This is a genomic window from Bacillus sp. FSL K6-3459, from assembly GCF_038003305.1.
Taxonomy (GTDB): domain Bacteria; phylum Bacillota; class Bacilli; order Bacillales; family Bacillaceae; genus Bacillus; species Bacillus pumilus_O.
In genome coordinates, this window is the sequence record NZ_JBBOOW010000001.1 from 461374 (window position 1) to 576716 (window position 115343).

The window sequence follows — 115343 nt, forward strand, 5'->3', positions numbered from 1 at the left end:
GACATACCCTCAATAAAACCCGCCTGTCGAAGGCGGCTAATACTTGTATGCATATACAAATCCTCCTGTATAAAAGCTAGTTTCTCATCTTCTAATATAAACGAAAGAACGTCTGGACATGCTGAAATCTACGAAAAATTCAAAATATGTTCATGTAATGCTTAAAAAATGGGAAAAAGGAAAAATCATTTAATTCTTATTTGTTTCAGAGAGTACTTGCTTTAAGTGCATCACATCATGTAACAAATGATTTGTCATCGCTGGAACGGCTTCTGTGGAGCGGCGCTCTTTCATTTCAGAATAAATGGCAGCATGCTCAGTTTGAATCGTCTCAGCACGCGCCCCGCCGCTAAAATGAAAGATACGGCAAAAATGAATGAGTGCGTTCACATGATTCAATTGTTTATATAAGCGGTGATTGTGGCTCGCTAGAATGATTTTTTGATGAAAGGCTTCATGTAACTGAACGATGTCTTTAGATGGTAGTTGCTGTTTGATTGCTTCGTCTGCCTGCGTGAGGACCTGCTCAATTTCATCGAGTTCTTTTTGCGTGGCTTCCTTGCATGCAAGCTCAACAGCAAGCGTTTCTAAGGCAATTCGAATTTGATAAAGCTCCTCGACATCTTCTTTCGTTAACGTATAAACAGAGTAGCCCGACCGGTGATCAGCGATCAAGAGCTCATCTTTTTCTAAAAGCCTCATCGCCTCTCTCACCGGTGATCGGCTTACACCAAATTGCTTAGCAAGCTGTGTCTCATTGATCCGTTCCCCTGGCTGAAACTGTCCATCAAAAATCATTTGCTTCAGCTGTTCATAAAATTGCATATGGTATGGTGCTGGTCTTTCCATCTCGAATGAATTCATTCTGTCATTCCCTCATTTACACATCATCTTTTGTCTCATGTTATCCAAGTTTTTCCCTCTAGGCAAGCCTGTCTTGGAAAAGTCAATATCGTACAATTCAAGACAAAAAGTGTGTTCAGTGAAACGAGTGTATATATTTATGGCGTTCCGATTATTACGATGGTCATTTCAATGATCGTTCTTCATGAAAGATTGACCCTCATGTCAGCACTCGGTATGGTACTGACCTTAGGCGGGCTGCTGCTTTCAGATAAAAAAAATGCGAGGAGGAAGAAGGAGAAACCCTCGATATTTTTGCCGGATAAACAGGCGCTTTGATCAAAAAAGCGCCTTTATCCATTGAAAGAACATGCACTCTCTAGTAAACTCAAATTTAAATGGTCGACCGTCGACCGACAATAAAGGGGGAGAAATGAATGAAGCATGTTTCAATTGCGGCGATACCAGGTGACGGGGTTGGGAAGGAAGTTGTACCTGAAGCGATACGAGTTTTGGAAGCGGTGTCAGAAGTGCATGGTGGTCTGTCGTTTACTTTTCAGGATTTTCCGTGGAGCTGTGAATATTATTTAGAGCATGGCGAGATGATGCCAAAGGATGGATTGGACCAATTGAAAGCCTTTGACAGTATTTTCTTAGGGGCTGTCGGAGATGCCAATTTAGTGCCAGATCACATATCGCTTTGGGGATTGCTTATTAAAATTAGGCGTGAATTTGAGCAGGTGATTAACGTCAGACCTGCAAAACAGCTGAACGGAATACGCTCACCGCTTGCGCAGCCAAAGGATTTCGACCTTCTAGTTGTCAGAGAAAACGGTGAAGGTGAATATAGTGAAATTGGAGGGCGTATTTATCAAGGAGAAGATCAGCTTGCTGTTCAAAATGCGGTGTTCTCAAGAAAAGGGACAGAACGTGCCATGCGTTTTGCCTTTCAATTAGCAGAAAAAAGGCGAAAGCATGTGACGAGTGCAACGAAATCGAATGGAATCGTTCATACCATGCCTTTTTGGGATGAAGTGTTTCAAGACGTAGCAAAGGATTATCCAGAAGTGACAGCAGACTCTCAGCACATTGATGCGCTCTCAGCCTTCTTTGTTACTAGACCTGAGAAATTTGATGTCATTGTGGCCAGTAATTTGTTTGGTGATATTTTGACGGATCTTGGGGCAGCCATTATGGGGAGTATTGGCGTAGCGCCTGCTGCCAACATCAATGTGAATGGAAAATACCCATCCATGTTTGAGCCTGTACACGGATCAGCTCCAGACATTGCGAGAAAAGGAATTGCTAACCCGATCGGTCAAATCTGGACCGCTAAACTCATGCTGGATCATTTCGAAGAGGAAGAACTGGGCACTCATCTGCTCGAAACCATCGAATCAGTTACAGCAGACGGCTTTTTAACGGCAGACATCGGCGGCGCCTATCAAACGCAAGAAGTCACAAACGAAATCATCAAACGATTGAAGAAATAATCCGTCATTAGAACCGCATCTCCACGTCTGCTATAATAAAAGGATGGATAGAAGAAAGAGATGTGAAATTTAGTGTCAAAAACAGTTGTATTAGCAGAGAAACCTTCGGTCGGACGTGATCTTGCACGTGTGCTGAAGTGTCATAAAAAAGGAAATGGCTTTTTAGAAGGAGATCAATACATTGTGACATGGGCGCTTGGCCATTTGGTCACACTGGCTGATCCAGAAGGCTATGGAAAAGAATTTCAATCCTGGCGTTTAGAGGATTTGCCGATCATTCCAGAGCCGCTCAAGCTTGTCGTCATGAAAAAGACAGGGAAACAATTTCAAGCAGTGAAAGCACAGCTTGCGAGAAAAGATGTCAAAGACATTGTCATCGCAACAGATGCTGGACGTGAAGGGGAGCTTGTCGCACGATGGATTCTTGAAAAAGCCCATGTGAAAAAGCCTTTGAAACGACTATGGATTTCATCTGTCACGGACAAAGCCATTCAAGAAGGCTTCAAACGATTAAAAGACGGCAAAGAATATGATAACTTGTATCGCTCAGCCGTTGCGCGCGCAGAGGCAGACTGGATTGTCGGCATCAACGCAACAAGAGCGCTGACAACGAAGTTCAATGCACAGCTTTCCTGTGGACGGGTGCAAACACCAACGATCGCCATGATATTCAAACGAGAAGAAGACATTCAGCAATTTCAGCCGAAGCCGTTCTATGGATTGATTGCACAAGTAGATGGACTGACTTTGACCTGGCAGGATGCCAAAACAAAGCAAAACCGGACATTCCAAGAGAATGTGATCAAAGAGCGCTTGGCAGCCTGCAAAGGCAAACCAGCAGTGGTTGATGCGTTGAAAAAAACAGCGAAAAAAGCTTTCGCGCCGGGACTGTACGATCTGACTGAATTGCAGCGTGATGCACATAAACGCTATGGCTTCTCAGCCAAAGAAACATTATCTACGCTTCAGCGATTGTATGAGCAGCATAAGCTCGTCACATATCCACGTACAGATTCACGATTTATTTCAGCGGATATCGTTCCTACATTAAAAGATCGTTTAAAAGGAATGAACGTCAGACCGTATGCGCAGCATGTGAACCGGATTTTACAATCAGGTGTAAAAGCGCACAAAGGCTTCGTCAATGATGCCAAAGTGTCAGATCACCATGCAATCATTCCAACTGAGGAAGAGCTGTATCCAGGAGTACTAAGCGATAAAGAGCGTAAATTATATGACCTCATTGCCAAACGATTCCTTGCTGTACTCATGAATCCTTTCGAGTATGAAGAAACAACGGTCATCACCAAAATAGGCAGTGAAACATTCACAGCAAAAGGGAAAACTGTGCAAGCAGCTGGCTGGAAAGCCGTGTACGATGACTCATATGAAGAAGAGGAATCTGCCGAGGCAGATCAACATTTGCCGCTGCTTTCAGAAGGACAGTCACTAGACGTACGACAGCTGAAAGAAACAAGAGGAGAAACGAAACCTCCTGCACGTTTTAATGAAGCGACCTTATTATCTGCTATGGAAAACCCAGCGGCATTTATGCAGAACGAGGAAAAAGACTTAGTGAAAACCCTTGGTGAAACAGGTGGTCTAGGAACAGTAGCAACAAGAGCGGATATTATTGAAAAGCTGTTCAATAGCTTCTTAATCGAGAAAAAGGGCAAAGACATTTTCATCACATCGAAAGGAAAGCAGTTGCTCTCGTTAGTGCCTGAGGACTTAAAGTCTCCTGCATTAACAGCAGAATGGGAGCAAAAGCTTTCTAAAATCGCCAAAGGACAATTGAAGGCTTCTCAATTCATGAGTGAAATGAAATCGTATGCCAAACAAGCCGTATCTGAAATCAAACAGACGAACCAGACCTTTAAGCATGACAATGTCACTGGTACCCATTGTCCAGACTGCGGTAAACTCATGCTGAAAGTGAATGGAAAACATGGCACAATGCTCGTCTGTCAGGACAGGGAATGCGGCCATCGTAAAAATGTGGCAAAGAAAACAAACGCACGCTGCCCGAACTGTCATAAAAAGCTCGAGCTGCGCGGAGAAGGCGATGGCAAAATCTTTGCTTGTGTATGCGGCCATAGAGAAAAGCTGTCTGTCTTCGAAAAACGCAAATCTCAATCCAATCAAAAGAAAGCCAGTAAGCACGATGTGTCTAAATATATGAAGAAACAAAAGAAAGTGGAAGAACCCATTAATAACGCACTTGCTGAACAATTAAAGAAATTAAAATTAGATCAATAGTTCTATATAAACCCATGCGGAAACGCATGGGTTTTTCAATGTTATCAAGCATATTGGCATGTTGTTTTTCTGAAAATGGGAATAAATATGCGAAAAGACTCGTAATTTGGTATAAAATATTTATTTAAATTTAAACAAAAACGCTCTATAATAAATCGTTAGATGTTTAGAGAACGGGGAGTTGAAAGGGGACACGAATGCATACACGCATATATCGTACAGCAATTGTTTTACTCATTGTCATTCTACTAGGCGGATGTACCTGGAGGCAGCAGAAAGAATCAGCTGATCCAGTATCACCTCAGCCCGTTTTACCTGGAGAATATTTTATCACTCACCACTTAATGACAGATCAAGGTTTGATTCGTACCTCCTTTGCAGAGGAGCATATCTACTTATCTGAATCACTTGGGCTTTGGATGGATTATCTTGTTCGAAAAAAAGATCAAAATTTATTTGACCAACAGTTGGGTGTTTTGCAAGATCAATTTTTACTAGACCATCATCTTCTCAGCTGGCAGATTGAATCTGAACAAAAAAATAAGGCCAATGCTTTAGTTGATGATTTACGTGTAGTGACGGCACTTCAAAAGGCAAATCGTTTGTGGAAGAAGCCAGCGTATCAATCGACAGCAAAAGAAATTGCTCAAGCGTTAAAAGAAAAAAACATGTACAAAGGCATATTGTCCGATTATTATGATGCATCAACAAATCGTACTTCACACACAATCACACTCTCTTATATAGACCCAAAAGCAATCAAAGAATTGGAATCCCTCCACATATTCACGAAACAAATGACCAGCAACCAATTAGCCATTCTAAAACAAGCACCGAGAAAAAAAGGATTCTTTCCTAAGTCCTATGACATAAAGAAAAAAACCTATTCATTCGATCAAGAAATCAATATGATCGATCAACTTTATACAGCTCTACATGCACACCATGCAAAGGTAAATACGTCCGCGATCATGAAATGGCTGAAAACGTCGTTTAAACAAGAAGGTAAACTGTACGGGAGATATAAGCTGAGCACTTTGCAACCATCTGTCACATATGAATCGCCTTCGGTATATGCTCTCGTTATTTTGTATGCCCTTAAACAAAACGAGCGGAAATTCGCAAAGACGGTCTATCACCGCATGAAAGAATTACAAACCCAAGATCCTCTCAAGCCTTATTACGGAGGATACATGAACGAAAAAGAGACACACTCATTTGATAACTTATTGCCTCTAATTGCAGAAAGGGAGCTTTTAAATGAATCGGTTGTTCAGTAACACGTATCGCTTGTACTATTCTCTGCTCCTCACGTTTGCAGGCCTTATTTTGTTTATGGGCTACCTCAACGTACAAGATGCGGAGAGCTTTATGATCATCGCACTGACATTTGTCGTGTTAGGGTGCGGTATTTTATTTGGTATCCTACCAGCATTAATTTTCACCTTGTTGATTTTGTTCTTTATAGGAAGCGCCATGTTCTTTACAGAGCTTGGTCATGTAAGTCCTCTTTTTTCAAATCAAACATTGCAAGATGTAGTGATTTGGGGCGTAGCACTTCTTTTCTTCGCGATCTCAGCGGGAAGCTTGCATGAACGGATCAATACGCTACGTCACACCATTGAACAACAAAAGCAAGCCATCAAACAATTTGTGGCGATTGACTCGACAACGGGATTTGACAATGCTGAGCGGATGAAGCTCGAATTGTCCGAGGAAATGAAACGGGCAGAACGGTACAAACAGCCATTTGTCTTTATCCTTCTTCATATGAATTACGCAGCAGAATTCAAATCGTTATATGGAGAAAAAGAAATGCAGCACCTATTTCAGCAATTAAGTCTCAAGATCCGTGAAAGCGTAAGAGAAACCGATAAGAAATTTCGGTTATCTGAAGAGCGAATGGGCTTGCTGCTAACCCATACACCAGAAGAAAATGTGTCAGTTGTCCTTGATAAGCTAAAGGATAAATTGCAGACGCATGTCTTATTAAACGGTCGTGAAGTGACCTTGACATTTCATGTCTGCCATTTAACAAGCAGCTCGGATTATCGTACGCCAGAGCAATTTTTAGAAGAACTAGAAAAAGAGATGATGATGAATGAACTGTAATTCTTTGATGAAATGTTGTTTGATGATCACGCTTTTTACGATTCTTTCTTTTAAACACATTGCTTCAGTCGATGCAGTTGTCACTCAGCCAAATACACTGATCGTTTATTCCACACCATCGGGGGAAGTGACTCCAGCCGTTCATATGCTTGATCTACTCTCCGGTCATTTTTCAAAACAGACGATAATTGTATCCGATGAACATTTGGCTGAAAAGAGGATCAATGAATTTCAGCAAGTCATTTATTTTGGTGAAATAAAGAGAACCTTGTCAAAACAAACCATTCGTGCGATGAACGAATCACAGCGATTCATCGCCATTGGCTACAATGCGGAACAGTTTCGCCCATTCTCCAAGCTTACTTTTCACAAACAAGATCATACCAGTCAAATAAAACATACACATGATCAGACATACAGTCAGTTAGAGAGAAGTATCAATGTGTTAACGGTTCGAGGGGCAGAGTTGAAAAATGAATTTTTAGTGAAGAAACGTCAATCTGATCTGCCATTTGTGATTCAAACAAAAGAAGGTGCGGCATATATCGGTATTTTAGATGTCATGCAGCACAACAAACTTCTTGCAGAAGCGCTAGAAAAATACATGCCACCTTCTGTGCAAATGACGACAAAATACTTAATGCTCGGGAACATCAGTCCAGCAAGTGACGAGAAAAAGCTGCTTGAACTTGGACAATACGTATCCGCACAGCATATTCCTTATCAGATTGCAGTGACCCCTGCTTGGATAGATCGGGCAACAGGTGATGAAGTCACACTAAGTGACCGCCCGAAACTTGTGAGTGTTTTAAAACAATTGCAAGGCAATGGCGCGAGTATTATTCTTCATGGCTTTAGCCGTACGTATCGAACGGAAGAATCTGGTCAGGGATTTGAGTTCTGGGATGCAAAATATGATCAGCCCATCGCGTCAAATGACCCCAAAAAAGATGAGAAGAAACGAATGAAAAGTCAATTCCCAAATGAAAAAGACTTTCATACGTATACCAAATCGAATCAGGAGCAAGAAATCGCCTATACAGAAGAAAAACTGACAAAGGGCATTGAGCTTCTTGCTAGTCAAGGCTTATATCCTCTTGGGTTCGAGGTGCCGCATGATGCGACATCACAACAAGGGTATGAAGTAATTTCAAAGCATGTGTCCAGTCTATTTGGGCAGGTGCAGCTGTCAGACCGAACTTGGAAATCAGTCGGCGCATCGCCGCTAGTGACGTCTCCTGCCATGTTACACGGTATGACCTTATATCCTCAGCAGCAAGTAGAGCAAGCGTCTGACAAAGAGGGTTCAAATGTTTTAACTGAACAGACGATTCAATCCGTGCAGCATTTGCAATCAGCCGCAACAGGGCTGTCCTATGACACGGAGTTGGGGATAGCAGGGTTACAGGATTTAATCACACAGATGGAGGCAATTCCTTCTAGCGAATGGCTGGATATAAAGAAAACAAAACAGACGGTCCAAACTGCACATGTCAAAATCCAAACATCAGGGAATGGACATATTCAAGTAGAACAATCCAATATCGCCGAAACAAAAACAGTCAAACGAAGTGGCATGGAAAATATGCTGAGAATTCTCACGGTCGTGGTCATGCTGTTTATTGCGGCATTTGCTTTATACACATTGTATTTAAGACTGACAATGAAAAAACGAATTTTTAAGGAGAGAAAATTAGGTGGCTGATATCTTATTCTATCTTTCATTAATGCTCATTTGGATCATGCTCCTATACCACATGTTTCTTATGCAGGGCGGCTTTCAGCATTACCTGACCTATGAAAAAGTGCTGCCTAAATGGACAAAACAAGGGAAGGATCTGCCAACCGTCAGTATTCTGATTCCTGCTCATAATGAAGAGGTCGTCATTCGGCAGACTTTAAAAGCGATGGTTCAGCTATCTTATCCTAAACACCTCCTTGAAATCATTGTGATTAATGACAATTCCTCTGATCGCACAGGAGAGATTGTGCAATCATTCAGTGAGCAATATGATCATGTCCATATGATTGAAACGAAGCCACCATTTGCAGGGAAGGGAAAATCCACTGCGCTGAATGAAGGTTTGAAAGCTTCAACAGGAGAAGTGATTTGCGTTTACGATGCAGATAACATGCCTGAACCAAAGGCTGTTTATCATCTGGTTCTTGGGTTATTAAATGACCCAAAAGCAGGCGCTGTTGTCGGGAAATTCAGGGTGATCAATGCAGCCCAAAATTTGCTGACCAAATTTATTAATATTGAGACCATCTGTTTTCAATGGATGGCGCAGGGCGGGAGATGGAAATGGTTTGGTATTGCGACAATACCAGGTACCAACTTCGCCATCCGCCGGCACATTTTAGAAGAGCTCGGCGGCTGGGATGTCCAAGCTTTGGCCGAGGATACCGAATTAACGATTCGTGTGTATAACCTTGGGTATGTGATTCGATTTTTCCCAGCGGCGATCACATGGGAGCAAGAGCCCGAGACATGGAAGGTCTGGTGGCGGCAAAGAACGCGCTGGGCTAGAGGGAATCAATATGTTGTTCTTAAATTTTTAAGGCAGTTTATGAAGCTGAAACGAAAACGAATGATTTTCGATTTGTTTTATTTCTTCTTTACGTATTTCTTATTTTTCTTCGGTGTTCTGCTCTCAAATGGCATTTTTATTGTAAACCTATTTGTTGACCTCCACTTATCTGTAGGGGCTGTTGCACTGATCCTTTGGGGATTAGCATTCTTCCTCTTTCTAACAGAAGTGATGATTACATTAAGTATTGAGAAAACAGAGCTCACCAAACAAAATATTCTCATAGTGGTTCTCATGTACTTCACCTATTCTCAAGTATGGATTGCGCTTGTCGTGTACTCCTTATGTGTAGAGGTGAAGAGCCGATTATTGAAACAAGAAGTGAAATGGTACAAAACAGAGCGTTACGATCAACAACAAAAGAAAAGCGGGTGACAAATTGAAATCGGTCAAATGGATGTTTTTAATATTAGCGCTATCTCTTGCCATTCAGCCTTTTTTCATGGCAAGTCAAGCAATGGCGCAATCCAATCGAGTACAAGTGAAAGACGATTGGGTTCACTCATCAAAAGGAAATCAAACCGAAACGCAGCATCTATCAGAAGATGTGGTGACCTTGTATGGTCAAGAAGACCGCACTGAATTTTCCTATCAAATGGAGAAAGAAAAAGTAGAGTCTAGCACTCTTACATTAAATATAGAGGCTTCACCATTACTCATATCGCCATCGTCTTTCACAGTGATGATTGATGGAGAGATTGAAAAGACGATCCCTGTATCAGGAAAAAATGCAAAAAAATCGATTGAAATCAAATTGAACAAAGCGCAATTGAAAAAAGGATCTCATCAAATTCAGCTCGCATTTTATGGTGTGTTAAAAGAAGGTGTGTGTATCAACCAAGAGACGCCTGCCAATTGGCTGAAAGTATATCCAGAAAGTGAGCTGGCGTTCAAAGGAGTTCAAACGAAAGACGTGACGTTAGACAGTTTCCCTACACCTTTTATTCAATCAGGTGATCAGAAAGAACAAACAGATATTGTGATTCCAAATAAACCGAATGCGGCTGAATTAGAAGCGGCGATGAAAGTATATCGTACGTTGAAAAACAAAGACCGCCAAGCAGACCTCAAACTCGTTCAAGAAAAGAATATCGAGCAAATTGCGCATCCAACCATTGCTGTGGGAGCAGAAGGAAGCTGGAATGGGCGAATGAAATCAATCGAGCAAACGGCTGGAATTAAAACAGAAGGCGATCAACTTACGTTAGCGGTAAGAACCTTGACAGCAAAGAAAAAAGAACAGCCCGTTTTATTTGTCACTGCTAAGCAGCCAAAGACAATTGCTGAAAAAATCAATGTTTTGACTCAACCAGAACTGACAGGTCAGCTCACTGGTACCGACTTGCTGCTGCAAAAAGTGACAGCTAATGTGTCTAAGCCATCGCATCATATTCGTTTAATAGATTTTGGCGGAGATGATATCAAAGTTGGGACCAAAAAGACAGCATCTGATCACTACTATTATCCGAAAGCATTAATGGCTCAACAAAAAGCAGGTGCAAAATTAAATCTATCATTTAAAAAATCAGATCCAGCGAATAAAGCGGAACGTCTAACAGTGATGATCAATAACGAACCACACGACGTACCGTTAACAAAACTAGGAAACAAAGATGAAAATGGCTTCTATCATGTGTCGATTCCAGTAGATTCACAAGTACTCCAAAAGAACGAATATGTGGACTTACAGTTTGTCACAACAGGTTTTAAAAACATGGAATCTTGCAGACATACGGATGAGGAAGGCTGGATTTACATTGATAAGAACAGCTCTCTTCAAATACCAGAAGGAACAACTAGTGATACACCGGACTTAGCCGCATGGCCGCTTCCTTACACTTCGGAAACGCAGAAAGGAAACACATTGATCATTATGCCAGATCAAATCACTCAAGCCTCAATCAATCAAATGGCAATGCTAACAGAATCATTTAGTCAACCGGAAGCTACTCACTATCATTTGGTCGAAGCATCAAATGTGACAGATGAACAATTGAAAAAGAACTCTCTCATTTTCATCGGGGGCATCCAGACTTTCTCTCTTTTAAAAGAAAAAGCAGACGATCTTATCGTTCCAGCGAAAAAGGATCAATATGATGTATCCTCATTTGGCATGATCAACGAAACAACAGCTCGTATTGTATGGACGCAACCATCCGTATGGAATAAAGAACAAACCATGACCGTTTTTTCAGGAATGACAGCAGCTGACGCTAATATATCAAATGAAGTGATACGTTTTCTTCAAACAAATACGGAAACCGCAACAGTTGCAATAGAAAGTAAAAACAAAGATATGTTCTCTAATCACCAAACAGTCAGCAATGAAAAAAATGATCTTAAAAAAGGTGAAAAACAAGGCGGCGGTGAGTCTTGGATTTACTTTGCCTGTATCGCTGTATTGATCATTTTTGTCGCAGTGATGATTGTTTATTTCGTACGGAAAAACCGCAAAAAGACTGATTAATAAACGGTCAAAAGACCTCGAAAAAATCTCTTTACTTTGGTGTCAAACGGGAGTATGATCTCTTTTATAAAAGACCAATCGCTGAATCATTTCGATGAGCGGGGGAACCAATTGTGGTGGTAAAGCACCACGTGGGGTGAATCCTTTTTAGGTAGGGCAAAGTCTCATGCGCCCGAATCCGTCAGCTAACCTCGTAAGCGTTAAAGAGAGCAAAGACCAACCTGTGATCTAAACAATAGACACAGGGGCATTCTATTGCCTCTGTGTCTTTTTGGCGATCCATCTTTTGTAACTTAAATCGTTTGACACTAAAGGAGCGGGCATCATATGTACAGTTTGATGAAGCGTATTTTAATTGGTAAACCATTAAAATCACAGGCAGCAGGAGAACAAAAACTATCAAAAATCAAAGCGTTGGCATTATTGTCATCAGACGCATTGTCATCAGTTGCATATGGTACAGAACAAATCTTAATTGTTCTTTCTGTCGTTAGTGCAGCAGCATTTTGGTACTCACTCCCGATTGCAGGTTGTGTATTAATTCTTTTAATGGCGTTAATTCTATCTTACCGCCAGATCATTTATGCTTATCCAGAAGGCGGCGGGGCATATGTCGTCTCTAGCAGGAACCTAGGTGAAAAACCAGGTTTGATCGCTGGTGGATCATTGCTTGTAGACTATATTTTGACTGTAGCAGTGAGCATATCAGCTGGTACTGATGCCATCACATCGGCTTTTCCAGCACTATATCCATATCATGTCTTGATCTCAATTGTATTGGTCATCGTGATTATGGTGCTCAACCTTCGTGGATTGACAGAATCGGCATCTATTCTCGCTTATCCTGTCTACTTGTTTGTATTTTCACTTCTTATCTTAATTGGAGTAGGCGGCTTTAAATTATTAACAGGAGGCGTACCGCCAGCACCTGAGCATACTGCGGTAGGCACGCACGTACAAGGCATTACACTATTTCTTTTATTAAAAGCTTTTTCATCTGGCTGTTCTGCTCTGACTGGAGTAGAAGCTATTTCAAATACGATTCCATCTTTTAAAAAACCGGCTGCACAAAATGCAGCAAGAACATTATTGATGATGGGTGGATTACTAGCTGTTTTATTTGTGGGTGTCACATTGCTTGCGTTTGGTTTCGGCATCTCGCCAAAGCCAGAAGAAACGGTTGTATCACAAATTGCATCAGACACTTTTGGTCGTACATTTTTCTATTACGTCATTCAGGCAGTCACAGCGCTCATCCTAATATTAGCGGCAAATACCGGCTTTTCAGCCTTTCCGTTATTGGCTGTCAATTTAGCAAAGGATAAGTATATGCCGCGTATGTTTACTGTAAGAGGCGACCGTCTTGGTTACTCTAATGGCATTATCTTTTTAGGCGTAGCTTCCATGCTGCTCATCTGGTTGTTTGATGGAAAAACAGAACATCTTATCCCGTTATATGCTGTTGGTGTGTTCATTCCGTTTACCCTGTCGCAGACCGGCATGTGTGTAAAGTGGATTCGTGAAAAACCGCAAGGCTGGAAAACGAAAATGCCAATCAATATCGTCGGAGCACTGATTTCTTTTACAGTTTTCATGATTCTCATTTTGACCAAGTTCCATCTCGTATGGCCAGTATTTGTTTTCCTGCCGATCGTACTATTGATCTTCCATTCCATTAAAAAGCATTACCTGTCTGTGGGAGAACAATTACGTTTATTGAATGAAACAGAGCCTGTTGAGATGAAAGGAAATGTGGTCATCGTACCAATAGCGGGTGTGACGCGTGTTGTCGAACAATCTCTTCAATATGCAAAGTCTTTGTCAGAGCAAGTCATAGCAGTGCATGTATCCTTTGATAAAGAGAAGGATAAGAAAATTGAAGAGGATTGGGAAAAACTTAATAGCGGCGTACGACTTGTGATGCTTCATTCGTCCTATCGAAGCCTCATACACCCGCTTGATAAATTTCTTGAAACTGTTGAGGCAAAGGCATATGCGCATCAATATAAAGTGATGGTGCTTGTGCCTCAATTTATCCCGAAAAAAAGATGGCACACCATTTTGCATAATCAATCTGCCTTTTTATTAAGATTCCGCCTATTATGGAAGCGGGATATTGTGGTAGCGACCTTGCCTTATCATTTTAAAAAGTAGCAGAAACAAGTTGAAACGTTTGATCAAAAGGATGCGGTGGTATGGAGTAAGAAAAAAGGAGTTTTCTCACATGCCGCAAAGAACCGCAGGAAAAGAAGTAACAGCGCTACTGGAAGAGTGGGGCGTGAAACATATTTATGGAATGCCCGGCGACAGCATAAACGAATTGATTGAAGAACTTAGGCATGAATCAAGCCAAATACAATTTATCCAAACGAGACATGAAGAAGTGGCAGCACTCTCAGCGGCAGCTGATGCGAAACTAACAGGTAAACTCGGTGTCTGCTTATCTATTGCTGGGCCGGGTGCTGTCCACTTATTAAATGGACTGTATGATGCCAAAGCAGATGGTGCACCAGTTTTAGCAATTGCAGGGCAGGTTGCTTCGGCCGAAGTAGGCAGAGACGCATTCCAAGAAATCAAATTGGAGCGGATGTTTGACGATGTCGCTGTCTTTAATCAGCAGGTACAGACGGCAGAGGCGCTGCCTGACTTATTGAATCAAGCCATCAAAGCAGCTTATACCCATAAAGGTGTAGCAGTTCTTACCGTATCAGATGACTTATTTTCTCAAAAAATAAAGCGCAAACCCGTCTATACATCTCCTCTTTATGTGGAGGGAGAAGTACGACCGAAGAAAGATCAACTGCTAAAGGCGGCTCAGCTGATTAACAATGCGAAGAAGCCAGTCATCTTAGCAGGTAAAGGATTAAGACATGCAAAAGAAGAGCTTCTTTCATTTGCAGAAAAGGCAGCTGCTCCTATCGTCATCACACTCCCTGCAAAAGGGGTTGTACCAGATAGGCATCCATACTTTTTAGGTAACTTAGGTCAAATTGGAACGAAGCCGGCATATGAAGCGATGGAAGAATGTGATCTCTTAATTATGCTTGGCACCTCCTTTCCATATAGAGACTACTTACCAGAGGACACGCCAGCCATTCAACTGGATATTAAACCAGATCAAATCGGTAAAAGATATCCAGTAGATGTGGGAATTGTGAGCGACAGCAAGAGTGGTTTGCATGAATTGACTTCGTACATTGAATATAAAGAGCAGCGTGGATTTCTCGAAGCTTGTACAGAGCATATGATGAAGTGGCGAGAAGAAATGGATAAAGAAAAATCTGTTGCTACTTCACCGATTAAACCACAGCAAGTCATTGCTAGACTAGAAGAAGCAGTTGAGGACGATGCCATTCTTTCAGTTGATGTTGGAAATGTGACGGTATGGATGGCACGTCATTTTGAAATGAAACAGCAGGATTTCATTATCTCCAGTTGGCTTGCCACAATGGGTTGCGGTTTACCTGGTGCGATTTCTGCTAAATTGAATGAGCCGAACCGACAAGCCATTGCCGTATGTGGTGATGGAGGCTTCACAATGGTCATGCAAGACTTTGTGACAGCTGTAAAATATAAGCTCCCGATCGTTGTCGTGATTTTAAACAACAATAATCTAGGAATGATTGAATATGAACAACAGGTAAAAGGAAACATGAATTATGGTATAGAGCTGGAGGATATTGATTTCGCCAAGTTTGCAGAAGCATGTGGCGGCAAAGGAATCTCCGTGTCATCACATGAAGAATTAGCTCCAGCCTTTGATACAGCCCTTCAATCCGATAAACCAGTCATTATCGATGTCGCTGTAGACAATGAACCTCCGTTACCTGGGAAAATCACTTACACCCAAGCAGCAGGATTCAGTAAATATTTATTGAAAAAATTCTTTGAAAAAGGTGAGCTGGATATTCCTCCACTCAAGAAAAGCCTCAAACGCTTTTTCTAAACACAAGGTAGTCGGTCTTCTGAAAAGAAGGCTGACTTTTTTTGTGATGATTAGGAAAAATCATTTCAATTGTCACTTGCCGTCATGGCTATTAAAATATTTGGAAATTATTTTTGTAACTTAAAGCCTGTTTTTCCAATTCAATGAGAAAGGTAAAATAGACTTTATGATCAATAATGGAAGGAGTGAATTCTTCTGGGCAAGATACTTGATGCAAAAGCACTAACAAATGCCATGGACGCTAGGGCAAAACACTACCAGGAATTACGAGAACAAATGGTCGATTTAAAAAAGACACTTCAAGGTATGGCAAACCTCGGTGATGACTTCACGGGAAAAGGTGCCGATAACATTAAAAGCTTCTACAAAGAGCTCGCCGGAAATGTAGACATGTTTATTAGCTTCATTGATAAGCAAAAAGCCTTTCATGAAGGTGTCTCTGGAACACTGGATGATACAAACTTTGGCGGTGATACCTTTATAGAGGAACACTTTTTAGATAACGCAGTACATATGGGCATCAAAAACGCCAAAAGCATTGTAAAGGATCAAAAAAAGGCGCTTAAAACGATTTTTCAAGACATCGACGACCTCCTTTCACTAGAAGTATTTGATAGCCAAACCTTTGATGAAAAAATTGCAGATGCGGAAGACGAGCGAAAAAAGACAGTAAAAGACCTAAGAGAACTTGATCAAAATTTAAAAGATGAATATGCTTTGTCAGAAACGGAGCAGCAAGCTACAATGGCATTGTACGCAGAAATGATGAATGCCACAAATGACGGAAAAGCGATTTCGCCAATGAATTTTGACAAGAAAGCGTATCAAAATAGCGAAATCTACAAGGCAAAAAGTGATATTGAAAAGCAAACTTCTGAATATCTCAACATTAAAAAAGAACAACAGGAAGCCCGCGAGATCACAAAGGAACAAGAAGCACTTGCCAACCGTCCTTGGTATGAAAAAGCACTCGATTATGGCGGGAATATTGTGAATGAACTGACTGGTGTGAACGATGCAAAACGCGCCGCAACAGGCGTTGACCCGATCACAGGCGAAGAACTTACCGCAGGACAGCGCGTCGCCGCAGGCGGCATGGCAGCCGCAGGCTATATCCCAATCGTCGGCTGGGCAGGACGCATTTTCAAAGGCGGAAAAGCCGTCTATAAAACGACCCAAGCCTCCTCAGCCGCAGTCAGAGCAGTCGACATCTACAAGACATCGCAAAAATCCTTTGACGCCTTAAAAACATCGCAAAAAGGCTTATACGGCCTCACTGCTACAAACGGCTTCAGCGAAGCAATTACAGGTAGAGACATGTTTGGAAATAAGATCTCGAAAGAACAACAGGAAGCGAGTATGAATGCGGCGCTGGGAATGCTTTTACCGTTTGGGGCGAATGGGTTTCATGGGAAGATGGGGGTTAAGAAGACCAGAGAACTTAAGCATCCAGTTTTAGAAAATCCACGAGCAGGTAGTGCATTGAAAGATGATTTTTATCATAGCTTTAATGATATAATTGACAACTATGCAGTTCATTCTAAGAGATTTGATTTACCAAATAGAAAAGGCCATATGGATTCGTTGTATCAAATAGAGGGCTCAGTGGTTAAGTACGAAACGAAATATGTAAAAGTAAAGAACAATGCCCCTGAAATGGTACAGTCGAAAGAAATAAAGAATGGCGTGTTTGAATGGGTGGTAGATCCAACAACGAATACAGTAACCCATAGAACTTTTATACCTGGTGGCAAAGTGACAGGAAAAATAAATCAATGGGAGAGATAGAAAATTGTATAAAACAGAAATAATCACAAAAAATGGTTTTGATTGTAACTGGTCTACGCTGTTTATTGGTAGGCAGTTTAATTTAATATCTGCTTTAGAAGTAACAAACTATGCTGTTAAATACTTAGAAAATAATCCTAATGCTAATAATGAATTAATCCTTGAATTAGCTTGGGAACAAGAAGAAGTGAAAGTAGATAATATACTTGAAAGCATAACCTCTGACAGTTCTTCGGAAGACATGAAAAGAGAATATCATAAGTGGCTATATAGCACTGTGAAAGAGACGTATAGTCACTCAAGTGATGAAGATATCTTTGAAGAAATTGAAAATATTTTTTCAATCTTTAATACACCGGAAAATATGTATGACTTCTTTAGAAAAGTTTCAGACGCATTTTATTACCCTCATGATTCAAAAAATACAATTAAAGAACTTGTAGAAGAGTTTTTAGAGACAGAAAAGGAATTAATTTTTAAATAACTAGAGAACGTAAATGGAACGATGGACTAATTGTCCATCGTTCTCTTTCAAAGCATGTAAAGATTGATATGATAAAAGAATAAAGTGAATTTGTTTTTTTAAAAGCAATGGAGAAGAAAGCATTAAGTGACCATAAAATAAGTATCATGTTCGGGAAATTTGAAAATATGGGCGAACTTTCTAATAAAAAGCAAACAAAATCACCCCAAGCATAATTGGAAATCATATGTTAAACTAATCCAACCACCAAAAAAAGGAGAAAAACCCATGCTACTGATCCTCACACAAAATCAACAAACTATCATTCATGTACAAGAAGTCTCAGTAAGCGGCAAAAAAATTGAAGGGATGATCTTGGGGAGTACTGCTTGGGCAAAGCTACTCGGCAAGTATGACTCAAATGAACGCGCAGCCGAGATCCTTCAAGACATGATGAAGACGATTGAAGAACATCCAAATGCCACAATGACATATCGAATGCCGCCTCAATAAAAATGAAACCACCTTTCCATTGCGAAAAGGTGGTTTTTGTTTAGGATGGTGTTTTTCCAAAGGCTAAGAATAAGGGGATGCCTGTGCCAACAAGGGTGGTGGCAAATAGGAACATACCGCAAATAAATAGAAAATGGCTGGCTGAAAAGACGAGTGCCAGAATGAGAAAAACGATGCTGAGCCCTATCATGCTATAGGACGGGACAAAGCGGCGTTTGTAGGTGGCTTTCTTTGTTAGGAATGAGAAGAAAATACCAAATACTAAAGGGACAATCCATAAGTAAAATAAAATAATAAGAGACATACATCATACCTCGATTTTTCCTTCTATTTTATCAGATGCGGATCACAACGGATACTACAAAGCTTCACTTTGTAAAATAATTCATGCAATCGACACAATTAAGTGGGCTGATTCATCGCATTCGTTTTTTGTTTCATATATTCAGGCTGTAAAAGGGCGTACACACAATGATCAGTAAAGCGATTGCCCAACCATTCACATTGTCTCAACACTCCCTCAAGAGAAAAGGATAACCGCTCTGGGATGCGTCTGCTTTTCTGGTTATCGACAGCAGCCCTAATCTCAATACGATGCAGTCCGCACTCTTCAAATAAATAGCGAATGACCGCTTGGCATGCTTTTGTCATGATGCCTTTTCCTTGATAGCCTTCTCCGAGCCAATAGCCGATTGAAACGGTTTTATTGATCCAATGAATTTGATGGGTGCCGATGATGCCTACAAGTTCTCCATGTGACCAGATGCCCGCTTGAAACCCGTTGTTCTGCGTCGCCTGCTGCATCGCACCTTGGATAAACATCATACTGTCTTCCTCTGTCTGCGTTGAATCCACCCAAAGCATCCATTCACGTAAATGCTCTCTCGACCGCTGGATGAGCAAATACAGACTTCTTGCGTCTCTTGGCTCAAGCAGCCGCATGGATATCTCTTGATCCTGATAAACAAACATGTACCCACATCCTCTCAGGGGAATTCTACCATAACCAATTGGAAAGAAAAAGACAGCTCAACACTGTCTTTTACATAAACGTATCTACAATTAAGAAAAGATTAAGTGCTACAACAAGAGCTGCTATCACCCAAGATATTCCTGTCACCCAGCGGGCATTCGTTAATTCACCCATAATTCGTTTTTTACTTGTAAATAAAATGAGCGGAATTAAAGCAAAAGCAATCCCAAACGATAAGACGACCTGACTCATCACAAGTGCGGAGGTCGGATTCACTCCAGATGCAATAATCGCAATAGGAGGAATGATGGTAATCAGCCGGCGAACATACAGCGGAATTCGGTATTGAATAAACCCCTGCATAATGATATCGCCTGACAATGTACCGACAGAAGAGCTGGATAGTCCGGCTACAAGCAGACCTACACCAAATAAGATGGCTGATACAGGCCCTGCGAGTGTACCAAAATGCTGAAACGCAACATCTAAATCTTCAACAAAAAGGCCATTTTTATAAAATAAAGCGGCAGCCACAATCAACATGCTGGCATTGATGGCTCCGGCGACGATCATGGCAATGAGAATATCTAAAAACTCAAAACGGAAAATTTGCTTTTTCTCCTTCTCCGTTCTACCAACGACTCTTCTTTGAGTTAAAGCTGAATGTAAGTAGATTGCGTGAGGCATCACAGTGGCACCTAAAATTCCAGCGGCAAGCAGCACGCTGTCTGCGCCATCAAATTTTGGAATGAACAGTCCGCCAGCGACACTTGCGATATCGGGTTTAGCGACAAAGGTTTGCACAGCGAAAGCGATCACGACAACGAACAGCATACCTGTAATACCTGCTTCTAAAGCTCGATATCCTCGTCTTTGCAGCTCCAATATCGCAAATGATCCGATAGCCGCGATAATAGATGCTTCGAGCAGCGGGATTCGAAAGAGCAAGTATAAACCAAGTGCCGCCCCGATAAACTCAGCTAAATCCGTGGCAATAATGACGAGCTCTCCTTGTATCCATAAACCGATTGAAACAGGTTTTGGAAACTCTTCACGTGCGATTTCAGGTAAGTTTTTACCTGTCGCGATTCCAAGCTTTGCGGATAAGGACTGAATGAGCAAAGCCATGAGATTTGATATGAGAATGACCCATAAAAGGAGGTATCCATATTTGGAGCCAGCCGCAATGTTGGTGGCGAAATTTCCTGGATCAATATATGCAATAGCTGCGATAAAAGCAGGGCCGAGAAAAGGAAGGAGTCTTCTAAATCCTTTGACTTTCCCTTCAAGTGCACGCTCAGCTGCCTCTGACATGTGTGCCTGTGCCTCGATGTATTTGTTTGTCATATGTCATCACCTAGATTCTACAAAGTTTTGCTTGGGCACAAAATGTTTCCTTGATGCAATTTTTAATCATCATATGCCCATCTTCATGAAAAGTCAACTATCTGAACTAATAGGTTTGTTTATCTTATGTAAGTGAAAAAAATAGATACCTTGTCAATCCAACACATAAAAAACACCGCCTTTTAGACGGTGTCCCTACTGCTTCCTCTGCTATTTGTTTTTTTATGAAACCCTTGATCCCACACTACGGAAGATCAGGCTTAAGATGATGACAAAGATCGCTGCGCCTAAGATGGCTGGAATGATCGCAAAGCCGGCCAAACTAGGACCCCACGTTCCAAGCAATCCGTGACCAATCCAAGCACCTGCAAGTCCTGCAATCATTGAACCGATCCATCCTCCTGGTACACTACCTCCAGCGAGTGCACTACCAATAAGGCCGATGACAATCGCCACAACTAATGAAATTAGAAATCCTAACATGTTGATCACTCCTCTTTTTTGTTTGTATTAAGCAATAACCGTTTTGAAAAAGTTTCAAACCTTTCGAAACCGCTTCAATGTTCTATACGTATGATGGGAAAGGATTGTGTATAATAACAGACAAATACTTGAGCGGCATCTAAGGAGGCAATTACATGGAGGAAAGAGAGTGGCTAAAAGCACAATTAAAGCAGATTGAAAAGTGGGAGAAAGATCAGCAAAAGGTATGGTTTTGGGAGAAACTCAGCCGTTTGCCATTTCAAATGCTGGACAAGCTGACGCCTGCCTTTATCCAGAAAAAAATCGGTGTGCTGCTAGATGAAATGGGGCATTACATTCAATCAGGCGGTACCTATTTGACATCAGAAAAAGGCATCATCCATCAATTTCAAAAGAAATGTGCCGATGATTCCATTCAGCGTATAGAAGATATAGAAAAAGCGCCAATTGAAATCATGGATGCCATTAGTGAACATATGGGGAAAAATAGGACGAATCTCGCCACGGTACAAGGGGCGACAACGGGTGTCGGTGGTATGTTTACACTGGCTGCAGATATTCCTGCGGTACTTGGCCTCTCCCTTAAAACATTACAGGATATTGCCGTCACCTATGGCTATGATCCTAAAAACAAAGAAGAGCGGGTCTTCATCATAAAATGCTTACAACTGACCTCTGCTGATGTGGTTGGGAAGAAATCGATATTAAAGGAGCTCAGAAGTTATCATGCTTTCGAAGAGAAACACGAAAACATGTTCTCGCAAATCCAAGGATGGCGTGAGGTAGTCTATAATTACCGAGATTCATTTGGCTGGAAGAAACTATTTCAGCTTGTTCCCGTAGCAGGGATTTTATTTGGCGCAGTCTCCAACCGCTCACAACTAAAAAATATTGCCGAAACAGGCATGATGCAATATCGAAAACGAAGAATTGTCTCAAGATTAGCAGAGCTCACGCAGCAAGAACAGAGTGAATCCGGTGCATAACGCGGCGTGTAGACAAACCCTTGCATTCGTTGTCAGTCCTGCGTGCTGGTGCTCACGAATGTCAAATTCGCTCCGCGCCAGTACTCGCCCTTCCTAGACTTCAAAGGTTTTCATGTCACGCTGAATAGAAGACAAAGGGCTAAAATAAAGATCATTTTAGCCCTTTGTCAACAATCTGAAATCCCTTACTCAAAGGGATTTTTTATTTGGTCTTATCCTCTTCTTGAAAAGCTTGGATCGGAGAATGTTCATAACGCGCACGCAGCTCACGAATCTGTTTGATTAGGGGAGAACCAATGGTTTTTTCGGCTTCCTCATACAAAGGATCGAGGGCTTTTACCCATTTTTGTCTTTCTGCTGGCGTCAATTCATGAATGGCAATTGGCGATTCCCGTTTAATGTCCTCCAGTTGATCTTTGTTCATCTGTTCTGCATGTTTCTCATTCCAAGCGGTTGTTTCTTCCATCGCTTCAAGTAAAATTCGTTTCGTTTCAGGTGTCTGGCGATCAAAGAAGGATTGATCTGTTAAGACCACATAGCCTAAATACCCGTGATTACTGATCGTCATATAGTCTTGTATATGATAGAATTTTTTTGAATAAATATTTGAAATGGTATTTTCTTCACCATCTACCTTTTTTGTTTCTAATAGCTGAAACGTCGAATTAAACGATTCCTGATAGGGCTTTGCGCCAAGAAGTTTGAATTGCTTTTCAATCATGTCGCTTTGCATAATGCGGAGAGACTGGTTTTTTAAATCACTAGGCTGTTTGATTGGTCCTTTATTAGAGGTGATTTGCTTAAAGCCATTTGTCCAATACGCCATTCCCTTTAGACCGTCTTTTTGCAGGGTGCCAAATAATCTTTGTCCAATTGCACCGTGCAAGCCTTCTTGAACTGCATCGTAATTAGAAAAAGCAAAGGGAAGGTCAAGTGCCAGCCACTCAGGGGATAGCATGCCGAGCTTCGAGGTAGACGGTGCGATAAATTGAACTTGATTCTCTTTGAGTGCATTAATTTCTTCTATATCAGAATAAAGACTTCCGTTGGAGAAAATTTGAATGGTGATCTTGCCATCAGATTTTTCGTGCACAAGCTCAGCAAATTTCTTTGCGGCAAGTCCTTTTGGTGTATTATCTGCCACGACATGGCTAAATTTGAACACAAGCTGATCCTTCAGTCCTGTCTGTTCATCGTCAAAGGTCGTCGCTGCTTTTGGCATCATATGATAAAAACCAAAGTATAAAGCGGTTACAAAACCAATCAAGAGCAATAGTGTATAGGCGAGTAAATTCTTCATGCGTCCGATCCCCCTTATGTCAAGCATACTTGACCGAGGAAGAATTCGTAAAGATACAGGTGGAAAAAAATGATGAGAAATCGATTGAAATTACAACAATTATCTATTAGATGGAAGCTCACCATCCTCACATATTTCGTTGTCATTTTCGCCCTTTTAATCGGAGGAATTGTCCTTGTTGGGGGAATCCAGCAAACAGAGGAACGGGAGCTTCGAAAAAGGCTCATGAACACAGCGAGAACAGTGGCTGAGATGAATGAGGTAAAGCAGGCATTAGCTGATCAAACAAAAGAACGTGACCGATTACAGCATGCCATTGAAGAGATTCGGATTATTCAAGATGCTGACTACATTGTCGTCATGGATATGGATCATGTGAGATTAACGCATCCAGTAAAAGCGAGGATTGGGCAGCGCTCGGAAGGGACAGATGAAGAGCCTGCTTTTGCCGAGCACATTTATTTCTCAGAAGCAGAGGGAGAGCTTGGGACTGCCATCAGAGCCTTTTATCCAGTGAAGGATGATCAATTTAATCAAACAGGGGTTGTCCTTGTTGGGAGAACACTGCCAAGTATGATCGATATATTAGGAGAAATGAAGCGGGATATCCTCATGATTCTTTTGCTCACGCTCAGCTTTGGGCTTGTCGGTTCATTTTTACTTGCTCGTCATATTAAACAGCAAATGTTTAAGCTGGAGCCGCATGAGATTGTCAGAATGCTAGAGGAGCGCACCGCAACCTTTCACTCTATTAATGAAGGGGTTATCGCCATTGATAATCAGCATATGATCACCATTTTTAATGAAAAGGCGAAGCAAATATTTGGCGTGACAGGGGATGTCGTAGGCAAGAATATTTGGGCTGTGCTGTCTGACACAAGGCTTCCAGAGATCATTGATCGCGCGGAGCCCGTCTATAATGAAGAAATTCATATGAGCGGAAAGCGGATCATGAGCAGCCGAATTCCGATTGTCATGAAAAAGAAAATTATCGGAGCGGTCGCTATTTTTCAGGACCGGACAGAAGCGGCAAAATTGGCAGAGGAGTTAACTGGGGTTAAGAACTTTGTTGATGGTCTGCGGGTACAAAATCATGAGCATATGAACAAGCTTCATACGATTGCTGGGCTAATTCAGCTTGGTAAACCCGATCAGGCACTAGATCTAGCCTTTCAAACGACGGAAGAGCAAGAACATGTGCTGGACTTTCTTCACCGCGTCATTCAGCATGATGCCGTTGCGGGTTTATTGATGAGCAAAATCAGAAGGGGCAAGGAGTTAGGCATAAAGGTCGAAGTAGACGAACATAGCTGTCTACGTGATTTCCCTGAGCGACTAGATCAACATGATATGACGAAGCTGCTTGGCAACCTGATCGAGAATGCCTTTGCTTCTTATGATACTGTAGAAAGAGACACAAAATGCATTTCTATTAGTATTGATCAAACCGAGGCTGTCCTCGCGATTTTAATTGAAGACAATGGCTCCGGGATTGAAGAGGAAATGATTCCTTATATTTTCGATAAAGGTTTCACACATGGCAAAGAAGGCGGAACAGGCTATGGTCTGTATATTGTAAAAACGATTATCGACAAAGGGATGGGAAATGTAGAAGTCACATCAAGCATCGGCATTGGTACCACCTTCTCAATCGAATTCCCAATGATCATAGAGGAGAGAGACAGATGACTCAGATAAAGGTGCTATTAATTGAAGATGATCCGATGGTGCAAGAAGTGAATAAGGAGTTCATTAAGAGTGTTCCTGGCTTTCAAGTGGTGGCAATCGCAGGTAATGGGGAGCAGGGCATCCAGCTCCTCAAAGAAATTCGTCCAGACCTTGTTGTCCTCGATGTATATATGCCAAAAAAAGATGGCGTGAAGACGCTTCAAGACATTAGAAAGCAAAAGATACAGGTGGATGTGATCGTGATTTCTGCGGCAAAGGACAAAGAGACGATTGGCACCATGCTTCAAAATGGTGCACGAGATTATATCATCAAGCCATTTAAGTTTGAACGTATGAAAGAATCACTTGAAACCTATAAAGCGTTTAAGTCCAAAATTCGCACAGCAGCAGAATTTTCTCAGGAGATGTTGGATGATATCATACGAAAGCCTGCTGTTAAGCAGGAGGATACTTGGCTCCCTAAGGGGCTGAATGTGCATACGATGAATGAAATTAAAGCCTATATGAGCTTGCAGGAAGGATCGCAGTCTGCAGAAGAAGTGGCCAATGCACTTGGCATTGCCCGTGTCACGGCACGCCGGTATTTAGACTTCTTAGTGAAAGAAGGCGAGCTGAAATTAGATATGCAATACGGCGGAGTTGGGCGGCCTGTGAATAAATATATCGTACATTCTGACTAAGAGACCAAAAAGACCAAAATGTACGATATGTCCATAAGCTTCACAGCCTTTGTTGAAATCGCTATCATTTAGCTACAGATAACAGTTAAGCGTTTACATCAAAGGGTGAGGGAGTTGATTTTTTATGAAGAGGCTTTTGAAGAACCTGACATTTCAGGTGGTTGCAGCTGTCATTATCGGGATCATTGTCGGAATGGTTTGGCCAAACGTCGGAAAAGAAATGAAGCCGCTTGGTGACACCTTTATCAATGCCGTTAAAATGGTCATTGCACCAATCATTTTCTTAACCATTGTTCTTGGTATTGCCAAAATGGGGGATATGAAAAAGGTTGGAAAAGTTGGGGGAAAAGCATTTATTTATTTTGAAGTCGTCACGACGCTTGCCTTGGTCATCGGACTTTTTGTCGTAAATATCATGAAGCCAGGTGCAGGTTTGGACTATAGCAAGCTTGAAAAAGGAGATGTATCACAGTATACCCAAAATGGGGGTCAGGGTATAGACTGGATGGAATTTGTTACACATATCGTACCATCTAATATGGTAGATGCTTTTGCAAAGGGTGATATTTTACAGGTCTTATTCTTCTCTATTTTATTCGGTGTTGCGCTTGCTGCACTTGGAGAGAAGGGGAAAGGAATCATTGAGTGGCTTGATAAGCTGTCACTTGTTTTCTTTAAAATCATTGGATATATCATGCGTGCAGCGCCGCTCGGTGCATTTGGGGCAATGGCGTATACGATCGGACACTTTGGTTTGGCGTCGATTAAACCGCTCGCAAGTCTGATGCTCTCCGTTTATTTGACGATGTTCCTGTTCATTTTCGTTGTGCTGAACATCATTTGTAAAATGTATGGCTTCAGTCTGCTTGGTTACCTACGATTTATCAAGGATGAAATTTTAATTGTTCTTGGCACAAGCTCATCAGAATCCGTGTTGCCAAGAATGATGGATAAAATGGAACGCTACGGGTGCTCTAAGTCTGTTGTGGGCCTTGTCATTCCAACAGGGTATTCCTTTAACTTAGATGGAACCTCGATCTACTTATCGATGGCTGTGGTCTTCTTAGCGCAAGTGTTTGGTGTAGACTTGTCTATCGGTCAACAGATCACTATTATCCTTGTTCTGATGCTCACATCAAAGGGAGCGGCTGGGGTGACAGGAAGCGGATTTATCGTACTGGCTTCTACACTCGCTGCACTACAGGTCATTCCGCTAGAGGGGCTTGCACTTCTGCTTGGAGTCGATCGATTCATGAGCGAAGGAAGAGCCATCACAAACCTCATTGGAAATGGCATCGCGACAATTGTTGTGGCGAAAAGTGAAGGTGAATTTGACGAAGCGAAGAGCAAAACAGCCCTTCAAGAAATGCGCAATATGAAGCAAGCTGTATAGTATAAAAACAACCAAAAACCGATACCTTATGTTCTACATGGGGTTCGGTTTTTTCTTGTGTAAAAAAGAAAAAACATTAAAGCTTGATAAATTTAGGGCGAATCGTAAGACCTCACTGACCTTTTATTATATAATTTACAGAAAGATCCGATATAATGTATATCAGATCCGATAAAAATAGACTTTAGTCCTGGCAGGTGTGTAACGTAATGACGGCATTTTTAAAATTGTTCGAAAAACCCGGTGTTAAGAGGTTTTCTGTATTTGTAGTATTAGCGACAGCCTTATATCTATTAAGAGGAATGATGAATTTAATTCTCTTGACCTTCATATTCACCTTTTTGATGAATCGGTTAGAAGAGGTCATTAGAGGCTTTTTAAGTCGCTTCCTGAAAATAGGGCAGAAATCGGTTATTACCCTTTTGTATATTCTTTTGGCTGGTGGATTGACGTTTGGCGGATTCGTGTTTGTGCCAATCATCGCCAAGCAGGTGGAGCAGCTATTTCATTTAGGAAAGAAAATTGCAGATCATCCACAAGATTTACCCTTCATTGATGTCATCACGAACGTATTCGGAGATTTTAAAATATCAGCTTACTTTGAGAAAGGGTTTAATTTCCTCTATACATACTTAACTGATTTCAGTACGTTCAGTATCCAGGTCATTATGTCCTTAATATTAAGCATGTTCTTCCTGTTCGAAAAGGAACGCCTCATTCAATTCATGAACAAGTTCAAAACGAGTAAAATCTCTGTGTTCTATAACGAAATCGCCTTCTTTGGACGTAAATTCTCCAGAACGTTTGGAAAGGTACTCGAAGCACAGTTTATTATTGCAACTGTTAACTGTGTCTTAACAACCATTGCGCTAGGCATTATGGGATTCCCGCAATTATTTGGATTAGCGGTCATGGTCTTTTTGCTAGGCTTAATCCCAGTCGCAGGTGTGGTTATCTCACTTATTCCACTCAGCATCATTGCGTATACGCTTGGGGGCGGGATGTATGTCCTGTATATCGTGCTTGTGATCGTTATCATTCATGCGATTGAAGCCTACTTCTTAAACCCGAAGCTCATGTCAGCAAAAACAGAACTCCCTATTTTCTTCACATTTATTGTGCTGATCTTCTCTGAACACTACATCGGCATTTGGGGACTGATTATTGGTATCCCGATCTTTGTGTTTATTTTAGATATTTTGGAGGTCACGAATAAGGAAGAAAGTAATTAAAAAGTTCATATGAACCTGTTTACAATTTTCCGAAAATAAGGTATAAATAGTATGAAAATATCATATTACCACACGCTTAATCCTTCTAAAGGAATGGGGGACCCAAGTTTTTGGGGTGAATTTTTCTCTGTTGAGAAAAAAGGACATCTCTTCGTCCTAACCCGTCAGCTAACCTCATCGGCGTGAAGAGAGTAAACAGTGGTACGTGTATGGAAACAAAGACCCACGAGAAAACTCTCTCGTTGGTCTTTTTTGATGAGGAAGGGGAGATTTTATTGAAGCTAGCGACGAAAATTATCATTGCCTTGTTTGTAGGTGCAATCACAGGACTATTGCTTAACATTTTTGCTCCAAATGTATTCAAAGTGTTAGACCCTTATCTATTTACGCCTCTAGGTCAAATCTTCTTAAACCTGATTAAAATGTTAGTGGTGCCGATCGTATTCTTTTCCATTACACTAGGTGTAGCAGGTCTAGGTGATCCGAAAAAGCTTGGCAGAATCGGCGCAAAAACCATTACTTATTTTCTACTGACTACTACTTTTGCCATTATCATTGGCATTTCATTAGCCTTATTAATCAAGCCGGGAGCATTCGGTGATTTTGATACGAAAGCGGCTGATTATTCCGCAGAAGAAGCCCCATCAATGGCAGAAACACTACTTAACATCATTCCAACCAATCCAGTCCAATCTTTAGTTGAAGGAGACATGCTCCAAATCATCGTCTTTTGTGTATTTTTAGGCCTTGGCATTGCCATGCTCGGGAAGAAGACAGAAGGTTTGCTGAAGCTGTTTGAACAAGGAAATGAATTAATGATGTACCTCGTCGGCATCGTGATGAAGTTCGCACCGTACGGAACATTCGGTTTGATCGCAACTGCCATTGGCAGCCAGGGATTTGATGCGATGAAAGCGATGGGTCTCTATTTCTCGGTCGTGTTAGTGGCGCTCGTGCTGCATTTCTTCCTGACTTATGGGTCAACTGTCGCCATTTTAGCGAAACGAAATCCGATGGCATTTTTCAAAGGATTTTCTCCAGCAATGGTTGTCGCATTTAGTACGTCAAGCAGTAACGCAGTCCTTCCAGTCTCGATGGAAACAGCCCAAAAACGTTTGAAGGTGCCAGAGCCGATTTCAAGCTTTGTACAGCCGCTTGGGGCAACCATTAATATGGATGGCACAGCGATTATGCAAGGGGTCGCGACTATTTTTATCGCGCAAGTGTATGGGGTTGAACTGACGCTTGTCCAAATGCTGACGGTTGTCTTAACGGCTGTTTTAGCAAGTATCGGTACAGCAGGCGTGCCAGGAGTTGGGCTCATCATGCTCGCTATGGTACTGAACTCTGTGAATCTGCCGGTTGAAGGCATTGCGCTCATCCTAGGCATAGACCGCTTATTAGATATGGCAAGAACCGTTGTCAATATTACAGGTGACGCCGCATGTGCAGTGATAGTGACAGAAACGGAGAAAAAGCACGAGAAAGACGCAGCATCACCGAATCTATCCATGTAATGTAAAAGAAGGGCTGACTCAATCAGCCCTTTTTTTCATGGAGTCCCTTGTCTTGCGTGATATACTTTTAACAGAATGAGCGGCCTTATTTGAGGCCAAAGGTTTTACATCAGAAGGAGGAACTACGTTGGAGTCTGCTGTTTTAAAAGTAGAGAAAGTCGATAAACGAATTGGCCGGAAAATGATCTTACAAGATATATCGATAGAAATAGGAAAGGGAGAAATCGTCGGCTTACTAGGGCCAAATGGCTCTGGAAAAACAACCTTGATTCGTTTGATCGTTGGCTTGATGAAAAAAAACAACGGCCAAATCATGATCAATGGGTATTCACAGGATGAGGATTTTCGACATGCGATGTCATCTGTTGGTGCAATCATAGAAAATCCCGAATTTTATTCTTATTTAACAGGCTTTGAAAACCTTGAACTGTATGCGGATATGCATGATGGAGTGACAGAGGAACGAATGCAGGAAGTGGTAAAAAGAGTTCGTCTTGAGCACGCCATTCATCAGAAGGTAAAGACATATTCACTTGGTATGAAACAAAGACTTGGGATTGCACAAGCCATATTACATCAGCCGAATTTGCTTATTTTAGACGAACCGACAAATGGACTTGATCCTGCAGGTATGAAGGAATTCAGGGAGCACTTGCAATCGTTAGTACGAGAAGAAGGAACGTCCGTATTATTCGCCACACATTTATTGCATGAGGTTGAAGAGCTATGCGACCGCATGATCATCATTCAAAAAGGACAGATCAAAGCCAGTGCCATGATTCGTGACATTGAGGGGAAAGAACAGATGCTCATGAATATTCAGCCAGTGGAAAAGGCGGCTGCGTGGCTCGAGACACATGACTATACATATGAACGAAAAGGTTCGCATGTTTTACTTCAATTGAACAAAGAGCAAGTGCCTAAGCTGAACAAACAGCTTGTACTGGCTGGATTTGATGTGCTTGAAATGACACCTCAAAAGCCATCAATTGAAGAGGCGTTTATGAAATGGACGGAAGGCGGGACGGCAGATGCTTCAACTCATCAAGAATGAGCATAAAAAAATGATGAAGAAAAAGATTACGTTCATCGCACTTGGACTGATCGTTGTGTTTCAATTGGCGATGGCCCTAGCATTGAAAAGAGTCATTTCTAGTTTTGGTGGACAAGACACTGTCGCCAACTATTTTGCTTATTCCACAAACGTCGTATTTATTTTACAGGTGCTTGCAGTTGTCATTGGCGCGACCTTGATCTCAACAGAATTTCAAAAAAGAACGATCAAGTTTTTATTGATACGGCCCAAAACTAGGCTGCAAATTTTCTTGTCAAAATACATCACACTTGTGATGACGGTCATCTATTTGTTTGTTTTTTATTATGTACTTGCTTTCCTATTTGGCCTTATTTTCTTTGGTACTGCTTTTGATGAAAGTACGGGACGCTTATTTCAGCATACGTTTGCTGTGATCGGATCTCAGTGGGTGGAAGTGTTGATGATGGCAAGCTTCGCTTTTATGTGTTCCAGCTTGTTTAGGAACAGCCTTGTTGCGCTTGTGACCTCGTTTTTTGTTTTATATGCGGCTAAATCACTTGTGCCTATTATGTCTCTTTTAGAAAATCAGTGGGGGAAAATCCTACTTTTTGCTAATACGGACTTTACTCAGTACAGCTTTCAAGGACCGCCGCCCTTCCATGGCATGAGCCCTTTGTTTTCTCTATTTATAGTAGGGGCGCATTTTGTTTTCTTTGTTGGAACGGCTTGGGTTCTTTTTTGGAAGCGCGATGTAAATGTGTAAAAATTGTGTCAAATAACAAGGAAAATTCGTGACATCTTTGTGAAAACGAGTCTGCATTTCACGATAACCGGCTGATTTTGTCTTATAATAAGAGGGACTCTTGGAGGTGGCACTATCGTGAAAAATTTCATTACGGCTTTACCCATTTTGTTGTTGCTGTCGTTTTCGTTCGTGTCTTTTGCCTTCCAGTTTGATCATCTTATTTATTTCAGACTAGCGCTGGGGATCTTTTCGTTAGCGGGTCTTTTCTTTCTGTATACACTTAAAAGAAACATGAAATGGTTCATGGTTTATTTATATGCGAGCTGGATCATTCTTGCTGCTGTCACAACATTTGAGGAGCCTGTCTTTTCTCAGTTCTTCTTCGGTGGTTTAACAATGACAATGGGTTATCTCACATATATGCTCATTTATTTAGGAATGAAGCAGGACCGTGTAGCGAAATCACATTAAAACAAAAGCCGATAAAATCAAAGTATAGATTTTATCGGCTTTTTTTATTGGAAAAGACAAAAAAGAGAAGCAGCCAGCTTTGACTGCTCCCCCTTTTATTTATGATTCACGTCCAGCAGCTGCAAGCTGTTTCTGATGCTTTTTGTCGATGGTTTCGTATATACTTTCCATCATTTTAGGATCGCCCATGATGGCTTTCTTGTTCTCTTCAATCAATTGCTGATACGTTTTGATTTTCTTCTTAGACATGTGACTCATCGCTCCTTTATAAGAATAGACGTCTATAGGATTCCACACAGATGAAATTGATAATCATTTTCAATTAGCATCTCCATTATACAAAGTGCAATGCTGGAAGTAAAGATTATATTCAGAAAATTCACGTAATCGACAAATTTGAAGACTAGTCGACGCACATTCTTTCCCAGGAAATAATTGCTGTCATTTCTTGTCGTAAGAGAAACACTATATAAAACATTCTTTCGCTCATTGAAACGTTTTGACTGAACAAATCGTCTTATGAAGAGATTTGATGTAAGGAATGGAGAAAAAAAGACACCAGCAAGTGTTTGCTGATGTCCTCCGTTTCACGATTTAAGAAATGTGCCCTTGAAGAAACTCTGTCACTTCTTCAGGTGATTTTGCGTTTGCACTGTGTAAATGACCTGTTTTTTCGCCATTTTTGAAAATTAACAGGCTTGGAATACCCATGACCTGATACGATTCTGCTAATTCAGGGAAATCATCTTTGTTTATTTCAAACCATTCATGGTGAGCATATGCCTCTAAGATGTCTGGAATGAACATGTCCATTCTTGTACAGTCAGGACACCATGTTGCAAAGAATTTAACGATGACTTCTTTGTCAGATTGAATGATTTCATTGAATTGTTCAGTACTTGTGATTTTTTTCAATTTGTCACAACTCCTTTTCAATGTCATTTTAATATAAAATAAAGGCGAAAGACATACAAATGCTCGGGAGGCGCTTACAACTTTACAAATCATTTCAATTCCGTAACAACAAAAATTAATTAGAGCATTTTTGCTTGAAAGTGATAAGATAGTAAAGATGAATTTTAGTGGGGGGAGTATCCATTGAAAATAAGTTTAGGATTGATTTACGGCGGAAAGTCAGCCGAACATAATGTATCACTGCAAACAGCCCTTGCAGTTACAAAAGCACTTAACACTGAGAAGTTCGATATACATCCAATTTATATTACAGAAGAGGGCGAATGGCTAAGAGGAGAAAAACTCACTGAGCCAGTATCAAACGTCAGAATGCTTCAATTTGAACAGAATGCAAAGACGTTTTTACCCACTTCTTTAAACGAGAGCATGTTTCCACAGCCTGCATCTGCTGATGAGAAGATTGATGTTGTCTTCCCATTATTGCACGGGCCAAATGGTGAAGATGGAACGATGCAAGGATTACTTGAACTGCTGAATATCCCGTATGTTGGCAATGGCGTTCTTGCTTCTGCCGCGGGTATGGATAAAGTCATGATGAAAGATGTTTTTGCTCAAGCAGGACTTGCACAAGCAAAGCACCTTTCCTTCAATAAAAAAGACTATGAGAAAGCCACACCAGACAGCTTAGAACAGGTGGAACAAGTACTTGGCTATCCATGCTTTGTGAAACCTGCCAACATGGGGTCAAGTGTTGGAATAAGCAAATGTCGCAGCAAAGAAGAGCTACAAACCGCATTCGACTTAGCTTTCCAATATGATCGTCGTGTGGTCGTAGAAGAAGGCGTCATAGGAAGAGAAATCGAGATTGGTGTATTAGGAAATGACGAGCCGAAATGCTCTGTCGTTGGTGAAATTGCACCTAAAACAGATTTTTATGACTACAAAGCAAAATATGAAGATGGCGATACAGATTTGATCATTCCTGCAAGTGTGTCAGAGGATGAGTACAAGACGATTCATGATATGGCGATTAAGGCATTTAAATCCCTAGATGGTTCTGGTCTTGTACGTGCAGACTTCTTCCTAACAGAAAAAGGCGAAGTGTTGATCAATGAAGTGAATACAATGCCTGGATTCACACCATTCAGTATGTTCCCGCTGCTTTGGAAGCACACTGGTGTAGAGTACCCAGAGCTCATTGAAAAGCTAGTGTCACTTGCAATTGAACGCCATCAAGAAAAACAAACCATTAAAACGACTTTTTAATGTGAGCAACAAAGCAGACACTATCCTTAGGTAGTGTCTCTTTTCCTTCAAACGTGAAATGAGAAAGAGAGGCGAAAAAATCATGATCAAACGTACAGTGAAACAAATCGCCCAAATGGCTGGTGGGATACTATCTAATCAAGCTTTTGGCGAAGAGCAAATTCACGGAGTGACGACAGATACACGAAAAGTATCAAAAGGTGCATTGTTTATCCCCCTAATTGGAGAACATTTTAATGGTCACACATTTGCTTCTAAAGCAGTGGAGCTTGGAGCGGCAGCTGTTCTTTGGAATCAAAAAGAAGCCAATCCACCAGAAGGCGTACCTGTCATTCTTGTCGACGATACACTGGCAGCACTTCAGCAATTGTCAAAATCGTATTTAAAAGAAGAAAACCCTCGTGTGGTCGGTATTACAGGAAGTAACGGGAAAACGACGACAAAAGATATGATTCATTCTGTCTTACAAACAACGTATCAAGTTCATAAAACAGACGGTAATTTTAATAACCATATCGGTCTTCCGCTCACTATTCTTTCGATGCCAGAAGGTACAGAGATCGCTGTATTAGAGATGGGGATGAGTGCAAAAGGCGAAATCGAGTTCTTGTCCAACCTCGCTGAGCCGGATGCAGCAGTCATCACCAATATCGGAGAATCTCATATGCAAGATTTAGGATCAAGAGAAGCCATTGCCGATGCAAAATGTGAGATCACAAAAGGGCTAAAAGAAGATGGTACCTTTTATTATTTAGGAGATGAACCTTTGATCCGCGAGAGAGCGACTGCACTTTCACAGCAAGTGAAAACCTTTGGAGAAGCAGAGGACTGTGATATCAAGGTAACGCATATTAACCAGCTTGCAGAAGGAACTGAATTTCAAGTTGAAGGGTATGCTCAAGGGTTTCTCATTCCTGTATTAGGGAAACATAATGTAAAGAATGCCCTTGCAGCCATTGCCATAGGTCAGCATTTCGGACTGAATGAAAGACAAATCGCACAAGGACTCATGCAAACAAAGTTAACAGGAATGCGTCTTGAACTGTTTAAAACGGAAAAAGGAATTACTGTTATCAACGATGCATATAATGCAAGCCCTACTTCCATGAAAGCTGCCATTGATCTTGTAGGAGATATGGACGGTTTCGCAAATCGCATTCTTGTCCTTGGAGACATGCTAGAGATGGGGAGCGAAGAAGAAACGTATCATTATGAACTTGGTCGCTACATCAAGCCTGAATTTATTGATCATGTGATGACGTATGGCCGCCTAGGTGCATTCATCGCTGAAGGAGCAAAGAAATCATTCGGTGACGCGCATGTGTTCTCATTTATGGACAAAGAGGAACTGAAGAAAAAACTTGCTGACGTAGCAGGTCCTGACGATGTTGTTCTCGTCAAAGCCTCACGCGGTATGAGATTAGAAGAAGTCATTACTGCACTATAAAAAGCGAGCGGCAAAGAAGGTGACAGAATGATTGGCTGTCTATGTATACATGGATTCACTGGCGCCCCCTATGAAGTGGAACCGCTAGCGCAATATTTAAAGCAGAAGACAGATTGGAACGTTCAGTCTGTCACGCTGCCGGGGCATGGAGATGAACTTCAGCTAAAGGGTATTCTCTATCAAGAATGGATTGCGACAGCTGAATTAGAACTTCTTTCTCTTTACCGAACATGTGAGACGATTTTTTTAATCGGGTTTTCTATGGGAGGAATGATTGCTTCTTATCTTGCAGCGAAGTATCCGGTTGCTCGTCTCGTCCTGTTAAGTGCTGCGGCGAAATATGTGAATCCAAAACAAGTGATTCAAGACACAAGGCAGATGGTGAAGGAATCATTGTCTGGGCTAATTGATACGAACCCTTTGTATGATAGATACCGTCATAAGCTAACGAGCACACCGCTGTCAGCCGCTGTAGAATTTATGAAGCTGGTGAAGCAAACGAAGAGCTCCCTTGAGAAGCTTCACCTCCCTGTGTTAATTGTTCAAGGGGAAAGCGATGGGATTGTCCCAGCTTCAAGTGCACAATTCATTGATCATAAAATCCCGTCTCGTCAGAAAGAAATGTTTTATTTACCTGATTGTAAACACCATGTTTGTCACGAGCCATGTGCGCAGCAATTGTTTGAAAAAGTAGAGGAATTTCTTAAAAAAACAATTTAATCTATAGAAAAGCGAAAATGTGGCTAAACTAATATAAATTGAATCCCACTTGTTAAAAATTGCATCATTTTTGTCGAATGAGTGACAAGCCTATGGTACAATAGGAAAGAAAAGGTGGTTGATTCGGTTGTTTCAATATGACGGAAAAACCTTTGTCCCGCAGTCTAATTCGAGTAATGGAGAAGTATCGGTAGCCACCGTATTTCAATATCGTCAGGACGGGAATATATTAACGGGCACGTATCAAGGCGGCAGTATTGTATCTGGTGTACTTGTAGGAACTGTAAATGAGGATGGAACACTTCATTTTAGGTACCACCATGTCAGCAAAGACGGCAGCATGAGAAGCGGGTCTTGCAATTCTACACCAAATCAGTTGGATAACGGAAAAATCCAACTGTTCGAAAAGTGGAAATGGATGGATGGCGATCAAAGTGATGGTGAATCTGTCATTGTGGAACAGTAGATATATCCATTTCTGTCTTGTTGAAAAACAAATAGTGTAATGGTAAGATATAAGGTAGGGTAATTCGGGCTTTGTATATAATGGACCTGTCCTTTCGGAAAAGGGCAGTTTTTAATGATCATTCACGAGATTACTGAAACAGCAATTAGAAGGAGTTTGAATAATTTGACTATAACGTTTCAAGATTTTCAATTAAGCGAAAGTCTCATGAAAGCTATTAACCGCATGGGATTTGAAGAAGCAACACCGATTCAAGCGGAAACAATTCCTCTCGGTCTTCAGAATAAAGATGTCATTGGACAAGCACAAACAGGAACAGGAAAAACTGCAGCGTTTGGTATTCCTCTTGTAGAAAAAATCGACCCAGCGTCTCCAAATATCCAAGCGATTATCATTGCGCCAACAAGAGAATTAGCGATTCAAGTATCTGAAGAGCTATACAAAATAGGCCAAGACAAACGTGCGCGCGTACTTCCGATTTACGGTGGACAAGATATCGGTCGCCAAATCCGTTCGCTCAAGAAAAATCCTCATATCATCGTAGGGACTCCAGGACGTTTACTCGATCACATTAACCGTCGTACAATGCGTCTTCAAAATGTTGAAACTGTTGTGCTTGATGAAGCAGACGAAATGCTAAACATGGGTTTCATCGAAGACATTGAATCGATCCTTTCAAATGTACCAAGTGAACACCAAACACTTTTATTCTCTGCGACAATGCCTGCACCAATTAAGCGCATTGCAGAGCGTTTCATGACAAATCCAGAACACGTAAAAGTAAAAGCGAAAGAAATGACTGTCTCTAACATCCAACAGTTCTACTTGGATATCCACGAGCGTAAGAAGTTTGATACATTGACTCGTCTTCTTGACATTCAATCACCTGAGCTTTCAATTGTCTTCGGCCGTACGAAACGCCGCGTTGACGAATTGACTGAAGCACTTAACCTTAGAGGTTATACAGCTGAAGGAATTCATGGTGACTTGACTCAAGCGAAACGTATGGTTGCGCTTCGTAAATTCAAAGAAGGTTCAATCGATGTGCTTGTCGCAACAGACGTTGCAGCACGTGGACTTGATATCTCAGGTGTAACACACGTGTATAACTTTGACGTACCACAAGATCCAGAAAGCTACGTACACCGTATTGGACGTACTGGACGTGCTGGCCGTACAGGTATGGCGATGACATTCATCACACCACGTGAAAAAGATATGCTTCGTGCGATCGAGCAAACAACTAAACGTAAAATGGATCGTATGAAAGAACCAACACTAGATGAGGCAATCGAAGGACAACAACAAGTAACTATTGATCGCTTGCGCACCATCATCAGTGAAAACAACTTAAACTTCTACATGACAGCAGCTGCTGAATTGCTAGAAGATCATGATTCTGTTACAGTGGTTGCGGCTGCCATCAAAATGATGACAAAAGAGCCGGATGCAACGCCTGTTCGTTTGACAGATGAAGCACCAATGGTTTCAAAACGCAATCGTAACAACCGCAGCTCTTCTAAACGTAGAGACGGTGGCGGCGGAGGCGGCTATCGCGGAAAAAGCCGTTCATCTTACGGAGATAAAAAGCGTTCTTCAAATGACCGCAATCGTTCTTCTAGCGATCGTCGTCAAAAGAAATCTTATAACAACTAATTCAAAAGCGAATCCTTTGCAGGGTTCGCTTTTTTTAACAGGTTTTCTGAAACTTTTTAGGCTTTCTTTCGTAATATATTGATAGAAAAGTAAGAGAATGGGGGAAGAATGTGAGAAAACAGCCGCAACGTCAAATTAGTTTAAATGGTTTAAAGGTATGGCGTCTTCAAAATGGAATTATCTCATTGATTTTCTTACTCATCATCATTGGGGTATTTGTTGCTAGTTATTATCTACATTGGCCATATTGGATTGGCGCCATCCTTGCCGGTTTATGGGTCTTACAGGTTATTTTTGGCATTTGGCTTATACCGAAAATCCGTCATCGCATCTGGCGCTACGAAGTATTCGAAAATGAAATCGAAATTCAGCATGGGCTCATTCGTGTCACACGTGTGATTGTACCGATGGTGCGTGTCCAGCATGTCGATACATCACAAGGGCCGCTCTTAAGGCGCTACCGTTTGGCATCTGTTCAAATATCGACTGCTGCCACAGTTCATGATATACCGGCGCTAGAATTAGAAGAAGCAGATGAGCTTCGTGATTACATATCTCGTTTAGCAAGGGTGACGGAAGATGATGTCTGAACCAAAACGTGTACATCCAATCTCGATGTTCATTGATTTTATATCAGATGCCGTATCCATGATCAAAAACTTCATTATCCCTTTTTTCGTGCTTATTTTTGTGAACTCGAATTCGAGCATTCGTTTTTATGCATTTATCATTCTTGGTGTGCTCCTTTTATGGAAAGCTGTTTTAACCGTTTTAGCATGGAGGCGCTTCACCTACCGGATGGAAGAGGATGAATTTCGCGTAGAATCGGGCGTCATCACAAAAAAGAAAAAATATATTTCGTTAGAACGAATTCAAACGGTGAATACAAGTGAAGGTATTTTCCAGCGGATTTTTGGTTTGGTGCGGGTTCAAATCGAAACAGCTGGCGGAACAGACGGTCCAGAAGTGAGTCTGACGGCGATTACAAAAGCAGAAGCAGAACAATTAAAGCAATCAATTTTCAACCGAAAGAAAAGCTTGCAGCAAGAAGAAATGGTGGATGAAAATGGAGATGTCCCGCATGATCCTCTAACAGCGCAGCAACCTGTAGAAAAAGAAATCAATGTTTCCTACCGGATGGGGATACCAGAGCTGCTTTTGGCTGCGACCACTTCAAGCGGGATCGGCGTCATTATTTCTGGGTGTCTCGCCATTTACACACAAATAGATGAAATTCTTCCTTTGGACGGATTCATCAAGCGGTTTTCTTTTTTAAGTCATGCGAGTGTTGAGATTTATGCGATTCTCATATTTATTGCCGTATTGATTGCATGGATACTTAGTGTTGGGGTAACAGCCCTTCAATATGCGAATTTTAACGCAAAACGAAAAGGGAAAGACATCATCATCACAAGAGGGCTCATCGAAAGGCATCAAATGACCATTCCGCTTGCGAGAATTCAAGCAGTAAAAATCAAAGAAAATATTCTTCGTGAACCCTTTGGTTTTGCGACGGTGATGCTTGTGAGTGCAGGAGGTTCTATTACAGAAAAAGAAACCTCTTCCGTCTTATTTCCACTGATTCGGAAGAAAAAAATCAACGAACTGCTCTCTCAATTCACGGATGATTATCATTTGGAGCCAGAATCTGAATTGAAAAAGGTACCAAAGCGTTCACTCAAGCGCTACCTGATCTCCTTCGGTTTTGTGCCATTACTTGTCGGCGTGATCCTATCTGTTCGTTTTCCGCCATGGGGGTATTTGGCACTCATTCCGCTTCCTCTTGCTTTGGTTTTTGGTTATTTAGCTTATAAACAATCAGGCTATACGATCAAAGATCCATTGATTCAACTGACATCAAGAGGCATTGGCAAAACCACTGGTATTGTCTTGAGAAAACGAATGCAAAACTATACGATGACGCAATCATTCTTCCAAAAGAAAGGCCGAGTGGCGAGTATTCACACCTTTGTGAAATCCTCTGCGTTGCTTGATTCCTTTGGTGTACATCACCTTGAGGAAGAAGATGCAGCACGTGTAATGGATTGGTATTCGTATGAAAAAAATAAATCTTCTTAAACAAAAAATGTCGATCCGCTTCCTGTTCATAGGAGTGATCGACATTTTTTATGAGGTTAGTAGCGTCTTTTTTTTGAATGGAAAACTAGCGTAAGAGGTGCTAGGAGCATGCCACCGATCAATCCAAATAAGTGAGCCATGATATTGATGTTTGAGTTGACGAACGTCATAATGACAGAGACGGCAAGAATGGTTAAGATCACCTGAGAATTGCCGCGATCCATCATATGCGGTTTAAATAGAACAAGGTATAAATAAACGCCAAACAAACCGAAGATCGCACCAGAGGCGCCGACATGTACATACTCTAAAGGCTCCACCCAATAGGTTCCGAGGTTGCCAATGAATCCTGTACCAAGATAGATAATGAGAAATCGAACCTTCCCAAGCAAATGCTCAAGTGCTGGAGCGAATAAGAACAATGACATAGAATTGAACAAAATATGGGTCAGACTTCCGTGAAGAAAAACAGGTGTGATAAGTCGCCACCATTCTCCAGCAGCTACACCATAATTGAAACCGACGAGATGGTCGTGACCAAGCTGGATAAGAGGGATAGGAAGCGCAAATAGAAGCCATAGACCAAATTGCAAAGCAAGGATCGTTGTGACGATTGGATACGATCTAATAAATTGTTGAAAGCTCTCCGTTCGAATAAACATAACAAACCCCTTTTGACTAGATAATGGTAAGTTTATAGTAACACGTTTATGAAGAGAACATCCAAATTAGTACGAGTATCATAGGAGGTACCTCATGATCAAAGGAATAGGCATTGATATATTAGAGATCAACCGGCTCGCGCATGTGCTTAGCAGACAGCCTCGTTTACCAGAACGGATTTTAACGTTAAGTGAACAAGACATCTTTTACGCCCTTAGTGGAAAGAGGCAGCTGGAATTTTTGGCAGGACGTTTTGCAGCAAAGGAAGCTTTCGCCAAAGCATACGGAACGGGAATCGGAAGGCATTTAAGCTTTCATGACATAGAAATCCAGAAAGACGAACATGGAAAACCTTTCATCAAAAGCGAAAAGGCGAAGGGCGATCAGGTACATGTGTCTATCACTCATGCAAAAGAATATGCTGCGGCACAAGTTTTAATTGAAAGGTTGTCAAGCTAGTCTGCATATTGTTTGTCCCCCCTTCATATATTGGGTAGTGCGATAAGGAAGGGCGAGTTGCTAACAGGCTTTGATGGTTCGCGGTACGCAGTTAACTCTTGAGGCGTACTGTTAAAGTCAAACAAGCGGTTTCTTCCTTTTAACACAATTAACGAAGGGGTTGAAAAGGGTGAGAAAAAGCTTTGTTTTGCTTGTAACGGGAATCCTTTTTGTACTGATTCTCTCCGCATGCGGTCAAAAATCTCAGAAGGATATCGTTGGAGATTTAAACAAAAAGGCAGAGGAAATGACATCATACAAAGCCAAAGCAAAAATGACCATTGAGACAGGAAATGACCCGCAGGAGTATCAAGTGGAAATTTGGTACAAAAAGCCGGAACTTTACCGTGTCTATTTAGAGAATCCGAAAAAGGATCAGAGTCAAGTCATTTTAAGAAATGGCAATGGTGTGTTTGTGCTAACACCTTCATTGAACAAGAGCTTCCGTTTTCACAGTGATTGGCCAAATAATAGCAGTCAGGTCTACTTATTTGAGTCACTCGTGAAAGACATTAAAAATGACAGTGCTGCTCAGTTCAAAGCGAAGGATTCAAAGTATGTGTTCGAAACCAAAACCAATTATCAGCACAACCAAATGCTGCCTACCCAAGAGATTACCTTTCATAAAAAAACAATGGCGCCTGCCAGTGTGAAAGTGCTGGATAGCGATAAAAAGCCAATGGTGAAAGTGGAATTCTCTCACTTTGAATTCAATAAATCCTTTGACAAAGATGCATTTGATGAGAAGAAAAACATGACACTCTCTCAAATGGATGTTGCCACAAGTGCAGACCCATCTGACAGCTTCGCAGTGAAAACGCCAGTTGACATGCCAGAGGGTGTGAAAAAGATGGAAGAGAAAGAAATGATGACGGATGCTGGGAAGCGTTATGTGATGACGTACGGCGGAAAGAAATCCTTCACACTCATTCAGGAAAAAGCGAGAGTCGCTGAAGCATCTACGCCTGTGACAATGAACGGCGAGCCAGTCGACCTTGGCATGACAGTTGGGGTTCTAACAGATCAATCCCTTTCATGGACATCTGATGGAGTGGACTACTTGATTTCTTCAAGTGATCTATCGAAGGAAGAACTCTTAATGGTTGCAAAGAGTGTAGAAGGCCAATCAGCTAAATAAATATCTCAGGCGAGAGCCTTAGAAATTGAAAGATCAGCCCTATTGCAAGGGCTGATCTTCAGCGTGTAGACAAACCTTCGCATTCGTTGTCAGGTCTGCGCGCCGGTGCTCACGAATGTCAAATTCGCTCCGCGCCAGTGCTCGGCCTTCCTAGACTTCAAAGGTTTTCTATCACGCTGAAAAGAAGACAAAGTGAGACCAGTCCTATTGCAAGGGCTGATCTTTTTTGATTTGTTTCACTTTATTCTTGATTTTTAGTATCATATGAGAGGATTGAATCATTCAATAGGGAAGTGTGATGGATGGACACAAATGCCTTTTATAGAGACACATGGGCAGAAATTAATTTATCAGCAATCAAGCATAATGTTTCACATATGAAAGATCATATCGGTCAAAGTGTTCAACTAATGGCTGTGGTGAAAGCCAATGCATATGGACATGGAGATATAGAAGTGGCAAGAGCTGCTCTCAAAGCAGGAGCAGACGTATTAGCCGTCGCCTTTTTAGATGAGGCCGTTTCTTTAAGAAATAAAGGCATCAAAGCACCAATACTTGTACTCGGCGCCGTACCGACTGAATATGTCAAAGTTGCTGTTCAATACAATGTCATCATGACCGCTTACTCCATCGATTGGCTGAAAGACGTCACCAACATGATGAGAGGGCAGGTGGGACAACTTATACAATTTCATCTGAAAATAGACAGCGGAATGAACCGATTAGGTGTGAAAACGATAGAGCAAGTGAACGAAGTGAAAAATCTTGTCAGCGAGCACGATTATTTACAGCTGGAAGGCGTATTTACTCACTTTGCGACAGCAGATGAAAAGGATGAGGCCTATTTTGATCGCCAGGTTGACACCTTTCAAACACTGCTTGAGCCGCTTCATACGGACAAGCTTCTCGTTCATTGTGCCAACAGTGCAGCAGGTTTAAGGTTTAAGGACGTTTTGTTTAATATGGTTCGCTTCGGCATCAGTATGTACGGGCTGTCACCGTCAGAAGAAATCAAAGATGAATTGCCTTTTAAGCTCGAAGAAGCCATGTCCCTTCATACGAAGCTTGCCCATGTGAAGCACATTCAAAAGGGTGAGAGTGTCAGCTACGGGGCAACGTATACAGCCAATCAAGATACGTGGATCGGCACGGTTCCAGTTGGCTATGCAGATGGATGGATTCGGAAACTGGCAGGAACGGAAGTACTTGTTGGCGGAAAGCGCCGGAAGATCGCCGGAAGGGTTTGTATGGACCAATTCATGGTTGAACTGAAAGACAAGCTTCCAGTGGGCGAGCCGGTCGTTTTGATTGGTAAGCAAGGAGAAGACATGGTACCAATTGATGAAATCGCCAAAAGACTTGAAACCATTAATTATGAAATCACGTGCTCGATTGGTCACCGCGTCCCGAGAGTGTATATAGAGGACGGCAAAAGAGTGCAAGTGCGGAATCCACTCCTTCAAGGTGGACCAAGTTTATGATAAAAAACATTCAAAAGAACGATAGTCAAACTGACTTCGTTCTTTTTTATTCGACAAAAGTAGGGTAAACATTCTCCCTTTTTTAGAGATTTTGGAAATACCGTATGATTTTCGGAAAAAAGCGTATAATGGGAAGGAGGAACTCCATTATCATCTTGATTTACGGGTGGCGAGCCGCTTCATGTTCTAATAAGAAATCATGAAAAAACAGCTTTGCTTGTGCATTGAATAATGGTATGATTAGTCTTGGAATGGATCGATACGGTATCCGTAAGTTTTGTGGAGGTGTATGTTTTTTGTCTGAATCCAGCGCAACAAACGAAATGAAGATTCGACTGCCGGAGACTTTAATGTCTGAGATCGAACGAGTAGCAGAGCAGGATAAGGTAACAAGAAATGAATTGATCTACCGAGCGACAAAAACGTATATTCGTGAACGTAATATTCGACAAAATCGTGAATCGATGAGACGCGGCTACATGGAGATGGCGAAAATTAATCTGAATATCTCTTCAGAGGCACAATACGCAGAATTTGAGGCTGAGAATACAGTTGAGCGATTAGTCAGCGGGGGTTAAACATTTGATTGTTAAACGCGGTGATGTTTACTTTGCTGATTTATCTCCTGTTGTTGGCTCCGAGCAGGGCGGGGTTCGCCCGGTATTGGTGATTCAGAATGACATTGGAAATCGCTTCAGCCCGACTGCTATCGTTGCAGCCATAACAGCCCAAATACAAAAAGCGAAATTACCGACTCACGTCGAAATTAATGCAAAGCGGTACGGCTTTGAACGAGATTCTGTCATTCTTTTGGAACAAATTCGTACAATCGATAAACAAAGACTGACAGATAAAATCACACATCTTGATGATGAGATGATGGAGAAGGTTGATGAAGCCTTACAAGTTAGTTTGGCTCTTATTGATTTTTAATATGGTGAGATATGGTTGCTCTACTGGGAGCAACTTTTTTTGTGTTCAATTTTTATTAACGTTATAATGAAGAAAGACTAAAGAAGAGCTTTAAATGTAAGTAGGGGGTAAAACATGTCGAATCATATCGTGTTAGCTTTTGCAAGAAAGCATCAAAAGGAATTAGAAAAAGAGTGGACGGACATTTTAAAACGACTCGGAGAAAAAGAAACGGACATGATGCTGAACGACAAAATGTATGAAACCATCTGTTCGGAATATGTTCAACTCATCATTACATCTCTTTCAGAGGGGGATAATGAGGATTTTGAAGAAAAAGTGCAAAATTTTGCTTTAAAAATTGTTCAAATGGGTATATCACTTAAGTTACTGGCAAACGGTCTAACGGAAATCCGTACACATTTATATGAAAAAATGAACGATGACAAAGATACAACGCAAGAAAGTCATGACCTCATCTGGCAAATTGATCGATTCATCACACCCATCCATAACGAGATCTTAAACCAGTATTCCATCTCATGGGAAAAAACCGTCAGTCTTCAAAAGATTGCACTGCAGGAACTTTCTGCCCCGCTAATCCCAGTATTTGAGCACATCACCGTCATGCCACTTGTTGGAACAATTGATACAGATCGTGCGAAAAAAATTATGGAGAACCTGCTCAATGGTGTCGTCAAACATCGCTCACAGGTCGTCTTAATTGATATCACGGGTGTACCTGTCGTGGACACAATGGTGGCCCACCATATCATTCAAGCGTCAGAGGCTGTGAGATTAGTAGGAGCGAAGTGTTTACTTGTTGGTATTCGCCCAGAAATAGCCCAAACGATCGTTAACCTTGGAATTGATTTATCTCAGGTTACAACAAAGAATACCCTTCAAAAAGGAATTCAAACTGCTTTGGAAATGACAAATCGAAAAATTGTTTCATTGGAGGGATAACCAATTGAGAAATCACCCGAAGATTCCAATCTTAAAACTATATAACTGTCTTCTGATTTCAATACAGTGGGAGCTTGATGATCAAACAGCTCTTCACTTTCAAGAAGATTTACTGAATAAAATTCATGAAACAGGAGCAAACGGTGTTGTCATTGATTTAACATCAGTCGATATGATTGATTCATTTATCGCTAAGGTATTAGGCGATGTGATCACCATGTCTAAGCTCATGGGGGCAAAAGTTGTATTAACAGGAATACAACCGGCAGTCGCTGTGACGCTTATTGAACTTGGTATATCGTTGGAAGAAATTCAAACAGCACTAGATCTTGAACAAGGGCTTGAGACACTGAAGCGGGAATTGGGGGAATAGATATGAAAGACCAATCCTGTGTAAAAATATTGACGGAATGGGATATAGTCGCAGCAAGACAATTGGGGCGCAATGTTGCAAAAGAACTTGGTTTTGGAACAGTTGACCAAGCAAGAATTACGACGGCCATTTCAGAATTAGCTCGAAACATCTATTTATACGCTGGTAAAGGTCAGATTTGTATAGAAGAAGTGATGGAGCGCGGAAAGCGTGGACTTAAGGTCATCGCAGCCGATGAGGGGCCTGGCATCATGGATATACGTAAAGTGATGGAAGACGGATTTTCTACATCAGGCGGACTCGGAGCAGGCTTGCCAGGCGTCAGAAGACTGATGGATGAATTTAAATTAGATTCTGCACCAGAACAAGGAACGGAGATACAAGCTGTTAAGTGGCTTCGCTAGGAGGGAAACCATGGATTTTAAGGAGGTAATGGAGCAGCGGTACCATCAGCTGCTCAGTCGTTATATCAGTGATTTAACTGAAACATCGCTTTATCAAGCTCAAAAATTTAGCCGTAAAACCATTGAGCATCAAATACCTCCTGAAGAAATAGTGAGTGTTCACCGAAAAGTGATTCAGGAGCTTTACCCTGATTTGCCGGAAGATGTTTTTCATTCACTAGACTTCTTAATTGAAGTCATGATTGGGTACGGACTTGCCTATCAGGAACATTTAACACTTAGAGGCATCCAGCAAGAAATTAAATCAGAAATTGAAATTGCTGCAAATGTTCAGCAAACCCTTCTGGAAACGAAAATTCCAGAAGGAGATACGTTCGATATTGGGGCGATCAGTGTACCGGCAAAACAGATGAGTGGAGATTATTACCACTTTGTGACGGATCACGATACGATTAATATCGCAATCGCAGATGTCATTGGAAAGGGAATCCCGGCTGCGCTTTGTATGTCGATGATTAAATATGCGATGGATTCCTTGCCAGAGTCAGGGAGCGGCCCAACTAAAGTGCTGAAAACCCTAAATCGTGTTGTCGAGCAAAACGTAGACCCAAGTATGTTCATCACTATGTTTTATGGCAGCTATAATAAAGAAACACATGAATTTAAATATGCATCGGCTGGTCATGAGCCGGGCTTTTTCTATTGCAATAAAGAGAATCAATTTTACGATTTAGATGCAAGAGGGCTTGTCCTTGGAATTGCACCAGATTTTGATTATAAGCAGTATGAGAAGCATTTGGACGTAGGAGATATGGTGATCTTATTTTCTGATGGTGTCACAGAATCTAAATCAGAGGACGGTTTCTTAGAGCGTGAGGATATCAAAGCGCTCATATCAGAGAACCTATCCTATTCAGCTCAGGAAATGGTGGATGCCATCTATGACAGCTTACTTAAGCTGCAAGAATTCCAGCTGCATGATGATTTTACGTTACTTGTCCTCAAAAGGAAGGTTTAGAAAGTGCATAGACGGGTATATAAAATTCAAGGAAACAAGAATTTCGAGGTGAATGCATAATGAATATGTCTGTAAAAGAGCATCAAATAGATCAAAAAACGAAAATTAGTGTAAGCGGAGAAATCGATGTGTACTCTGCTCCTCAGCTAAGAGAAACACTCATGCCTAAAGCCGAGGCGGGAGAGCATCTTGAGATCTGTTTGAAGGATGTTACGTATATGGATAGTACAGGATTAGGTGTATTTGTTGGGCTGTTTAAAGCAGCTCAAAAAGCAGGCGGAACACTAAAGCTTGAGAACTTGTCAGATCGGCTTGTAAGGTTGTTTGAAATTACTGGATTAAAGGACATCATTGACATTTCTGCAAAGTCAGAGGGTGGGGTACAATGAACGAAACAGTAGATCTAATCGAGATGAAAATACCGGCGAAACCAGAATATGTAGGCATCATTCGCCTGACTCTTTCAGGCGTAGCGAGCCGAATGGGCTATGTCTACGAAGAGATTGAAGACTTAAAAATTGCCGTCAGTGAGGCTTGTACAAATGCAGTTCAGCATGCCTATAAAGGAAAAGACGGTGAAGATGGAGAGGTAGCTGTTCGCTTTCTTGTCTACGAAGATCGTCTAGAAATCATTGTCGCTGACAAAGGCGGTAGCTTTGACTTTAAGCAAAAGCAAGAAGACCTCGGACCGTATACAACTGCTCATACGGTGGATCAATTGGCAGAAGGAGGTCTTGGTTTATACTTAATGCAAACATTGATGGATGAAGTCGAGGTGCAAGCAAACTCCGGAGTTACCGTTGCGATGACAAAGTTTTTAAACAGGGAGCGAGTTGACCATGACACAACCATCCAAAACTATGAAACTAACTAAAGATGAAGTGGATCGCCTTATCCAAAGCTATCAATCCAATCAAGATGAGCAGGCGCAGCTCACGCTGGTCGAATGCTATACAAATTTGGTCGATATGCTGGCAAAAAAATATTCAAAAGGAAAAAGCTTTCATGAGGATCTCAGACAAGTTGGAATGATTGGTTTACTTGGCGCCATTAAGCGATATGATCCGCTCGTCGGTAAATCATTTGAAGCCTTTGCGATTCCAACCATTATCGGGGAAATCAAACGCTTTTTACGGGATAAAACATGGAGTGTCCATGTACCAAGGCGAATCAAAGAACTTGGACCAAGAATCAAGATGGCCGTTGATCATCTAACAACAGAGACGCAAAAGTCACCGAAAGTCCAAGAAATTGCAGAATACCTAGATGTGACAGAGGAAGAAGTTCTGGAAACGATGGAGATGGGCAAAAGCTATCAAGCACTGTCTGTTGACCAAGGCGTAGAGGCTGATTCTGAAGGAAGTACAGTCACCATTTTAGACGTTGTCGGCTCACAAGAAGAGGGCTACGAACGTGTAAACCAAAAAATGATGCTTGAGAGTGTGCTTCATGTTCTGACGGATCGAGAAAAAGAGATTATCAACCTGACTTATTTGCAAAATAAGAGTCAGAAAGAAACAGGCGATTTATTAGGGATATCCCAAATGCATGTATCGAGACTGCAACGGAAGGCAGTTAAAAAGCTACGAGATGCATTATCAGAAGATGCGTCTATGGAGCTAGGGTAATGAAGCAGATTGAACAGCATGAGCATGTGAATACCATTATCTATCAATCGAATAAAGAAGGGAAATCATGCTGCGGGGACAGTTTTTTTATTAAAGCAGATGATGAAGAACTAATTTGTGCTGTGGCAGACGGATTAGGCAGCGGTCAGTTCGCCAATGAATCATCTTCTTTAGTCAGCGAAATTGTCGAAGAATATGGACATGAGGATATGACGACCCTCATTGACAGATGTAATCAGGCGATGAAAAATAAACGCGGAGCCACAGTTGGGATCTTAAAGGTGAATTTTTCCCAGCAGCAGTTTACCTATTGTTCGGTTGGTAATATTCGGTTCATCTTGAATGCCCCTTCTGGCGACTATATTTATCCACTTCCGACATCAGGATACTTATCAGGGAAACCTAGAAAATATAAAACATACACCTATTCCTACGAAAAAGGATCGACATTCATTATGTATTCAGACGGACTGAATGTGCCAAACATGAGAATGTGTTTAAAGCATAGTCATTCAGTTGAAGATATTGCCAAACAGCTTGAAACATATACACAAGACAAGAAGGACGATCTCACCTATGTACTTGGTCAGCTCACGTAAAATAGCTGACCTTTTTTCTGTTTTACCGATTTTTTTGATACACTAAAAGAGAAGACACAGTGAGAGGATGCAAAGTATGAAGACATCTGACTTTTTATTGAAACAAATTGCAACAGAATTAAAGCTTTCTACAAAACAAATTGAAAGTGTTATCAAGCTCTTAGAGGATGGCAACACCGTCCCGTTTATTGCCCGTTACCGGAAAGAGCAGACAGGCTCACTAGATGAGGTGCAAATTCAAACCATTTCAGAGCGCTATACATATATCCAAAATGTCATGAATCGAAAAGAAGAAGTCATCCGGTTAATCGCAGAACAAGACAAACTGACGGATGAATTAAAACAAAAAATTGAGCAGGCTCATAAACTGCAAGAGGTCGAAGATTTATACCGGCCATTCAAACAAAAACGTAAAACAAAGGCGAATGTAGCCAAAGCAAAAGGGCTTGAGCCGCTGGCAGAATATATACTCACGCTGCCAAGTGATGAGATCGAGAAGAAGGCCGTTTCTTTTATCAACGAAGAAAAGGAAGTAACAAGTGTAGAAGAGGCACTAGAAGGCGCGCAGCACATCATTGCTGAACAGCTGGCAGATGATCCTGATATGCGGAAATGGATTCGCAGCGAAACGTACCAAAAGGGTAGTCTAATCACATCAGGAAAAGACATCGAAAACGATGAGAAAAACGTCTATGAAATGTATTACGATTATCAAGAGCCCATCAAAAAGATAGTGCCTCACCGTATACTAGCGGTTAATCGCGGAGAGAAAGAAGGCATCTTAAAGGCAGCCATCGAACCACCTGCTGAAAACATTCGTTTCTATCTCGACAAACAAGTGATAAAAGGCAAACAGACGACGGCGAGACCGTTTATCGAAACGTCAATTGATGATGCGTATAAACGTCTTATCCAGCCTTCCATCGAACGAGAAATCCGAAAAGAGCTGACAGAAAAAGCAGAAGAACAAGCGATTCATATTTTCGCTGAAAACTTAAGAAAACTGCTGCTTCAGCCGCCGATGAAAGGGAAGCGTGTACTTGGAGTCGATCCTGCATTTCGTACAGGCTGTAAGTTAGCCGTCGTCGATGATACAGGAAAAGTCCACCATATCGGCGTCATTTACCCGCATCCGCCAGTGCAGAAAAAAGCGGAAGCGAAACAAAAAGTGAAAGAGATCATTCAATCATCAAATATTGAAGTCATTGCGATTGGAAACGGAACAGCCTCAAGAGAGACTGAACAATTCATTGCAGACCTCATTCAAGAGCTGGATCAGCCGGTCTCCTATTTGATTGTGAATGAAGCAGGAGCAAGTGTATACTCTGCGTCTGCACTGGCGCGAGAAGAGTTTCCAGACCTGCAAGTCGAAGAACGAAGCGCTATATCCATTGCTAGAAGATTACAAGATCCTTTAGCAGAGCTCGTGAAAATTGATCCGAAGTCTGTCGGGGTGGGCCAATACCAGCATGACGTGAGCCAAAAGCAATTAAACAGCTCGTTAACCTTCGTGGTGGAGACGGTCGTCAACCAAGTCGGTGTGAACGTCAATACGGCCTCACAGGCGCTGCTGCAATATGTGTCAGGTCTTTCAAAAGCTGTCGCAGGGAATATCATCAAGCGCCGCGAAGAGATTGGAAGATTCACAAGCAGAAAAGAGCTAAAGGACATTCCAAGACTTGGGGCTAAGACTTATGAGCAGTGTATTGGTTTCCTACGCATCGCAGATGGACAAGATCCACTCGATCGGACAGGCATTCACCCAGAGAGCTATAAAGAAACAAAACAGTTCTTACGCATGATCAAGATGACGCCAGATGATCTTGGCACAGAGCAGTTAAAGGAGAAAATCGCAGAGGTCAAGCTGGATGAAGCGGCAGAGCAGCTTGATATTGGTATCATTACACTACAAGATATCGTCGATCAGCTGACAAGACCTGAGCGAGATCCGCGCGATGAAGTACCAAAACCTCTTTTGAAAACAGATGTGTTGAAATTGGAGGACTTGAAGCAAGGAATGGAGCTGCAAGGAACGGTAAGGAACGTCGTAGACTTCGGTGCATTCGTTGATATTGGTGTCAAGCAGGACGGGCTTGTCCATATTTCCAAGCTCAGCAACCGTTTTGTGAAGCATCCGCTTGACGTTGTATCAGTTGGTGACATTGTGACTGTATGGGTGGACTCCGTTGACCAGGCAAAAGGCCGCGTTGCCCTCTCCATGCTGAAACCAGAATAAACAAAAAATGAGGCGCACCTCAGGATGGGGTGTGCCTTGATGCGACTGAATGTTTTTTTCTGTAGAAGTACCAGCATTGATTTAGCAACTTGATTTGGTAATGATTTTTTTCAAAAAAAGCCTTCTGCATCTGATTTTTCAGCCAGTTGGGCATCGCCCATTCCTCCTTTGATCGAAACAGTGGGTGTACCTTCAATGTATGCAAAGGGGAAATTGTCCTGTTCGAGGTTTTTATAGAAAGGAACGATCTTGATTGAAGGAGAGCGAGTTACAGCAGTTAACAGAACATATTTCTGAGCAGTTCTTTGGGAAGGCATTCCGCCATCAGGCTGTTTTTAATGACCGTCTCAAAACGACAGGCGGGCGGTATTTACTTGGAACACACAATATCGAACTGAACCGTCGATACCTAGAGGAACATGGACGAGAAGAATTAATCGGAATCATTAAGCATGAGCTGTGTCATTATCATCTGCATCTTGAGGGAAAAGGCTATCAGCATCGTGACCGTTCCTTTAAAGAGTTATTAAAACAAGTAGGAGCCCCGCGTTTTTGTACACCGCTAAAGACCTTACAAAATAAACGACGTGTACAGAAGCGGCAAGAATATGTTTGCACAGGATGCGGTCAGTATTTTATCAGGAAAAGACGAGTTGATACCTCTCGTTATGTGTGCGGCGTCTGCAAAGGAAAATTAAAATGGCAACGTACAATCGATTCAGAGTGATAAGCATTCCTTTATGGGATGCTTTTTTTGTGAGATGAAATGGACATATTGAGACAAATTGAGACGCAAGTCTCATTTTGTCTCTTTTTTGATCGAAGTGATTCGCTCAAAACTTAAGTTTTCAAGTGCCGTGATGTTGGCACGCTTTTTGCTTGTATAGAAGTGCAAGCAAAAAAGATAGGAGGTTTTATCATGGAAATGGCACTCACAAAAGAAAAAGCCGTTTGGATGTATCAAAAAATGCAGGAAATTCGCCAATTTGAAGATCAAGTACACACGCTTTTTACAAAAGGGATCTTGCCAGGATTTGTCCATCTTTATGCTGGTGAAGAAGCTGTTGCTGTAGGTGTTTGCGCTCATCTAGATGAACAAGACAGTATTACAAGTACACACCGCGGCCACGGTCATTGTATCGCGAAGGGCTGTGATCTAAAAGGAATGATGGCAGAAATTTATGGAAAAGCCACAGGTCTTTGTAAAGGAAAAGGTGGATCTATGCACATTGCAGATTTTGATAAAGGAATGCTCGGTGCCAACGGAATTGTTGGAGGCGGCTTTCCACTTGCGTGTGGGGCAGCCCTCACGGCTAAATATAAAAAGACAAATAATGTAAGCGTTTGCTTTTTTGGGGACGGTGCTAACAATCAAGGGACTTTTCACGAAGGAATCAATCTCGCCGCCATCTGGAAACTTCCAGTCATTTTCATCGCAGAAAACAATGGTTACGGGGAAGCGACGCCATTTTCTTATGCTTCGAGCTGTAAATCGATTGTGGATCGAGCTGCCAGTTATGGTATCCCGGGTATTCAAGTAGATGGAAAAGATGTGACAGCCGTTTATCAAGCAGCAGAACAAGCGATAGAACGAGCAAAAAATGGAGAAGGTCCGACACTGATTGAATGCATGACATATCGGAATTATGGTCATTTTGAAGGAGACGCTCAGCGCTACAAAACCAATCAAGAAAAAACCGAACATCAAGAAGAGAAAGATGCCATTACTCTTTTTAAAAATGAATTATTAAAGCAGCAGCTGCTAACGGATCAAGAAATATCAAGTATTGAAGCGTCTGTAGCAGAAGCGATAGATGAAGCCGTTACATTCAGTGAAGAAAGTGAATATCCAGATCATACGGAATTGCTGACTGATGTGTATGTTTCGTATCAATAAATCTGAAAGGAGAGAGGGAAATGACTAGAGAAATCAGCATGTCTAGTGCTTTGAATGAAGCGATTAAACTGGCAATGAGAAGAGACGATGATGTCATTTTAATGGGGGAAGATGTTGCAGGAGGCGCTCATGTAGTTCACTTACAGGATGATGAAGCATGGGGCGGTGTTCTTGGTGTAACGAAAGGAATTGTCCAGGAATTCGGACGTGAGCGTGTCCTTGATACACCAATTAGTGAAGCTGGCTATGTAGGCGCAGCCATGGCAGCTGCTTCAACAGGGCTAAGACCAATTGCGGAACTTATGTTTAATGATTTTATCGGTACTTGTCTCGACCAAGTGCTGAATCAGGGGGCAAAATTTCGATACATGTTTGGCGGAAAAGCAGAGGTGCCAATCACGATTAGAACGACACATGGGGCGGGTTTTAGAGCAGCAGCTCAGCACTCGCAAAGTTTGTATGCGCTATTTACAAGCATCCCAGGATTGAAAGTAGTTGTACCTTCTTCACCTTATGATGCCAAAGGGCTGCTGCTGGCAGCGATCGAGGATCAGGACCCTGTCATCTTTTTTGAAGACAAGACGCTTTACAATATTACAGGAGATGTGCCGGAAAGGTATTACACACTGCCGCTTGGGAAAGCAGATGTGAAGAGAGAGGGATCTGATGTAACCATCTTTGCAGTAGGCAAACAAGTGCATACAGCACTCGAAGCGGCAGAGCAATTAGCTGCCCAAGGTATTGAAGCGGAAGTGATTGATCCAAGAAGCTTGTCGCCGCTTGATGAAGAGGCCATTCTGACTTCAGTAGAAAAAACAAATCGACTTGTCATTGTCGATGAAGCAAATCCAAGGTGCGGAATTGCCGCAGATATCTCTTCTTTGGTTGCGGATAAAGGATTTGATTTACTTGACGCGCCAATCAAAAAAGTGACGGCTCCTCATACGCCGGTACCATTTTCACCACCTCTTGAAGATATATATCTGCCAACACCTGATAAAGTTGTGAACACTGTATTAGAGATGATTGGCAAGAGTCATGACAAGATCTTGAACTAGAGAAAGGAGAGAGGGAGATGGCTGTCGAAGTTGTGATGCCTAAATTGGGCATGTCGATGAAAGAAGGTACGGTATCTGTCTGGAATAAAGAGGTCGGTGAGACCGTAAATAAAGGAGAAAGCATTGCAAGCATCAACTCAGAAAAAATTGAAACGGAGATTGAATCACCTGCTGAAGGAACCATATTAGATATAAAAGTGGCCGAGGGAGAAGGTGTACCGCCTGGCACGGTCATCTGCTATATCGGTGAAGGAAATGAACAGGTCGAGGAAAAGAAAGAAAAAGGCCTGCCGCCAAAACAAAAGAAAGAGAGAATTAAAATCTCCCCTGTTGCACGTAAAATGGCGAATAGCGCAAACCTAGATATTGATACGCTGGTGGGGACAGGGCCAGGTGGAAGAATTACGAAAGAGGATGTGCTAAATGCCCTTCCTGAACGGAAAGAGAAAAAACAAAACGAGACAGAGCATCAGCCAATGAACATGATGCGGAAAACAATTGCCTCAAGAATGATGGAAAGCCTGCAAACAAGTGCACAATTAACCATTACGATGAAAGCGGACGTGACAAAACTGACAAACTTACAACAACAGCTGAATGAAACAGCCATCGCACGTTACGAGACAAAGTTGACCATCACCGATTTTGTCGCCAAAGCAGCGATCCTTTCGTTGTTAGAACATCCTGCAATGAATAGTCAATATCATAACGGAGTTGTGGAAACCTTTGAGAATGTTCATCTTGGGATTGCTGCTGCGTTAGATAACGGATTGGCTGTACCGGTCATTCAGCATGCGGAGCGGTTAACGCTGATAAAGCTGGCGAAGAGCATTAAATTGTATGGCAAAAAAGCACGTGAAGGAAAGCTTCTTCATGACGAAATCAGAGGTTCTACCTTTACCATCACCAATCTTGGAGCGTATGGCGTAGAGCATTTCACGCCAATTCTGAATCCGCCGGAAGCGGGGATCCTTGGCGTCGGCACAATGTATGACACCCCTGTTTATCGAGAGGATGAATTGTGTAGAGGAACCATCTTGCCACTCAGTCTTACGTTTGACCACCGCGTGCTGGACGGGGCACCTGCGTCTGCATTTTTATCAACAGTCAAAGCACACTTAGAAGAACCAATATCCATTCTTTTATAGGAAGAAGGTGAATGTACCATGACACTGGTCATTATAGGAGGCGGACCAGCAGGTTATGTGGCGGCCATAACAGCCGCCCGTTTTGGCAGGGAGGTTGTGTTAATTGATCAAGATCAGCTGGGAGGTACCTGCCTCAATGAAGGCTGTATCCCGACCAAAGCACTTTTGCAAAGCGCCGATATGTATGAGCATGTGAAATCGGCTGTACATTTTGGCATTGAGCTTCCAGAACATGAGCCTATCATTCAATGGAATACTGTTCAAAAGCGGAAACAGTCTGTCGTCAAGCAGCTCACTGATGGTGTTCGTTACTTGATGAATAAAAACAAAATCACCGTGCTAAATGGGAAGGCTTCATTTCTATCAGCACATGAGCTATTCATAGAAAATGAAGGAAAGTCTGAAATCATTCAAGCAAAACAAATCATTATTGCAACAGGGGCTGCGCCTGCTGCTTTACCGTTTGCACCTTTTGATGGCGAATGGATCATTCACAGTAAGGATGCCATGTCACTTTCTTCGATCCCAGACTCACTTTGTATCATTGGGGGCGGGGTGATCGGCTGTGAGTTTGCGAGCATCTTTAGCAGAATGGGATCAAAGGTTGTCATGATTGAACGGGCTCTGCACATTTTACCCGAAGAAGATCGGGAAATTGCACAATGTCTTCACGAACAGCTCGAAGAAACGGGTGTAGACATTTTAACGGCCGCCGCAGTTAAACAGCTTGATTCCACTTCAAGAAAAGTAGTGGTAGAGAATAATCAAGGAGAGCGGTGTGACATCCAGTCGGACCTATGCTTAGTGGCGATTGGCAGAACTCCGCAACTTGAAGGGTTGAATCTTGATCAGATTGGAATTGAATTTGATAGAAACGGAATCTACGTCAATGAACATATGCAAACCAATCTCCCGCATATTTATGCGTGCGGTGATGTGACAGGTGGTGTACAGCTTGCTCATACTGCCTTTCATGAAGGAACAGTTGCGGCATCCCATGCAGCAGGTGAACATATAAAGGTCAATGAACAAGTGATTCCAAGGTGCATCTACACCTCACCAGAAATCGCCAGTGTTGGTTTAAATGAAGAGAGTGCTAGAAAACAATATGAGGAGATTCGTATCGGGACATGTGCTTTTTCTGCAAATGGAAAGGCATTGATCTTAAATCAACCAGCCGGTCAAGTAAAGGTCATTGTAGAACCGCAATATCAAGAAATAGTAGGTGTTTCAATCATCGGACCGCATGCAACAGAACTGATTGGACAAGCGGCGGTGATGATGCATACCGAGCTGACCGCTGATACATTAGAGCAGTTTATTGCGGCACATCCGACACTGTCAGAGGCAATACACGAAGCCTTGCTGCAAACCATTGGCCGAGCGGTGCACTGTTGAACAAGACTCCTTTTCTATCCGATTGACTTCTTGGGTTAGCCAATGATAATTGAAAGCGCTTTTATATTTATCTATAATGAATAAAAAGCCCCCAGAGGAGAGGATGGAATGAATCCGACGCCTTGTTATTTAAATACGTGGAAACGTTTTGTTCGTGAAGGTTTGCTTGATCAGTCTCGTCTGAATAAGAGAGTGGCAGAATCATGGCACAGGTGTAAACAGGCAAATGTGAATCCGTATTTAGATAAAGGACGGTCGTTGTTAGAAAAGGAATTATTCAGTGCCCAAAAAAAGAAATATTCATTATTTCTAAATGCGGCTCTTCCTTACTTAAATAAAATCAGTCAGCAATTAAAAGAATCTGACATGTTGGCCTTACTCATCGATGCAGACGGTTATGTGCTAAGTCTGGCAGGAAGCGAAAGAACGATGGTGGAAGCAAGAAGAATTAATTTTATGGAGGGGTCGCGTTGGACCGAAACGGATGTAGGGACAAATGCGATCGGAACGGCACTCGTCATCGGAGAAGCGGTGACGATCAACGGAACTGAGCATTTTTCTATCGCCTCTCATCATTGGAGTTGTTCAGCTGCTCCAATTCGCGATGCAGACGGTACAATCATAGGGGTGATTGACATCTCCTGTATGACGGATAACAAGCACCCTTTTATGCTTGGAATGGCTTCAACGGTTGCTTATGCCATCGAGAGAGATATTCAAGCCCAGCAAAAAAGGAGAGAGATGGAGCTGATCACTCATTGTCTCCAGCAGGTGGAAGTAGACAAACCGTATGTGGTCTGTAATGAAAAAAAGCAAATTGTTTCTGCCAGCAGGTCGATTAGAGACCAATTTTCAGACTGGTATGGAATGGATGTCGAGCGGCTTAAGGATCATTCATTTGTTATCTGGGGAAAGCAGGTCATTCATTCAGAGCAAGACGGGAAGGTGCTAGGTATATCCTTTTCCTTTGAAGAAGCAGCGAAAAATGACATCACCGTTTCATTTGCTCAATTTCCCGGGGAATCAGGAACAAGTAAGTTATTTCAACAAACACTTAGTCAGATGAAGAAAGCGGCACAAACAGATGCTCATGTATATATTTGGGGAGAAACAGGGGCAGGGAAGGAGCTTGCCGCTAGAGCCATTCACTCCGCCAGTGAAAGGCATAAAGGGCCGTTTATTGCTGTTAATTGCGGGGCCATTCCTGAAAGTCTGTTAGAAAGTGAGCTGTTTGGCTATGCTGAAGGGGCTTTTACAGGGGCGAAACGTCACGGAGCTAAAGGGAAATTTGAACAAGCCAATAAAGGAACGCTCTTTCTAGATGAAATTGGCGAAATCCCATATGCGATGCAAGTAGCGCTTCTTCGGGTGATAGAAGAAAGGGCAGTCGTACCGCTCGGCGGGACACACGAAATCCCTTTGGATATTCGGATCATCACAGCGACTCACCGCAATATGAACGAACTGCTGAAGGAAGGAAAAATACGAGAAGACTTGTATTACCGTCTTCATGTCTATCCGATCAACATCCCGCCGCTTAGAGAAAGAAAAGAAGACATTCATGATTTATATCGTTATTACCAAAAAAAGCACCACTGGAATGCAGCATTTCCTGAATCATTTTTTCAGAAATTGCAGGAGTATCACTGGCCAGGTAACATACGAGAGCTTTTTAACCTGTTTGAACATTTAAGGGTTCTCTTTCCGAATGGTGGATGGATTGGTGAATCGCAATATGCTTCAGTATTAGAGTCGATTGATCATAATAAGCAGAAGCTTCATCTAGCGGAGTATACGAAGACTCCAAAAGAACTCACATTCAGGGAACGGATTCAAAAGCAAACAGTGGTAGACGCACTGCATAAAACGAAAGGTCATGTGTCAGAAGCAGCGAGGCTATCAGGAGTGCCAAGAAGTACTTTTTATAAGTGGATGCGAAAGTTTCATCTGTCTTAATCTCATGGAAGGCCGCATCAAGGCCCTTGGTCTACGTGAAGAGGCCCGGGGCTTTCTGCCATGTTAAACAAATGGCATGGAAAAAGGCTTGACTGTTATATTAGTATATGTTAAATTATAAAAGCCGTCGCAAATGAAGCAGGAATGAAAAGCTTAAAAATTCTTGACACATTTTTCTGGCATATATATAATGAAACATGTCTTATTATTCCGCAGTAGCTCAGTGGTAGAGCTATCGGCTGTTAACCGATCGGTCGTAGGTTCGAGTCCTACCTGCGGAGCCATAATGGAGAAGTACTCAAGTGGCTGAAGAGGCGCCCCTGCTAAGGGTGTAGGTCGCGTAAGCGGCGCGAGGGTTCAAATCCCTCCTTCTCCGCCATTATTTTATGGCCCGTTGGTCAAGCGGTTAAGACACCGCCCTTTCACGGCGGTAACACGGGTTCGAATCCCGTACGGGTCATGTTTTGTTATTTTTGATTCGTTGGGCTATAGCCAAGCGGTAAGGCAACGGACTTTGACTCCGTCATGCGTTGGTTCGAATCCAGCTAGCCCAGCCATTTTTTATATGTTTTTCTGCATAGCAGATGAGCCATTAGCTCAGTCGGTAGAGCATCTGACTTTTAATCAGAGGGTCGAAGGTTCGAGTCCTTCATGGCTCACCATTGTCACGCGGGTGTGGCGGAATTGGCAGACGCGCTAGACTTAGGATCTAGTGTCTTTATGACGTGGGGGTTCAAGTCCCTTCACCCGCATTGTTTTTTCAAACAGTGCACTTATGAATATATGAGCACATCATACACGCGGTCGTGGCGGAATGGCAGACGCGCTAGGTTGAGGGCCTAGTGGGTGAATAACCCGTGGAGGTTCAAGTCCTCTCGGCCGCATCTAAGAAACCAAAGGTTGTAGACCTTTGGTTTTTTGTGTGTTCGAAGTAATTGAACCTTATTTATGACAGTTTACGATGATGCTAAATTCAGTGGAACAAAGAATATTGCTAAAATTGTGATAAAATATTGAAGGGTAGGAAAGGGGAAAAATACATGTCAATTTATCATAAAGTCATTGGAGAAGGATTTCCGATCGTTATATTGCATGGTTGGACACTTGACCATCAAGTGATGTTACATGCATTGGAACCGGTATTTGAAAAACAAAGCGGTTGGAAAAGAATATACATAGACTTACCGGGGATGGGACGTTCCGAGGCGAATCCATCTATTCAGAACTCTGATGATATGTTAGAAGCGGTATTGCGTCTTTTGGACGAGATTATTCCTGATGAACAGTTTATTGTTTGTGGTTATTCATATGGAGGGTACATAGCTAGAGGGATCGTTCATTCACGCCGGGAAACCGTTCGTGGATTACTGCTTGTAGCCCCAATGACTATACCTGTATTCGATAAAAGAGTCGTGCCAGAGAAGATCGTTCTAAAAAGTGACAACAGCTTCATATCACAGCTCTCTTCAGAGGAGACGGATGAGTTTTGCTCCATGGCAATTGTGCAAGGAAAAACGGAATGGGAAAGATTTCGAGATGAAATTTACCTTCCTTCTAAACAAACAAATCATGAATTCATCAATAACATTCTTCAAAATGGGTATGGCTATACCTTCGACATTTCATCTGAATTTCAGTATCCCACGCTCATTATCACAGGGCGTCAAGACAATGTAGTCGGATATCACGATGCGTGGCGGCTGATTGAAGACTATCCAAGGGCAACTTTTACAGTGCTTGATATGGGTGGCCACAACCTGCAAATCGAACAACCCGATGTATTTAACTCATTAGTTTATAACTGGTTAAAGAGACTTGAGTCGGAAAATATGTAGTTGTACACCTTTGTATAAATAGAAGTTTTCTTGATTCGGGTTCGTGCTGTATTAATGATTTTTATAGTTTCTAAAAAAAGTTCACTCATCTTATGCGAGTGGGCTTTTTGTATGAGTTATCATATAATAAATGTCATTCTAATCGATCGAAAGGCTTCAAACTATTGAAAATTCCAACTAAACAATGAAATGATAAGGTGGGGTTGAGCTTATGCTTGGATTGCCAAGAGGAGAAGTTTTTTTAGTTCCTTGGTCTGCTGAATGGGGTAAAGAATTTGAAAGGGAAAAGAAACGAATAGTAGGGGTCATTGGTCAGTACACGGTAAATGTGCATCATATTGGAAGTACAGCAGTAAATGGTTTGAGTGCAAAACCCATTATTGATATTGCGATTAAAATAGATTATTTTTTTGACGGGACACAGTGCGTAACAGCTTTGCAAGGGCTGGGTTATTCATATAGAGGGACCAATGTTTTACCTGAGAGACACTATTTTAACAAAGGAGAACCTCGCACTCACCAAATCCATATGTATCAAACAGGCAATAGATATTTACTTGAACAGTTAAATTTCAGGGATTATTTAAAAAGTAACGAATTAGTAAGAAATGAGTACGAACAGCTCAAACTGAACTTATCTAGTTTGAATAAAAATGACAAACACAAATATGCCGAGGGAAAAACTAACTTTGTTCAGTCGATTTTAGAGAGAATTTAGATAAAAATTTCTTTTCATGCTGAAAAAACTGGTTTTATGGAAAAATGATTTAGCATAGCTAAATGAACATTTCATCAATAAAATCCTGTCTTTGTAGTGTTACCATAGTGTATTTGGTGCTCTTTTAAATCCTAAATTGCAATTATTTCCGCTTCATGTTACAATAAGAATAATTATTTTTGTTCGGCGTAAAGGATAGCATGAAGAAAGACTTTTCGTCTTGAGGATACTTTGGGCAAGGATAGTATAATACATTGTGTGATAACGCACTAGGAGGCAACAAACATGGAACAAGGTACAGTAAAATGGTTTAACGCAGAAAAAGGTTTTGGATTTATCGAACGTGAAGAAGGCGACGATGTATTCGTACATTTCTCAGCTATCCAAGGCGACGGATTCAAATCTTTAGACGAAGGTCAAAAAGTATCATTTGACGTAGAGCAAGGTTCTCGTGGAGCTCAAGCTGCTAACGTTCAAAAAATTGCTTAATCTTCATTCTATCAAAACAGGTTCTCTGTAGAGAGCCTGTTTTTTTGTGCTTTCATTTATTTCTGCAATAAAAAACCCTACTCAACGTACAAGTAGGGAGATGTTACAAGGTAATCGTAAAAAAATTCATGCTTCAAAGGTTTATCAACAGTATAGCATATTGGATTTACAATATGCGGAATTTGCCTAAATAAATTCTTTTTTCTTTAATAAAATTGAAGGATGGATTGGTTCGAGAGAACATGTATTCAAAAATGGTGAGGGATACCGTAAAGAACGGCATAGTTCTTAACAGAAACTTTTGATTTGTTTTTCTGTAATCCCTTCGATGACTTCTAATTCACTTAGTAAAAATTCATGGGCTTCATCTAGCATTTTCTTTTCACTTGCATTTAGTGCTTTCTCTTTCTTCATCCGCATTAGATCACGCACAACTTCTGCACCGTCTTGGATGTCACCCGTTTTTATTTTGTTTGTATTAATTGTATGGCGTTCTTTCCAAGTCAGTAATTGATCTGATTTGCCATGCTGGAAAACGTGCATCACATTGTTTAACGCCAGTAGATCTGTAACAGGTCTAATACGTGAACACGATATTTTCCGTGTCGGAATCATCACTTTCATATGACTGATTGACATTTTGATTACATAATACTGTTGCTTTTCATCAGAGAATTCTTTTTCTTCAATGGCTTCAATTATACCTGCTCCGTGCATTGGATAAACAATGTTATCACCAATTTGAAACATATCATCCGCCTCCATATCATGTATCTACTTTAAGGGTACCACACTTGGATCTAAAATAATCAAATTTTTAATAATAACATGTTTATTTATTTTTTGTCAATAAAATTAGTTCTAAAAAAGAGAGATTTTTTTATGGAAATTTAGGTGGGTTTTTGATCATATTCTCAAGAATTCTTGCTACAAGAAAAACAGAATATTCACCATTAAAAAAAGACCAGCCATTGAGCTGATCTTTCCAATAGAAACCGATCATAGTGTCGAAATATCAATCACAAACCGATAACGCACATCACTTTTTAGCACACGTTCATAAGCTTCATCCACTTGACTTGCGTTGATTACTTCAATTTGTGGTGCGATTTTGTGAGCAGCTGCGAAATCGAGCATTTCTTGTGTTTCTTGGATGCCGCCAACGAGTGAACCTGCAATGCTGCGGCGGCCGGAAAATAATGAAAAGACGTGGAATTGATCTGGATTAGGCGGTGCACCGACATTCACTAAGGTTCCATCCACGCGAAGTAAGGACAAATAGGCGTCTACATTGATATTGGCAGAGACTGTATTGAGAATGAGGTCGTATTGACCGGCTAATGTTTTAAATGTATCGGGATCACTTGTAGCAAAATAGTTTTTTGCACCAAATGACAGTGCCTCTTCTTTTTTATTCATCGAGCGGCTTAATACCGTGACTTCAGCGCCAAGTGCACGTGCGAATTGAATGGCCACATGACCGAGCCCACCCATCCCGACGATGGCGACTTTTTTACCGGGGCCTGCCTTCCAGTGCTTTAACGGAGAATAAGTGGTAATACCAGCGCAGAGGAGAGGACTTGCGGCATCAAGGGATAATTGATCTGGAATGCTGACGACAAAACGCTCTGTCACGACAATCTTCTGACTATAGCCGCCATAAGTTGGTTCCCCGTCATATTCAATGCTATTATAGGTTTGGACGACTCCTTTCGTGCAATATTGCTCGTCTCCATTTTGGCAATATTCACAGGTGCCGCAGGAATCCACAAAGCAACCAACGCCTACACGGTCTCCAATCTGAAACTTCGTCACATCATCACCGACAGCCGCAACAACTCCAGTAATTTCATGACCCGGAACCATTGGGAAAATACCGCCGCCCCATTCATCAAAGGCGCTGTGGATATCTGAATGACAGATTCCGCTAAATTGAATATCAATTAAAATATCATGTGGACGAAGCGCTCTTCGTTCAATGGTTGTCCGTTCAAAATTCGCTTTTGCATGTGAAACACTTAAAACGTTTGATTGGTGCGTCTGACACATTCTGGATCATCCTTTCAAAAGTAAGATTCTGTTCTACTTCTATACTGTACGTCTTAAAGTGAACTCTAAGTCAATAGAGAACCCTCTTAAGGCTTTTCAACATCCTTAAATAAAGAATTGAGCCAAAAGCATCTTGCGTACTCTATCAAATTGGAGATGATAAAAAAGAAGGGATTTCATTTTTCATAAGGTGAGAGAAGAAGAGAAGGGTGAAAACAATGAAAATAGCACAAGCCGCCAAGCAGCTCGATTTATCTACTGCTACGCTCAGATACTACGAGAATATTGGGTTAATTCGACCGATCCGTCGTGATGAAAACGGTGTTCGTGATTATGCAGAAGAGGATATTCAGTGGATTGAATTTATCAAATGTATGAGAAATGCGGGTCTCTCAATTGATGCACTTCGAGAATATACGGCTTTATTTATCGAGGGCGAGGATCATACCCTGTCCTCACGGAAAAGTATTTTGGTCAATGAGAGAGAAAGACTTGTAGAAAAGCAAAAGGAAATCGAAGAGACGATTAAGCGATTAGATTACAAGATAGAAAGTTATGAAGATATTATCCACAGTTATGAACAAAAGCTCGTTCATCAACTAAAAACCAATTCCATTTGAATGAAGAAAAACCTGTGACAAGTCACAGGTTTTCTGATGTGGTTATCTTTTTGTGTAACGCACCCAATTATAATGTGCGTGGAGTGGTGTAACACCGTTATAGGAGCCGAGCCATTCATCGACACCTGCACCATTCCACAGGTTCATCATAATTTTTCCTGGCGTTTGAGGGATTTGAGTAGTGGCAGTATGTTTTAATTGTCCGTCTACATACCATTTAATCGAGTTAGGCTGCCAGTCAAATGCATACGTGTGATAAGAGTTTGCTGCATCAAAACCAAGATTGACGATCTTTTCGTGGTTTCCTACACCATTGGTATAGTAGTTAAACTGAACCTTGGTTGTATCTTTTCCTAGAAATTCGATGTCAATTTCATCCCAAGGCGTACCATCCGTCGGTCCTGTATAAGTAAAGAACGAAGACACGATCCCCACATTTTTGGCTGGTTTCATGCTGACTTCATAAAGACCGTAGCCATATGTTTGAGTGGAACGGTTTTCTCCGCAGTCAAACTTATTATAGGAAGGACTTGTGAGCGATAATCGCATTTCACCTAACGACGTCATCGAGACATTGTTTGCACGCCACGTACAGTTAAACATGTTTCCATTCGAGTACCCATCCGCTTTTTGCCATAACCCCGTATTATAGTTGTTAAAAGGCTCATAAAACGATCCACCCGTTTGGGCAGAAGCACCCGCAGTAAATGTGGATAAACTCAAGACGATTCCAGTGACAAGCAGCATCAACATTCGTTTCACACGGTAAGACATGTAGGCATTCCCCTCTCTTTTTTGAAAGCGTTTTCTTAATTGATCATACATGATTCTCTCGAAATGGAAAATCGGTCTAATATATGATATTAAGGAGGGTTTTTTACTAGATTCTTCTCTTATTTCATAGGAAGTTATGAAAGAAAATCATCTTTTTTAAGCTATTTACTAAAGAATGATTGACAAAGCGGACAGTTGTCCGTAAGATAATACCGGTACAATTGTCCTAATGAAAACAAAAAAATTTGATTGAACACATAGAGAGAAGTGCAATTTGGATGAAGGTAAAGAAGGTGAAGCATCATGGAAAAGGATATTGGGAAGGAAATTGAAGAAGTCGCTTTTTCTTTGTTTCAGGAATTTGGCGTGGAAAATGTCAGCATGCATAAAATTGCCAAAACAGCTGGTGTTGGACAGGGTACTCTTTATCGTCGTTATGCCAATAAAAGTGATTTGTGCCTTTCTATCCTTGGAGAAAAATTTGAACAGCTGATCCCTGCTTTGCATCTTTACTTGAGCAAAATCAGTGACCAGCCGGTTCGTGAACGTTTGCGTTATGTCCTCGAAGAAATTCACCTCATTGTCGGTCATCATTTAGACTGGATTCGGATGCTGACGATATCTGGGAATTTAGAGCAGACGAGTAAAGTGTATGATTGTCATTACAGTCAATCACTTAGGCAAATGATTCGTGATTTGCTAGAAGAAGCAGATGAAAAAGGGGAAGCGAACATACAGGATATTGAGCTGACCGCACTTTGTATGTCCTCTCCAATGACACCTGAACTGATGTTTTATATTCATGAATCTGGTTATTCGATCGAAAAAATCGCTCAATTCGCTGCAGAAAAACAGATTTTATCTGTTTTCAATAGACATTGAAGTGGCTCATTTCTGACCATCCTCACTTCCTATGAATGATTTAAATTGAAAAGAAAAGGAGCCAACCTACTATGAACAAACAGCAAGCAGCAAATTCTCATATTCGAACGCTGCCCATTATTATCTCATTTATCACAGCTGGTTTTATTGGCCTGTTCAGTGAAACGGCACTCAATATGGCACTAAAAAGCTTAACGTTAGACTTTGGAATTGAAGCGACGACAGCTCAGTGGCTAACAACAGGATATTTATTAACACTCGGTATTCTCGTACCAATTTCGGGACTTATTCTTCAATGGTTTACAACAAGACAGCTTTTCATGACGTCGCTCGTCTTTTCGATCATTGGAACTTTTATCGCAGCAGTTGCGCCAGTCTTTAGTATTTTAATGGTGGCACGTGTCGTACAGGCTGTCGGAACAGCATTGCTTCTTCCTTTGATGTTCAATACGATTTTGGTGATCATCCCTCCTCATAAACGAGGCAGATCTATGGGGATTATAGGTCTTGTGATCATGTTTGCACCAGCTGTTGGCCCAACAGTTTCTGGTCTTATTTTGAAATCGTTGACTTGGCATTGGATTTTCTGGATTTCACTTCCGCTATTAATTGCTGCACTCGTCTTTGGTTTTATTTTCATGCAAAATATTACAGAACCAACAAGACCGAAAATCGACATTTTATCGATTGTGCTTTCAACCATTGGTTTCGGAGGAATTGTGTACGGCTTTAGTAGTGCCGGTGAAGGCGGTGGCTGGAGCAGTATGCATGTGATCGTTGCAATTGTAGTAGGTGTCATAGGGATTCTTGTATTCTCACTCAGACAGTTGAATATGAAGGAACCGATGCTGAACTTAAGCCCGTTTAAATATCCGATGTTTGTCATTGGGTTACTGCTAATCTTAGTGTGCATGATGGTGATGTTGTCTGCTATGATGATTTTGCCATTGTATTTGCAAACATCCTTGGCCCTAACAACCTTTACAGCAGGTTTAATGCTATTGCCAGGTGGAATTATCAACGGTCTGCTATCTCCAATCATGGGTGGATTATTTGATAAGTTCGGACCGAAATGGCTTGTGATTCCAGGGCTTGCGATCGTTGCAGCAACGATGTTAGGTTTCACCAATCTAAGTGTGAATACATCGATTGGATACATTGTGACCCTTCATATTACGTTAATGGTCGGAATCGCGATGATTATGATGCCTGCACAAACAAATGGATTAAATCAGCTTCCGCCAGAGCTATATCCGCATGGTACAGCGATTATGAATACATTGCAGCAGGTGTCAGGAGCCATTGGTACTGCCATCGGTATTTCAATCCTTTCATCAGGAACCCGCAGCTTTATGGAAAATGTGGCTGATCCTGCAAATCCGATGAATCAGCTGCTCGCCTTTACAAATGGCGTCCAGCATGCATTTATCTTTGCTGTGATCATGACCGTCATTGGCTTAATCATCGCTTTCTTTATTAAACGAGTGAAGGTAGAACAGCAAGTTTCATAAAATAGATGAAAAGCACTGAGGACTTAGCGCCGCAGTGCTTTTTTGATCTAACTTTTATAGATCTATGAATCTGCATTTTAAAACAAAATAATAGAACACGATGCCTATGGAGCAAAACACACGATTTAAATATTCGAAACGACTTCTATTTTGATTCTTTCTCAAATTGGTGTAGTGCCTTTTCTAATTTTGAAAGTCCATCGTCAATCTGTTCTTTTGTGACTGTCAGAGGAGGGATCATTCTCATCACTTCTCCTTCGTTACCGCATAAGTAAAAGAGAACTCCCTGCTCAAGGGAATAATCTAAAATCTTCATGACGGCGTTCCCGTCCGGTTTTTTTGTTTTTGGGTTTATCATTTCGATTCCAATCATTAAGCCTACCGAGCGTACCTCTCCAATGACGGGGTGATTTTTTTTCATTTCTTTTAGTTTTTCAGTAGCATATTGACCAACCACTTTTGCATTATCTAGTAATCTTTCTTCTTTCATGATTTCGAGAGTGGTCAATGCTACCGAACAGGCAATTGGGTTTCCACCGAACGTTGTTCCATGACTTCCAGCAGGCCATTTGCTCATCAGTTCTTTTGAAGCTACTGTGGCACTTAAAGGTAGACCAGAAGCTATTCCTTTAGCAATCGCCATAATGTCTGGAGTGACTTCAAATGTCTGAGCAGCAAACCACTCTCCTGTGCGTCCAAAGCCAGTTTGTACTTCATCAAAAATAAGCAGTATACCATGCTGATCGCATATGTCGCGGATCTTTTTCAGCCACCCTTTAGGGGGGATGATGTAGCCGCCTTCTCCCAATACAGGTTCTAATATGACGCAGGCTACTTCTTCAGGTGTCACTTGGTGTTTAAATAATTCTTCAAAATGTTTTTCTAATTCGTTGATGCAGAAAGTTTCTGGGTCTTTGCCTTCGGGGCACGCCTGCATATTAGCGTAGGGCAGATGATAAGTCAGGTGAGATGGATTTACATATTTTCTATATTTACTTTTTGATGTCGATACGCTTAAAGCACCTAAAGAACGACCATGAAAGCACCCCGTAAAAGAAATAGCATAAGGTCTCTTTGTTGCATATTTAGCCAATTTTAAAGCTCCTTCAATTGCTTCAGCGCCGCTATTGGCAAAGAAAAAACAATTTAAATCTCCTGGCAGAATTTCACCTAGAGATTTTGCCAGTTTTAAAATGGATTCATACATAATGACTCCCGAAGGGCCATGCATTAATTGATCTGCTGCATCCTTGATACTTTTTACAATTTTAGGATGGCGATGTCCTGTATTAGCGACTGCAATCCCGGAAGTAAAGTCTAAATAGGTTTTCCCATCTAGCCCGTAGTAATAACAACCTTCTGCTTTTACCACAGGTAAGTTTGGATGATCTTTTGCCATGCTAGGTGCTAAATAATCACCCATGTTCTCAACTAAGGAACTCCAGTTGTTGCTCATAAAATCTTACCTCTCCCATCTTCTTGAGTGTTGTTTAAGCTTGTGACATCTGTTGCAGATGTAGAATAACGAAAATAATGAACTCAAAATTTGAACTTCTTTATGGTAACTATTGAAATGAATGATGTAAGATAATCCGACAAGATATTGCAATGTCTTTAGGGGGTTAAATATCCTGATTAACTTTACAAAAAAACGAACTAACCATTTGGCAGTTCGGTTTTCTGTACGATCAGATGTTCCAAATATCTATCTTAATGGTTGTTCATCAGCTGTTTACTTTAAGGGTACGCAGATATTCAGAGAATTTTTCAAGACCTGCTTTTAATACATCTGTTGAACATGCGTAACCGATACGAACATATCCTTCCATATCAAAGCAAGAACCGGGCGTTAAGAATGTGCCATTCGTTTTAAATAGGTCAACGCAAAATTCTTCTGATGAAACAGGGTAATCGTATTTCAGCATAGATGTAGTGCCTGCGCGTGGCTTTACGTAGGAGATTGAAGGTTCGTTTTGAACCCACTCATCTAAAATAGCCAGGTTATCTTTGATAATTTTGCGGCTTCTCCCCAGGACTTTGTCATAGTTTTTAAGAGCATGAACGGCTAACATATCGTCAAGCACACCACAGCTGATGGTTGTGTAATCACGGTGTTTTATGCATTCAGCGATCACATCACTTGGACCTGCAATCCAGCCAAGGCGCAAGCCGGCCAATGAAAATACTTTTGACATACTTGACGTACTAATTCCTTTTTCATATAAATCAGCAACAGATGGCACTACAAGGTTATCTTCCTGTAATAGGTTTCTGTATACTTCATCGCTCAGCAAGTAAGCATCACATGAGCGTGCAATGTCTACAATCTCTTCAAGCATTTCTCTCTCAATAATAGCACCTGAAGGATTATTCGGATTGTTGATAATAATCAATTTTGTTTTTTCGTTCATCAGAGACTTTAATTCGTTTAGATCCGGCAGGAAGTTATTTTCTGGTCTCAATGGCAGCAGATCTACATCCGCGCCAAATGAAGCCGGCACATCATATAACTGCTGGTATGTTGGGTGTACAGCAATTACATGATCTCCTGGCTCAATAAGTGAATAGAGCACTAAGAAGTTTGCACCGATTGCTCCATTCATGACAAGCACATTATCAGCTTCAACTGTCTCATACAGGCCAGATACTAAGCTTTTAAACTCTGGAGATCCTTCAATATGTCCGTATGTTAATTTTTTCTTTCCGACTTCATTGAAAAAGTCAGCTGGATTTGTGCCATCCATTCCAATCAACTCATTTACAGTGAAAGATTCAACACATGTTTCCGCGATATTATAAACGGCCTCTTGCTCGTATAAATTCATCCAATGTTCTACAGCAAATGTTTTAATTTTCATCCTATTAACTCCTTTATAAAGAATAATTTCTAAATCTGCTTATTTAATAAGTTATCGATTCATTATAGCTTTGTCGACATCCCAATTTGTTTTTCTTCTGCTTGTTCTAGAACATAGTTCGCTGTCAATAGATCTTGAAGAGAAATGCCTGTACTGTCAAAAACAGTGATGTCTTCTGGAGAAATGCGTCCTGGTGCTTGATTTGTAATCACTCCTCCAATTTCCGAAATGATGCTATCTTTTGTAATGATGCTTTTTTTGAATGCAGTTTCAAATTCTCCTACCGTAACAGACTGTTCAAGGTCATCAACGAATATGCGAGCATCAGTTAAAATATTTTCATCAATTTCCTGTTTTCCCGCCATGTCTGCACCCACACATGAAAAGTGAGTACCCGGCATTACCCATTCTTTTTGAATAATTGGTTGGCGTGCTGGAGTAGCCGTAATAATAATATCTGCATTTCTAGTAGCTGTTTCAATATCATTAACTGGCGTATACTCAATCTCTATCTTTTGAAGCATTTCTTCATAAACTTCCGGGTTTTGCTCTTTAGTTTGAGCTAACAGCTCTTTTAACTTGCCTTTGATGTCTGCACAAAACTGACCAGCCTTGTCAAATGAATGGGCATTATACACTCGAACTCGTTTGATATGATTCATTGTCATTAAAACAGCTAAGATTTGATAAGCCGCAACATGACCTGATCCTACCATCAGCAATTCTTCTGAATCTTTTCTTGCTAAATATTTAGCTCCAATTCCACCAGCTGCTCCGGTGCGCATCATGGTCATATACTCACCGCTCAAGATGCCGATCGGAAGACCTGTATGGCTGTCAAGAACTAAGACAGTACCAACAACAGCAGGAAGATCTTTAGAAGGGTTATCCCCGAACCAGGAAACAAGCTTTAAACCGAAAATGCCTGCTCCTGACAATTCTCCTGATTTAATATCCATGTCCGCTTTACCAGGTTCGAACTCGTGAAATACCATTGGGAATAAAGAAGCTTCTTTATTTTCTTTTAACACGTAAGCTTTTTCTACGATATCAATTACATTTTGCATATCAAGAATAACTTTGATATCTTCATGATTTAACACTTTAAATGGATACATAATAACCTTCCTTTCCCTTACCTCGTTCTGCTCTTTATCCAATCTATCACAGGATGAAAAAAGCTAAAAATTAATTAATTTAATAGTATGTATTAGAAAACTTTAGCGATACATTATAACTTTAAGAGTAAGGAGATGATTTGATTTTTATTGGTATTTTATAGAAGGTAATCCATTTTTGTTTTATATACATTCGATAAACTGCTTTCCTACATCGTTAACATTTTTGATATAATGATTTGATTGCTATTCTTTTCAGTGCATCTTGTCTATGGGGTTATATGGTTCACCTTATATCAGATGAATTTTTTATACTTTTGGTTAGTAGTTTTTGTAGGCTATAAAAAATATAGATAGTGAGATGAAGGTTAAATGGAACTCAGAAATCTAAAAACTTTTCAAGTAGTAGCCAATGAATTGAATATGACCAAAGCTGCAAAGATCTTAAAATATACTCAACCCACTATTACTTTACAAATTCAAGTATTAGAAAGGGAAATAAATCATTCTCTATTCACCCGTATTGGAAAAAAAACGTTTTTGACGCCTGCTGGAAAAAAATTAAAGCAACATACAGATAAATTATTTAAATTAATGGAATATATGGAAAGAGACATGGAAGAGTTAAATGGTCCTTCCGGAAGTCTAACTGTTACAGCTTCAGAATATTATTGTACGAATCACCTTTCCTTACTACTTAGTTCTTATACAAAATTGCATAAAAAAGTGAAGCTACGTCTCATGCCAGCGAACAGCCTTATAGCTGTCGATAAAATTTTAAATAATGAAGCAGATATTGGGATTGTTGCAGGGGAAGTTGATTCCTCAGAATTAGAAAAGTTTGTTTTAGAAAGGGAAAAGGCGGTGTTGGTTGTCTCCGCCGATCTTGCCAAAAACCGCTCTAAAGAAGAGGTTATAGAATCCTCTCCGTTTCTCGCTTATCATGAACATTGCGGCTTTAGCTCAATTACAGAGCAGTGTTTTTCTGAAATTAACACCCGTCCAACTTCTATCATTGAATGCGGGGGAAGCGATGAAACGATTAGACGGGCAGTTTTAAATAAAACCGGAATCGCCTTGCTTGGAGAAAATATGATTAAAGAAGAATTAGCAGAAGGTATTCTTCTCCCTTTGCATGACTGTGAAAAACCAATTGAAACATCTGTAGTATATTTAAAAAGTCGTTCAGAAGGACCAACCGTTCAATCTTTCTGTGAATTGCTCAAAGACACTTGGTTTGCAGTGACAGATTGATCCTTTTTTCTTAAACATTATTTATTTTTATAGGTTTTCTGCTGTGATATAGAGTAATATAAAACGAGTTTTTCACGTTTACGATAAACATGGAAAACTCGTTTTCTTCTTTTTTATTTTCTTAGTATCGTGTGTTATATTCAGTGTGTTACTTAGCTTTATTGATTAGTTTAGCTAATAAACGTATACCATCTTCAATGTCTTCTTCGTCAATTCCTTCGAAACCAACTAAAAAAGCGGGATGATCTTTTTTATTTTGATGAATCCAGTAAGGTGCTGCTGATTCAGTAGAAGGAAAAGAGGAAAAAGGAACGAATGAGTTAAGAAGAAATGAATAAGATAGGAGACTGAGATCATGAACTTACAAGAGCAAATCAAAATCGCAGCGTCATTACGTCAACCAGCTGAAGGTTCATTACCGAGTCAATCGGAACTAAAACCAGTCCATCCTCCCGAAGTGAATAAAATGGAATATGACATTCCAACAAGTGCTGGCGAAACAAAGGTATGGGTATTTAAGCCGGTCAACACATCAAAGCAGCCGCTTCCCGTTTTTGTGAATTTACATGGCGGAGGATTTATCCTAGGCAGTGCTGAAATGGATAACCACTGGTGTCCGGTCATTGCAGACAGGGCGCAATGTATCGTCGTCAATGTCGAGTATCAACTTGCCCCAGAGCACCCTTTTCCAGCCGCTCTTCATGAATGCTACGATGTCCTGAAGTGGCTGTATGAACACCCTGATGAGCTTCAAATAGACCCCAAATCAATAGCCATTGGCGGACATAGTGCAGGAGGAAACCTGGCAACAGCTGCTTGTCTCTTAAATATTCAAAAAGAGAATCCACTCCCGATTGTCTATCAAGTGCTTGATTATCCGCCACTTGATTTAGCCACTGATCCAGCAGAAAAGCCAGCATTTGAAGAAGCGATCCCAGTTGAAATGGCGAGACTCTTTAATGCCTTCTATCTGCAAGGCCAAGATCCGTACAATCCGCTCGTTTCTCCAATCTTTGCCGATCGTTCATCCTTGGCACAATTGCCACCAGCTCTCATTATCACAGCTGAAAGAGATTCGCTAGCTCAAGAAGCCGAACAATATGCGGAGAAGTTAAAAGAAGCAGGGGTAGACGTCACGTACAGACAGTTTAAAGGAGTTCCTCACGCCTTCACGCATGCCGGAGATTTAGAAATAGCTGAAGAAGCTTGGCATCTGATGAGTGACCAATTGAAGAAGGCGTTTGAATAAGAAAGAAACATGGAGAAAAAAGCACAGAACCCAGCGGGTCTGTGCTTTATTGTTGTGAAGTGAATGAAAAAGATCAGATATCTGCCTTTATAGTCGATATAATAGAAAGAATAGAAGACGACTTAATAAGGAGAGAATCTAATGGAAAAAGAGAATCTACAAGCATTTTGTCATTCTTTAAAAGGAGTCACCCATGATTATCAGCCAGAATGGCAGGCAGATCGTTATCATATTGGTGGAAAGATGTTTGCTATGATGGGCGGGGATGCGAATCGAAAGCCTGTTATCACATTAAAATGTGACCCTCAACGTGCTGAAGAACTAAGAGAGATGCATGAGGGGATTATCCCAGGCTATTATATGAATAAGACTCATTGGAATTCCATCTACCTTGATGCAGACATTCCATCATCATTTGTAGAGGAATTAATCGAACATTCCTATCAATTGGTTTTCCGCAAATTAACAAAAAAATCTCAACAAGACATTCTCCAACAAGATAAATGAAGCTAGACAAGTGAAGAACCCTGAGAATCTCTTCAAAATTGACTAGAGCGAAATGGTGTCGTTATAATTTAACCAGTGAGAAGACGTGAATAGGGGGATATCAAATGGGCTATACAGTCATTACAGGAGCAAGTTCAGGTATTGGATATGAGGCGGCACTGGCCTTTGCAGCACGAGGCAAAAATCTTATTTTAGCTGCACGCCGGCTCGAGAAACTCCAAGAACTGAAGAAAGAGATTCTTGATCAATATCCCGATATTAAAGTACACATACAGTCTGTCGATTTAACTGACATGGAGCAAGTGAATTCATTTTATGAATCATTGGCTGAATATGAGCTCGACACCTTCATTAATAATGCCGGATTCGGCCATTTCGGCTCGATTGGAGAACAGGATTTAAGTAAAATTGGGGATATGCTTCACCTAAATATCGAAGCATTAACGATTTTATCCACTTTATTTGTTCGTGATTATGAGCAAGTAGAAGGGGCTCAGCTGATCAACATTTCTTCAAGAGCGGGCTATACAGTCGTCGGCAATGCCGTCACCTATTCGGCCACGAAGTTTTACGTGAGCGCCTTTACAGAAGGGTTGGCATTAGAGTTGAAAGAAAAGGGAGCTAAGTTACAGGCGAAAATATTAGCACCTTCTGCAACAGAATCAGAATTTGCAAAGCGTTCATTAGATGTCGATCAATTCGAATATGAAGGCAATATCAAGAAATATCATACATCAAAAGAAATGGCAGCCTGTCTGCTTGAGCTGTATGATCATGAAAAAACAGTCGGTATAGTTGACGGCAAGACCTTTGATTTTGAATTAAAAGATCCGATTTTTTCACATGCTGGCTCAAGTATGAAATAGATATGACACATCACTGAGGGAAGATGCCCTCGGTGATTTTTTTATGGCATGATTGACTGTGTGGTAACCACATGGTTTAGACTATGTACAAAAGGAGGGAATCTAGTGACGTATGTAACAAGCGGAGAAGTATGTAAACTATTAAACATCACAAAGTATACGCTTCGTCATTATATAGAAGAGGATCTCGTCCGCCCCGCGAAGGTCGCTCAAAATGGGTATCAATTATTTGATGAAAAAGAGATTTACACTCTCTATCAAATCCTCTTCTTAAAAAAAGCGGGCTTCTCTTTAAAAGATATCAGCGAGACCTTTTCGAAAGAACCAGGTATCAATCTGTCCTATCAAGGTATGCTGGATCAGGTTGAGAAGCAATTACAGGAATTGAGCGAAGTGAAACAGCGCCTGGAGCATATGCTGTCGATTCAAAACAATCTTCAGCTTCATCAAACAACCACTCAAGATCGGCCAATTCGTTATTTAAAACAGATCCCAGATCATCTTCTAAAGAGTGAAACAGAACTCGACTTTAAACAAATCGTTCAACAAAAGGAGCTGGATCTATCTCTTTTTGAGGAGAGGTATTATGTGATCAACCTGCAAGATGACTCAACCATTTCTTATTATGTATCAAATGAACATGATTACGATATGAAACTGGATGCAGGTTCTTACACGGTCAAAAGTTTTTTAGCCGGGGATGAAGAGAAAGTCATTGAAGAAATGGAGGATTTTCTACACGAAGCCCCGTTAGACGATCCATCTTATCTGATCTTATATGAGAATGTTCCAGTCTCTGTCACGTACCAAGACTCCATGGTGTATACAGTTGAACAAAGAGCGGGGGATAGAACTTGAAAAAAAGGATTTGGCTGATCATCGTAGCAACGGCATTCATTTGTATTGCAGCATTTGTATTTTATGAAAACAACTTTGCTATGAATGTAAAGGAAGTCGTCATGGAGACTGAGAATGGGGCATTATCAGGTATCATGACCACGCCTAAGAAGGCGCCAATCAAAGGAATTGTGCTTTTTGTACACGGGGATGGTCCGCAAAATGCCACATATGACGGAGGATACAGACCGTTAATGGAACGCTTTGCAAAGCAAGGTTATGCGTCTATATCATGGGATAAGCCCGGGGTGGGTCAATCAGAAGGAAACTGGCTGCATCAATCCATGGATGATCGTGCAAAAGAAGTAGGGAATGTGATCAAATGGGCGAAGAAAGAGCCTGATCTTCAATCAAAACAAATCATCTTATGGGGAGCAAGCCAAGCAGGCTGGGTGATCCCGAAAGTAATGGCAGATCGAACTGATATCACAGCATCCATCCTTGTCGGGCCTGCTGTCAATTGGATGAGACAGGGAAGGTACAATACACTTCAAACATTAAAAGAAACGAATGCATCTCAAGAACAAATTCAAAAAACAATCGAAAAAGAAGATGAGCAAAACAAATTATTAGAAGAAGGCGCAGCATTTCGCACCTATCATAAGAAAACGAGCGATCAAGAGATGATAAAAGATCGTTATGAATTCATTCAAAAGAACATGAAAGCCGATGCCACTTCAGATATCAAGCGCATCCAGTCACCGATCTATTTGGTTTTGGCACAAAATGACCGAAACGTAGATTCTGCTGAAACAAAAAGGATCTACGAGAAAGAAGTAGCACCTAAGTGGTTGCATGTTCAAACAATTAGAGGAGTAGAGCATTCAATGCTGAATCCGCTCATTCATCATTCAAATGCTCTGATCACATTAGCTGCGATCGCCGCACCGAAAGACTTCTTGCTTAGCCAAGCGTACTTGGATCATTGTGAACACATACTAGAGCAGCTAAAAACACCTTCACATTAGGTGTTTTTTTCATATGTTCTTTGATAAAGCAAAGAATCAAAGATCCAATAGATGAGACTGCTCATGATGACGAGAGGTATAGATGCTGAATTCCCAATACCATCAATCACAAAAAGCATGACAACCATAGCAATCATTAAATAAGCAGCAAGATAAAGTGGATGGAAAGCTTTTGGCTGTAAAGAAAATAACAACTGCAAAGGAACCGCAAAGACGATATAACAAACAAAAAAGATAGGAACGTAAAATACCAAGAACGCAGGCTCACCCTGAATCGGTGGATAGAAGCATACGAACAGACTGAGTAAAATCGAACTAAGGAATAGTGTGATTAGGATTTTGTGAAATGATTGAAGCATTTTCAATAGATAGGCTCCTTTTTTGTAAAATTTACTATTTTTTATCATAAATTGAGGATGTAGTATCGTTTACTATTCTTGATTGAACGCCCGCAATACTCCTTTTTAGAAAGTAAAGTTAGGTATTTAGATGTAAATAAACAATTGTAATAATACCCTTTTTACCTTTATTTGGTTCTGTATCTTTCGCCTCATGCTGATGAATGAAGGAATGGTATAAAGTAAACCCTATAGAAAGAGATCTAGCTTTGAATCCATCACAATTTAAGAAAAGAGATGATCAAATGAACGTAACAAAATGGTTAGGTGCTGTCTTTCTTTCTGTTTTATTAATGTTGACAGCAGCTTGTGCCAATACAAGTACCCAAGAGAAAAAGCAAAGCGAAAACGAAATCGCATCTAATGAATCAAAGGACAAAACGACAGCCGTAGAAACAGGGAATAAGTCCTTATCTAATATTAAGGTCTTAGCAACTGGCGGGACAATTGCCGGCAGCTCAGACAGTGATACAGATACGACGGGATATAAATCTGGTGCACTAGGTATCGATAAAGTCATTGCCTCAGTTCCTCAACTAAAGGATATTGCAAACGTAACCGGTGAGCAGGTGGCGAATGTAGGCAGTGAAAATGTGGATGATGCTCTTCTTTTAAAATTAGCCAAACGAGTGAATAAACTCTTAAAAGATGACCAAGTCGATGGGGTTGTCATCACACATGGAACAGATACTCTTGAAGAAACCGCTTACTTTTTACATTTGGTTGTCAAAAGTGATAAACCAGTTGTAGTCGTTGGCTCAATGCGTCCAGCATCTGCTATCAGTGCGGATGGCCCGCTAAACTTGTATCATGCGGTGAAAATTGCATCCACAAAAGAAGCCAAAGGCAAAGGTGTCATGGTCACATTAAATGACCGAATTGCGTCCGCTCGATTTATTACAAAGACAAACACGACCACAACCGATTCCTTCAAGTCTCTTGAACATGGCTACATTGGAGAAGTTACTGGTGAAGTGGTTTCCTTTTATAACGAACCGACCAGAAAACATACATCAGAAAGTGAATTTGATGTATCAAACATAAAAGAATTACCACAAGTCGATATTTTATACGGCTATCAAAATGATCAAAAATATATGTATGATGCAGCAGTAAAAGCAGGAGCGAAAGGGATAGTCGTTGCCGCAGCAGGCAATGGAACGATGTCAACAGAAGCCATCAAAGGGGCAACAGATGCCGTGAAGAAAGATGTAGTCGTCGTGAGATCAAGCCGTGCAGGCAATGGGATTGTGACCCATGAAAAAATGGATGATGAGCAACACTTTGTCTCATCAGATTCATTGAACCCACAAAAAGCACGTATTCTGCTAATGCTCGCTCTAACAAAGACAAAAGATCCAAGTAAAGTGCAGACATTTTATGAAAAGTATTAGAAAGGGACCCGAAGCTTCGGGTCTTTTTTTATGCGTGCTCTTGATGATGCTCTTTTGCACGTGTTTTTAAAGAGAGTAAAATATCTCGCCAAATATCGTCTACATCCGTAAGAAAATGTCCCGCTTCATCGATATAATTGGTTTTGACGTTTGGAATGCGAGGCGCCATTTTTTCTATTTCGACAAACGGAGCCATCGAATCTTCCTTTCCATGCCATACATCAACAGGGATTTGAATATCTTTCATATCGAATGCCCATGGACGCGAGAGCAAATTTGGTTCACGAATACATTCATCCACCGATTGACGAGTCGCTTCGTGTAAATGTGTCATCATCATCTCTAACTGCTCATCGGTTTGAAGGAATTGACGATCCCAAGGATGTAAATGTTTGTTCCCGTTTTTGGCCAGCTTTTTAAATTTCTCTGGTTTGTTCTCAATCATTTTTTTTTGAGAACGATAGCTTGCTTTCAATAGCCAAGGGAATTTCTGACTGAGGAAAAAAGCCAATTTGTTTTCTTTGAGCATACTTTTAGGCGGCTTTCCGTCCTGAAATGGCGTTGTACTTGAAATCAGAGCGGCTGAAACAACTCGATTCGGCAATTGATAAGCACAGGCAGCAGCGAATGCGCCGCCTCCAGATACACCCATCACTGAAAAATGGTGAATGCCGAGATGATCTGCTACCTCTAGCACATCTTTTGCCCAATCTAAAATCGTGCGTTCAGGTTGAGGGGTAGATAAACCGAATCCCGGTCTGTCTAAACAGATGAGACGAACACCGAGTTCCTTAGAAATGGGATCATCATCTAAAAACATGACTCTTGATCCAGGGGTTCCGTGAAAAAAGAATACTGGAAACCCAGGTAGATCACCGTATTCACACAAACCAATATGACGTCCATCTTGTAAAAGAATGCTATTCATACTTTCATCCCCTTAATAGTTTAATTAACTTAAATGTTGGGTGAAGAAACACCGGATCAAGGCGCTTCTTTCGCAATCTGATAGATTTTTTCGTATAGAGATAATAATGTTTTTAAATCGTCTTTAGGAAGCTTTGCATAGTATTTTTGAATGAGGTGCAGTTGAATTTCTTCTGTATTCTTGTGAAAGTCATGACCCTTTTGAGCAAAATCAACAATGATTTCTCGTCGGTTCTGCGGATTAATTTCTCGTTTGACATAGCCAAGTTGTTCAAGCTTTGATACAAGCTGGCTAGCGGCACTTGCGGAAATCGAAAAGTAATCAGCTAGTTCGTTGATGGTTCTTGTTTTTGTTCGTAATAATTCAAGTGTCAGCTCTTGTTTGGCTGATAAATCTGCATACTCATGTTTTAAAAATCGTTGATACTCTTCTACATAGATGGAGCCTAGAGCATTCGAGTATTCAATGATTTTTTTACCGTAATGAATGATTTCCTCATCCAATGACATCACCTCTATTTCATTATAGGTGATGATTATAGTTAAGTGAATTTAAATATTAAGAAATGTTAAATAAGAAGATGTGAATGAGAAGAAAATCACCGGTTTAGCCATTTTTTCATCAAAAAAGGACAAACAATACTGCCCATAACCCCCACACATTCATAAAACGTGGTTGGCTTAAATTTGAACACATAGTAGGCCGAAGTAGCAATGAAAAGATCGTAAAAGAAAAACACATACAAGTCCTTTTTTGTGATGGCATAAAAGATCGTGTTGTGTGCTTTCACATCGTTTCCCCCTTTTAAATTCAATGACTTTTTCATTGTATTTTTAAAAAAATCCATTTATAATAAAAAAATAAACCAACTGGTCGGTTTTTGTTTGTCCTGACGAAGAAAAGCAAGGTGGAAGGGATTGTGAAAGATGACAAGTATACAAAGCGGGGCTGAAAAAAGCGAGAAGACGAAGCGAAAAATCGTCACCGCTTCACGTGATTTATTTGCAAAAAAGGGGTACTCAGAAACTTCTGTGCGAGATATTCTAGAGGCGGCTGAAGTGAGTAAAGGCAATCTCTATCACCATTTTAAAGGAAAAGAGTTTTTGTTCCTTCATATCATGGAAGAGGATCATCTTTTGATGATGGAGACGTGGCATCAGGAAAAACAAACGATGCATAAGGCCATTGATCAGCTCGCAGGATTTGCAGAACTGCTCAGTCAAATGGCCATTAATTATCCATTAATGAGAGCAAGTGAGGAATTTTGTGCAAGTGCCTTTACATCAGACGAGGTCATGGAACGGCTGAACAAAATTGATGCCGACTTTGATGATGTGATGAGAGACATCATACTTGAAGGTAACGAAGACGGCAGCTGGTCAATCCAGCATGTGGAGTCAACAGTGAAAATATTATTATCTGTTTTTTACGGATTAGATGTGCTGTATAAAAATGATCCAATCGAAGAGAAAAAAGAATTACAAAAACAAGCGATCTCATTGATTATTCACGGAATCAACCATCATGAGTAACAATTGAATCAATAAAGGGGAAACAAACATCATGCAAAAACCGATTCGTGAGCAAAAAGCTGTTCTCGTTATTTTATTAAGTAACATATTTATTGCCTTTTTAGGCATCGGTCTCATCATTCCTGTCATGCCGCTATTCATGAATGTGATGCATCTAACGGGGAGTACGATGGGATACCTTGTAGCGGCGTTTGCTGTGGCTCAGCTCATTGCATCACCTATTGCAGGGAGATGGGTAGACCGCTACGGAAGAAAGATTATGATTGTGTCAGGCCTGTTTCTATTTGCGTTATCAGAACTCGTTTTCGGTCTTGGGACACACGTGTATGTGCTGTATTTTGCAAGACTACTAGGCGGTATTAGTGCGGCATTTATTATGCCAGCTGTCACTGCTTATGTCGCAGATATCACGACCGTTCAAGAAAGATCAAAGGCAATGGGATATGTGTCAGCGGCCATTAGTACCGGCTTTATTATTGGTCCTGGGATTGGCGGATTTATCGCAGAATACGGCGTCCGTTTGCCATTCTTCTTTGCAGCAGGGATTGCCTTTATAGCCGTCATTTCGTCTATGCTTTTACTGAAGGAACCATTAACAAAAGAAGAGCGAGCGAAGCAGATGGATCAAGTGAAGGAATCGACCTTCTTTAAAGATTTGAAAAAATCGATTCATCCAAGCTATCTCATCGCTTTTATTATTGTGTTTGTTCTCGCTTTTGGACTGTCTGCGTATGAAACGGTCTTTAGTCTTTTTACAAATCATAAGTTTGGATTTGGTCCAAAAGATATTGCAGTGATTATTACGGTCAGCTCGATTGTGGCTGTTATCATCCAAGTGCTGGTGTTTGGGAAACTTGTAAATACCCTTGGGGAAAAAAGAGTCATTCAGCTCTGCTTGATCGTTGGAGCGGTGCTCGCTTTTGTTTCAACTGTCGTCTCAGGCTTTATGGTAGTCCTCATTGTCACCTGTGTGATTTTCTTAGCGTTTGATTTATTGCGTCCAGCCTTAACGACCTTTTTATCAAAAATCGCTGGCAATCAGCAAGGATTTGTCGCAGGGATGAACTCTACCTACACAAGCCTTGGTACGATTTTCGGCCCAGCTCTTGGCGGGATTTTATTCGATCAAAATATACACTTCCCATTTCTATTCGCAGGTGTTGTCTTGTTTCTCGGATTAGGGTTAACCCTTATTTGGAAGGGGAAGGCGGAAGAGCCTGCGGCATAATAATAGAAAAGAGACCTTGATTGAGGTCTCTTTTTTTATGACTACGGCTTCAGACGATTCAATGCTTGTGCCATTTTTTGATTTTGATGCATAACAGTTTTTGTTGCAAAGAGTCACTGCATAAGCGGAATATCTTATATATAATGGAAGGAAAGAATATGTTTGGAAAAGGGGGGCGCCATGTATCTTTTGGAGAAGCAAAGGACAGCAGCGATAAAAGAAGGAATTCGTCAGATCGATCCGGCATATCCAGTGTTTGTAGATGCGGTCATGGACGGTTTCGTACAAGGGAATCTTTATGTAGATGATACCTTGCACCCTCGTATTTATTTTCTCGAAACAGCATGCGGCATTTATTATGTTGCAGGCAAGAGGGAAGAAGAGCTGTCACACTGCTCGGCGTTCATTGTAGATGTTTACGAAAGGCAGAAAAGACAAAACGGCCGGTTTACCGTATTTTCAGCAAATCAATTAACAGATGTGATGATGAAAAAATATCTTGGATCACATTTGAATGAGATGGAGAGGCATGCGTACGTTTTTTCGGAGGTCCATTCTTATGTTCCTGCGTCTCATTCAGGCTACAGAGTAGAGCGGACAAATGAACAGGTGATCAAGGCAAGCAAGGCTTTCACGCCTAGCTATTACGAAGCCTATTGGGGGAGAGCGGCGCGCTTTCTATCAAAAGGAATTGGAGTCGCTATCTTAGATGGTGAGGACGTCGTGAGTGAATGTGTCTCCATTTTTTCAAGTGAAGATCGTGTGGAGATCGATATTTGGACAGAGGAAGCCTGCCGGGGAAAAGGCTTAGCACAGCTGGCGGGTCAGCATATGATCAGGAGTTGTCATGAAAATAAAAGGACACCGCATTGGGATTGCGATGTCCAACATCTAACTTCAATCAAATTAGCAGAAAAGCTAGGCTTTCAGCGGACAAAAACCTATCGATTGTTTTACAGCTCATGAGAAGGTTTTGAGATACCAAGCATCCATTGCAGAATGCTCAGAGCCTTCAATCGGCTCTGAAAGAAGAGAAAAGCCATATCGCTGATAAAGGCCAGTCGCGGCAGTTAATTCTTGGCGGGTTTCTAAATAGCATGCTCCATAGTATGTAGAGGCGTAGTGAAGTGCTGTATCCATCAGTTTTTTGCCAGCACCTTTTCCTTGTGCTTTTGGGCTCAAATACAGCTTTTGTAATTCACATATGCCGTTCGAAAATGGAGCAATGCCTACGCCGCCCACGATGTCACCATTCTCTTCAGCAACCCAATAGGCTGCATGAGTCAATGTTTGATAGTATTCATGTAGCTGGTCAAGGTGGGGATCAGTGTAGGCTGTTCCTTCAATCGCCAGATTCGCTGATTCTAGTGACTGACGGATAATCGCTGCGATATACGGACTGTCTTTTTGTTCAATTGGTCTAATGTTCATTGAAAGTACCTCCATCGTCATAAAATAAAAAGAGAAAGTGAGTTGAAACAACATGTTTTGGCTGCAAACTGCTATTTTTACAATGGTTGTATTGTGTCTCTCATGGTGGGCAGGGAAAAGAGATAGAAACCGTCATGCGGGGCTGATCCTCCCTGTATGCTTCATTCTATTTGGATTGGTTTTATTGATATCCAGTTTCTTCATTGGCAGATGGGAAGGCATGGCGCTTAGTATATCAAGCGTCTCGATCGTTCTCTCTTCCATGATTTGTTTGATCATCGTCACAGCGATTCAATTTTTAAAAAAAGATGTCCCTTCTTAAGCAGGCGCATCTCCACTGTTCATCTGATTGTATTCTTCACGAAGGATGCCCATGATGATCACATCTGAGTAGGCACCGTTGAAATAGAGTGCTTGGCGCCTTTTTCCTTCATATTGAAATCCGGCTTTCTCATAGCTTCTGAAGGCTCTCGGATTGTGGGAAAAGACTTCGAGCTCAAGGCGATTGAGTTCTAATGTATCAAAGGCGAATGCTTGAACCATTCGGACCGCTTCAGTGCCATACCCTTTTTGGAAATGCTCTGGCCCATGAAGCGCAATGCGGAAGCTTGCCGTATGATTGATTGGATCAATATCCACAATCGCCGCATCCCCAATCATTTCTTGCGTGTCTAAAAGACAAATGGCAAAATCTCGTCTGCTGTCATCTTGTAAAAATCGGGTATAGGCTGAACGAATTTCTTCTAGTGTGAACGTTTTTCGTGTTCCCGTCATGTAAAGTGTTTCTGCATGCTGGCATCCTCTTTGAATCCCCGGATAATCCTGTTCTTCAATCGGTCTCAAAAATAAGCGGGTCATGACGGATCACCCTCCTCTATATATCGAGATATTTCAATTAAATTCAGATCAGGATCACGGATATAAACAGATTCAACCGGACCTAATGTACCTGTGCGCTTAACGGGCCCCTCTTCAATAGGAACCACTTGCTTGCGAAGGTGCAGCAGCAAACTGTCCATATCTAAATCAGTAATAAAGCACAAATCACTAGAGCCTGGAAGTGGATGAGCCGCTGCCCGCTCACATTCATGACCAGCTTCATGAAGGTTGATCTTCTGTAAACCAAAACGAAGCGCTTTATGGCCTTCTCCAAAGGTTTCTTCCTTCATTCCTAATACGTTTGTATAAAAGTGAATGGTGTCCTCTATATGTTGTACAGTCAACACGATATGATCAAGTCGTCGTATCATCAGTCTCTCCTCCAAGTATGATCATTGATTGAACTGATTTTATTATATCATTCTCTGAAGAGGATACCTTATTGAATCACGGTTTTATAACTCCAGCTTTGTAAGGACATTTCTTTTCCGCGCAATACCCTTTCATCAAACTCTACCCATCCATTTTTTCGATAGAAATGACGGTTCGCTTCATTGTGTGTAATCAGTGTGAACAGTCCCCCGCCTTGCCGGGCGATAAAGGGAAAAAGACATTGCTTTAACATCCGGCTTCCAAGTTTTTTTCCTTGGTGATTTTTTGCGACGACAAGTGCTTCTAAATACCAAAAAGGCTTGTTTAAGGAAGAACACGCTTTTTTAGCTTCTTTTAATATATGGAACACATGCTGAATGGCCGATATACCGCCAGTGAAGAGGAGCTTTAATCCGCCTGACAACACATAATCCATGAAACCTGGCTCAGGAAAACGTGGATGCTTTAACAGGGCGGCAGACACAATATGACCGTTCTCAACTCCGACTAAACAGATTTGATGCTGGAAATATACCTTTGTGTTGACCAAATGCAGCTCGCGAGCGAAAGCAGAACGCTTTGATACCTTTTCACATAATAAATCAAAAAATGAATAATCCCGAAACGAATCTTCTAACAGATCTGCCACTTGTGGCAGTTCGTCCTCTCTAGCAAGTCTGAAATGAACCATGTGCTGGCCCTCCTTTTTTGAACAGATATAGATTATTGAACATGTGTTGATTATAATAAGAAGTAAACGATACGAACATCGGCAATGAATGATAACCTGTTCATAAATAGACAGCGTGTGCCTGATTGTTCAAAAACGGAGGGGACCTCATGCAGGATAGACGAACAATCAAAACAAAAAGAGCCATTCGGGAAAGCTTTCTTGAGCTATTACAAGAAAAAGAAGTGCAGCAAATAACGGTATCAGAGCTCTCAAGGAAAGCAGATTTAGGCAGGGGAACCTTTTACTTGCATTATCAAGATGTGTTTGATTTATACGAACAGCTGGAGAAAGAACTATTCGATCAGCTTGGCGGGTTATATGACGAAACCTTTCCGAGTCAGGACCCTCTTGAAATGCTTTCCTTTTTAAACAAAACCACAGAGTACTTGAAAGAGAATCAATCTATGTTGACGTTATTTGTAAAACCAAATGGTCCCACGACCAATCAATTCAAAGCGTTTTTTAAAGAAAAAATCATGAAAGAGTGGCGGCTTGTAGAGCGGCCCATTACAGAGAAAGAACAAATTGAGGCTTCTTTTGTCGTGTCTGGTGTTGTTGGCGTACTTGAAGAATGGATTCATAAAGACATGTCAATTGATGCCGGAAAGCTAGCGCACAAATTATATGAGCTTCTCGTCAAAGTGGAGCACGAATCGTAAAAGGTGGAAAACCATATATCCTTTATCTTTCCTTTCTGATACAATCAAGATAGAATATATGTTCTTATATAGGGTGAGGAGTGATGAGGTTGAGTCAGAAAAGGAAACTGCTTTTTTATGGGGCAATGAGTATCGATGGCTATTTAGCGAGAGAGGATCACCGGCTCGATTGGTTAATAGGGACAGAGGGCGAAGAAGATACGAACTATGATGACTTTTATGCGTCAGTTGATACGCTGATCATGGGACGCAATACATATGAACAGGTTCTTCAGCTGTCACCAGATGAGTTTCCTTATGAAGGAAAGACTTGTTATATCATGTCACGTACTTTACAAGACAGTCTGAAAGGAACTCAAATCATTCGCGAAGATATCTTATCATTTGTGAAAAAACTTAAAAATGAAACAGGTCATCATATCTGGATTGTCGGCGGCGGGGAACTACTGCAATCTTTCATAAAAGCAGGATTGGTTGATGAGCTTTACCTTCAAATCGTACCTGTCATGATTGGGAGAGGCATTCCTCTGTTTTCCCCGGCGGATATGGAAGCCAAGTTTTCATTGAATGAAGTACGACAATATAAGCAAATAGCTGAAATGCATTTTATCTTAAAACAAGAGGATCACTGACTAGAGGTGGTCTTTTTTTTTATGAAACAAACTCGTTGACAATAAAATATCCTAGTGTTAGGATAAATTTATCCTAGTTTTAGGATTTATTGAAAAAGGAGAAGTTGCCATGGTGCAGCATGAACATGAATTAGACTTAAGGCTATTCCGTGTGTGGATGAAAGCCTATCAAGCTCTTTTTACAAATATCCAAAAAGACATAGAACGTTATGATATCGGATTTGAAAACTTTCAGATCCTTGAATTGCTCTATAGTAAGGGACCGCATCCCGTCCAAAAAATCAGCGACATCCTGTCAATCCCAAGTGGAAGCATGACTTATGTCGTGAACAAACTAGAAAAACAAGGACTCGTGATAAGGCAATGTGCGCCCTCTGATAAACGTGTATTTCATGTTTTGTTGACTGAAAAAGGGAAGCAATTGTTTGACGATATTTTTCCTAAACACACAGATGTCATTTCACAAAACCTATCCTTTATAGAAAAAGAAGAAAAAGAACAGCTCATTGAATTACTAAAAAAAGTCGGATTAGGGGCGAAACAACTTCATGAAAAGGGGAAACAAGATGACACTCAGCTTTGATACATTGGTACGTGAGAGAAGATCCGCATCAAATTTTTTGCCAAATATCTCGATTTCGAGAGAAGAGCTTAACAGTATATTTGAAGAAGTCAAAATGGCACCATCTGCTTTTAACTTACAGCACACACGATATGTTGTCGTCCAAACAGAAGGTCTTAAAGAACAAGTAAGAGAAGCCGCTTTTGGACAATATAAAGTGCATTCCGCCTCAGCAGCAATTATTGTACTGGGAGATCCAAAGGCTTATCAGCAAGCGGGGAACATCTATGAAGGTTTGAAGATGCTTGGCATTTTAAATAAGCAGCAATACGAAGAAATGGTCAGAGAGACGATGAGCTTTTATGAAAAGCGAGGAGCGGATTTTCAGAAAGAAGAGGCAATTCGCAATGCATCATTATCTGCGATGCTATTTATGCTCGCCGCTAAAAATAAGGGCTGGGATACGTGTCCAATGATCGGTTTTGACCCTGATGTCATGAAAAAGGTGTTAAACATCGAGTCGGATTTGGTTCCTGTGTTAATGATCACACTCGGAAAAGAAAAAGTAGAGAGCAGACAAGCGAGAGGCTACAGAAAACCAGTCTCTGAATTCGTAACATACTTATAAGATAGGGGGTTCCACTCATGGAACTAGGAATTAGTACATTTGTAGAAACAACACCTGATTTTCAAACAGGAAAAACAGTCAGTCACGCACAGCGTATTCGAGAAGTAGTCGAAGAAATTATTTTAGCAGACCAAGTTGGTCTTGATGTATTTGGAGTAGGTGAGCATCATCGACAAGATTTTGCTGCATCGAATCCCGCTGTCGTCTTAGCGGCTGCGGCAACACAGACAAAGAATATCCGTCTGACAAGTGCAGTGACAGTCCTTTCATCAGCAGATCCTGTTCGTGTCTTTCAGGATTTTGCCACATTAGATGGACTATCAAATGGGCGTGCAGAGATCATGGCAGGTCGTGGTTCATTTATTGAATCATTCCCGCTGTTTGGCTATGACTTGGATGATTATGAAGAATTATTTGAAGAAAAGCTTGATTTACTGCTCAAATTACAGCAGTCCGAGCGTGTCACATGGAGCGGAAAGCATCGCCCAGCTATTCAAGATGTCGGCGTATATCCAAGACCTGTTCAAGATCCACTTCCAATTTGGATCGGCAGTGGAGGAAACCGTGAATCTGTCGTACGCGCTGGATTATTGGGACTGCCTTTAGTGCTTGCCATCATCGGCGGAAGTCCTAGACAGTTCGCGCCACTTGTACAGCTTTACAAGCAAGCGGCAGCGCACGCTGGACATGATCCTGAGAAATTAACCGTGGCATCACATTCGCATGGATTTGTTGCGGAAGAAACAGATCTTGCAGCAGATCAATTCTTCCCTTCCACACAGCATGTGATGAACACATTAGCAAGAGAGCGAGGCTGGGGGCCATATACTCGTTCTACATTTGATGCAGCGAGAACGTTAGAAGGCGCGCTGTATGTAGGAGATCCAGATGCAGTGGCAGAGAAAGTGATTCACCTTAGAAAAAATGTGGGAATTACTCGTTTTATGCTTCATGTACCGGTTGGTTCAATGCCGCATGATCAAGTATTAAAAGCCATTGAGTTATTTGGTAAAGAAGTCGCTCCTAAAGTTAGAGAAGAGATTGCCCGCTGGGAAGCAGAGCAAGCATAACGAAAAAGGTCGATCAAGTGAATAGGCTTGATCGACCTTTTTGATGCTTAAGGATCAATAACACATGGTTTCACTGTAGGGCATGAAGCAGCAGAAGCAAGTGGTGTGGTCGTCAAGGTGAAGAGGAAAACAAGTTGAAAACAGATGAGCCATTTTTTCATGAAATCACCTCCGTTCACAATTGTTTGACGGAATGAGATGAGGAAAAAAGCATAGAAGTATAGAACACTCTCTATCCAACATAAGACAATCATATCATAATTTTCAAAAAAATGAAAAAATAACTTATAAAAGGACTAAATTATGGTATGGTTAATATGTTCAACAAAAAAAGGGAGGGATTTTTTTATGAAAAAGGTCATGTCTTCTGTTTTGGTTGGAGCAATTGTCTTAACGGGTGCTGGGGTCACAACTGCTCCAGTGGAAGCAAAGGAACAAACAAAAAGTGAAATAACGGTTCAGGCAAGTCGAACTGTCTCAGAAACAAGAACGTATACGACATCAAACATCCCATCAAGTATTACATATGCAAAGGATGGCTGGGTCGGTATTTTAAAACAATCGTCTATTGAAGAATTAGGATTAGGCAAATACAGAGTCACATTTACTGGAACGGTTGTACGTGATCCGGGATTTAATTAAATAAACGAAAAGCTGACAGGTGGACAAGCCTGTCAGCTTTTTTATTGCGGATAATAAAGGATCATTTGCAGCCTGACCATTTGTTCTCCAATTTGTTTATATGTATGAGTACGGTCTGCTTTAAAACGAATGGAGTCGCCTGTTTTTAAGCGATACTGTTCATCTCCAATGGAGATATCAAGCGATCCCTCAAAAACGGTAATCAATTCCTCTGTCCCGCCAATGTGTTCATTTGCATGTAGCGACCCGCCAGGATCAATTTCTACTCGGTACACTTCAAATTTCCCTCGATCATCAAAAGGAAAAGTCGTATATACGCGATATCTCCCGTCATCTTCCGTTAAAATCTGTGCATCCTCATGGCGTACTACTTTGATTTCAGGCTGTGGTGCATGAATGAGCTCACTAAAAGATACCTTTAATCCGTTCGCGATTTTCCACAAAGTCGTGATGGTAGGGGTTGATTCTCCTCTTTCAATTTGTCCAATCATGGTTTTGCTGACACCAGTTAATTCTGCCATCTTTTCGAGGCTTAATTTCTTTTGGTCTCTAAGAAGCCTCACATTTTTAGAAATAATCGATTGTACATCTTCCATGAAAAAAACTCCTTTCTCTATTTACTTTATAAAGACCAAACGTTACAATAAAGCGTAACATGCGCAATAAAGTAATTAAAGTCTTAATAACGTACAAGGGAGGCGGCAACTTTGATTCTTTCTATGTTGATCTATGCTTTTGTAAGTAGCTTTACCCCAGGGCCAAACAATATCATGGCCATGGTCTTTACGAATAAATATGGGATTAAGCAAACATTTCGTTTTTGTTTAGGTGTGGGTATCGGATTTCTCGTTATTTTGTGTTTGAGTTGCTTTTTTAATATCATTCTCTATCAAGTGATGCCGAAAATAGGCTGGGTCATGGCGTTCATCGGAGCTGCATACATGATTTATTTAGCGGTCAAAATCATGAAAAGTAAAGGCGGGGATGACGAAACACTTGATCGTTACAATCATTTTGTCCCTGGTATGATGCTGCAATTTATCAACCCAAAAGCGATTTTGTATGGATTGACCGTGATTTCAACATTTGTTTTGCCGTATGGACAATCTAATATGCAGTATGTCATATGGACGCTGATTCTCGCACTTATTGGTTTTCTCGGTACATTCAGCTGGAGCCTATTTGGCTCTTTGTATAAGCGGTTTTTGACTGCTTACGAAAGACCGTTCCAGTATGTCATGGGGCTGCTTCTAATTTACAGTGCGGTTTCAATGGTATGGGGCTATGTCATGTAAGGCGTCAGAAGCTTGGCCGCTGCCTGCCCATCACAACAGTATTGTAATAAAGTCCATCTGCCAGACGTTTATCATTTTTTAATACCCCTTCAATCAGAAAGCCATGGTGCTCATATAAGCGAATGGCTTTTTTGTTCGTTTCCAGCACTTCAAGTGACATCTTCTGAATGCCTTGCTGATCTGCCCAGTCAATAGAAGCGGCTAAAAGCTCTTTGCCAATGTGATAGCCCCAAACATCCTTTTGAATGGCGACGCCAAAAGTCACTTTGTGAGCAAAGCGTTTGAGTGAATGTCCCTCACATCTTGAGAAACCAACAATGTCTCCTTCAATATCAGCGACCAAAAATAAATGCCTGCTTTGTTTGGTATCCTCTTGAATCAACACCTCGAAATCTTTTTCATGAAGAAAGGCTTCGCCTGGTTCACGGTCCAAATATTCTGTTTCACCATCAATTTTCAGCCTGAGCGCTGATAACTGCTTGGCATCGCCAATTGCAGCAGACCGAATACGATAGGTCAAGTCACGAACAGTAAATATGTTTTCAGTGATAATCATAGAACACAACCCTTCTTTTCGTTATGTCTATCATACCTGAAACGTGTACATAGCAGGTGAAAGCTTTTAAGCCTGTCTTATAAAACATTATTTTTTAATCCAGCAGGCTCTGGCTGGATTCTCATGATTTAGACTGAGAAGTTAAATAAGCTTCTCTCACAACTGTTAAAAAGTGCTCAGCGACGGTTGACGTTTCATCATGTCTCCATGAAACATATAAATTTACTCTTGGTGTCGTTTCTTGGATTTTTCTATAAACAACCCCTGAGCGTTTTACGCTTTCTACTGAGGATGGAACGACAGAGATTCCCATTCCTGCAGCAACTAAATTTACAATCGTATGCATTTGAATAGCTTCCTGAACTACGTTTAAACTTATGTTATTTTCCCAAAAGTAACTGATAATTAAATCGTAAAATGCAGCACCTAGATGACGCGGAAACATAATAAATGGTTCATTGGCTAATAAATGAATTGGAACTTTGGGAAATGAAGCTAAAGGATGGTTTTCTGGCAAAACCAAGCTTAATGATTCCTCACAACAGATTTCTGAGGTGAGTATCTTATTATTTTGGTTAGAACGAATAAATCCTATTTGAATTTCTTTCTTATGTAGTGCTTTTAACTGCTGTTCTGTAGCCATTTCGCATAAGACAAGATGAATGTTAGGGAAACTTTCTCGAAACCTTTTAATAATATCAATCACAATATCAGTAGAATCAACGAAACCGATCGTTAAATGCCCTATTTTTCCGTCATCTGCAAGTTGTGTTGCTTTAATCGTTCTATCTACTTGAAGGAGCGTACGGCGGGCTTCTTCTAAAAATACTCTCCCCGAATCTGAAAGTTCAACCTGTCTTCTCGTTCTATGAAAAAGCGTAACACCTAACTGTTCTTCTAATTTGCGAATTTCTTGACTTAATGGAGGCTGTGCCATTTTAAGACGTTCAGCTGCTCGGCTAAAATTTAGTTCTTCAGCAACCATTATAAAATACCGTATTTGTCTCAGATCCATCTTTAAGCCCCCAGTAAATTTCATACTTGCTTATTGTGTAAAATGATGAAGAAGGATTGTTATTAAACAGTCTTGCGCTTTTTAATGGAACTATTTTAATTATATAAAATATATATATATCTATCCAAATATATATATTATACATATTAACGGCCTCTTTTTATAATGAAAGTATTCTTTCAAAAGGGGGACATTGTTATGAAGTATAGTAAACTTGGAAATAGTGGATTAACAATTAGTAAACTTGCATACGGCAATTGGATTAATCATGGTGGTAAGATAAATGAAGAAACTGCCCATGATTGTGTGAAAGCTGCTCTTGATGTTGGTATTACGACGTTTGATACTGCTGATGTTTATTCAGACACCAAGGCTGAAGAGATACTAGGCAGGTCTTTAAAAGGGATCCGGCGTGAAAGCATTGAACTTTGTACAAAAGTATGTCATCCAACCGGTACTGGGAAAAACGATAGAGGATTATCACGCAAGCATATCATGGAAAACTGTCATGCCTCTTTGCGACGTTTACAAACGGATTATATTGATATTTACTATGCACACAGGTTTGATCCAACTACGCCTCTGGAAGAAACGATGCTAGCTTTTGCTGATCTAGTAAGACAGGGAAAAGTGAACTATATTGGTGTAAGTGAGTGGACAGCAGAACAAATTACTCGAGGGGCAGTGCTTGCCCGAGAGCTAAATGTTCCTCTAATCGCCAGCCAACCTCAATACTCCATGTTATGGAGAATCATTGAAAGTGATGTAATACCGACCTGCCAGCGTGAAGGACTTGGGCAGGTCGTATGGTCGCCTTTGGCCCAGGGAATCCTTACTGGAAAGTACCTCCCTGGAAAATCACTTCCGACTAATTCACGTGCTAACTCAACTGCTGGAAAACCTTTTTTTAAAAACCTTGCTCAACGCTGGATGAATAATAACACCTTAGAGGCGATCCAAAAGCTTAAGCTTGTCGCACAAGAGGTTGATCTTACTCTCGCTCAGCTTGCGATAGCATGGGTACTGCAAAATCAGAACGTTTCTGCAGCAATTATCGGTGCTTCTAGTCCAGAACAGGTGAGGGAGAATGCTTTAGCATCTGAGGTGAAAATTGAAGCTGAATTGATGAATCAAATTGATGAAATTCTAGGTGATCTGGTCGAGTACGATCAGAGTAAAACAGGTTAAAGCTTTTAAGTCTATCTTATAGATCATTATTTTTTAATCCAGCCGACCTTGGCTGGATTTTCTTGTTGCTGTAGTTTCATGGGATCGCACATTCAGATGTTTTGTATTTGTCAAAAAGGCTAAATGAATAGTATCAAATGTGGAGGTGGAACAAATGAGTGAAGAAAAAGGACATATGGATAAAGCAAAAGGAAAAACAAATCAAGCCAAAGGTCAATTGAAAGAGAAGCTTGGCGAAGCAACAGATCATCAAAAACTGAAGTCAGAAGGGAAAAAGGATCAAGCCAAAGGAAAGCTTCAAGATAAAAAAGGGGATTTGAAAAATCACCTGAACGAGTAAATTCGAAAACATGACACAGCTTCATGTCTCCATCATGACATGTCTTTCATCAATAAAATGAATAGATGTGTGAAAAGAATTGATTATACGCGCTCACTATCATCATGTAGACTTATAACAGAAGACATGATCAAGGGAGATGGATGAGATGAAGCAAGTGTGGGAGAAAGTTGACGAGTATGTCACAGACAAGTTGATTCCTAAAGATGATGTTTTGGAGCAAGCTCTTACTCATAATAAGCAAGCAGGTCTGCCAGAAATTGATGTGTCACCAGCTCAAGGGAAAATGCTTTATTTATTAGCAAAAACCAAGAATGCAAAGCGTATTTTAGAGATCGGGACACTCGGTGGATATAGTACCATTTGGTTGGCGCGTGCTCTTGAAGAGGATGGAGAACTCATCACATTAGAGGCTGTCAGCCATCATGTACAGATCGCGCAGCAAAACATCAGCAGAGCGGGCTTATCGGAACGGGTAAGCATTTTGCAAGGAAAGGCATTGGATACGCTACCTCAGTTAAAAGAGAGGGATGTGCTTCCATTCGATTTGATTTTCATTGATGCAGATAAACCGAACAATCCGAAATATCTAAAGTGGGCGTTACATTTTTCGAAAAAGGGAACAGTCATTATTGCAGACAATGTCGTGAGAAATGGAGCAGTCCTTCATGACTCTGATGAGGATGAACGAGTGCAAGGAACTCGTGAACTTTTCAATTTACTCAAACAAGAGTCAAGAATAGAGGCTACAGCCATTCAAACTGTTGGTGAAAAGGGTTACGATGGATTTGTATACGGAATCGTAAAATGAAACAAAGCTTAACCACATACGGTTAAGCTTTTTCTTTTAGAAAAACCATCTGGCAGTTCCCATCAGCATGACGCCTACAAGAACAGTAAGTGACAAGCTCTTTGTCCAAACAGCGATCACGACAGTCGGAACCAAGACAGCAAGGTACATCCAGTGAATGGTGACGCCCGTTGTGGTATGAATGAACAAATGCTCTGCAATCAAAGCCGTAAAGATACAAATGGGAATAAACGATAACCACTTAAGCACCACTTCAGGCAGCTCGATACTTCGAACAAATATAAAGGGAACGACCCTTGGAATCACGGTGACAACCATACAGCCGAGAATGAGCCACATCATAAAACTACTAATCATTTATCTGTCACCACCCCAATGGTTGCGACAATCATGGTGGCTAACAGCACAGCCACGTGTGAGGGAACAAAGTGAAGCAGGACAAACATCGCAACGACCATATACAAAACAAGTGACAGACGATGGGTTAACTTACTTTTAGGCACAGTTTGTAAAGAAAGAACCAGCAGTGCAGCAAACATAGCGGAAAGGGCAAAATCAAGACCAAGTGCTTCAGGATTTGAAATCCAATGTCCAAAAATGCCGCCAAGTACACAGGCAGCAATCCAGCACAAATAAGCTGTTATGTTCAGCCCGTGCATCCACCGGTTATTTAGCTTTCCATGCTGAGCTAATTTATTCATGGCTACGCCAAAGGATTCATCAGTCAGCAATAGACCGAATCCGATATTTTGTTTTAAAGAGTAGCGTGTAAAATGAGGGGCCAGCGTCAGACTGAGTAATAAATGACGCAGATTCACAATAAATGTAGTGAGAATAATAGCGGAAAGGGGACTTCCCGTGACAAGCAGTGCACAGATAATAAACTGTGAAGCACCTGCATAAATAAAGATTGCTAGAAGTGCAATGTCCCATAAGCTCAACTGTGCACTAATTCCAACAATTCCAAAGGCAAACCCGATACTCATATAACCAAGCAGGGTTGGCACACAATCTTTTATTCCCTCGAGAAATGGTTCATGTTCCGTGCGGGGAATAGGTTTTCTAGCTTCAATATCCAACGACCTCTACTCCTTTTCTGCATGACGACCTATAGTTTTAATTACTATATGAAAACGAATTCAGCATGTCAATAGCCGATTATCTTCTATTATATGAAGAAAAAAGGTACAAAAAGGATTGAAGTCAACCAGAATTTGTTATAAAGTATCAGAAAATAAAAATAATTGGAGTGACGACAATGCTGTGGAAACCTTTGTTTGAACATGATGTTCCAAATGCCCTCCGTCCATAACGGAGAGTGATCTCCGTTTGTGGATATGTTACTCAAAATATCCAATAACGGAGGGAAAATGATGAATGAAAAATATATAGGCGCCCTTTACCTAGCAATCGCAGCAAGTATTTGGGGCGGCATGTATGTTGTTGTCAAAGTAACAGTAGCGGTTGTCCCGCCACTTGAGCTCGTCTGGATGAGATATGCTATAGCAGGAATCGTTTTGGTGTTTACCATTTGGCGCTTGGGCTATTCCTTTCAATTAGATAAAAAAGATATCCCGCTTATGGTGTTGATTGGGCTGATCGGAAATTTCCTTTCAATCGTGACCCAAGAAATTGGGACGATGTATACCTCTGCACAAATGGGGGCTGTTATTACATCTGCAACTCCTGCGTTTATGGTGCTGTTTGCTTTCTTTCTATTAAAAGAAGCGATGACTGTTCGAAAGTGCGCATCCATCCTGCTTGCTACAGCAGGTGTATGGCTCATGATTGGACCAGTGGCAGTACAGACAGATGAATTTGTCGGTGGTCTTTCATTGGTCTTCGCTGCTTTAACATGGGCGCTGATGTCTGTTTTGCTCAAACGTGTTCCAGGAAAGTACCCTCAGGTGGTGACAACCACATATGCGATCATCATTGCATTCATTGTTTTAACACCGCCTGTATTATTTCGTTTACCTCATCTAGATGTAGAACAGATGGCAAGGCCGGAGATTTGGGGCGGTATTCTTTATCTAGGTATCATCTCAACCGCTTTAGCATTCTTTTTATGGAATAGAGGGCTTCAATTAATGGATGCCTCAAGCGGTGGGCTGTTCTTTTTCTTTCAACCGATCGTAGGTGCCATTCTTGGCTGGCTGCTTTTGGGAGAAGAAATGGGTTTACGCTCATTCATTGGCATTCTATGTATCTTCGCAGGTGTCTATACTGTGCTGCGTCAAAAGGAATAAAAGGAGATGTCCCTTGTAATAGGGGCATCTTCTTTATAAATGAGAGATTGAGAGAGGATGGAGGGAAATAGGATGATACAATTTCCACAATTACAAAAAGGACAAACGATTGGCGTCACAGCACCGTCCTCAGGTGTACAGCCATCTTTGCATGACATGTTTCGGCTTTCATGCGAACGAATGGAAAAAAGAGGATATGATGTCATGTGTGGAGAGACGGTCTGGAAGCAGGAAAAGGCGAAATCTGCACATGCGGTAGAACGAGCAAAGGAGCTTCAGTACATGATGACATGTGATGAGATTGATCACATCATCCCGCCATGGGGAGGGCAGCTCCTGATGGAAGTGCTAGAGCACCTTGATTTCTCATCAATGCAAAAAAAGTGGATTCTTGGTTATTCAGATACGAGTGCACTCCTGCTCGCGTTGACATTAAAAACAGGCATTGCTACTGCGCATGGGCCGAACCTAATAGACCTTCGGGGAGAAAATCTTGATCAAACGACTGTCATGTGGGAAGAAGTACTTTCAACAAAAGGGGAAATGGACATCAACCAATATTCTTCATCTATGTATCAAAAGGAATGGCAGTTCGACAATCCGATTGAACATGTTTTTCATTTAACAGAACCGACCGCATGGCATACGGTTGATCGACAAGAAAAAATGGTAAAGGGGAGACTGATGGGCGGCTGTATTGATGTCATTCGCCACTTAGCGGGGACGCCTTTCGGAGACGTTAAAGCCTTTCAAAAAACATTCTTAAAAGACGAACCAATTCTCTGGTACTTCGAAAACTGCGAATTAAATGCTGCAAGCGTGAAGAGATCACTTGTTCAATTAAAACTAGCAGGATGGTTTGATCACTGTTCAGGTATTATGTTTGGGCGAAGTGCAGTAGATGTGCCTGTGCAAGGGTATCAGTATCAGGATGTATATGAAGAATTGCATAAGGAATTACAAATCCCCATTTTTTACGATATAGATTGTGGGCATGTCCCGCCGCAAATGACGCTGATTAATGGCGCATATGCAGAAGTACAGTTGCAACCTCAAGGCAAAGCGGTCTTAAAGCAAGCATTTTTATCATAAGAAAAGGAAAGGGGAGAATCCCTTTCCTTCATATAACATTACATCCCTTTTGTTTCCTCACCTGCTTTTGGAACTTCCCAAGCAGACTCGCGGAATACTTTCTCCCATTTCGATACGACAATACATGCAACGGCATGACCTGGAACATTCACACCTGTTCGTGCCATATCCATAATTCGATCGACACCGGCGATAATGGCGACGCCTTCTGCTGGAAGACCTACTGCATGGGCGGTTGCCAAAAGTACGACGAGTGAACCGGATGGCACCGCTGCAATCCCTTTACTCGTTAACACAAGAACGAGCATCATCAAAAGCTGCTGTGACAAACTCATGTCGACACCAAACGCTTGTGCAAGGAACACACAGGAAACTGATAAATATAAACTGGATCCATCACAATTGAGAGAAAGACCAGATGGAATGACAAAGGAGACAATTCTTTTCGGACAGCCGTATTTCTCCATTCGCGACATAAGCTGAGGAAGGACAGTTTCTGTGCTTGTAGTAGAGAAGGCGACCAAGAACAAATCCCAAATCATTTTTAAAACTTCGAAGTAGTTAAAACGGAAGATCAGTGCGACTAGAGGGAACAAAGCAAAGAGAATAATGAATAATCCTAAAAATACAGTCCCAACAAGCTTCATCATTGGGATTAATAACACAATGCCATATTGACCAACGGAAGCAGCCATTAATGCAAGCACTCCAATAGGTGCTGTCACCATGACCATCTGCGTTAGTTTAAACATAATTTGTGCGACTGATTCAAAGAAGTTGAGAACAGGAGCGGATGTCTTACCGATGCCGCTTGCGGCTACACCAAATAATATGGCGAAGAAAATGACAGCAAGTAAATCATTTTGAGCCATGACATCGACGATATTCGTTGGAATGATATCGAGTACCATTTGTTTAAAGTCGACCACTTTCTGTGTATAGCCATCTAAATCACCAATATCTTTCTTAGCTAATTTAGAGAAGTCGAGGCCAACGCCAGGCTTTAGAACATTGGCCAGCAATAGCCCAATTCCTAGAACGATGGTTGTGATGACCTCAAACCAAATAATCGTCTTTAATCCTAGGCTGCCCATTTTCTTCATACCACCACTGCCAGCTGCACCAATCACAATGGTAGAGAAAACGATAGGAACAACGATCATTTTAATTAATCTGATGAACCCATCTCCGATTGGCCTGAGGGCCATCCCGAAGTCAGGAAAAAAATGGCCGATAAGAGCTCCTATCACCAAAGCGATCATGATTTGAAAAGCGACGAACTTTTTCATCATCTCCTACCCCCTTTAAATGCTTGGAAAATTTTAAGAATTTTCCAATAAATAAAAATTCTATGTGACCATGTTTTGTCCTCCTTTGGATTTAGAAAGATTTTATTTAAGAATCATTAGAATTATGAAGAAAGAGAAGAAAATAGGGCTATCGCATCTCTATTTATCTAAGAAAAAACAACTTCTTAAAAAACATGAAACTTTTTAGAAAAATGTATTGACCCTTTTATGTGATCCATGGTATATTTTTATTCGTCGCTGATGACGTATTTGAAACAAAGACATTCAAACACATGCGACAAACAAATTTCAAAAAGATGTTGACTTGATAAAAACGATATGTTAAGATAATTAAGTCGCCTGATTAAGCGCCCGTAGCTCAATTGGATAGAGCGTTTGACTACGGATCAAAAGGTTAGGGGTTCGACTCCTCTCGGGCGCGCCAATACAAACCACGCGGGTGTAGTTTAGTGGTAAAACCTCAGCCTTCCAAGCTGATGTCGTGAGTTCGATTCTCATCACCCGCTCCATTTTTTGAAATATGATCTTTGAAAACTAAACAAGACAAAACGTACCTGTTAATTCGAGTTTTTATAAAAAAATCCTATGATGTTTCATAGGTAGTCAGTCAAACGCTGACGAGGCAGGAAATGATCACATGCTAAGTTCGCTACATCGTGTAGCAACGCATGTGTGATATGCATCCTGCATACCTCGGAGAGTTTGATCCTGGCTCAGGACGAACGCTGGCGGCGTGCCTAATACATGCAAGTCGAGCGAACAGAAGGGAGCTTGCTCCCGGATGTTAGCGGCGGACGGGTGAGTAACACGTGGGTAACCTGCCTGTAAGACTGGGATAACTCCGGGAAACCGGAGCTAATACCGGATAGTTCCTTGAACCGCATGGTTCAAGGATGAAAGACGGTTTCGGCTGTCACTTACAGATGGACCCGCGGCGCATTAGCTAGTTGGTGGGGTAATGGCTCACCAAGGCGACGATGCGTAGCCGACCTGAGAGGGTGATCGGCCACACTGGGACTGAGACACGGCCCAGACTCCTACGGGAGGCAGCAGTAGGGAATCTTCCGCAATGGACGAAAGTCTGACGGAGCAACGCCGCGTGAGTGATGAAGGTTTTCGGATCGTAAAGCTCTGTTGTTAGGGAAGAACAAGTGCGAGAGTAACTGCTCGCACCTTGACGGTACCTAACCAGAAAGCCACGGCTAACTACGTGCCAGCAGCCGCGGTAATACGTAGGTGGCAAGCGTTGTCCGGAATTATTGGGCGTAAAGGGCTCGCAGGCGGTTTCTTAAGTCTGATGTGAAAGCCCCCGGCTCAACCGGGGAGGGTCATTGGAAACTGGGAAACTTGAGTGCAGAAGAGGAGAGTGGAATTCCACGTGTAGCGGTGAAATGCGTAGAGATGTGGAGGAACACCAGTGGCGAAGGCGACTCTCTGGTCTGTAACTGACGCTGAGGAGCGAAAGCGTGGGGAGCGAACAGGATTAGATACCCTGGTAGTCCACGCCGTAAACGATGAGTGCTAAGTGTTAGGGGGTTTCCGCCCCTTAGTGCTGCAGCTAACGCATTAAGCACTCCGCCTGGGGAGTACGGTCGCAAGACTGAAACTCAAAGGAATTGACGGGGGCCCGCACAAGCGGTGGAGCATGTGGTTTAATTCGAAGCAACGCGAAGAACCTTACCAGGTCTTGACATCCTCTGACAACCCTAGAGATAGGGCTTTCCCTTCGGGGACAGAGTGACAGGTGGTGCATGGTTGTCGTCAGCTCGTGTCGTGAGATGTTGGGTTAAGTCCCGCAACGAGCGCAACCCTTGATCTTAGTTGCCAGCATTTAGTTGGGCACTCTAAGGTGACTGCCGGTGACAAACCGGAGGAAGGTGGGGATGACGTCAAATCATCATGCCCCTTATGACCTGGGCTACACACGTGCTACAATGGACAGAACAAAGGGCTGCGAGACCGCAAGGTTTAGCCAATCCCATAAATCTGTTCTCAGTTCGGATCGCAGTCTGCAACTCGACTGCGTGAAGCTGGAATCGCTAGTAATCGCGGATCAGCATGCCGCGGTGAATACGTTCCCGGGCCTTGTACACACCGCCCGTCACACCACGAGAGTTTGTAACACCCGAAGTCGGTGAGGTAACCTTTATGGAGCCAGCCGCCGAAGGTGGGACAGATGATTGGGGTGAAGTCGTAACAAGGTAGCCGTATCGGAAGGTGCGGCTGGATCACCTCCTTTCTAAGGATATATGGAGCAGCGTGCGTTTTGGTCTTGTTTAGTTTTGAAGGATCATTCCTTCAAAACATGTCTCTAGCGAGACAGGATTGTTCTTTGAAAACTAGATAACAATAAGTAATACATTCACATTGAATGCAATGCAAAGTTCATCACACATAGTGATTCTTTCTAAAGTAAGAAATGGTTAAGTTAGAAAGGGCGCACGGTGGATGCCTTGGCACTAGGAGCCGATGAAGGACGGGACGAACACCGATATGCTTCGGGGAGCTGTAAGCAAGCTTTGATCCGGAGATTTCCGAATGGGGAAACCCACTGCTCGTAATGGAGTAGTATCCATACTTGAATACATAGAGTATGAGAAGGCATACCCGGGGAACTGAAACATCTAAGTACCCGGAGGAAGAGAAAGCAAATGCGATTCCCTGAGTAGCGGCGAGCGAAACGGGAACAGCCCAAACCAAGAGGCTTGCCTCTTGGGGTTGTAGGACACTCTATACGGAGTTACAAAGGAACGATATAAGCGAAGAGGTCTGGAAAGGCCCGCCAAAGAAGGTAACAGCCCTGTAACTGAAATGTTGTTCTCTCCAGAGTGGATCCTGAGTACGGCGGAACACGTGAAATTCCGTCGGAATCCGGGAGGACCATCTCCCAAGGCTAAATACTCCCTAGTGACCGATAGTGAACCAGTACCGTGAGGGAAAGGTGAAAAGCACCCCGGAAGGGGAGTGAAATAGATCCTGAAACCGTGTGCCTACAAGTAGTCAGAGCCCGTTAAAGGGTGATGGCGTGCCTTTTGTAGAATGAACCGGCGAGTTACGATCCCGTGCAAGGTTAAGCAGAAGATGCGGAGCCGCAGCGAAAGCGAGTCTGAATAGGGCGCATGAGTACGTGGTCGTAGACCCGAAACCAGGTGATCTACCCATGTCCAGGGTGAAGTTCAGGTAACACTGAATGGAGGCCCGAACCCACGCACGTTGAAAAGTGCGGGGATGAGGTGTGGGTAGGGGTGAAATGCCAATCGAACCTGGAGATAGCTGGTTCTCTCCGAAATAGCTTTAGGGCTAGCCTCAAGGTAAGAGTCTCGGAGGTAGAGCACTGATTGGACTAGGGGCCCCTACCGGGTTACCGAATTCAGTCAAACTCCGAATGCCGATGACTTATCCTTGGGAGTCAGACTGCGAGTGATAAGATCCGTAGTCGAAAGGGAAACAGCCCAGACCGCCAGCTAAGGTCCCAAAGTATACGTTAAGTGGAAAAGGATGTGGAGTTGCTTAGACAACCAGGATGTTGGCTTAGAAGCAGCCACCATTTAAAGAGTGCGTAATAGCTCACTGGTCGAGTGACTCTGCGCCGAAAATGTACCGGGGCTAAACGTATCACCGAAGCTGCGGACTGTTCTAACGAACAGTGGTAGGAGAGCGTTCTAAGTGCTGTGAAGTCAGACCGGAAGGACTGGTGGAGCGCTTAGAAGTGAGAATGCCGGTATGAGTAGCGAAAGACGGGTGAGAATCCCGTCCACCGAATGCCTAAGGTTTCCTGAGGAAGGCTCGTCCGCTCAGGGTTAGTCGGGACCTAAGCCGAGGCCGAAAGGCGTAGGCGATGGACAACAGGTTGATATTCCTGTACCACCTCCTCACCATTTGAGCAATGGGGGGACGCAGGAGGATAGGGTAAGCGCGGTATTGGATATCCGCGTCCAAGCAGTTAGGCTGGGAAATAGGCAAATCCGTTTCCCGTGAAGGCTGAGCTGTGATGGCGAGCGAAATTTAGTAGCGAAGTTCCTGATTCCACACTGCCAAGAAAAGCCTCTAGCGAGGTGAGAGGTGCCCGTACCGCAAACCGACACAGGTAGGCGAGGAGAGAATCCTAAGGTGATCGAGAGAACTCTCGTTAAGGAACTCGGCAAAATGACCCCGTAACTTCGGGAGAAGGGGTGCTTCTTAGGGTGTTAAAGCCCCGAGAAGCCGCAGTGAATAGGCCCAGGCGACTGTTTAGCAAAAACACAGGTCTCTGCGAAGCCGTAAGGCGAAGTATAGGGGCTGACGCCTGCCCGGTGCTGGAAGGTTAAGAGGAGCGCTTAGCGTAAGCGAAGGTGCGAATTGAAGCCCCAGTAAACGGCGGCCGTAACTATAACGGTCCTAAGGTAGCGAAATTCCTTGTCGGGTAAGTTCCGACCCGCACGAAAGGCGCAACGATCTGGGCACTGTCTCAACGAGAGACTCGGTGAAATTATAGTACCTGTGAAGATGCAGGTTACCCGCGACAGGACGGAAAGACCCCGTGGAGCTTTACTGCAGCCTGATATTGAATGTTGGTACAGCTTGTACAGGATAGGTAGGAGCCTTGGAAACCGGAGCGCTAGCTTCGGTGGAGGCATCGGTGGGATACTACCCTGGCTGTATTGACCTTCTAACCCGCTGCCCTTATCGGGCAGGGAGACAGTGTCAGGTGGGCAGTTTGACTGGGGCGGTCGCCTCCTAAAATGTAACGGAGGCGCCCAAAGGTTCCCTCAGAATGGTTGGAAATCATTCGCAGAGTGTAAAGGCACAAGGGAGCTTGACTGCGAGACCTACAAGTCGAGCAGGGACGAAAGTCGGGCTTAGTGATCCGGTGGTTCCGCATGGAAGGGCCATCGCTCAACGGATAAAAGCTACCCCGGGGATAACAGGCTTATCTCCCCCAAGAGTCCACATCGACGGGGAGGTTTGGCACCTCGATGTCGGCTCATCGCATCCTGGGGCTGTAGTCGGTCCCAAGGGTTGGGCTGTTCGCCCATTAAAGCGGTACGCGAGCTGGGTTCAGAACGTCGTGAGACAGTTCGGTCCCTATCCGTCGCGGGCGCAGGAAATTTGAGAGGAGCTGTCCTTAGTACGAGAGGACCGGGATGGACGCACCGCTGGTGTACCAGTTGTTCTGCCAAGGGCATCGCTGGGTAGCTATGTGCGGACGGGATAAGTGCTGAAAGCATCTAAGCATGAAGCCCCCCTCAAGATGAGATTTCCCATTCCGCAAGGAAGTAAGATCCCTGAAAGATGATCAGGTTGATAGGTCTGAGGTGGAAGCGTGGTGACACGTGGAGCTGACAGATACTAATAGATCGAGGACTTAACCTATATTCTATTGTGAAGTTTGAACATTGTTATCTAGTTTTGAGAGAACATTCTCTCCATCAGGTTTGGTGGCGATAGCGAAGAGGTCACACCCGTTCCCATACCGAACACGGAAGTTAAGCTCTTCAGCGCCGATGGTAGTTGGGGGTCTCCCCCTGTGAGAGTAGGACGCCGCCAAGCTTGTTATATTTATATCGTCGCGGGGTGGAGCAGTTCGGTAGCTCGTCGGGCTCATAACCCGAAGGTCGCAGGTTCAAATCCTGCCCCCGCAACCAAATTGGTCCGGTAGTTCAGTTGGTTAGAATGCCTGCCTGTCACGCAGGAGGTCGCGGGTTCGAGTCCCGTCCGGACCGCCATTTTTATGACTTGTAAACGAAAACGTATAGTTTCGTTTTTTTTTATGTCTTTTTCTTTTCATATGTATCCAAGATATATTAAATGGCTTTGTGTTTGGCTACATGTTATGTAAAAAGAAAAGATAGATCACTTCAACCCAGCCTGGTTTTTTCATACCAGGCTTTCTTTATATCATTTTCCATTGGAACTGAAACTCATATTGGCTTACACTAATACTAACTATGTCTGACATTGTGTCTACTCAATCATTTGATTGCATGAAGGGGCTGTCTTTTTATGGATGAATTTGATCTTATTCGCCGAATTACACCAAAAGAAACACATCAGCGTTCTTTGATTATGGGCATCGGTGATGATGCAAGTGTTTATCAACCTCATTCACATTGTGAAGAGGTCGTTTGTGTTGATACAATGGTGGAGCATGTTCATTTTCGCTTTGATTTTTCCACACCTTTTGAGATTGGCTTTAAAGCACTAGCGGTCAATGTCAGTGATATCGCCGCAATGGGAGGAACCCCAAAGTATTATCTTGTATCAATTGCAATCCCGCCTCATGGTGATGAGACGGTGGTGTCAGCTCTTTACGAGGGAATGAAAGCATTGGCTGATACTTATCAAATGGATTTGATTGGTGGAGATACGGTTGCCACTCGCAGTGACTTTGTCATTACAGTGACAGTCATTGGCGAGGTACCAAGGGGGAAAGCTTGTTATCGACACAGTGCTCAGACAGGAGATATCGTCTTTGTTACTGGTGAGCTTGGTTCATCCGCTGCGGGCTTATCACTTTTAATGAACGAAGTAGACTCTCCCAAGGCAGTGGACACAGCCTTTTTTCTTGAACGTCATAAAAAGCCTCAGCCTCACATTGCTGCTGGTCTTATTTGCTCAAGTTTCCCGCGGGTCACCTTGAATGATGTGAGTGATGGAATAGCGAGTGAGCTGAATGAGATAGCCGAAGCGAGTCATGTGACGATAGAGATAGAAACAAATAAGCTCCCCATACATTCAGATTTACCCATGCTGCGTAAAGACTGGCTGGAATGGGTGTTATTTGGCGGGGAAGACTTTGTATTAGCTGGTACGATTCCAGAGGCTGATTGGGATAGCTTTGAATTGCAATGTAGAAAAAAAGACATTCAAGTCAAACGCATTGGTCAAGTCAAAGGTGATCAAGCAGCAAGCGTTCTATTAAAAGACAATGAACAGCAAACAATGTTATTGAAAAACGGATATAATCATTTTAAGAAATGAGGTGACATCCACTGTGAAATTAATGTGGACGACAAAAGGTGCGGATGAGACGAAACGAATTGCCGCTGCTTTGGCCAAACTTGTGATGCCGGGTGATGTTTTGACATTAGAAGGGGATTTAGGCGCAGGCAAAACGACTTTTTCAAAAGGTTTTGCAGAAGGCTTAGGGATTACCCGTATCGTCAACAGCCCTACCTTTACGATTATTAAAGAATATACCGATGGCAGACTGCCACTTTATCATATGGATGTGTACCGCATGGAAGATGCGGAAGAAGATATCGGTCTTGAAGAATATTTTGAGGGCGAGGGTGTATGCTTGGTTGAGTGGGCACATCTCATTGGACCTCAATTACCTTCCTCCTATTTAAAAATAGAAATGCTAAGAACAGAACGTGAAGAAGAACGTCATCTCACGTTTAGTGCAAAAGGGGAACGCTATGAAACCCTTTGTAAGGAGATGAAAGAATTTGACCATACTGGCAATTGATACGTCAAATCATACACTAGGAATTGCCCTTGTCAAAGATTCGACAGTGATCGGTGAGAGTATTACGTATTTAAAAAAGAACCATTCCGTTCGAGCGATGCCGACTGTTGAGGCATTGATGAAAGAATGTGATGTAGCGCCAAGTGAACTAAGTAAAATTGTTGTAGCAAAAGGACCTGGTTCCTATACTGGCGTTCGAATCGGTGTGACCATTGCAAAAACACTCGCATGGACGCTGTCTATCCCGATATCGGCTGTTTCGAGTTTAGAAACACTTGCGGCAAATGGTCAATACTTTGATGGATGGATCTCACCCCTATTTGATGCGAGAAGAGGACAAGTTTATACTGGGCTATATATGTTTGAAGAAGAAAAGATCCAAGAGATCAAACAAGACCAAAATATCTTGCTCACGGATTGGCTTCATGAACTGAAACAGACAAGAAAGCCTGTCCTATTCCTTGGACAGGATGTGCATCTTCATGAAGAGAGCATTCGCCCCATTTTAGGAGAAATGGCTGTGATCGCAGAGGGAGCTTTTCATAACCCAAGACCTTCAATGCTTGCGTTTTTAGGGGCAGATCGTCCTGCTGAAGATGTCCACCAGCTTGTTCCTAACTATATTCGTATGGCAGAAGCGGAAGTGAAATGGCTTGAAGGACAAAAATAATCTCAACATAACAGAGATTCGAAAAATGACGGTAGCGGACATTCCAGAGGTGTATACGATTGAAGTGCATTCGTTTACTGCCCCTTGGAAAAAAGAATCATTTGTCTATGAGATTCTTCATAACCAGTACAGCCATTATTTTCTCATTGAAGAAGATGAGCAACCTGTTGGGTATTGCGGAGTCTGGATCGTCATGGATGATGCACAAATTACGAACATTGCAATTCTCCCTGAGCATAGAGGAAAGGGTTACGGGGAAGCATTGCTACGATATGTAATGGAATTTTGTAAAGAAAAAAAGACAGATCATCTTTCTTTAGAGGTGCGGGTTTCAAATACACCTGCACAATCCCTTTATGAAAAGCTTGGTTTCAGACCAGCTTCTATTCGAAAGAATTATTATACGGATAATGGGGAAGATGCATTGGTCATGTGGGTGAATATAAATGAGTGAACAAACAGATCGATTCATATTAGGTATAGAGACTAGCTGTGATGAAACAGCTGCATCAATTGTGAAAAATGGGAAAGAAATTGTAGCGAATGTGGTCGCGTCGCAAATAGAAAGCCATAAACGATTTGGCGGAGTTGTCCCAGAAATCGCTTCAAGGCATCACGTGGAGCAAGTGACCATCGTGTTAGAAGAAGTGATGGCAAAGGCTAATATGAGCTTTCAGGATTTAGATGCTATTGCTGTCACTGAAGGTCCAGGCTTAGTTGGTGCCCTTCTGATTGGTGTCAATGCAGCCAAGGCACTGAGCTTTGCTCATCAAATTCCTCTTGTTGGTGTACATCATATTGCGGGGCATATTTATGCCAACCAACTTGTAGATGAATTACAGTTTCCGTGCTTGGCTCTTGTTGTTTCTGGAGGACATACTGAGCTTGTACTAATGAAAGAACATGGATCATTTGAGGTAATCGGAGAAACATTGGATGATGCGGCTGGAGAAGCTTACGATAAAGTGGCCCGGACGATGGGTCTCCCGTATCCAGGCGGACCTCATATTGATCGGTTAGCACATGAAGGAGAGCCAACGATTAAGCTTCCGCGTGCATGGCTTGAAGAAGGTTCTTATCACTTTAGCTTTAGTGGATTAAAATCAGCTGTTATTAACACACTACACAATGCCTCTCAAAAAGGTGAAACAATTGCTCCAGAGAATTTGGCAGCAAGTTTTCAAGCAAGTGTCATTGAGGTGCTCGTTGGAAAAACATTAAAAGCGGCAGAGGCCTATGGCGTCAAGCAGGTTGTCCTAGCTGGTGGCGTCGCTGCCAATAAAGGGCTGAGAGAAGCCTTAACGACAGCATTCACAAAGCTTCCTGACGTGAAGGTCATTGTTCCTCCGTTATCTCTTTGCACAGACAATGCAGCCATGATCGCTGCTGCTGGAACCATTGCGTTTGAAAGAGGAATAAGAGGCGATATGGCGATGAATGGCCAGCCGGGTTTACCACTTGTCTCATATGAATGAAAACGCCTGTGGATACACAGGTTTTTTCATTTTTTATGAAAGCGATTTATTCACAAATAAACGCGATATATCCACAATTGTTAGAAAATTTAGTTATAAAATGATGTGGATGTGCATAAATGCGATCTTTTATGTGGATATGTGATTAAATATCTGTGGATAAAGTGGATAAGTCCATTTTTTAAAAGAATAATAAAGAAGTTGTTGTGGATACTAATGTGGATAAGAAATCTCTACTAAAAGAAAAAAGAGCACCCGTTAGGGCACCCTTTAAGATTCGGATAGCTCTTCCCACTCTGCGAAAAGGGATTCAAGCTCTTGATGAAGTGTATCATTTTCTGTTTGAATGTTTTGGACCTTCTCGTGATCTTGAAAAATAGCAGGATCACATAGAAGTTCTTCATTTTCACCAAGCTTCGCTTCAATGACAGCAATCCGTTCTTCAATTTCCTCGATTCTGCGCTGCTTTTGTCTTTCTTTCTTTTTCAGTTCTTTTTCTTCCGCATAAGAAAGCTTTGCTGTTTCAACTGGCTTTGCTGCTTGTTTTTTAAGCGCCTCATTTTCTTGAATCGCATCAAGCTCTAATTGTTCATTTTTCTTTTCAAGATAGTAGTCATAATCACCGAGATACTCTTTTGTTTCTGTTGGTGACAGCTCGAATACTTTCGTTGCCAGACGGTTGATAAAATAACGGTCATGCGAGACAAATAAGATGGTTCCTGGATAATCAATCAGCGCATTTTCTAAAATTTCCTTACTATCTAAGTCCAAATGGTTCGTAGGCTCATCAAGTATTAGGAAATTGGCTTTTTGGAGCATTAGCTTTGCCAGGGCAAGGCGTGCTTTTTCTCCACCGCTTAATGCATGAACGGGCTTTAAGACGTCGTCACCGGAAAAGAGGAAATTCCCTAAACATGTCCGAATGTCTTTTTCATTCATATGAGGATAGTCATCCCAAAGCTCATTGAGCACTTTTTTGGAGGATGTCAGTTTGGCTTGTTCCTGGTCATAGTAGCCGATCGTGACATGAGATCCAAAGGTGATGTCGCCTTTTACAGGCTTTAATGTGTTCGTTAACGTTTTTAAAAGGGTTGATTTCCCGATCCCATTAGGACCAATGAGTGCCACGCTATCCTCGCGTTTGATCTGAAAAGAAAGAGAGGATAGAAGCGGTGTTTTTTCATCATAACGAATATCGAGATCATGTACCTTCAGCACATCATTGCCGCTTTGTCTCGTAATATCAAAATGAAAGTTTGCGGATTTTTCATCACCTAATGGTTTATCTAAACGATCCATTCGTTCCAGCTGCTTGCGTCTGCTCTGAGCGCGCTTTGTGGTTGAGGCTCTTGCTAGATTGCGATCTACGAAATCTTGAAGCTTTGAGATTTCTTCTTGTTGCTTTTCGTAAAGCTTCATATCACGCTCTAGCTGCTCAGCTTTCAGATCAAGATACTTACTATAGTTGCCTGCAAACTTTTTCATAGCCGTTCTTGAAACTTCATATACATGATTCACCACTTTGTCTAAGAAGTAGCGGTCATGGGACACGATCAGAATAGCGCCTGTATAATTTTGCAAATACTGCTCCAGCCATGATAAGGTATCAATATCTAAATGGTTGGTCGGCTCGTCCAGAATTAAGAGCTCCGGTCTCATTAATAAGAGCTTTCCAAGTGCTAGACGGGTTTTCTGACCGCCGCTTAAGGATTGAACGGTTGTCTCATCTTCAAAGTGACTAAAGCCGAGCCCATGAAGAATGGAGCGGACATTTGCTTCGTATTGATAGCCGCCTTGATCTTTAAATTCCTGCTGTAGCCTGTCGTAGGTTTTCATGAGGGAATCCAGCTCAGCACCTGTGGAAGAAGCCATTTTCTCCTCGATGGTTCTCATCTCTTGTTCCATCTTTTTCAAATGATCAAAAACCGATAATAATTCGTCTTTTAACGTACGAGTAGACGTCACATCGGTATGCTGTGCTAAATAGCCGATTGATAGGTCTTTCGGTTTGATAATCTCACCTTGCTCGTAAGACAATTGACCGGCAATGATTTTCAAAAGGGTGGATTTGCCTGCGCCGTTACGACCTACAATGGCAATCCGGTCCCTTGCTTTCACTTCCAATTTTATATTCGTTAAAACGGTATCAGCACCAAACGATTTGGACAGCTGATTCACTTGTAGAATCATCATGTAACTTCACCTCTGCTATAATATGTTAAGTGTAGCTTATCAGCAGTAAACCGGCAAATGTTACATACAATCGCCATATTCAAATGAAAGACAGATAGGAAAAAATAGTGTATCATTTGAGTGAGGGAGCGTTGAAAAAGATGAGTCAATTTAGCCACTTTAACGAACAGGGAAGAGCAAAGATGGTCGACATCAGTGACAAATCGTCTACCGTGAGAACCGCCGTTGCTGTTTCAAGTGTTCGTATGATAAAAGAAGTGTTTCATAAAATAGAGCAACGTGAAATTGGAAAAGGGGATGTGCTGTCGGTTGCACAGGTTGCTGGCATCATGGCAGCAAAGCAAACATCTACCATTATTCCAATGTGTCATCCGCTTGCATTAAAAGGAGTGGATATCTCCTTTGATTGGGAGGAAGACGGAAATGCGCACATTCTGAACATACAAGTACAGGTGAAAACAAAAGGAAGTACGGGTGTGGAGATGGAAGCGCTCACCTCTGCTTCAGTATGTGCACTGACCGTTTACGACATGTGTAAAGCGATTGACAAAGGCATGATCATCGGTCCTACCTATTTAATTGAAAAGACAGGCGGGAAAAACGGTGATTTTCACAGAGCATCTGATATTTAAGTTGGAGGACCTTATATGAATATAGATCAGTCAAAAATTCCACAAGCGACAGCCAAACGTTTGCCGCTATATTACCGTTTTTTAAAAAATCTGCATGCATCAGGAAAACAAAGGGTGTCATCGGCAGAGCTTAGTGATGCAGTCAAAGTGGATTCTGCTACTATTCGCCGAGATTTTTCATACTTTGGTGCACTTGGCAAAAAGGGGTATGGCTATAATGTCGATTACCTTTTGACCTTCTTCAGAAAGACACTTGACCAAGATGAAATGACCAATGTCATGCTCATCGGTGTCGGGAATTTAGGGACTGCTTTTTTACACTATAATTTCATCAAAAATAATAATACAAAAATTTCAATGGCTTTTGACGTCAATGAGAGTAAAATAGGAAGTGAGATAGGCGGCGTGCCTGTCTATGATTTGGATAAGCTTGAAGAGCATGTTCAAGAGGTAGGAGATATTCCTGTAGCCATTTTGACAGTACCTGCCGTAGCAGCTCAACCCATTACAGATCGTTTGATTGCCCTTGGCATCAAAGGAATCCTTAATTTTACGCCGGCTCGATTGAATGTGCCGGAACACATTCGAATTCATCATATAGATTTGGCGGTTGAACTTCAGTCACTTGTGTATTTCTTAAAGCATTACTCTGTTACACAGGAGGATTGACGAAAAGGGGTAAAGGGGGTGGAGCAAATGGGTCCGATCGGTCCTGGAAGTTTGGTTCTGATTGCGATTGTTGCGCTCATTATTTTTGGGCCGAAAAAGCTTCCTGAATTAGGAAGAGCAGCAGGAGATACATTACGTGAATTCAAAAATGCCACAAAGGGTTTAGCTGATGATCAGGAAGAAAAAAAGAAAAAAGAAGATCAGTAGAATAGGATGAGCTTCATGAATGTCAAAGATATGCCGCTTATGGAGCATATTGTGGAACTGCGAAAACGTTTAGTGATCATTGCGATGTTTTTTGTCGCTTTTATGGTGGCTGGTTTTTTTCTTGCTAAGCCAGTCATTGTGTATTTACAAAATACCGATGAAGCGGCCACACTGACACTGAATGCATTTAAGCTCACAGATCCGCTGTACGTGTTTATGCAGTTCGCATTTGTCATTGCTTTGGTTTTGACGTGTCCCG

At 41.7% G+C, this 115343-nt stretch carries 118 protein-coding genes, 11 tRNA genes, 3 rRNA genes and 2 riboswitches (2 of these 134 only partly in view); of the genes, 101 read left to right on the forward strand and 31 right to left on the reverse strand.

Annotated features, from left to right (window positions below; genetic code table 11):
* On the reverse strand, positions 1 to 53 hold the beginning of the coding sequence (locus MHI35_RS02215) for a DUF3817 domain-containing protein (protein WP_008347156.1). Its footprint begins 244 nt before the window's first position; the window shows 53 of its 297 coding nt (coding positions 1–53); it begins with the start codon at positions 51 to 53; its stop codon lies off the left edge, out of view.
* 136 nt (positions 54 to 189) lie between these two features.
* Entirely contained in the window at positions 190 to 864 is a 675-nt protein-coding gene (locus MHI35_RS02220) for a GntR family transcriptional regulator (RefSeq protein WP_335348850.1), read from the reverse strand.
* Between the two features lie 111 nt (positions 865 to 975).
* On the opposite strand from MHI35_RS02220, the gene MHI35_RS02225 reads away from it, so the two are divergent.
* The 13 genes from MHI35_RS02225 (at position 976) to MHI35_RS02285 (ending at position 18475) form a co-directional block, all read left to right on the forward strand.
* A complete protein-coding gene (locus MHI35_RS02225; protein WP_335348849.1) occupies positions 976 to 1182 on the forward strand; it encodes an EamA family transporter in 207 nt (68 codons plus the stop codon).
* Positions 1183 to 1280: 98 nt separating this feature from the next.
* Positions 1281 to 2336, forward strand: coding sequence for a tartrate dehydrogenase (locus MHI35_RS02230; RefSeq protein ID WP_335348848.1), 1056 nt, complete (start codon positions 1281 to 1283; stop codon positions 2334 to 2336).
* 72 nt (positions 2337 to 2408) lie between these two features.
* Positions 2409 to 4595: a DNA topoisomerase III gene (locus MHI35_RS02235; protein WP_335348847.1), complete on the forward strand. Its 2187-nt coding sequence runs from the start codon at positions 2409 to 2411 to the stop codon at positions 4593 to 4595.
* Positions 4596 to 4792: 197 nt separating this feature from the next.
* Positions 4793 to 5875: a glycosyl hydrolase family 8 gene (locus tag MHI35_RS02240; protein ID WP_335348846.1), complete on the forward strand. Its 1083-nt coding sequence runs from the start codon at positions 4793 to 4795 to the stop codon at positions 5873 to 5875.
* Positions 5856 to 6707: a GGDEF domain-containing protein gene (locus MHI35_RS02245; RefSeq protein ID WP_335348845.1), complete on the forward strand. Its 852-nt coding sequence runs from the start codon at positions 5856 to 5858 to the stop codon at positions 6705 to 6707. The genes MHI35_RS02240 and MHI35_RS02245 overlap by 20 nt, the downstream gene beginning before the upstream one ends.
* Positions 6697 to 8412, forward strand: coding sequence for a DUF2334 domain-containing protein (locus tag MHI35_RS02250; protein ID WP_335348844.1), 1716 nt, complete (start codon positions 6697 to 6699; stop codon positions 8410 to 8412). Before MHI35_RS02245 ends, MHI35_RS02250 begins: the two co-directional genes overlap by 11 nt.
* Positions 8413 to 8434: 22 nt before the next feature.
* Entirely contained in the window at positions 8435 to 9673 is a 1239-nt protein-coding gene (locus MHI35_RS02255) for a glycosyltransferase family 2 protein (protein WP_254107811.1), read from the forward strand.
* A 4-nt stretch (positions 9674 to 9677) separates the two neighbouring features.
* On the forward strand, positions 9678 to 11765 hold the full coding sequence (locus tag MHI35_RS02260) for a cellulose biosynthesis cyclic di-GMP-binding regulatory protein BcsB (protein WP_335348842.1): 2088 nt from the start codon (positions 9678 to 9680) through the stop codon (positions 11763 to 11765).
* A gap of 69 nt (positions 11766 to 11834) precedes the next feature.
* A riboswitch (cyclic di-AMP (ydaO/yuaA leader) is annotated at positions 11835 to 11980 on the forward strand.
* A gap of 112 nt (positions 11981 to 12092) precedes the next feature.
* Positions 12093 to 13919: an APC family permease gene (locus MHI35_RS02265; RefSeq protein ID WP_144503866.1), complete on the forward strand. Its 1827-nt coding sequence runs from the start codon at positions 12093 to 12095 to the stop codon at positions 13917 to 13919.
* 70 nt (positions 13920 to 13989) lie between these two features.
* The gene (locus MHI35_RS02270; protein ID WP_335348841.1) at positions 13990 to 15711 is read left to right on the forward strand and encodes a pyruvate oxidase; all 1722 of its coding nucleotides are present in this window, start codon (positions 13990 to 13992) and stop codon (positions 15709 to 15711) included.
* A 195-nt stretch (positions 15712 to 15906) separates the two neighbouring features.
* On the forward strand, positions 15907 to 17499 hold the full coding sequence (locus MHI35_RS02275) for a ribonuclease YeeF family protein (RefSeq protein ID WP_335348875.1): 1593 nt from the start codon (positions 15907 to 15909) through the stop codon (positions 17497 to 17499).
* A gap of 4 nt (positions 17500 to 17503) precedes the next feature.
* The gene (locus MHI35_RS02280) at positions 17504 to 17983 is read left to right on the forward strand and encodes a DUF2247 family protein (protein WP_119124425.1); all 480 of its coding nucleotides are present in this window, start codon (positions 17504 to 17506) and stop codon (positions 17981 to 17983) included.
* A 267-nt stretch (positions 17984 to 18250) separates the two neighbouring features.
* Positions 18251 to 18475, forward strand: coding sequence for a hypothetical protein (locus MHI35_RS02285; protein WP_144470255.1), 225 nt, complete (start codon positions 18251 to 18253; stop codon positions 18473 to 18475).
* Positions 18476 to 18515: 40 nt separating this feature from the next.
* Here the strand turns inward: MHI35_RS02285 and MHI35_RS02290 are convergent, their stop codons facing one another.
* The 4 genes from MHI35_RS02290 to MHI35_RS02305 form a co-directional block, all read right to left on the reverse strand.
* On the reverse strand, positions 18516 to 18779 hold the full coding sequence (locus tag MHI35_RS02290) for a hypothetical protein (RefSeq protein WP_012008971.1): 264 nt from the start codon (positions 18777 to 18779) through the stop codon (positions 18516 to 18518).
* Positions 18780 to 18877: 98 nt separating this feature from the next.
* Positions 18878 to 19447 carry a GNAT family N-acetyltransferase gene (locus tag MHI35_RS02295; protein WP_144522242.1) on the reverse strand — a complete coding sequence of 190 codons (570 nt, stop codon included), beginning with the start codon at positions 19445 to 19447 and terminating at the stop codon, positions 18878 to 18880.
* A gap of 70 nt (positions 19448 to 19517) precedes the next feature.
* Positions 19518 to 20795: an Nramp family divalent metal transporter gene (locus MHI35_RS02300; RefSeq protein ID WP_003214137.1), complete on the reverse strand. Its 1278-nt coding sequence runs from the start codon at positions 20793 to 20795 to the stop codon at positions 19518 to 19520.
* A 222-nt stretch (positions 20796 to 21017) separates the two neighbouring features.
* Positions 21018 to 21278 carry a GlsB/YeaQ/YmgE family stress response membrane protein gene (locus tag MHI35_RS02305; protein ID WP_003214275.1) on the reverse strand — a complete coding sequence of 87 codons (261 nt, stop codon included), beginning with the start codon at positions 21276 to 21278 and terminating at the stop codon, positions 21018 to 21020.
* A 155-nt stretch (positions 21279 to 21433) separates the two neighbouring features.
* On the opposite strand from MHI35_RS02305, the gene MHI35_RS02310 reads away from it, so the two are divergent.
* Positions 21434 to 22264: an EcsC family protein gene (locus MHI35_RS02310; protein ID WP_335348840.1), complete on the forward strand. Its 831-nt coding sequence runs from the start codon at positions 21434 to 21436 to the stop codon at positions 22262 to 22264.
* A gap of 202 nt (positions 22265 to 22466) precedes the next feature.
* On the opposite strand, the gene MHI35_RS02315 is transcribed toward MHI35_RS02310, so the two are convergent.
* The gene (locus MHI35_RS02315) at positions 22467 to 23564 is read right to left on the reverse strand and encodes a TRAP transporter substrate-binding protein (RefSeq protein WP_335349758.1); all 1098 of its coding nucleotides are present in this window, start codon (positions 23562 to 23564) and stop codon (positions 22467 to 22469) included.
* 69 nt (positions 23565 to 23633) lie between these two features.
* On the opposite strand from MHI35_RS02315, the gene MHI35_RS02320 reads away from it, so the two are divergent.
* From MHI35_RS02320 to MHI35_RS02355, 8 genes are all read left to right on the forward strand, one after another.
* The gene (locus MHI35_RS02320) at positions 23634 to 25253 is read left to right on the forward strand and encodes an ATP-binding protein (RefSeq protein WP_417892591.1); all 1620 of its coding nucleotides are present in this window, start codon (positions 23634 to 23636) and stop codon (positions 25251 to 25253) included.
* On the forward strand, positions 25250 to 25933 hold the full coding sequence (locus MHI35_RS02325; RefSeq protein WP_211063306.1) for a response regulator: 684 nt from the start codon (positions 25250 to 25252) through the stop codon (positions 25931 to 25933). Before MHI35_RS02320 ends, MHI35_RS02325 begins: the two co-directional genes overlap by 4 nt.
* Before the next feature lie 124 nt (positions 25934 to 26057).
* Positions 26058 to 27326 (forward strand): C4-dicarboxylate transporter DctP, encoded by a 1269-nt coding sequence (gene dctP, locus MHI35_RS02330; RefSeq protein WP_088004456.1) that lies wholly within the window; start codon positions 26058 to 26060, stop codon positions 27324 to 27326.
* A gap of 209 nt (positions 27327 to 27535) precedes the next feature.
* Complete coding sequence (locus MHI35_RS02335) at positions 27536 to 28558, forward strand: AI-2E family transporter (protein WP_144522246.1); 1023 nt, start codon at positions 27536 to 27538, stop codon at positions 28556 to 28558.
* Positions 28559 to 28621: 63 nt separating this feature from the next.
* Positions 28622 to 28755: riboswitch (cyclic di-AMP (ydaO/yuaA leader) on the forward strand.
* A gap of 78 nt (positions 28756 to 28833) precedes the next feature.
* Positions 28834 to 30075, forward strand: a complete 1242-nt coding sequence (locus MHI35_RS02340; RefSeq protein WP_144522247.1) for a dicarboxylate/amino acid:cation symporter — start codon at positions 28834 to 28836, stop codon at positions 30073 to 30075.
* A gap of 127 nt (positions 30076 to 30202) precedes the next feature.
* Positions 30203 to 31129, forward strand: a complete 927-nt coding sequence (locus MHI35_RS02345; RefSeq protein ID WP_335349757.1) for an ABC transporter ATP-binding protein — start codon at positions 30203 to 30205, stop codon at positions 31127 to 31129.
* Positions 31107 to 31874 carry an ABC transporter permease gene (locus tag MHI35_RS02350; protein WP_335349756.1) on the forward strand — a complete coding sequence of 256 codons (768 nt, stop codon included), beginning with the start codon at positions 31107 to 31109 and terminating at the stop codon, positions 31872 to 31874. Before MHI35_RS02345 ends, MHI35_RS02350 begins: the two co-directional genes overlap by 23 nt.
* Positions 31875 to 31991: 117 nt before the next feature.
* The gene (locus MHI35_RS02355) at positions 31992 to 32327 is read left to right on the forward strand and encodes a hypothetical protein (RefSeq protein WP_003214381.1); all 336 of its coding nucleotides are present in this window, start codon (positions 31992 to 31994) and stop codon (positions 32325 to 32327) included.
* 99 nt (positions 32328 to 32426) lie between these two features.
* Here the strand turns inward: MHI35_RS02355 and fbpB are convergent, their stop codons facing one another.
* Both fbpB and MHI35_RS02365 read right to left on the reverse strand, forming a co-directional pair.
* Positions 32427 to 32576 (reverse strand): Fur-regulated basic protein FbpB, encoded by a 150-nt coding sequence (fbpB, locus tag MHI35_RS02360; protein WP_144457005.1) that lies wholly within the window; start codon positions 32574 to 32576, stop codon positions 32427 to 32429.
* A 345-nt stretch (positions 32577 to 32921) separates the two neighbouring features.
* Positions 32922 to 33242 carry a thioredoxin family protein gene (locus MHI35_RS02365; protein ID WP_335349755.1) on the reverse strand — a complete coding sequence of 107 codons (321 nt, stop codon included), beginning with the start codon at positions 33240 to 33242 and terminating at the stop codon, positions 32922 to 32924.
* Between the two features lie 183 nt (positions 33243 to 33425).
* On the opposite strand from MHI35_RS02365, the gene MHI35_RS02370 reads away from it, so the two are divergent.
* The 7 genes from MHI35_RS02370 (at position 33426) to MHI35_RS02400 (ending at position 40876) form a co-directional block, all read left to right on the forward strand.
* Complete coding sequence (locus MHI35_RS02370; RefSeq protein ID WP_335349754.1) at positions 33426 to 34508, forward strand: D-alanine--D-alanine ligase; 1083 nt, start codon at positions 33426 to 33428, stop codon at positions 34506 to 34508.
* An 82-nt stretch (positions 34509 to 34590) separates the two neighbouring features.
* The gene (locus tag MHI35_RS02375) at positions 34591 to 35955 is read left to right on the forward strand and encodes a UDP-N-acetylmuramoyl-tripeptide--D-alanyl-D-alanine ligase (protein WP_335349753.1); all 1365 of its coding nucleotides are present in this window, start codon (positions 34591 to 34593) and stop codon (positions 35953 to 35955) included.
* 27 nt (positions 35956 to 35982) lie between these two features.
* Positions 35983 to 36675: an alpha/beta hydrolase gene (locus MHI35_RS02380; RefSeq protein ID WP_335349752.1), complete on the forward strand. Its 693-nt coding sequence runs from the start codon at positions 35983 to 35985 to the stop codon at positions 36673 to 36675.
* Between the two features lie 127 nt (positions 36676 to 36802).
* Positions 36803 to 37141 carry a n-acetylglutamate synthase gene (locus MHI35_RS02385; RefSeq protein ID WP_144522252.1) on the forward strand — a complete coding sequence of 113 codons (339 nt, stop codon included), beginning with the start codon at positions 36803 to 36805 and terminating at the stop codon, positions 37139 to 37141.
* 165 nt (positions 37142 to 37306) lie between these two features.
* Positions 37307 to 38797: a degradosome RNA helicase CshA gene (gene cshA, locus MHI35_RS02390; protein WP_148943809.1), complete on the forward strand. Its 1491-nt coding sequence runs from the start codon at positions 37307 to 37309 to the stop codon at positions 38795 to 38797.
* Between the two features lie 110 nt (positions 38798 to 38907).
* The gene (locus MHI35_RS02395) at positions 38908 to 39387 is read left to right on the forward strand and encodes a PH domain-containing protein (protein WP_335349751.1); all 480 of its coding nucleotides are present in this window, start codon (positions 38908 to 38910) and stop codon (positions 39385 to 39387) included.
* On the forward strand, positions 39377 to 40876 hold the full coding sequence (locus MHI35_RS02400; RefSeq protein ID WP_335349750.1) for a PH domain-containing protein: 1500 nt from the start codon (positions 39377 to 39379) through the stop codon (positions 40874 to 40876). The genes MHI35_RS02395 and MHI35_RS02400 overlap by 11 nt, the downstream gene beginning before the upstream one ends.
* Before the next feature lie 56 nt (positions 40877 to 40932).
* Here MHI35_RS02400 and MHI35_RS02405 read toward each other — a convergent pair whose 3' ends face one another.
* Positions 40933 to 41538, reverse strand: a complete 606-nt coding sequence (locus tag MHI35_RS02405) for a rhomboid family intramembrane serine protease (protein ID WP_335349749.1) — start codon at positions 41536 to 41538, stop codon at positions 40933 to 40935.
* A 94-nt stretch (positions 41539 to 41632) separates the two neighbouring features.
* On the opposite strand from MHI35_RS02405, the gene acpS reads away from it, so the two are divergent.
* The 14 genes from acpS to MHI35_RS02475 all read left to right on the forward strand — a co-directional run bounded on the left by acpS (position 41633) and on the right by MHI35_RS02475 (position 52792).
* Positions 41633 to 41998 carry a holo-ACP synthase gene (gene acpS / locus MHI35_RS02410; protein ID WP_211063298.1) on the forward strand — a complete coding sequence of 122 codons (366 nt, stop codon included), beginning with the start codon at positions 41633 to 41635 and terminating at the stop codon, positions 41996 to 41998.
* Positions 41999 to 42158: 160 nt separating this feature from the next.
* On the forward strand, positions 42159 to 43175 hold the full coding sequence (locus tag MHI35_RS02415) for a LolA family protein (protein ID WP_088004450.1): 1017 nt from the start codon (positions 42159 to 42161) through the stop codon (positions 43173 to 43175).
* Positions 43176 to 43477: 302 nt separating this feature from the next.
* Positions 43478 to 44656, forward strand: coding sequence for an alanine racemase (gene alr, locus MHI35_RS02420; RefSeq protein ID WP_335349748.1), 1179 nt, complete (start codon positions 43478 to 43480; stop codon positions 44654 to 44656).
* A gap of 296 nt (positions 44657 to 44952) precedes the next feature.
* Entirely contained in the window at positions 44953 to 45234 is a 282-nt protein-coding gene (locus MHI35_RS02425) for a hypothetical protein (protein ID WP_012008995.1), read from the forward strand.
* 4 nt (positions 45235 to 45238) lie between these two features.
* A complete protein-coding gene (gene ndoA / locus MHI35_RS02430) occupies positions 45239 to 45589 on the forward strand; it encodes a type II toxin-antitoxin system endoribonuclease NdoA (RefSeq protein ID WP_003214169.1) in 351 nt (116 codons plus the stop codon).
* 114 nt (positions 45590 to 45703) lie between these two features.
* Positions 45704 to 46534 carry an RsbT co-antagonist protein RsbRA gene (locus MHI35_RS02435; protein ID WP_012008996.1) on the forward strand — a complete coding sequence of 277 codons (831 nt, stop codon included), beginning with the start codon at positions 45704 to 45706 and terminating at the stop codon, positions 46532 to 46534.
* 4 nt (positions 46535 to 46538) lie between these two features.
* On the forward strand, positions 46539 to 46907 hold the full coding sequence (rsbS, locus tag MHI35_RS02440) for an RsbT antagonist protein RsbS (RefSeq protein WP_003214235.1): 369 nt from the start codon (positions 46539 to 46541) through the stop codon (positions 46905 to 46907).
* 2 nt (positions 46908 to 46909) lie between these two features.
* A complete protein-coding gene (locus MHI35_RS02445; protein WP_003214085.1) occupies positions 46910 to 47311 on the forward strand; it encodes an anti-sigma regulatory factor in 402 nt (133 codons plus the stop codon).
* 10 nt (positions 47312 to 47321) lie between these two features.
* Positions 47322 to 48329: a PP2C family protein-serine/threonine phosphatase gene (locus tag MHI35_RS02450; RefSeq protein ID WP_144522260.1), complete on the forward strand. Its 1008-nt coding sequence runs from the start codon at positions 47322 to 47324 to the stop codon at positions 48327 to 48329.
* 59 nt (positions 48330 to 48388) lie between these two features.
* Positions 48389 to 48718, forward strand: coding sequence for an anti-sigma factor antagonist (locus tag MHI35_RS02455; RefSeq protein WP_012008998.1), 330 nt, complete (start codon positions 48389 to 48391; stop codon positions 48716 to 48718).
* Positions 48715 to 49203: an anti-sigma B factor RsbW gene (gene rsbW, locus MHI35_RS02460; protein WP_012008999.1), complete on the forward strand. Its 489-nt coding sequence runs from the start codon at positions 48715 to 48717 to the stop codon at positions 49201 to 49203. The genes MHI35_RS02455 and rsbW overlap by 4 nt, the downstream gene beginning before the upstream one ends.
* A complete protein-coding gene (gene sigB, locus MHI35_RS02465; protein WP_012009000.1) occupies positions 49169 to 49957 on the forward strand; it encodes an RNA polymerase sigma factor SigB in 789 nt (262 codons plus the stop codon). The genes rsbW and sigB overlap by 35 nt, the downstream gene beginning before the upstream one ends.
* Positions 49957 to 50556, forward strand: coding sequence for a PP2C family serine/threonine-protein phosphatase (locus MHI35_RS02470; RefSeq protein WP_211063296.1), 600 nt, complete (start codon positions 49957 to 49959; stop codon positions 50554 to 50556). The genes sigB and MHI35_RS02470 overlap by 1 nt, the downstream gene beginning before the upstream one ends.
* A gap of 76 nt (positions 50557 to 50632) precedes the next feature.
* A complete protein-coding gene (locus MHI35_RS02475; protein ID WP_335349747.1) occupies positions 50633 to 52792 on the forward strand; it encodes a Tex family protein in 2160 nt (719 codons plus the stop codon).
* 19 nt (positions 52793 to 52811) lie between these two features.
* Here MHI35_RS02475 and cmpA read toward each other — a convergent pair whose 3' ends face one another.
* A complete protein-coding gene (cmpA, locus tag MHI35_RS02480) occupies positions 52812 to 52946 on the reverse strand; it encodes a cortex morphogenetic protein CmpA (RefSeq protein ID WP_012009003.1) in 135 nt (44 codons plus the stop codon).
* Between the two features lie 99 nt (positions 52947 to 53045).
* Between cmpA and MHI35_RS02485 the strand changes: the two genes are divergently transcribed.
* The 16 genes from MHI35_RS02485 (at position 53046) to cspC (ending at position 63291) form a co-directional block, all read left to right on the forward strand.
* The gene (locus MHI35_RS02485) at positions 53046 to 53519 is read left to right on the forward strand and encodes a SprT family protein (protein WP_335349746.1); all 474 of its coding nucleotides are present in this window, start codon (positions 53046 to 53048) and stop codon (positions 53517 to 53519) included.
* Between the two features lie 192 nt (positions 53520 to 53711).
* Positions 53712 to 54689: a thiamine pyrophosphate-dependent dehydrogenase E1 component subunit alpha gene (locus tag MHI35_RS02490; RefSeq protein WP_335349745.1), complete on the forward strand. Its 978-nt coding sequence runs from the start codon at positions 53712 to 53714 to the stop codon at positions 54687 to 54689.
* A gap of 20 nt (positions 54690 to 54709) precedes the next feature.
* Positions 54710 to 55747: an alpha-ketoacid dehydrogenase subunit beta gene (locus tag MHI35_RS02495; protein WP_335349744.1), complete on the forward strand. Its 1038-nt coding sequence runs from the start codon at positions 54710 to 54712 to the stop codon at positions 55745 to 55747.
* Between the two features lie 17 nt (positions 55748 to 55764).
* Complete coding sequence (locus tag MHI35_RS02500; protein ID WP_335349743.1) at positions 55765 to 56895, forward strand: dihydrolipoamide acetyltransferase family protein; 1131 nt, start codon at positions 55765 to 55767, stop codon at positions 56893 to 56895.
* 18 nt (positions 56896 to 56913) lie between these two features.
* Complete coding sequence (gene lpdA, locus MHI35_RS02505) at positions 56914 to 58293, forward strand: dihydrolipoyl dehydrogenase (RefSeq protein ID WP_335349742.1); 1380 nt, start codon at positions 56914 to 56916, stop codon at positions 58291 to 58293.
* 108 nt (positions 58294 to 58401) lie between these two features.
* On the forward strand, positions 58402 to 60249 hold the full coding sequence (locus tag MHI35_RS02510; RefSeq protein WP_335349741.1) for a sigma-54-dependent Fis family transcriptional regulator: 1848 nt from the start codon (positions 58402 to 58404) through the stop codon (positions 60247 to 60249).
* Between the two features lie 209 nt (positions 60250 to 60458).
* Positions 60459 to 60533 (forward strand) — tRNA-Asn (locus MHI35_RS02515).
* A gap of 4 nt (positions 60534 to 60537) precedes the next feature.
* A tRNA-Ser gene (locus tag MHI35_RS02520) sits at positions 60538 to 60628 on the forward strand.
* 9 nt (positions 60629 to 60637) lie between these two features.
* Positions 60638 to 60709, forward strand: a tRNA-Glu gene (locus tag MHI35_RS02525).
* A 22-nt stretch (positions 60710 to 60731) separates the two neighbouring features.
* Positions 60732 to 60806: transfer RNA gene (locus MHI35_RS02530), tRNA-Gln, on the forward strand.
* 29 nt (positions 60807 to 60835) lie between these two features.
* Positions 60836 to 60911 (forward strand) — tRNA-Lys (locus MHI35_RS02535).
* 7 nt (positions 60912 to 60918) lie between these two features.
* Positions 60919 to 61001: transfer RNA gene (locus tag MHI35_RS02540), tRNA-Leu, on the forward strand.
* A gap of 48 nt (positions 61002 to 61049) precedes the next feature.
* Positions 61050 to 61133 (forward strand) — tRNA-Leu (locus tag MHI35_RS02545).
* A 156-nt stretch (positions 61134 to 61289) separates the two neighbouring features.
* A complete protein-coding gene (locus MHI35_RS02550) occupies positions 61290 to 62084 on the forward strand; it encodes an alpha/beta fold hydrolase (protein WP_335349740.1) in 795 nt (264 codons plus the stop codon).
* Between the two features lie 211 nt (positions 62085 to 62295).
* Positions 62296 to 62802, forward strand: coding sequence for a GrpB family protein (locus MHI35_RS02555; RefSeq protein WP_335349739.1), 507 nt, complete (start codon positions 62296 to 62298; stop codon positions 62800 to 62802).
* 285 nt (positions 62803 to 63087) lie between these two features.
* Positions 63088 to 63291: a cold shock protein CspC gene (gene cspC, locus MHI35_RS02560; protein WP_008346765.1), complete on the forward strand. Its 204-nt coding sequence runs from the start codon at positions 63088 to 63090 to the stop codon at positions 63289 to 63291.
* A gap of 288 nt (positions 63292 to 63579) precedes the next feature.
* Here cspC and MHI35_RS02565 read toward each other — a convergent pair whose 3' ends face one another.
* On the reverse strand, positions 63580 to 64041 hold the full coding sequence (locus MHI35_RS02565; protein WP_211063288.1) for a CarD family transcriptional regulator: 462 nt from the start codon (positions 64039 to 64041) through the stop codon (positions 63580 to 63582).
* Positions 64042 to 64290: 249 nt separating this feature from the next.
* Complete coding sequence (locus tag MHI35_RS02570) at positions 64291 to 65340, reverse strand: NAD(P)-dependent alcohol dehydrogenase (RefSeq protein WP_211063287.1); 1050 nt, start codon at positions 65338 to 65340, stop codon at positions 64291 to 64293.
* A 218-nt stretch (positions 65341 to 65558) separates the two neighbouring features.
* On the opposite strand from MHI35_RS02570, the gene MHI35_RS02575 reads away from it, so the two are divergent.
* A complete protein-coding gene (locus tag MHI35_RS02575; protein WP_012009015.1) occupies positions 65559 to 65960 on the forward strand; it encodes a MerR family transcriptional regulator in 402 nt (133 codons plus the stop codon).
* Between the two features lie 42 nt (positions 65961 to 66002).
* Here MHI35_RS02575 and bglS read toward each other — a convergent pair whose 3' ends face one another.
* The gene (gene bglS, locus MHI35_RS02580) at positions 66003 to 66734 is read right to left on the reverse strand and encodes a beta-glucanase (RefSeq protein WP_003214284.1); all 732 of its coding nucleotides are present in this window, start codon (positions 66732 to 66734) and stop codon (positions 66003 to 66005) included.
* 303 nt (positions 66735 to 67037) lie between these two features.
* Here bglS and MHI35_RS02585 point away from each other — a divergent pair, with 303 nt between their 5' ends.
* Both MHI35_RS02585 and MHI35_RS02590 read left to right on the forward strand, forming a co-directional pair.
* Complete coding sequence (locus MHI35_RS02585; protein ID WP_144522271.1) at positions 67038 to 67616, forward strand: TetR/AcrR family transcriptional regulator; 579 nt, start codon at positions 67038 to 67040, stop codon at positions 67614 to 67616.
* Positions 67617 to 67687: 71 nt separating this feature from the next.
* Positions 67688 to 69127: a DHA2 family efflux MFS transporter permease subunit gene (locus tag MHI35_RS02590; RefSeq protein ID WP_211063286.1), complete on the forward strand. Its 1440-nt coding sequence runs from the start codon at positions 67688 to 67690 to the stop codon at positions 69125 to 69127.
* Between the two features lie 145 nt (positions 69128 to 69272).
* On the opposite strand, the gene MHI35_RS02595 is transcribed toward MHI35_RS02590, so the two are convergent.
* The 3 genes from MHI35_RS02595 to MHI35_RS02605 form a co-directional block, all read right to left on the reverse strand.
* The gene (locus MHI35_RS02595) at positions 69273 to 70583 is read right to left on the reverse strand and encodes an aspartate aminotransferase family protein (protein WP_211063285.1); all 1311 of its coding nucleotides are present in this window, start codon (positions 70581 to 70583) and stop codon (positions 69273 to 69275) included.
* Positions 70584 to 70851: 268 nt separating this feature from the next.
* Positions 70852 to 71985: an aminotransferase gene (locus tag MHI35_RS02600; RefSeq protein ID WP_211063284.1), complete on the reverse strand. Its 1134-nt coding sequence runs from the start codon at positions 71983 to 71985 to the stop codon at positions 70852 to 70854.
* A 62-nt stretch (positions 71986 to 72047) separates the two neighbouring features.
* Positions 72048 to 73103 (reverse strand): ornithine cyclodeaminase family protein, encoded by a 1056-nt coding sequence (locus MHI35_RS02605; RefSeq protein ID WP_211063283.1) that lies wholly within the window; start codon positions 73101 to 73103, stop codon positions 72048 to 72050.
* Positions 73104 to 73475: 372 nt separating this feature from the next.
* Here MHI35_RS02605 and MHI35_RS02610 point away from each other — a divergent pair, with 372 nt between their 5' ends.
* From MHI35_RS02610 to MHI35_RS02635, 6 genes are all read left to right on the forward strand, one after another.
* The gene (locus MHI35_RS02610; RefSeq protein ID WP_211063282.1) at positions 73476 to 74357 is read left to right on the forward strand and encodes a LysR family transcriptional regulator; all 882 of its coding nucleotides are present in this window, start codon (positions 73476 to 73478) and stop codon (positions 74355 to 74357) included.
* Positions 74358 to 74712: 355 nt separating this feature from the next.
* Positions 74713 to 75606 (forward strand): alpha/beta hydrolase, encoded by an 894-nt coding sequence (locus MHI35_RS02615; protein WP_211063281.1) that lies wholly within the window; start codon positions 74713 to 74715, stop codon positions 75604 to 75606.
* 141 nt (positions 75607 to 75747) lie between these two features.
* Positions 75748 to 76113: an MmcQ/YjbR family DNA-binding protein gene (locus MHI35_RS02620; RefSeq protein WP_012009019.1), complete on the forward strand. Its 366-nt coding sequence runs from the start codon at positions 75748 to 75750 to the stop codon at positions 76111 to 76113.
* A 104-nt stretch (positions 76114 to 76217) separates the two neighbouring features.
* Positions 76218 to 76979, forward strand: a complete 762-nt coding sequence (locus MHI35_RS02625; RefSeq protein ID WP_211063280.1) for an SDR family NAD(P)-dependent oxidoreductase — start codon at positions 76218 to 76220, stop codon at positions 76977 to 76979.
* 105 nt (positions 76980 to 77084) lie between these two features.
* On the forward strand, positions 77085 to 77837 hold the full coding sequence (locus MHI35_RS02630; RefSeq protein ID WP_211063279.1) for a MerR family transcriptional regulator: 753 nt from the start codon (positions 77085 to 77087) through the stop codon (positions 77835 to 77837).
* A complete protein-coding gene (locus MHI35_RS02635) occupies positions 77834 to 78844 on the forward strand; it encodes an alpha/beta hydrolase family protein (protein WP_211063278.1) in 1011 nt (336 codons plus the stop codon). The genes MHI35_RS02630 and MHI35_RS02635 overlap by 4 nt, the downstream gene beginning before the upstream one ends.
* Here the strand turns inward: MHI35_RS02635 and MHI35_RS02640 are convergent.
* Complete coding sequence (locus tag MHI35_RS02640; protein ID WP_249407392.1) at positions 78841 to 79203, reverse strand: UPF0715 family protein; 363 nt, start codon at positions 79201 to 79203, stop codon at positions 78841 to 78843. The genes MHI35_RS02635 and MHI35_RS02640 overlap by 4 nt on opposite strands.
* Positions 79204 to 79487: 284 nt before the next feature.
* On the opposite strand from MHI35_RS02640, the gene MHI35_RS02645 reads away from it, so the two are divergent.
* Positions 79488 to 80636, forward strand: a complete 1149-nt coding sequence (locus tag MHI35_RS02645; protein ID WP_144522278.1) for a type II asparaginase — start codon at positions 79488 to 79490, stop codon at positions 80634 to 80636.
* A gap of 28 nt (positions 80637 to 80664) precedes the next feature.
* Here the strand turns inward: MHI35_RS02645 and MHI35_RS02650 are convergent, their stop codons facing one another.
* Together MHI35_RS02650 and MHI35_RS02655 are read right to left on the reverse strand one after the other, a co-directional pair.
* Positions 80665 to 81564, reverse strand: coding sequence for an alpha/beta fold hydrolase (locus tag MHI35_RS02650; protein WP_144522279.1), 900 nt, complete (start codon positions 81562 to 81564; stop codon positions 80665 to 80667).
* 56 nt (positions 81565 to 81620) lie between these two features.
* Positions 81621 to 82073 (reverse strand): MarR family winged helix-turn-helix transcriptional regulator, encoded by a 453-nt coding sequence (locus tag MHI35_RS02655; RefSeq protein WP_144522280.1) that lies wholly within the window; start codon positions 82071 to 82073, stop codon positions 81621 to 81623.
* A 417-nt stretch (positions 82074 to 82490) separates the two neighbouring features.
* Between MHI35_RS02655 and MHI35_RS02660 the strand changes: the two genes are divergently transcribed.
* The 3 genes from MHI35_RS02660 to MHI35_RS02670 all read left to right on the forward strand — a co-directional run bounded on the left by MHI35_RS02660 (position 82491) and on the right by MHI35_RS02670 (position 85290).
* Positions 82491 to 83096: a TetR/AcrR family transcriptional regulator gene (locus MHI35_RS02660; RefSeq protein WP_211063275.1), complete on the forward strand. Its 606-nt coding sequence runs from the start codon at positions 82491 to 82493 to the stop codon at positions 83094 to 83096.
* Between the two features lie 31 nt (positions 83097 to 83127).
* Positions 83128 to 84324, forward strand: a complete 1197-nt coding sequence (locus MHI35_RS02665; RefSeq protein WP_144522283.1) for an MFS transporter — start codon at positions 83128 to 83130, stop codon at positions 84322 to 84324.
* Between the two features lie 180 nt (positions 84325 to 84504).
* A complete protein-coding gene (locus tag MHI35_RS02670; protein WP_211063274.1) occupies positions 84505 to 85290 on the forward strand; it encodes a GNAT family N-acetyltransferase in 786 nt (261 codons plus the stop codon).
* Here the strand turns inward: MHI35_RS02670 and MHI35_RS02675 are convergent.
* Positions 85285 to 85755, reverse strand: coding sequence for a GNAT family N-acetyltransferase (locus MHI35_RS02675; RefSeq protein WP_211063273.1), 471 nt, complete (start codon positions 85753 to 85755; stop codon positions 85285 to 85287). The genes MHI35_RS02670 and MHI35_RS02675 overlap by 6 nt on opposite strands.
* Before the next feature lie 52 nt (positions 85756 to 85807).
* Between MHI35_RS02675 and MHI35_RS02680 the strand changes: the two genes are divergently transcribed.
* On the forward strand, positions 85808 to 86077 hold the full coding sequence (locus MHI35_RS02680; protein ID WP_211063272.1) for a YesK-like family protein: 270 nt from the start codon (positions 85808 to 85810) through the stop codon (positions 86075 to 86077).
* Here MHI35_RS02680 and MHI35_RS02685 read toward each other — a convergent pair.
* The 3 genes from MHI35_RS02685 to MHI35_RS02695 all read right to left on the reverse strand — a co-directional run bounded on the left by MHI35_RS02685 (position 86074) and on the right by MHI35_RS02695 (position 87697).
* Complete coding sequence (locus MHI35_RS02685; protein WP_335349738.1) at positions 86074 to 86613, reverse strand: GNAT family N-acetyltransferase; 540 nt, start codon at positions 86611 to 86613, stop codon at positions 86074 to 86076. The two genes, MHI35_RS02680 and MHI35_RS02685, sit on opposite strands and share 4 nt — an antisense overlap.
* Entirely contained in the window at positions 86610 to 87005 is a 396-nt protein-coding gene (locus MHI35_RS02690) for a VOC family protein (RefSeq protein ID WP_335349737.1), read from the reverse strand. Before MHI35_RS02690 ends, MHI35_RS02685 begins: the two co-directional genes overlap by 4 nt.
* A 68-nt stretch (positions 87006 to 87073) precedes the next feature.
* A complete protein-coding gene (locus MHI35_RS02695; RefSeq protein WP_211063270.1) occupies positions 87074 to 87697 on the reverse strand; it encodes a GNAT family N-acetyltransferase in 624 nt (207 codons plus the stop codon).
* A 149-nt stretch (positions 87698 to 87846) separates the two neighbouring features.
* On the opposite strand from MHI35_RS02695, the gene MHI35_RS02700 reads away from it, so the two are divergent.
* The 6 genes from MHI35_RS02700 (at position 87847) to MHI35_RS02725 (ending at position 91932) form a co-directional block, all read left to right on the forward strand.
* Positions 87847 to 88398 (forward strand): TetR/AcrR family transcriptional regulator, encoded by a 552-nt coding sequence (locus tag MHI35_RS02700; RefSeq protein ID WP_211063269.1) that lies wholly within the window; start codon positions 87847 to 87849, stop codon positions 88396 to 88398.
* Between the two features lie 89 nt (positions 88399 to 88487).
* Entirely contained in the window at positions 88488 to 89030 is a 543-nt protein-coding gene (locus tag MHI35_RS02705) for a dihydrofolate reductase family protein (protein ID WP_417892605.1), read from the forward strand.
* A gap of 109 nt (positions 89031 to 89139) precedes the next feature.
* Complete coding sequence (locus MHI35_RS02710) at positions 89140 to 89613, forward strand: MarR family winged helix-turn-helix transcriptional regulator (protein WP_144522289.1); 474 nt, start codon at positions 89140 to 89142, stop codon at positions 89611 to 89613.
* Positions 89597 to 90220 (forward strand): nitroreductase family protein, encoded by a 624-nt coding sequence (locus tag MHI35_RS02715; RefSeq protein ID WP_335349736.1) that lies wholly within the window; start codon positions 89597 to 89599, stop codon positions 90218 to 90220. Before MHI35_RS02710 ends, MHI35_RS02715 begins: the two co-directional genes overlap by 17 nt.
* 17 nt (positions 90221 to 90237) lie before the next feature.
* Entirely contained in the window at positions 90238 to 91290 is a 1053-nt protein-coding gene (locus tag MHI35_RS02720) for an LLM class flavin-dependent oxidoreductase (protein WP_211063267.1), read from the forward strand.
* A 348-nt stretch (positions 91291 to 91638) separates the two neighbouring features.
* Positions 91639 to 91932: a hypothetical protein gene (locus MHI35_RS02725; RefSeq protein ID WP_088000229.1), complete on the forward strand. Its 294-nt coding sequence runs from the start codon at positions 91639 to 91641 to the stop codon at positions 91930 to 91932.
* Positions 91933 to 91973: 41 nt separating this feature from the next.
* Here MHI35_RS02725 and MHI35_RS02730 read toward each other — a convergent pair whose 3' ends face one another.
* A complete protein-coding gene (locus MHI35_RS02730; RefSeq protein ID WP_088000231.1) occupies positions 91974 to 92528 on the reverse strand; it encodes a helix-turn-helix domain-containing protein in 555 nt (184 codons plus the stop codon).
* A 111-nt stretch (positions 92529 to 92639) separates the two neighbouring features.
* Between MHI35_RS02730 and MHI35_RS02735 the strand changes: the two genes are divergently transcribed.
* Positions 92640 to 93227, forward strand: a complete 588-nt coding sequence (locus MHI35_RS02735; protein ID WP_144522292.1) for a LysE family transporter — start codon at positions 92640 to 92642, stop codon at positions 93225 to 93227.
* Between the two features lie 4 nt (positions 93228 to 93231).
* On the opposite strand, the gene MHI35_RS02740 is transcribed toward MHI35_RS02735, so the two are convergent.
* Entirely contained in the window at positions 93232 to 93783 is a 552-nt protein-coding gene (locus MHI35_RS02740) for a GNAT family N-acetyltransferase (protein WP_211063266.1), read from the reverse strand.
* Positions 93784 to 93904: 121 nt separating this feature from the next.
* Positions 93905 to 94798, reverse strand: coding sequence for a LysR substrate-binding domain-containing protein (locus MHI35_RS02745; RefSeq protein ID WP_335349735.1), 894 nt, complete (start codon positions 94796 to 94798; stop codon positions 93905 to 93907).
* Between the two features lie 198 nt (positions 94799 to 94996).
* Between MHI35_RS02745 and MHI35_RS02750 the strand changes: the two genes are divergently transcribed.
* From MHI35_RS02750 to MHI35_RS02760, 3 genes are all read left to right on the forward strand, one after another.
* Positions 94997 to 95986: an aldo/keto reductase family protein gene (locus MHI35_RS02750; protein ID WP_144468952.1), complete on the forward strand. Its 990-nt coding sequence runs from the start codon at positions 94997 to 94999 to the stop codon at positions 95984 to 95986.
* A gap of 154 nt (positions 95987 to 96140) precedes the next feature.
* Positions 96141 to 96326, forward strand: a complete 186-nt coding sequence (locus MHI35_RS02755; protein ID WP_012009048.1) for a CsbD family protein — start codon at positions 96141 to 96143, stop codon at positions 96324 to 96326.
* Positions 96327 to 96474: 148 nt separating this feature from the next.
* Positions 96475 to 97137, forward strand: a complete 663-nt coding sequence (locus tag MHI35_RS02760; RefSeq protein WP_211063265.1) for an O-methyltransferase — start codon at positions 96475 to 96477, stop codon at positions 97135 to 97137.
* Between the two features lie 36 nt (positions 97138 to 97173).
* Here MHI35_RS02760 and MHI35_RS02765 read toward each other — a convergent pair whose 3' ends face one another.
* Positions 97174 to 97494, reverse strand: a complete 321-nt coding sequence (locus tag MHI35_RS02765; RefSeq protein WP_211064434.1) for an AzlD domain-containing protein — start codon at positions 97492 to 97494, stop codon at positions 97174 to 97176.
* A complete protein-coding gene (locus MHI35_RS02770; protein WP_088000241.1) occupies positions 97491 to 98216 on the reverse strand; it encodes an AzlC family ABC transporter permease in 726 nt (241 codons plus the stop codon). Before MHI35_RS02770 ends, MHI35_RS02765 begins: the two co-directional genes overlap by 4 nt.
* A 294-nt stretch (positions 98217 to 98510) precedes the next feature.
* Here MHI35_RS02770 and MHI35_RS02775 point away from each other — a divergent pair, with 294 nt between their 5' ends.
* Entirely contained in the window at positions 98511 to 99386 is an 876-nt protein-coding gene (locus MHI35_RS02775) for a DMT family transporter (RefSeq protein ID WP_012009051.1), read from the forward strand.
* A gap of 72 nt (positions 99387 to 99458) precedes the next feature.
* Positions 99459 to 100478, forward strand: a complete 1020-nt coding sequence (locus MHI35_RS02780; RefSeq protein ID WP_211064433.1) for a S66 family peptidase — start codon at positions 99459 to 99461, stop codon at positions 100476 to 100478.
* A 38-nt stretch (positions 100479 to 100516) separates the two neighbouring features.
* Here MHI35_RS02780 and gltP read toward each other — a convergent pair whose 3' ends face one another.
* The gene (gltP, locus tag MHI35_RS02785) at positions 100517 to 101767 is read right to left on the reverse strand and encodes a glutamate-aspartate/proton symporter GltP (protein WP_144523745.1); all 1251 of its coding nucleotides are present in this window, start codon (positions 101765 to 101767) and stop codon (positions 100517 to 100519) included.
* Between the two features lie 368 nt (positions 101768 to 102135).
* Here gltP and MHI35_RS02790 point away from each other — a divergent pair.
* The 12 genes from MHI35_RS02790 to tsaD all read left to right on the forward strand — a co-directional run bounded on the left by MHI35_RS02790 (position 102136) and on the right by tsaD (position 111383).
* A tRNA-Arg gene (locus MHI35_RS02790) sits at positions 102136 to 102212 on the forward strand.
* Positions 102213 to 102223: 11 nt separating this feature from the next.
* Positions 102224 to 102297: transfer RNA gene (locus MHI35_RS02795), tRNA-Gly, on the forward strand.
* Between the two features lie 181 nt (positions 102298 to 102478).
* Positions 102479 to 104027: ribosomal RNA gene (locus MHI35_RS02800) — 16S ribosomal RNA — on the forward strand.
* A gap of 182 nt (positions 104028 to 104209) precedes the next feature.
* Positions 104210 to 107140, forward strand: a 23S ribosomal RNA gene (locus MHI35_RS02805).
* Positions 107141 to 107201: 61 nt separating this feature from the next.
* Positions 107202 to 107317: ribosomal RNA gene (gene rrf / locus MHI35_RS02810) — 5S ribosomal RNA — on the forward strand.
* The 16S, 23S and 5S rRNA genes sit together here with 4 tRNA genes alongside, the layout of an rRNA operon.
* Before the next feature lie 18 nt (positions 107318 to 107335).
* Positions 107336 to 107412, forward strand: a tRNA-Met gene (locus MHI35_RS02815).
* Positions 107413 to 107416: 4 nt separating this feature from the next.
* Positions 107417 to 107493 (forward strand) — tRNA-Asp (locus MHI35_RS02820).
* A gap of 277 nt (positions 107494 to 107770) precedes the next feature.
* Positions 107771 to 108748 carry a thiamine-phosphate kinase gene (thiL, locus tag MHI35_RS02825; protein ID WP_335349807.1) on the forward strand — a complete coding sequence of 326 codons (978 nt, stop codon included), beginning with the start codon at positions 107771 to 107773 and terminating at the stop codon, positions 108746 to 108748.
* A 22-nt stretch (positions 108749 to 108770) separates the two neighbouring features.
* Positions 108771 to 109238 carry a tRNA (adenosine(37)-N6)-threonylcarbamoyltransferase complex ATPase subunit type 1 TsaE gene (tsaE, locus tag MHI35_RS02830; RefSeq protein WP_260852492.1) on the forward strand — a complete coding sequence of 156 codons (468 nt, stop codon included), beginning with the start codon at positions 108771 to 108773 and terminating at the stop codon, positions 109236 to 109238.
* On the forward strand, positions 109219 to 109908 hold the full coding sequence (gene tsaB / locus MHI35_RS02835) for a tRNA (adenosine(37)-N6)-threonylcarbamoyltransferase complex dimerization subunit type 1 TsaB (RefSeq protein ID WP_335349806.1): 690 nt from the start codon (positions 109219 to 109221) through the stop codon (positions 109906 to 109908). Before tsaE ends, tsaB begins: the two co-directional genes overlap by 20 nt.
* 25 nt (positions 109909 to 109933) lie before the next feature.
* On the forward strand, positions 109934 to 110362 hold the full coding sequence (gene rimI / locus MHI35_RS02840) for a ribosomal protein S18-alanine N-acetyltransferase (RefSeq protein ID WP_003214231.1): 429 nt from the start codon (positions 109934 to 109936) through the stop codon (positions 110360 to 110362).
* Entirely contained in the window at positions 110355 to 111383 is a 1029-nt protein-coding gene (gene tsaD, locus MHI35_RS02845; protein WP_217016764.1) for a tRNA (adenosine(37)-N6)-threonylcarbamoyltransferase complex transferase subunit TsaD, read from the forward strand. Before rimI ends, tsaD begins: the two co-directional genes overlap by 8 nt.
* A 270-nt stretch (positions 111384 to 111653) precedes the next feature.
* On the opposite strand, the gene MHI35_RS02850 is transcribed toward tsaD, so the two are convergent.
* Positions 111654 to 113576 carry an ABC-F family ATP-binding cassette domain-containing protein gene (locus MHI35_RS02850; protein ID WP_335349805.1) on the reverse strand — a complete coding sequence of 641 codons (1923 nt, stop codon included), beginning with the start codon at positions 113574 to 113576 and terminating at the stop codon, positions 111654 to 111656.
* A gap of 140 nt (positions 113577 to 113716) precedes the next feature.
* Here MHI35_RS02850 and moaC point away from each other — a divergent pair, with 140 nt between their 5' ends.
* The 4 genes in view from moaC to tatC are tightly spaced (at most 27 nt apart) and all read left to right on the forward strand, a layout consistent with a single transcriptional unit that may run on beyond the window.
* Positions 113717 to 114208 (forward strand): cyclic pyranopterin monophosphate synthase MoaC, encoded by a 492-nt coding sequence (gene moaC, locus MHI35_RS02855; protein WP_025092758.1) that lies wholly within the window; start codon positions 113717 to 113719, stop codon positions 114206 to 114208.
* Positions 114209 to 114223: 15 nt separating this feature from the next.
* On the forward strand, positions 114224 to 114877 hold the full coding sequence (locus tag MHI35_RS02860; protein WP_003214118.1) for a redox-sensing transcriptional repressor Rex: 654 nt from the start codon (positions 114224 to 114226) through the stop codon (positions 114875 to 114877).
* 27 nt (positions 114878 to 114904) lie between these two features.
* Entirely contained in the window at positions 114905 to 115084 is a 180-nt protein-coding gene (locus MHI35_RS02865) for a twin-arginine translocase TatA/TatE family subunit (RefSeq protein ID WP_003214302.1), read from the forward strand.
* 6 nt (positions 115085 to 115090) lie between these two features.
* Positions 115091 to 115343 carry the beginning of a twin-arginine translocase subunit TatC gene (tatC, locus tag MHI35_RS02870; RefSeq protein WP_211063816.1) on the forward strand. Its footprint extends 512 nt past the window's final position, so the window shows 253 of its 765 coding nt (coding positions 1–253); it begins with the start codon at positions 115091 to 115093; its stop codon lies beyond the right edge, outside the window.

Coding starts and splice junctions, on each gene's coding strand:
- MHI35_RS02220 (WP_335348850.1), bottom strand. CDS start 864: ATGAATTCATTCGAGATGGAAAGACCAGCACCATACCATATGCAATTT.
- MHI35_RS02230 (WP_335348848.1), top strand. CDS start 1,281: ATGAAGCATGTTTCAATTGCGGCGATACCAGGTGACGGGGTTGGGAAG.
- MHI35_RS02240 (WP_335348846.1), top strand. CDS start 4,793: ATGCATACACGCATATATCGTACAGCAATTGTTTTACTCATTGTCATT.
- MHI35_RS02245 (WP_335348845.1), top strand. CDS start 5,856: ATGAATCGGTTGTTCAGTAACACGTATCGCTTGTACTATTCTCTGCTC.
- MHI35_RS02250 (WP_335348844.1), top strand. CDS start 6,697: ATGAACTGTAATTCTTTGATGAAATGTTGTTTGATGATCACGCTTTTT.
- MHI35_RS02255 (WP_254107811.1), top strand. CDS start 8,435: ATGCTCATTTGGATCATGCTCCTATACCACATGTTTCTTATGCAGGGC.
- MHI35_RS02265 (WP_144503866.1), top strand. CDS start 12,093: ATGTACAGTTTGATGAAGCGTATTTTAATTGGTAAACCATTAAAATCA.
- MHI35_RS02270 (WP_335348841.1), top strand. CDS start 13,990: ATGCCGCAAAGAACCGCAGGAAAAGAAGTAACAGCGCTACTGGAAGAG.
- MHI35_RS02285 (WP_144470255.1), top strand. CDS start 18,251: ATGCTACTGATCCTCACACAAAATCAACAAACTATCATTCATGTACAA.
- MHI35_RS02290 (WP_012008971.1), bottom strand. CDS start 18,779: ATGTCTCTTATTATTTTATTTTACTTATGGATTGTCCCTTTAGTATTT.
- MHI35_RS02295 (WP_144522242.1), bottom strand. CDS start 19,447: ATGTTTGTTTATCAGGATCAAGAGATATCCATGCGGCTGCTTGAGCCA.
- MHI35_RS02300 (WP_003214137.1), bottom strand. CDS start 20,795: ATGACAAACAAATACATCGAGGCACAGGCACACATGTCAGAGGCAGCT.
- MHI35_RS02305 (WP_003214275.1), bottom strand. CDS start 21,278: ATGTTAGGATTTCTAATTTCATTAGTTGTGGCGATTGTCATCGGCCTT.
- MHI35_RS02310 (WP_335348840.1), top strand. CDS start 21,434: ATGGAGGAAAGAGAGTGGCTAAAAGCACAATTAAAGCAGATTGAAAAG.
- MHI35_RS02315 (WP_335349758.1), bottom strand. CDS start 23,564: ATGAAGAATTTACTCGCCTATACACTATTGCTCTTGATTGGTTTTGTA.
- MHI35_RS02320 (WP_417892591.1), top strand. CDS start 23,634: ATGATGAGAAATCGATTGAAATTACAACAATTATCTATTAGATGGAAG.
- MHI35_RS02325 (WP_211063306.1), top strand. CDS start 25,250: ATGACTCAGATAAAGGTGCTATTAATTGAAGATGATCCGATGGTGCAA.
- dctP (WP_088004456.1), top strand. CDS start 26,058: ATGAAGAGGCTTTTGAAGAACCTGACATTTCAGGTGGTTGCAGCTGTC.
- MHI35_RS02335 (WP_144522246.1), top strand. CDS start 27,536: ATGACGGCATTTTTAAAATTGTTCGAAAAACCCGGTGTTAAGAGGTTT.
- MHI35_RS02350 (WP_335349756.1), top strand. CDS start 31,107: ATGCTTCAACTCATCAAGAATGAGCATAAAAAAATGATGAAGAAAAAG.
- fbpB (WP_144457005.1), bottom strand. CDS start 32,576: ATGTCTAAGAAGAAAATCAAAACGTATCAGCAATTGATTGAAGAGAAC.
- MHI35_RS02375 (WP_335349753.1), top strand. CDS start 34,591: ATGATCAAACGTACAGTGAAACAAATCGCCCAAATGGCTGGTGGGATA.
- MHI35_RS02380 (WP_335349752.1), top strand. CDS start 35,983: ATGATTGGCTGTCTATGTATACATGGATTCACTGGCGCCCCCTATGAA.
- MHI35_RS02400 (WP_335349750.1), top strand. CDS start 39,377: ATGATGTCTGAACCAAAACGTGTACATCCAATCTCGATGTTCATTGAT.
- MHI35_RS02405 (WP_335349749.1), bottom strand. CDS start 41,538: ATGTTTATTCGAACGGAGAGCTTTCAACAATTTATTAGATCGTATCCA.
- acpS (WP_211063298.1), top strand. CDS start 41,633: ATGATCAAAGGAATAGGCATTGATATATTAGAGATCAACCGGCTCGCG.
- alr (WP_335349748.1), top strand. CDS start 43,478: ATGGACACAAATGCCTTTTATAGAGACACATGGGCAGAAATTAATTTA.
- MHI35_RS02435 (WP_012008996.1), top strand. CDS start 45,704: ATGTCGAATCATATCGTGTTAGCTTTTGCAAGAAAGCATCAAAAGGAA.
- MHI35_RS02445 (WP_003214085.1), top strand. CDS start 46,910: ATGAAAGACCAATCCTGTGTAAAAATATTGACGGAATGGGATATAGTC.
- MHI35_RS02450 (WP_144522260.1), top strand. CDS start 47,322: ATGGATTTTAAGGAGGTAATGGAGCAGCGGTACCATCAGCTGCTCAGT.
- MHI35_RS02455 (WP_012008998.1), top strand. CDS start 48,389: ATGAATATGTCTGTAAAAGAGCATCAAATAGATCAAAAAACGAAAATT.
- rsbW (WP_012008999.1), top strand. CDS start 48,715: ATGAACGAAACAGTAGATCTAATCGAGATGAAAATACCGGCGAAACCA.
- sigB (WP_012009000.1), top strand. CDS start 49,169: ATGACACAACCATCCAAAACTATGAAACTAACTAAAGATGAAGTGGAT.
- MHI35_RS02470 (WP_211063296.1), top strand. CDS start 49,957: ATGAAGCAGATTGAACAGCATGAGCATGTGAATACCATTATCTATCAA.
- MHI35_RS02475 (WP_335349747.1), top strand. CDS start 50,633: ATGAAGACATCTGACTTTTTATTGAAACAAATTGCAACAGAATTAAAG.
- cmpA (WP_012009003.1), bottom strand. CDS start 52,946: ATGCCCAACTGGCTGAAAAATCAGATGCAGAAGGCTTTTTTTGAAAAA.
- MHI35_RS02490 (WP_335349745.1), top strand. CDS start 53,712: ATGGAAATGGCACTCACAAAAGAAAAAGCCGTTTGGATGTATCAAAAA.
- MHI35_RS02495 (WP_335349744.1), top strand. CDS start 54,710: ATGACTAGAGAAATCAGCATGTCTAGTGCTTTGAATGAAGCGATTAAA.
- MHI35_RS02500 (WP_335349743.1), top strand. CDS start 55,765: ATGGCTGTCGAAGTTGTGATGCCTAAATTGGGCATGTCGATGAAAGAA.
- lpdA (WP_335349742.1), top strand. CDS start 56,914: ATGACACTGGTCATTATAGGAGGCGGACCAGCAGGTTATGTGGCGGCC.
- MHI35_RS02510 (WP_335349741.1), top strand. CDS start 58,402: ATGAATCCGACGCCTTGTTATTTAAATACGTGGAAACGTTTTGTTCGT.
- MHI35_RS02550 (WP_335349740.1), top strand. CDS start 61,290: ATGTCAATTTATCATAAAGTCATTGGAGAAGGATTTCCGATCGTTATA.
- MHI35_RS02555 (WP_335349739.1), top strand. CDS start 62,296: ATGCTTGGATTGCCAAGAGGAGAAGTTTTTTTAGTTCCTTGGTCTGCT.
- cspC (WP_008346765.1), top strand. CDS start 63,088: ATGGAACAAGGTACAGTAAAATGGTTTAACGCAGAAAAAGGTTTTGGA.
- MHI35_RS02565 (WP_211063288.1), bottom strand. CDS start 64,041: ATGTTTCAAATTGGTGATAACATTGTTTATCCAATGCACGGAGCAGGT.
- MHI35_RS02570 (WP_211063287.1), bottom strand. CDS start 65,340: ATGTGTCAGACGCACCAATCAAACGTTTTAAGTGTTTCACATGCAAAA.
- MHI35_RS02575 (WP_012009015.1), top strand. CDS start 65,559: ATGAAAATAGCACAAGCCGCCAAGCAGCTCGATTTATCTACTGCTACG.
- bglS (WP_003214284.1), bottom strand. CDS start 66,734: ATGTCTTACCGTGTGAAACGAATGTTGATGCTGCTTGTCACTGGAATC.
- MHI35_RS02585 (WP_144522271.1), top strand. CDS start 67,038: ATGGAAAAGGATATTGGGAAGGAAATTGAAGAAGTCGCTTTTTCTTTG.
- MHI35_RS02590 (WP_211063286.1), top strand. CDS start 67,688: ATGAACAAACAGCAAGCAGCAAATTCTCATATTCGAACGCTGCCCATT.
- MHI35_RS02595 (WP_211063285.1), bottom strand. CDS start 70,583: ATGAGCAACAACTGGAGTTCCTTAGTTGAGAACATGGGTGATTATTTA.
- MHI35_RS02600 (WP_211063284.1), bottom strand. CDS start 71,985: ATGAAAATTAAAACATTTGCTGTAGAACATTGGATGAATTTATACGAG.
- MHI35_RS02605 (WP_211063283.1), bottom strand. CDS start 73,103: ATGTATCCATTTAAAGTGTTAAATCATGAAGATATCAAAGTTATTCTT.
- MHI35_RS02610 (WP_211063282.1), top strand. CDS start 73,476: ATGGAACTCAGAAATCTAAAAACTTTTCAAGTAGTAGCCAATGAATTG.
- MHI35_RS02615 (WP_211063281.1), top strand. CDS start 74,713: ATGAACTTACAAGAGCAAATCAAAATCGCAGCGTCATTACGTCAACCA.
- MHI35_RS02620 (WP_012009019.1), top strand. CDS start 75,748: ATGGAAAAAGAGAATCTACAAGCATTTTGTCATTCTTTAAAAGGAGTC.
- MHI35_RS02625 (WP_211063280.1), top strand. CDS start 76,218: ATGGGCTATACAGTCATTACAGGAGCAAGTTCAGGTATTGGATATGAG.
- MHI35_RS02640 (WP_249407392.1), bottom strand. CDS start 79,203: ATGCTTCAATCATTTCACAAAATCCTAATCACACTATTCCTTAGTTCG.
- MHI35_RS02645 (WP_144522278.1), top strand. CDS start 79,488: ATGAACGTAACAAAATGGTTAGGTGCTGTCTTTCTTTCTGTTTTATTA.
- MHI35_RS02650 (WP_144522279.1), bottom strand. CDS start 81,564: ATGAATAGCATTCTTTTACAAGATGGACGTCATATTGGTTTGTGTGAA.
- MHI35_RS02655 (WP_144522280.1), bottom strand. CDS start 82,073: ATGTCATTGGATGAGGAAATCATTCATTACGGTAAAAAAATCATTGAA.
- MHI35_RS02660 (WP_211063275.1), top strand. CDS start 82,491: ATGACAAGTATACAAAGCGGGGCTGAAAAAAGCGAGAAGACGAAGCGA.
- MHI35_RS02665 (WP_144522283.1), top strand. CDS start 83,128: ATGCAAAAACCGATTCGTGAGCAAAAAGCTGTTCTCGTTATTTTATTA.
- MHI35_RS02670 (WP_211063274.1), top strand. CDS start 84,505: ATGTATCTTTTGGAGAAGCAAAGGACAGCAGCGATAAAAGAAGGAATT.
- MHI35_RS02675 (WP_211063273.1), bottom strand. CDS start 85,755: ATGAACATTAGACCAATTGAACAAAAAGACAGTCCGTATATCGCAGCG.
- MHI35_RS02680 (WP_211063272.1), top strand. CDS start 85,808: ATGTTTTGGCTGCAAACTGCTATTTTTACAATGGTTGTATTGTGTCTC.
- MHI35_RS02685 (WP_335349738.1), bottom strand. CDS start 86,613: ATGACCCGCTTATTTTTGAGACCGATTGAAGAACAGGATTATCCGGGG.
- MHI35_RS02690 (WP_335349737.1), bottom strand. CDS start 87,005: ATGATACGACGACTTGATCATATCGTGTTGACTGTACAACATATAGAG.
- MHI35_RS02695 (WP_211063270.1), bottom strand. CDS start 87,697: ATGGTTCATTTCAGACTTGCTAGAGAGGACGAACTGCCACAAGTGGCA.
- MHI35_RS02700 (WP_211063269.1), top strand. CDS start 87,847: ATGCAGGATAGACGAACAATCAAAACAAAAAGAGCCATTCGGGAAAGC.
- MHI35_RS02710 (WP_144522289.1), top strand. CDS start 89,140: ATGGTGCAGCATGAACATGAATTAGACTTAAGGCTATTCCGTGTGTGG.
- MHI35_RS02715 (WP_335349736.1), top strand. CDS start 89,597: ATGACACTCAGCTTTGATACATTGGTACGTGAGAGAAGATCCGCATCA.
- MHI35_RS02720 (WP_211063267.1), top strand. CDS start 90,238: ATGGAACTAGGAATTAGTACATTTGTAGAAACAACACCTGATTTTCAA.
- MHI35_RS02725 (WP_088000229.1), top strand. CDS start 91,639: ATGAAAAAGGTCATGTCTTCTGTTTTGGTTGGAGCAATTGTCTTAACG.
- MHI35_RS02730 (WP_088000231.1), bottom strand. CDS start 92,528: ATGGAAGATGTACAATCGATTATTTCTAAAAATGTGAGGCTTCTTAGA.
- MHI35_RS02740 (WP_211063266.1), bottom strand. CDS start 93,783: ATGATTATCACTGAAAACATATTTACTGTTCGTGACTTGACCTATCGT.
- MHI35_RS02745 (WP_335349735.1), bottom strand. CDS start 94,798: ATGGATCTGAGACAAATACGGTATTTTATAATGGTTGCTGAAGAACTA.
- MHI35_RS02750 (WP_144468952.1), top strand. CDS start 94,997: ATGAAGTATAGTAAACTTGGAAATAGTGGATTAACAATTAGTAAACTT.
- MHI35_RS02755 (WP_012009048.1), top strand. CDS start 96,141: ATGAGTGAAGAAAAAGGACATATGGATAAAGCAAAAGGAAAAACAAAT.
- MHI35_RS02760 (WP_211063265.1), top strand. CDS start 96,475: ATGAAGCAAGTGTGGGAGAAAGTTGACGAGTATGTCACAGACAAGTTG.
- MHI35_RS02765 (WP_211064434.1), bottom strand. CDS start 97,494: ATGATTAGTAGTTTTATGATGTGGCTCATTCTCGGCTGTATGGTTGTC.
- MHI35_RS02775 (WP_012009051.1), top strand. CDS start 98,511: ATGAATGAAAAATATATAGGCGCCCTTTACCTAGCAATCGCAGCAAGT.
- MHI35_RS02780 (WP_211064433.1), top strand. CDS start 99,459: ATGATACAATTTCCACAATTACAAAAAGGACAAACGATTGGCGTCACA.
- gltP (WP_144523745.1), bottom strand. CDS start 101,767: ATGAAAAAGTTCGTCGCTTTTCAAATCATGATCGCTTTGGTGATAGGA.
- thiL (WP_335349807.1), top strand. CDS start 107,771: ATGGATGAATTTGATCTTATTCGCCGAATTACACCAAAAGAAACACAT.
- tsaE (WP_260852492.1), top strand. CDS start 108,771: ATGTGGACGACAAAAGGTGCGGATGAGACGAAACGAATTGCCGCTGCT.
- rimI (WP_003214231.1), top strand. CDS start 109,934: ATGACGGTAGCGGACATTCCAGAGGTGTATACGATTGAAGTGCATTCG.
- tsaD (WP_217016764.1), top strand. CDS start 110,355: ATGAGTGAACAAACAGATCGATTCATATTAGGTATAGAGACTAGCTGT.
- MHI35_RS02850 (WP_335349805.1), bottom strand. CDS start 113,576: ATGATGATTCTACAAGTGAATCAGCTGTCCAAATCGTTTGGTGCTGAT.
- moaC (WP_025092758.1), top strand. CDS start 113,717: ATGAGTCAATTTAGCCACTTTAACGAACAGGGAAGAGCAAAGATGGTC.
- MHI35_RS02860 (WP_003214118.1), top strand. CDS start 114,224: ATGAATATAGATCAGTCAAAAATTCCACAAGCGACAGCCAAACGTTTG.
- MHI35_RS02865 (WP_003214302.1), top strand. CDS start 114,905: ATGGGTCCGATCGGTCCTGGAAGTTTGGTTCTGATTGCGATTGTTGCG.